This is a genomic window from Streptomyces neyagawaensis (genome assembly GCF_023516595.1).
Lineage (GTDB): Bacteria > Actinomycetota > Actinomycetes > Streptomycetales > Streptomycetaceae > Streptomyces > Streptomyces neyagawaensis.
In genome coordinates this window covers 57,672-170,083 of the sequence record NZ_JAMGBG010000010.1, presented here as the reverse complement: position 1 = coordinate 170,083, position 112,412 = coordinate 57,672, and the positions used below count along the sequence as shown (strand labels likewise).

The 112,412-nt window shown below is 72.3% G+C and carries 103 protein-coding genes and 3 pseudogenes (2 of these 106 cut by a window edge); 70 read left to right on the top strand and 36 right to left on the bottom strand.

Going from position 1 to position 112,412, the window contains the following annotated elements; translation table 11 throughout:
* Together M8J73_RS05785 and M8J73_RS05780 are read left to right on the top strand one after the other, a co-directional pair.
* Positions 1-953: the 3' portion of a TIGR03842 family LLM class F420-dependent oxidoreductase gene (locus M8J73_RS05785; protein WP_055537535.1), read on the top strand. The gene continues 67 nt to the left of window position 1, outside the view; only the last 953 of its 1,020 coding nucleotides appear in the window; the start codon falls outside the window, past its left edge; the stop codon is at positions 951-953.
* A 156-nt stretch (positions 954-1,109) separates the two neighbouring features.
* Positions 1,110-2,663 (top strand): NCS1 family nucleobase:cation symporter-1, encoded by a 1,554-nt coding sequence (locus tag M8J73_RS05780; protein ID WP_055537534.1) that lies wholly within the window; start codon positions 1,110-1,112, stop codon positions 2,661-2,663.
* A 54-nt stretch (positions 2,664-2,717) separates the two neighbouring features.
* On the opposite strand, the gene M8J73_RS05775 is transcribed toward M8J73_RS05780, so the two are convergent.
* Positions 2,718-3,389, bottom strand: coding sequence for a hypothetical protein (locus M8J73_RS05775; protein ID WP_055537544.1), 672 nt, complete (start codon positions 3,387-3,389; stop codon positions 2,718-2,720).
* A 189-nt stretch (positions 3,390-3,578) separates the two neighbouring features.
* Here M8J73_RS05775 and M8J73_RS05770 point away from each other — a divergent pair, with 189 nt between their 5' ends.
* From M8J73_RS05770 to M8J73_RS05755, 4 genes are all read left to right on the top strand, one after another.
* Complete coding sequence (locus tag M8J73_RS05770; RefSeq protein WP_055537533.1) at positions 3,579-4,295, top strand: DUF4232 domain-containing protein; 717 nt, start codon at positions 3,579-3,581, stop codon at positions 4,293-4,295.
* 240 nt (positions 4,296-4,535) lie between these two features.
* Positions 4,536-5,363 carry a class I SAM-dependent methyltransferase gene (locus M8J73_RS05765; RefSeq protein WP_055537532.1) on the top strand — a complete coding sequence of 276 codons (828 nt, stop codon included), beginning with the start codon at positions 4,536-4,538 and terminating at the stop codon, positions 5,361-5,363.
* A gap of 98 nt (positions 5,364-5,461) precedes the next feature.
* Complete coding sequence (locus M8J73_RS05760) at positions 5,462-7,324, top strand: gamma-glutamyltransferase family protein (protein WP_249828315.1); 1,863 nt, start codon at positions 5,462-5,464, stop codon at positions 7,322-7,324.
* A gap of 104 nt (positions 7,325-7,428) precedes the next feature.
* Entirely contained in the window at positions 7,429-8,274 is an 846-nt protein-coding gene (locus M8J73_RS05755; protein ID WP_249828314.1) for an inositol monophosphatase family protein, read from the top strand.
* On the opposite strand, the gene M8J73_RS05750 is transcribed toward M8J73_RS05755, so the two are convergent.
* Complete coding sequence (locus M8J73_RS05750; RefSeq protein ID WP_157873383.1) at positions 8,210-8,812, bottom strand: hypothetical protein; 603 nt, start codon at positions 8,810-8,812, stop codon at positions 8,210-8,212. The genes M8J73_RS05755 and M8J73_RS05750 overlap by 65 nt on opposite strands.
* 131 nt (positions 8,813-8,943) lie before the next feature.
* Between M8J73_RS05750 and M8J73_RS05745 the strand changes: the two genes are divergently transcribed.
* The 11 genes from M8J73_RS05745 to M8J73_RS44700 all read left to right on the top strand — a co-directional run bounded on the left by M8J73_RS05745 (position 8,944) and on the right by M8J73_RS44700 (position 21,413).
* Positions 8,944-10,356, top strand: a complete 1,413-nt coding sequence (locus tag M8J73_RS05745; RefSeq protein WP_055542884.1) for a phytoene desaturase family protein — start codon at positions 8,944-8,946, stop codon at positions 10,354-10,356.
* A 114-nt stretch (positions 10,357-10,470) separates the two neighbouring features.
* Positions 10,471-11,520, top strand: a complete 1,050-nt coding sequence (locus M8J73_RS05740; protein ID WP_283946323.1) for an SCO3242 family prenyltransferase — start codon at positions 10,471-10,473, stop codon at positions 11,518-11,520.
* Between the two features lie 45 nt (positions 11,521-11,565).
* Positions 11,566-12,414 (top strand): sugar phosphate isomerase/epimerase family protein, encoded by an 849-nt coding sequence (locus M8J73_RS05735; RefSeq protein WP_249828313.1) that lies wholly within the window; start codon positions 11,566-11,568, stop codon positions 12,412-12,414.
* A 174-nt stretch (positions 12,415-12,588) separates the two neighbouring features.
* Positions 12,589-13,326 (top strand): EboA domain-containing protein, encoded by a 738-nt coding sequence (locus tag M8J73_RS05730; protein WP_249828312.1) that lies wholly within the window; start codon positions 12,589-12,591, stop codon positions 13,324-13,326.
* Between the two features lie 59 nt (positions 13,327-13,385).
* Positions 13,386-14,240 (top strand): TatD family hydrolase, encoded by an 855-nt coding sequence (locus tag M8J73_RS05725; protein ID WP_055542324.1) that lies wholly within the window; start codon positions 13,386-13,388, stop codon positions 14,238-14,240.
* A 10-nt stretch (positions 14,241-14,250) separates the two neighbouring features.
* A complete protein-coding gene (gene eboE, locus M8J73_RS05720) occupies positions 14,251-15,414 on the top strand; it encodes a metabolite traffic protein EboE (RefSeq protein WP_055542325.1) in 1,164 nt (387 codons plus the stop codon).
* A 188-nt stretch (positions 15,415-15,602) separates the two neighbouring features.
* The gene (locus M8J73_RS05715; protein ID WP_249828336.1) at positions 15,603-16,994 is read left to right on the top strand and encodes an alkaline phosphatase family protein; all 1,392 of its coding nucleotides are present in this window, start codon (positions 15,603-15,605) and stop codon (positions 16,992-16,994) included.
* A 15-nt stretch (positions 16,995-17,009) separates the two neighbouring features.
* Positions 17,010-18,194 (top strand): cytochrome P450, encoded by a 1,185-nt coding sequence (locus M8J73_RS05710; protein ID WP_249828311.1) that lies wholly within the window; start codon positions 17,010-17,012, stop codon positions 18,192-18,194.
* Positions 18,195-18,421: 227 nt separating this feature from the next.
* Positions 18,422-19,672 carry an RNA-guided endonuclease InsQ/TnpB family protein gene (locus M8J73_RS05705; protein WP_249828310.1) on the top strand — a complete coding sequence of 417 codons (1,251 nt, stop codon included), beginning with the start codon at positions 18,422-18,424 and terminating at the stop codon, positions 19,670-19,672.
* Positions 19,673-19,753: 81 nt separating this feature from the next.
* Entirely contained in the window at positions 19,754-20,263 is a 510-nt protein-coding gene (locus M8J73_RS05700) for an O-acetyl-ADP-ribose deacetylase (protein WP_055542394.1), read from the top strand.
* 217 nt (positions 20,264-20,480) lie between these two features.
* Positions 20,481-21,413: a hypothetical protein gene (locus M8J73_RS44700; protein WP_274757585.1), complete on the top strand. Its 933-nt coding sequence runs from the start codon at positions 20,481-20,483 to the stop codon at positions 21,411-21,413.
* 31 nt (positions 21,414-21,444) lie between these two features.
* Here M8J73_RS44700 and M8J73_RS05690 read toward each other — a convergent pair whose 3' ends face one another.
* Positions 21,445-22,284, bottom strand: coding sequence for a LysR family transcriptional regulator (locus M8J73_RS05690; protein ID WP_055542392.1), 840 nt, complete (start codon positions 22,282-22,284; stop codon positions 21,445-21,447).
* A gap of 92 nt (positions 22,285-22,376) precedes the next feature.
* Here M8J73_RS05690 and M8J73_RS05685 point away from each other — a divergent pair, with 92 nt between their 5' ends.
* Positions 22,377-23,114 carry an SDR family oxidoreductase gene (locus tag M8J73_RS05685; RefSeq protein ID WP_055542391.1) on the top strand — a complete coding sequence of 246 codons (738 nt, stop codon included), beginning with the start codon at positions 22,377-22,379 and terminating at the stop codon, positions 23,112-23,114.
* A gap of 55 nt (positions 23,115-23,169) precedes the next feature.
* Here M8J73_RS05685 and M8J73_RS05680 read toward each other — a convergent pair whose 3' ends face one another.
* Positions 23,170-23,541 carry an ArsR/SmtB family transcription factor gene (locus M8J73_RS05680; RefSeq protein WP_249828309.1) on the bottom strand — a complete coding sequence of 124 codons (372 nt, stop codon included), beginning with the start codon at positions 23,539-23,541 and terminating at the stop codon, positions 23,170-23,172.
* 57 nt (positions 23,542-23,598) lie between these two features.
* Between M8J73_RS05680 and M8J73_RS05675 the strand changes: the two genes are divergently transcribed.
* The 3 genes from M8J73_RS05675 to M8J73_RS05665 all read left to right on the top strand — a co-directional run bounded on the left by M8J73_RS05675 (position 23,599) and on the right by M8J73_RS05665 (position 27,722).
* Positions 23,599-25,587, top strand: a complete 1,989-nt coding sequence (locus tag M8J73_RS05675) for a heavy metal translocating P-type ATPase (protein ID WP_249828335.1) — start codon at positions 23,599-23,601, stop codon at positions 25,585-25,587.
* A 124-nt stretch (positions 25,588-25,711) separates the two neighbouring features.
* Positions 25,712-27,220, top strand: a complete 1,509-nt coding sequence (locus M8J73_RS05670) for an AlkA N-terminal domain-containing protein (RefSeq protein WP_055538460.1) — start codon at positions 25,712-25,714, stop codon at positions 27,218-27,220.
* 19 nt (positions 27,221-27,239) lie between these two features.
* Positions 27,240-27,722: a methylated-DNA--[protein]-cysteine S-methyltransferase gene (locus M8J73_RS05665; RefSeq protein WP_055538459.1), complete on the top strand. Its 483-nt coding sequence runs from the start codon at positions 27,240-27,242 to the stop codon at positions 27,720-27,722.
* A gap of 26 nt (positions 27,723-27,748) precedes the next feature.
* Here the strand turns inward: M8J73_RS05665 and M8J73_RS05660 are convergent, their stop codons facing one another.
* From M8J73_RS05660 to M8J73_RS05645, 4 genes are all read right to left on the bottom strand, one after another.
* Complete coding sequence (locus tag M8J73_RS05660; protein ID WP_055538458.1) at positions 27,749-28,483, bottom strand: SIR2 family NAD-dependent protein deacylase; 735 nt, start codon at positions 28,481-28,483, stop codon at positions 27,749-27,751.
* A gap of 87 nt (positions 28,484-28,570) precedes the next feature.
* Entirely contained in the window at positions 28,571-31,009 is a 2,439-nt protein-coding gene (locus M8J73_RS05655) for a protein kinase domain-containing protein (protein ID WP_055538457.1), read from the bottom strand.
* A gap of 400 nt (positions 31,010-31,409) precedes the next feature.
* A complete protein-coding gene (locus tag M8J73_RS05650; protein WP_055537702.1) occupies positions 31,410-31,901 on the bottom strand; it encodes an NUDIX domain-containing protein in 492 nt (163 codons plus the stop codon).
* Between the two features lie 26 nt (positions 31,902-31,927).
* Positions 31,928-32,995, bottom strand: coding sequence for an ADP-ribosylglycohydrolase family protein (locus tag M8J73_RS05645; protein ID WP_055537690.1), 1,068 nt, complete (start codon positions 32,993-32,995; stop codon positions 31,928-31,930).
* Positions 32,996-33,168: 173 nt separating this feature from the next.
* On the opposite strand from M8J73_RS05645, the gene M8J73_RS05640 reads away from it, so the two are divergent.
* Positions 33,169-34,338 carry a glycerate kinase gene (locus M8J73_RS05640; RefSeq protein WP_055537691.1) on the top strand — a complete coding sequence of 390 codons (1,170 nt, stop codon included), beginning with the start codon at positions 33,169-33,171 and terminating at the stop codon, positions 34,336-34,338.
* Positions 34,339-34,482: 144 nt separating this feature from the next.
* On the opposite strand, the gene pssA is transcribed toward M8J73_RS05640, so the two are convergent.
* The 9 genes from pssA to M8J73_RS05595 form a co-directional block, all read right to left on the bottom strand.
* On the bottom strand, positions 34,483-35,304 hold the full coding sequence (gene pssA, locus M8J73_RS05635; protein WP_055537692.1) for a CDP-diacylglycerol--serine O-phosphatidyltransferase: 822 nt from the start codon (positions 35,302-35,304) through the stop codon (positions 34,483-34,485).
* Positions 35,305-35,347: 43 nt separating this feature from the next.
* Positions 35,348-36,004 (bottom strand): phosphatidylserine decarboxylase, encoded by a 657-nt coding sequence (locus tag M8J73_RS05630; protein WP_079054715.1) that lies wholly within the window; start codon positions 36,002-36,004, stop codon positions 35,348-35,350.
* A 180-nt stretch (positions 36,005-36,184) separates the two neighbouring features.
* A complete protein-coding gene (locus M8J73_RS05625; RefSeq protein WP_055537693.1) occupies positions 36,185-37,390 on the bottom strand; it encodes an acyl-CoA dehydrogenase family protein in 1,206 nt (401 codons plus the stop codon).
* 2 nt (positions 37,391-37,392) lie between these two features.
* A complete protein-coding gene (locus tag M8J73_RS05620) occupies positions 37,393-37,905 on the bottom strand; it encodes a MaoC family dehydratase (RefSeq protein ID WP_009191447.1) in 513 nt (170 codons plus the stop codon).
* A 5-nt stretch (positions 37,906-37,910) separates the two neighbouring features.
* Positions 37,911-38,876 (bottom strand): HpcH/HpaI aldolase/citrate lyase family protein, encoded by a 966-nt coding sequence (locus tag M8J73_RS05615; protein WP_055537694.1) that lies wholly within the window; start codon positions 38,874-38,876, stop codon positions 37,911-37,913.
* On the bottom strand, positions 38,873-41,023 hold the full coding sequence (locus M8J73_RS05610) for an ethylmalonyl-CoA mutase (protein ID WP_372503896.1): 2,151 nt from the start codon (positions 41,021-41,023) through the stop codon (positions 38,873-38,875). Before M8J73_RS05610 ends, M8J73_RS05615 begins: the two co-directional genes overlap by 4 nt.
* A 17-nt stretch (positions 41,024-41,040) precedes the next feature.
* A complete protein-coding gene (gene ccrA, locus M8J73_RS05605; protein WP_055537696.1) occupies positions 41,041-42,378 on the bottom strand; it encodes a crotonyl-CoA carboxylase/reductase in 1,338 nt (445 codons plus the stop codon).
* A 438-nt stretch (positions 42,379-42,816) separates the two neighbouring features.
* Positions 42,817-43,626, bottom strand: coding sequence for a TetR family transcriptional regulator (locus tag M8J73_RS05600; protein WP_240501097.1), 810 nt, complete (start codon positions 43,624-43,626; stop codon positions 42,817-42,819).
* Positions 43,627-43,786: 160 nt separating this feature from the next.
* Positions 43,787-45,601 carry a 3-hydroxyacyl-CoA dehydrogenase family protein gene (locus tag M8J73_RS05595; RefSeq protein WP_055537698.1) on the bottom strand — a complete coding sequence of 605 codons (1,815 nt, stop codon included), beginning with the start codon at positions 45,599-45,601 and terminating at the stop codon, positions 43,787-43,789.
* A 367-nt stretch (positions 45,602-45,968) separates the two neighbouring features.
* On the opposite strand from M8J73_RS05595, the gene M8J73_RS05590 reads away from it, so the two are divergent.
* Entirely contained in the window at positions 45,969-46,544 is a 576-nt protein-coding gene (locus tag M8J73_RS05590; RefSeq protein ID WP_055537699.1) for an adenylosuccinate lyase, read from the top strand.
* A 102-nt stretch (positions 46,545-46,646) separates the two neighbouring features.
* Here the strand turns inward: M8J73_RS05590 and M8J73_RS05585 are convergent, their stop codons facing one another.
* From M8J73_RS05585 to M8J73_RS05570, 4 genes are all read right to left on the bottom strand, one after another.
* Positions 46,647-47,195, bottom strand: a complete 549-nt coding sequence (locus tag M8J73_RS05585; RefSeq protein ID WP_055537700.1) for a GNAT family N-acetyltransferase — start codon at positions 47,193-47,195, stop codon at positions 46,647-46,649.
* A 40-nt stretch (positions 47,196-47,235) separates the two neighbouring features.
* Positions 47,236-47,634, bottom strand: a complete 399-nt coding sequence (locus tag M8J73_RS05580) for a RidA family protein (RefSeq protein ID WP_055537701.1) — start codon at positions 47,632-47,634, stop codon at positions 47,236-47,238.
* Between the two features lie 56 nt (positions 47,635-47,690).
* Entirely contained in the window at positions 47,691-49,262 is a 1,572-nt protein-coding gene (locus tag M8J73_RS05575; protein ID WP_249828308.1) for an alpha/beta hydrolase, read from the bottom strand.
* A 162-nt stretch (positions 49,263-49,424) separates the two neighbouring features.
* On the bottom strand, positions 49,425-50,468 hold the full coding sequence (locus tag M8J73_RS05570) for an Rv2578c family radical SAM protein (protein ID WP_055541329.1): 1,044 nt from the start codon (positions 50,466-50,468) through the stop codon (positions 49,425-49,427).
* A gap of 210 nt (positions 50,469-50,678) precedes the next feature.
* Here M8J73_RS05570 and M8J73_RS05565 point away from each other — a divergent pair, with 210 nt between their 5' ends.
* The 13 genes and pseudogenes from M8J73_RS05565 to M8J73_RS05505 form a co-directional block, all read left to right on the top strand.
* On the top strand, positions 50,679-51,122 hold the full coding sequence (locus tag M8J73_RS05565; protein ID WP_055541330.1) for an SRPBCC family protein: 444 nt from the start codon (positions 50,679-50,681) through the stop codon (positions 51,120-51,122).
* Between the two features lie 189 nt (positions 51,123-51,311).
* Positions 51,312-53,729 carry an MFS transporter gene (locus M8J73_RS05560; RefSeq protein ID WP_055541331.1) on the top strand — a complete coding sequence of 806 codons (2,418 nt, stop codon included), beginning with the start codon at positions 51,312-51,314 and terminating at the stop codon, positions 53,727-53,729.
* 498 nt (positions 53,730-54,227) lie between these two features.
* The gene (locus tag M8J73_RS05555) at positions 54,228-56,732 is read left to right on the top strand and encodes an ATP-binding SpoIIE family protein phosphatase (RefSeq protein WP_055541332.1); all 2,505 of its coding nucleotides are present in this window, start codon (positions 54,228-54,230) and stop codon (positions 56,730-56,732) included.
* 208 nt (positions 56,733-56,940) lie between these two features.
* Entirely contained in the window at positions 56,941-57,663 is a 723-nt protein-coding gene (locus tag M8J73_RS05550; RefSeq protein ID WP_055541333.1) for a class I SAM-dependent methyltransferase, read from the top strand.
* A 107-nt stretch (positions 57,664-57,770) separates the two neighbouring features.
* Entirely contained in the window at positions 57,771-58,604 is an 834-nt protein-coding gene (locus M8J73_RS05545; RefSeq protein ID WP_055541334.1) for a M55 family metallopeptidase, read from the top strand.
* Positions 58,597-59,928 (top strand): M20/M25/M40 family metallo-hydrolase, encoded by a 1,332-nt coding sequence (locus M8J73_RS05540; protein ID WP_055541335.1) that lies wholly within the window; start codon positions 58,597-58,599, stop codon positions 59,926-59,928. The genes M8J73_RS05545 and M8J73_RS05540 overlap by 8 nt, the downstream gene beginning before the upstream one ends.
* 94 nt (positions 59,929-60,022) lie before the next feature.
* On the top strand, positions 60,023-62,032 hold the full coding sequence (locus M8J73_RS05535) for a dipeptidyl-peptidase 5 (protein ID WP_249828307.1): 2,010 nt from the start codon (positions 60,023-60,025) through the stop codon (positions 62,030-62,032).
* Between the two features lie 35 nt (positions 62,033-62,067).
* Positions 62,068-62,994 carry a S66 peptidase family protein gene (locus M8J73_RS05530; protein WP_249828334.1) on the top strand — a complete coding sequence of 309 codons (927 nt, stop codon included), beginning with the start codon at positions 62,068-62,070 and terminating at the stop codon, positions 62,992-62,994.
* 95 nt (positions 62,995-63,089) lie between these two features.
* Complete coding sequence (locus M8J73_RS05525; RefSeq protein WP_249828306.1) at positions 63,090-63,356, top strand: LapA family protein; 267 nt, start codon at positions 63,090-63,092, stop codon at positions 63,354-63,356.
* Between the two features lie 73 nt (positions 63,357-63,429).
* A complete protein-coding gene (locus tag M8J73_RS05520; RefSeq protein ID WP_055542440.1) occupies positions 63,430-63,993 on the top strand; it encodes a GNAT family N-acetyltransferase in 564 nt (187 codons plus the stop codon).
* Positions 63,994-64,046: 53 nt separating this feature from the next.
* The gene (locus tag M8J73_RS05515; RefSeq protein WP_055542441.1) at positions 64,047-64,991 is read left to right on the top strand and encodes a C45 family autoproteolytic acyltransferase/hydrolase; all 945 of its coding nucleotides are present in this window, start codon (positions 64,047-64,049) and stop codon (positions 64,989-64,991) included.
* Between the two features lie 91 nt (positions 64,992-65,082).
* Positions 65,083-65,403: pseudogene (locus tag M8J73_RS05510) on the top strand (arginase family protein); the annotation flags it as partial.
* A gap of 197 nt (positions 65,404-65,600) precedes the next feature.
* Positions 65,601-66,188: pseudogene (locus M8J73_RS05505) on the top strand (arginase family protein); the annotation flags it as partial.
* Positions 66,189-66,201: 13 nt separating this feature from the next.
* On the opposite strand, the gene M8J73_RS05500 reads toward M8J73_RS05505, so the two are convergent.
* Positions 66,202-66,555, bottom strand: coding sequence for a VOC family protein (locus M8J73_RS05500; protein ID WP_055539039.1), 354 nt, complete (start codon positions 66,553-66,555; stop codon positions 66,202-66,204).
* Positions 66,556-66,698: 143 nt separating this feature from the next.
* On the opposite strand from M8J73_RS05500, the gene M8J73_RS05495 reads away from it, so the two are divergent.
* Both M8J73_RS05495 and M8J73_RS05490 read left to right on the top strand, forming a co-directional pair.
* Positions 66,699-67,220: a phage holin family protein gene (locus M8J73_RS05495; RefSeq protein WP_055539038.1), complete on the top strand. Its 522-nt coding sequence runs from the start codon at positions 66,699-66,701 to the stop codon at positions 67,218-67,220.
* Between the two features lie 6 nt (positions 67,221-67,226).
* Positions 67,227-68,270: an SDR family oxidoreductase gene (locus M8J73_RS05490; protein WP_055539037.1), complete on the top strand. Its 1,044-nt coding sequence runs from the start codon at positions 67,227-67,229 to the stop codon at positions 68,268-68,270.
* 143 nt (positions 68,271-68,413) lie between these two features.
* Here the strand turns inward: M8J73_RS05490 and M8J73_RS05485 are convergent.
* A pseudogene (locus tag M8J73_RS05485) lies at positions 68,414-69,405 on the bottom strand (LLM class F420-dependent oxidoreductase).
* 232 nt (positions 69,406-69,637) lie between these two features.
* On the opposite strand from M8J73_RS05485, the gene M8J73_RS05480 reads away from it, so the two are divergent.
* The 13 genes from M8J73_RS05480 to M8J73_RS05420 all read left to right on the top strand — a co-directional run bounded on the left by M8J73_RS05480 (position 69,638) and on the right by M8J73_RS05420 (position 79,435).
* Positions 69,638-71,005, top strand: a complete 1,368-nt coding sequence (locus tag M8J73_RS05480) for an NAD(P)/FAD-dependent oxidoreductase (RefSeq protein ID WP_107423978.1) — start codon at positions 69,638-69,640, stop codon at positions 71,003-71,005.
* Positions 71,002-72,849 (top strand): transketolase, encoded by a 1,848-nt coding sequence (locus M8J73_RS05475; protein WP_055539036.1) that lies wholly within the window; start codon positions 71,002-71,004, stop codon positions 72,847-72,849. The genes M8J73_RS05480 and M8J73_RS05475 overlap by 4 nt, the downstream gene beginning before the upstream one ends.
* Positions 72,850-72,891: 42 nt before the next feature.
* The gene (gene ligD / locus M8J73_RS05470) at positions 72,892-73,830 is read left to right on the top strand and encodes a non-homologous end-joining DNA ligase (RefSeq protein ID WP_055539035.1); all 939 of its coding nucleotides are present in this window, start codon (positions 72,892-72,894) and stop codon (positions 73,828-73,830) included.
* 62 nt (positions 73,831-73,892) lie between these two features.
* Positions 73,893-74,327: a gas vesicle protein GvpO gene (locus M8J73_RS05465; RefSeq protein WP_079054867.1), complete on the top strand. Its 435-nt coding sequence runs from the start codon at positions 73,893-73,895 to the stop codon at positions 74,325-74,327.
* Between the two features lie 99 nt (positions 74,328-74,426).
* Positions 74,427-74,852, top strand: coding sequence for a gas vesicle structural protein GvpA (locus M8J73_RS05460; protein WP_055512029.1), 426 nt, complete (start codon positions 74,427-74,429; stop codon positions 74,850-74,852).
* A complete protein-coding gene (locus M8J73_RS05455) occupies positions 74,849-75,610 on the top strand; it encodes a GvpL/GvpF family gas vesicle protein (protein ID WP_055539033.1) in 762 nt (253 codons plus the stop codon). Before M8J73_RS05460 ends, M8J73_RS05455 begins: the two co-directional genes overlap by 4 nt.
* Before the next feature lie 43 nt (positions 75,611-75,653).
* Complete coding sequence (locus M8J73_RS05450; RefSeq protein WP_055539032.1) at positions 75,654-75,914, top strand: gas vesicle protein GvpG; 261 nt, start codon at positions 75,654-75,656, stop codon at positions 75,912-75,914.
* Complete coding sequence (locus M8J73_RS05445; RefSeq protein ID WP_055539031.1) at positions 75,914-76,588, top strand: hypothetical protein; 675 nt, start codon at positions 75,914-75,916, stop codon at positions 76,586-76,588. Before M8J73_RS05450 ends, M8J73_RS05445 begins: the two co-directional genes overlap by 1 nt.
* Positions 76,581-77,801, top strand: a complete 1,221-nt coding sequence (locus M8J73_RS05440) for an SRPBCC family protein (RefSeq protein ID WP_055539040.1) — start codon at positions 76,581-76,583, stop codon at positions 77,799-77,801. The genes M8J73_RS05445 and M8J73_RS05440 overlap by 8 nt, the downstream gene beginning before the upstream one ends.
* Positions 77,798-78,163, top strand: a complete 366-nt coding sequence (locus M8J73_RS05435; protein WP_055539030.1) for a gas vesicle protein — start codon at positions 77,798-77,800, stop codon at positions 78,161-78,163. The genes M8J73_RS05440 and M8J73_RS05435 overlap by 4 nt, the downstream gene beginning before the upstream one ends.
* The gene (locus tag M8J73_RS05430) at positions 78,160-78,972 is read left to right on the top strand and encodes a GvpL/GvpF family gas vesicle protein (RefSeq protein WP_055539029.1); all 813 of its coding nucleotides are present in this window, start codon (positions 78,160-78,162) and stop codon (positions 78,970-78,972) included. The genes M8J73_RS05435 and M8J73_RS05430 overlap by 4 nt, the downstream gene beginning before the upstream one ends.
* Positions 78,969-79,157: a gas vesicle protein gene (locus M8J73_RS05425; RefSeq protein WP_055539028.1), complete on the top strand. Its 189-nt coding sequence runs from the start codon at positions 78,969-78,971 to the stop codon at positions 79,155-79,157. Before M8J73_RS05430 ends, M8J73_RS05425 begins: the two co-directional genes overlap by 4 nt.
* Positions 79,154-79,435, top strand: a complete 282-nt coding sequence (locus M8J73_RS05420; RefSeq protein WP_055539027.1) for a gas vesicle protein K — start codon at positions 79,154-79,156, stop codon at positions 79,433-79,435. Before M8J73_RS05425 ends, M8J73_RS05420 begins: the two co-directional genes overlap by 4 nt.
* A 55-nt stretch (positions 79,436-79,490) precedes the next feature.
* Here the strand turns inward: M8J73_RS05420 and M8J73_RS05415 are convergent, their stop codons facing one another.
* From M8J73_RS05415 to M8J73_RS05405, 3 genes are all read right to left on the bottom strand, one after another.
* On the bottom strand, positions 79,491-79,661 hold the full coding sequence (locus M8J73_RS05415) for a hypothetical protein (RefSeq protein WP_055539026.1): 171 nt from the start codon (positions 79,659-79,661) through the stop codon (positions 79,491-79,493).
* Positions 79,662-79,704: 43 nt separating this feature from the next.
* Positions 79,705-80,526, bottom strand: coding sequence for a class I SAM-dependent methyltransferase (locus M8J73_RS05410; protein ID WP_055539025.1), 822 nt, complete (start codon positions 80,524-80,526; stop codon positions 79,705-79,707).
* 99 nt (positions 80,527-80,625) lie between these two features.
* Positions 80,626-82,113, bottom strand: a complete 1,488-nt coding sequence (locus M8J73_RS05405; protein ID WP_249828305.1) for a bifunctional phosphatase PAP2/diacylglycerol kinase family protein — start codon at positions 82,111-82,113, stop codon at positions 80,626-80,628.
* A gap of 1,006 nt (positions 82,114-83,119) precedes the next feature.
* Between M8J73_RS05405 and M8J73_RS05400 the strand changes: the two genes are divergently transcribed.
* Positions 83,120-84,739 carry an ABC-F family ATP-binding cassette domain-containing protein gene (locus M8J73_RS05400; RefSeq protein WP_055538366.1) on the top strand — a complete coding sequence of 540 codons (1,620 nt, stop codon included), beginning with the start codon at positions 83,120-83,122 and terminating at the stop codon, positions 84,737-84,739.
* A 121-nt stretch (positions 84,740-84,860) separates the two neighbouring features.
* On the opposite strand, the gene M8J73_RS05395 is transcribed toward M8J73_RS05400, so the two are convergent.
* On the bottom strand, positions 84,861-85,982 hold the full coding sequence (locus M8J73_RS05395) for a baeRF2 domain-containing protein (RefSeq protein WP_055538367.1): 1,122 nt from the start codon (positions 85,980-85,982) through the stop codon (positions 84,861-84,863).
* 86 nt (positions 85,983-86,068) lie between these two features.
* Between M8J73_RS05395 and M8J73_RS05390 the strand changes: the two genes are divergently transcribed.
* Positions 86,069-86,302: a DUF6158 family protein gene (locus M8J73_RS05390; RefSeq protein WP_079054787.1), complete on the top strand. Its 234-nt coding sequence runs from the start codon at positions 86,069-86,071 to the stop codon at positions 86,300-86,302.
* Entirely contained in the window at positions 86,299-86,919 is a 621-nt protein-coding gene (locus M8J73_RS05385) for a TIGR03086 family metal-binding protein (RefSeq protein ID WP_055538369.1), read from the top strand. The genes M8J73_RS05390 and M8J73_RS05385 overlap by 4 nt, the downstream gene beginning before the upstream one ends.
* 76 nt (positions 86,920-86,995) lie before the next feature.
* Here the strand turns inward: M8J73_RS05385 and M8J73_RS05380 are convergent, their stop codons facing one another.
* The 3 genes from M8J73_RS05380 to M8J73_RS05370 form a co-directional block, all read right to left on the bottom strand.
* Complete coding sequence (locus M8J73_RS05380) at positions 86,996-87,538, bottom strand: type 1 glutamine amidotransferase domain-containing protein (RefSeq protein ID WP_055538370.1); 543 nt, start codon at positions 87,536-87,538, stop codon at positions 86,996-86,998.
* A gap of 36 nt (positions 87,539-87,574) precedes the next feature.
* A complete protein-coding gene (locus tag M8J73_RS05375; RefSeq protein ID WP_249828304.1) occupies positions 87,575-88,015 on the bottom strand; it encodes a CBS domain-containing protein in 441 nt (146 codons plus the stop codon).
* A 126-nt stretch (positions 88,016-88,141) separates the two neighbouring features.
* The gene (locus M8J73_RS05370; protein WP_249828303.1) at positions 88,142-88,537 is read right to left on the bottom strand and encodes a DUF2795 domain-containing protein; all 396 of its coding nucleotides are present in this window, start codon (positions 88,535-88,537) and stop codon (positions 88,142-88,144) included.
* Between the two features lie 186 nt (positions 88,538-88,723).
* Here M8J73_RS05370 and M8J73_RS44695 point away from each other — a divergent pair, with 186 nt between their 5' ends.
* The 5 genes from M8J73_RS44695 to M8J73_RS05345 all read left to right on the top strand — a co-directional run bounded on the left by M8J73_RS44695 (position 88,724) and on the right by M8J73_RS05345 (position 93,157).
* On the top strand, positions 88,724-88,852 hold the full coding sequence (locus M8J73_RS44695) for a hypothetical protein (RefSeq protein WP_274757586.1): 129 nt from the start codon (positions 88,724-88,726) through the stop codon (positions 88,850-88,852).
* A 471-nt stretch (positions 88,853-89,323) separates the two neighbouring features.
* Positions 89,324-89,932: a hypothetical protein gene (locus M8J73_RS05360; protein ID WP_055539588.1), complete on the top strand. Its 609-nt coding sequence runs from the start codon at positions 89,324-89,326 to the stop codon at positions 89,930-89,932.
* Between the two features lie 13 nt (positions 89,933-89,945).
* On the top strand, positions 89,946-91,286 hold the full coding sequence (locus M8J73_RS05355) for a Dyp-type peroxidase (RefSeq protein WP_055539587.1): 1,341 nt from the start codon (positions 89,946-89,948) through the stop codon (positions 91,284-91,286).
* Between the two features lie 28 nt (positions 91,287-91,314).
* Positions 91,315-92,403 (top strand): catalase family protein, encoded by a 1,089-nt coding sequence (locus M8J73_RS05350; protein WP_055539586.1) that lies wholly within the window; start codon positions 91,315-91,317, stop codon positions 92,401-92,403.
* Positions 92,404-92,506: 103 nt separating this feature from the next.
* Positions 92,507-93,157 (top strand): TetR family transcriptional regulator, encoded by a 651-nt coding sequence (locus M8J73_RS05345; protein ID WP_055539585.1) that lies wholly within the window; start codon positions 92,507-92,509, stop codon positions 93,155-93,157.
* Positions 93,158-93,658: 501 nt separating this feature from the next.
* Here the strand turns inward: M8J73_RS05345 and M8J73_RS05340 are convergent.
* A complete protein-coding gene (locus M8J73_RS05340) occupies positions 93,659-95,272 on the bottom strand; it encodes an MFS transporter (protein ID WP_055539584.1) in 1,614 nt (537 codons plus the stop codon).
* A 185-nt stretch (positions 95,273-95,457) separates the two neighbouring features.
* Between M8J73_RS05340 and M8J73_RS05335 the strand changes: the two genes are divergently transcribed.
* On the top strand, positions 95,458-96,096 hold the full coding sequence (locus M8J73_RS05335; protein WP_055539583.1) for a TetR/AcrR family transcriptional regulator: 639 nt from the start codon (positions 95,458-95,460) through the stop codon (positions 96,094-96,096).
* A 16-nt stretch (positions 96,097-96,112) separates the two neighbouring features.
* Here the strand turns inward: M8J73_RS05335 and M8J73_RS44690 are convergent, their stop codons facing one another.
* Positions 96,113-96,238 (bottom strand): hypothetical protein, encoded by a 126-nt coding sequence (locus tag M8J73_RS44690; RefSeq protein ID WP_274757587.1) that lies wholly within the window; start codon positions 96,236-96,238, stop codon positions 96,113-96,115.
* Positions 96,239-96,356: 118 nt separating this feature from the next.
* Positions 96,357-96,992: a TetR/AcrR family transcriptional regulator gene (locus tag M8J73_RS05330; protein ID WP_206187874.1), complete on the bottom strand. Its 636-nt coding sequence runs from the start codon at positions 96,990-96,992 to the stop codon at positions 96,357-96,359.
* A 135-nt stretch (positions 96,993-97,127) separates the two neighbouring features.
* On the opposite strand from M8J73_RS05330, the gene M8J73_RS05325 reads away from it, so the two are divergent.
* The 5 genes from M8J73_RS05325 to M8J73_RS05305 are packed head-to-tail and all read left to right on the top strand — an operon-like array spanning position 97,128 to position 103,195.
* Complete coding sequence (locus M8J73_RS05325; protein WP_055539580.1) at positions 97,128-98,273, top strand: VOC family protein; 1,146 nt, start codon at positions 97,128-97,130, stop codon at positions 98,271-98,273.
* Between the two features lie 36 nt (positions 98,274-98,309).
* Positions 98,310-99,287: a fumarylacetoacetate hydrolase family protein gene (locus M8J73_RS05320; protein ID WP_055539579.1), complete on the top strand. Its 978-nt coding sequence runs from the start codon at positions 98,310-98,312 to the stop codon at positions 99,285-99,287.
* Positions 99,288-99,306: 19 nt separating this feature from the next.
* Positions 99,307-100,890: a bifunctional 3-(3-hydroxy-phenyl)propionate/3-hydroxycinnamic acid hydroxylase MhpA gene (gene mhpA, locus M8J73_RS05315; RefSeq protein WP_055539578.1), complete on the top strand. Its 1,584-nt coding sequence runs from the start codon at positions 99,307-99,309 to the stop codon at positions 100,888-100,890.
* Positions 100,887-102,854, top strand: a complete 1,968-nt coding sequence (locus M8J73_RS05310; RefSeq protein ID WP_055539577.1) for an acetoacetate--CoA ligase — start codon at positions 100,887-100,889, stop codon at positions 102,852-102,854. Before mhpA ends, M8J73_RS05310 begins: the two co-directional genes overlap by 4 nt.
* Positions 102,851-103,195: a DoxX family protein gene (locus M8J73_RS05305; protein ID WP_055539576.1), complete on the top strand. Its 345-nt coding sequence runs from the start codon at positions 102,851-102,853 to the stop codon at positions 103,193-103,195. The genes M8J73_RS05310 and M8J73_RS05305 overlap by 4 nt, the downstream gene beginning before the upstream one ends.
* A gap of 188 nt (positions 103,196-103,383) precedes the next feature.
* Here the strand turns inward: M8J73_RS05305 and M8J73_RS05300 are convergent, their stop codons facing one another.
* Positions 103,384-105,186 carry a thiamine pyrophosphate-requiring protein gene (locus tag M8J73_RS05300; protein WP_055539575.1) on the bottom strand — a complete coding sequence of 601 codons (1,803 nt, stop codon included), beginning with the start codon at positions 105,184-105,186 and terminating at the stop codon, positions 103,384-103,386.
* 231 nt (positions 105,187-105,417) lie between these two features.
* Here M8J73_RS05300 and M8J73_RS05295 point away from each other — a divergent pair, with 231 nt between their 5' ends.
* Positions 105,418-106,224 carry an RNA polymerase sigma factor SigF gene (locus tag M8J73_RS05295; protein ID WP_055539574.1) on the top strand — a complete coding sequence of 269 codons (807 nt, stop codon included), beginning with the start codon at positions 105,418-105,420 and terminating at the stop codon, positions 106,222-106,224.
* 118 nt (positions 106,225-106,342) lie between these two features.
* On the opposite strand, the gene M8J73_RS05290 is transcribed toward M8J73_RS05295, so the two are convergent.
* A complete protein-coding gene (locus M8J73_RS05290) occupies positions 106,343-107,455 on the bottom strand; it encodes a GAF domain-containing protein (RefSeq protein WP_055539573.1) in 1,113 nt (370 codons plus the stop codon).
* Between the two features lie 150 nt (positions 107,456-107,605).
* Between M8J73_RS05290 and M8J73_RS05285 the strand changes: the two genes are divergently transcribed.
* The 4 genes from M8J73_RS05285 to M8J73_RS05270 all read left to right on the top strand — a co-directional run bounded on the left by M8J73_RS05285 (position 107,606) and on the right by M8J73_RS05270 (position 111,999).
* Complete coding sequence (locus M8J73_RS05285) at positions 107,606-108,322, top strand: ANTAR domain-containing response regulator (RefSeq protein WP_249828302.1); 717 nt, start codon at positions 107,606-107,608, stop codon at positions 108,320-108,322.
* A gap of 329 nt (positions 108,323-108,651) precedes the next feature.
* Positions 108,652-109,344, top strand: a complete 693-nt coding sequence (locus M8J73_RS05280) for a PT domain-containing protein (protein ID WP_249828301.1) — start codon at positions 108,652-108,654, stop codon at positions 109,342-109,344.
* 191 nt (positions 109,345-109,535) lie between these two features.
* Positions 109,536-110,765 carry an aminotransferase class I/II-fold pyridoxal phosphate-dependent enzyme gene (locus tag M8J73_RS05275; RefSeq protein WP_249828300.1) on the top strand — a complete coding sequence of 410 codons (1,230 nt, stop codon included), beginning with the start codon at positions 109,536-109,538 and terminating at the stop codon, positions 110,763-110,765.
* A gap of 109 nt (positions 110,766-110,874) precedes the next feature.
* Positions 110,875-111,999 (top strand): MBL fold metallo-hydrolase, encoded by a 1,125-nt coding sequence (locus tag M8J73_RS05270; RefSeq protein ID WP_249828299.1) that lies wholly within the window; start codon positions 110,875-110,877, stop codon positions 111,997-111,999.
* A 106-nt stretch (positions 112,000-112,105) separates the two neighbouring features.
* On the opposite strand, the gene M8J73_RS05265 is transcribed toward M8J73_RS05270, so the two are convergent.
* On the bottom strand, positions 112,106-112,412 hold the 3' portion of the coding sequence (locus tag M8J73_RS05265; protein ID WP_206188005.1) for a DedA family protein. The gene runs 305 nt beyond the window's last position; 307 of the gene's 612 nt are visible here — the last part of the coding sequence; the start codon falls outside the window, past its right edge — the gene reads right to left on this strand; the stop codon is at positions 112,106-112,108.

The window sequence follows — 112,412 nt, the reverse complement described above, 5'->3', positions numbered from 1 at the left end:
CCGAGGACAACGGCTTCACCTACGGCTGGACCTTCGACTCCGCCGTGCTGTGGCAGGAGCCGTTCGTCATCTACAGCCAGATCCTGTCGAACACCACGAGCCTGAAGGTCGGCCCGATGGTCACCAACCCGGGCACCCGCACCTGGGAGGTGACCGCCTCGACCTTCGCCACGCTGAACGACATGTTCGGCAACCGCACCGTCTGCGGCATCGGCCGCGGCGACTCCGCGATGCGCGTCGCGGGCCGCACCCCGAACACCCTGGCCCGCATCAGCGCCGCCATGAAGGTCATCCGCGCCCTCGGCTCGGGCCAGGAGGCCGACCTCGGCGGCACCGTGATCCGCTTCCCCTGGATCAAGGAGGACGCCGAACTCCCGGTCTGGATGGCCGCGTACGGGCCCAAGGCCCTGAAGATGACAGGGGAGGAGGCCGACGGCTTCATCCTCCAGCTCTCCGACCTGTACCTCACCGAGTACATGGTCAAGGCGGTCAAGGACGCGGCCGTCGCCGTCGGGCGCGACCCGTCCGAGGTGAAGATCTGCGTGGCCGCCCCCGCGTACATCACCGAGGACGACTCGCCGGAGGCGCTCGCCCACGCCCGTGAGCAGTGCCGCTGGTTCGGCGGCATGGTCGGCAACCACGTCGCCGACCTGGTCTCCAAGTACGGCGAGCACTCCGCGGCCGTACCGGAGGAGCTCACGGACTACATCAAGGCCCGCGAGGGGTACGACTACTCCCACCACGGACGGGCCGACAACCCCGACACGGCGTTCGTCCCCGACGAGATCGTCGACCGGTTCTGCGTCATCGGCACCCCCGACATGCACATCGCGAAGCTGAACGGGCTGCGGGACCTGGGCGTCGACCAGTTCGCCGTGTACGACATGCACGACGCGCAGGAACGGGTGATCGACGTGTATGGCTCCACGGTCATCCCCGCGATCACCGGCTGACCAGGGATTCCTTCCCGGGCCGGCTCCTGCCACAATCCGGAACGCTCCACTCCATCACGACCCCCCACACCTTGACTCCCTCCCCGCTCCCCCGGGGAGGGGCCCAAGGCCCGCACGGCCTTTCTCTCCCGTCCCGCCTCCTTGATTGGCCTGCCCATGACCGAAACAGTCCCCTCGGGGTCGCCGATGGCCCAGTCCGTCGACTCGTCCGGCCGGATCGAACTGGCCCCCGGGGCCTTCCCCGCCGACAGTCCCTTCGCCAACGAGGACCTGCGCCCCGTACCCGTCTCCGAACGCAAGTGGACGACGTACAACTTCGCGGCGCTGTGGATCTCCATGGCCCACTGCATCCCCAGCTGGACCCTGGCCTCCGGCCTGGTCGCCCTCGGCATGGACTGGAAGCAGGCCGTCTTCACCATCGCCCTGGCCAACGTCATCGTGCTGCTGCCGATGCTGGCCACCGGGCACGCCGGACCCAAGTACGGCATCCCGTTCCCGGTGCTCGCCCGCGCCTCGTTCGGTCTGCGCGGGGCGAACATACCGGCCATGATCCGGGCGGCCGTGGCCTGCGGCTGGTTCGGCATCCAGACCTGGATCGGCGGCAGCGGCATCTTCGCCCTCGGCTCCAAGCTCACCGGCGGTCAGTGGGAGACCGCGGGGAAGATCGCCGGCAACCCCTGGCCGCTGTGGCTCTGCTTCATCCTCTTCTGGGCGCTGCAGATCGCGATCATCTACCGGGGCATGGACTTCCTGCGGCACTTCGAGAACTGGGCCGCGCCCTTCGTGATCGTCGGCGCCTTCGTGCTGCTGATCTGGATCGCGGTCAAGGCGGACGGGTTCGGCGCACTGCTGGACCAGCCGTCCAAGCTGGGCTGGGGCGCCGACTTCTGGCCGGTCTTCTTCCCCTCCCTCATGGGCATGATCGGCTTCTGGGCCACCCTCTCGCTGAACATCCCCGACTTCACCCGCTTCGGCGCCAGCCAGAAGGCGCAGACCTGGGGCCAGTCCCTCGGGCTGCCGACGACGATGACGCTCTTCGCGATCCTCGCCGTCCTCGTCACCTCCGGCTCCGAGGCCGTCTACGGCGAGGCCATCTGGGACCCGGTCACCCTCGCCGCCAAGGCCGACAACACCTTCGGTCTGCTCTTCGCCCTGATCACCGTGCTGATCGCGACAATCTCCGTGAACATCGCGGCGAACGTGGTGTCACCGGCGTACGACCTCGCGAACCTCGCGCCGAAGCTCATCAATTTCCGCACGGGCGCCCTGATCACCGGCGTCCTCGGCATCCTGATCTTCCCGTGGAAGCTCATCTCCACGCCCGAGTTCTACATCTTCACGTGGCTCGGCGTGGTCGGCGGACTGCTCGGCACGGTCGCGGGCATCCTCATCGCCGACTACTGGATCATCCGCCGTACGGTCCTGCACCTCGCGGACCTGTACACGGCGGGCGGTCGCTACTGGTACTCGGCCGGCTGGAACTGGCGGGCCATCGCCGCGTTCCTGGTGGGCGGCGTCCTCGCGGTCGGCGGCTCCTACTCGAGCGTGAACGCGGAGGGGGTCTCCTCCGGGCCGTTCCCGCAGGACGGCCTCATCCCGTTCCTCAAGCCGCTCGCCGACTACGGCTGGGCGGTGGGCCTCGCCGCCTCGATGCTGGTGTACGTGGCGCTGATGGCGGGGGAGCGGGAGAAGGCGAGAGCGACCGTCTGAGCCTGAGCCGACGGCCCTGACCGCAGTGGCGGTGGTCGTGCCGGAGACGTGCCCCTACCGGGCGCCCTCCAGCGCGGCCACCGCCTCCTTCGCCGCCTTGATGGCACCCTTGTTGATCTCGTCGGTGCCGGGGGCCTTCTGCGACTCGAAGTCGCTGCCGTTGTAGGTGACGACCACCAGGGCGTTGGCCACGCGCGCGTACACCACACCCTCGCGGGTCTGCTGCTTGTCCTCGGTGGTGAGGTTCACGACGGAGTAGGCCGCGTCACCGAGACCGGGCACCGCGCCGCCGCCGCTCTTCTGCGACATCCGCTCCTTGTAGGTGGTTTCGGCCTTCGCGTCCGTTTGGTGAATCTCGTACGAGATGTCCAACCAGCGGTAGTCGTAGCCCTTGAGGGCGTTCCAGGAGCAGGTGCGGCGCACGGAGTCGTCGGTCGACGCTATTTCCTTGCCGGCCGTCTTGGCGCCCGGAACAAGGGATTTGACCGATTTCGCCGCGATGGCGCCGCAGGGCGAGGGTGCCTTCGCATACGTCTTGGTCGCGGCGGACGTGGCCGGCGCGGACTCGGAGGTGGAGATGGGCCCGGACGCGGTCTCCTGCGCGGACTCCTTCCCCGCCGGGCTCGTGTCCGACGAACCGGACGACAACGCCCAGCCTGCCGTGGCGAGTACGGCGACCGGAAGCAGACGCACGGTGAGGGCGAGCGGCAGAGGGAGATCACGCACAGCGCACTTCTCGGGGTCGTGGCGGCGGTGCCGCCGGTCGGTGGGGTACGTCAGTGTCACACGACTGCCTGTGGGGCGAAAGTGCGACCTCGCTCTGTGTATACGTGGTGACCGGCCCTCACCGTTCAGTCGCACGGCGACTTTCCGGACTCCCGGCTTCCGCCGGACGCGCGTGTCAGGATCGGGCCCATGATCCCGACACCCCGCCGCACCACCTCCCGCGCCTCCCTGGCCGCCGCGCTGATCCTGACCGTCGGCGGCTGCGGACTCGGGGCGGAGATCGACCGCGAGGTGAACCCCGACCGCGACCTCCCCTCGACGTCGGCCGCGTCCGCGGGAACCGAACGCCCGGCGGGCGTGCACGCCGACGAGCTGCCCGGTGGCGTGCATGCCGACGAGCTGCCCGAGGGAGTGCCCTCGAGCGTGGACGTGCGGCCCACGGAGGCACCGTCGGCCGACCCCAAGGACGCCTGCCCGTCCTCCGGGGTGCGGATGCTGCCGGGTCTCGTGGAGGCCGCGATGGGACTGCGCGCGATGACGGTGACGCTGACCAACTGCGGCACGAAGCCGTACACCGTGAACGGCTACCCCTCGGTCCAGGTGCTCGACGAGGACCGCGAAACCGTCGACGTGCGCGTGCTGCGCGGCCCGCAGGAGATCACCACGGGTGTGCCCGACCCGGGCCCGCACGAGGTGACGCTGAAACCGGGTGAGTCCGCGACCACCTCGCTGGTCTGGCGCAACACCGTCACCGAGGCGGACGTCCCCGCCGTCAACGCCCCCTACCTGCGCGTCGCCACCGCGAAGGGCCGCCCCGCCCAGGTACTCGCCCCCGACGGCGGCATCGACCTCGGCACCACCGGCCGCCTCGGCACCGGCGCCTGGACGAAGGCGCAGGACTCTTAGAGTTCCGAACAAAAGGGGAGCCCGGCTCGCGGCGTCTGGCACGCACGCTCGCCGCGTTGCCGAAAGCCCCTGGTAGCTCCTCCCCCACTCTCGGCTCCGCTCGAGCGGGGGACCCCCATCGAGGAGCTTCCGGCGCCTTGCGATCGCACGCACCAGACGCCGCGAGCTGATCGGACTCCCCTTTTGTTCGGAGCTCTTAACCGGTTGCACCGCGTTCACGGCGATCAGCACCCTTGAGGCATGACCCGGTTACCTTCCCCAGCATCCGGATCCCCTTCCCTGCGCGAGGAGATCCTCGCCTACTACGAGCGGGGCGGCGAGGACACGCGCCTCACCGAAGGCGCCGGACGACTGGAGTTCTGGCGCACCCAGGAGCTCCTGCGACGGTTCCTGCCCGACACCCCCGCGCGCGTGCTCGACGTCGGGGGCGGCACGGGCGTCCACGCGGCCTGGCTCGCGGGGGACGGCCACGAGGTCGAGGTCGTCGACCCCGTACCGATGCACGTCGAACGGGCGGGCCTGCTGCCCGGTGTCACCGCCCGGCTCGGGGACGCCCGCGCGCTGCCCGCCGAGGCCGCCGCGTACGACGTCGTCCTCCTCCTCGGGCCGCTCTACCACCTGCCCGAACGCCCGGAGCGGGTACGGGCGCTGGTGGAGGCCCGTCGTGTCGTCCGGCCCGGCGGTGTGGTGGTCGCGGCCACGATCAACCGGTACGCGGGCCTCAACGACACGCTTCGGCAGGGGAATTACTTCCTCCCGGAGCGTCGTGCGCGCACCGACGCGGTCTCGGCGGACGGGCGTCACCTGCCCTCGGCGGACGACCCCGTCTTCACCACCGCCTACTTCGCCGACCCCGCCGAGGTGCCGGGCGAGTTCGACGCGGCGGGGCTCGCGTGCGAGGGCCAGTACGGCGTGGAGGGCGTCGCCTGGCTGATGGGCGACGTGGACGAGTGGCTCGACGACCCCGAGCGGAGGGAGGCCGTTCTGGCGGCGACCCGGCGTATCGAGTCGGAGCCGTCGCTGCTGGGCACGAGCGGGCATGTGCTGACCGTGGGGCGGCGCGCGTGAGGTGGGCTGTCGGCGGCCCGTGTCACCGCGCGTCCGAGGGTGACTGAGGGCGCTGCGTACGATCGGCGGACGATCGGCGCGCTGTGAGGAGTCCTCCCGTGTTCACCACCCGACCGACGCTCCAGGGGACCTTCGGCATGGTGTCCTCCACGCACTGGCTCGCGTCGCAGTCCGCGATGGCCGTCCTGGAGGACGGCGGCAACGCCTACGACGCGGCCGTCGCCGCCGGTTTCGTCCTGCACGTCGTCGAACCGCACCTCAACGGGCCCGCGGGGGAGGTCCCCCTCGTCCTGGCGACGGCGGACGGCGAGGTCCGGGTCCTGTGCGGACAGGGCGTGGCGCCCGCCGGGGCGACGGTCGAGCACTACCGGGGACTCGGACTGGACCTCGTCCCCGGCACGGGCCCCCTGGCGGCCGCCGTCCCCGGCGCCTTCGACGCGTGGATGCTCCTGCTGCGCGACTACGGCACCATGGACCTCGCCGACGTCCTGAAGTACGCCATCGGGTACGCGGAGAACGGGCACGCGCCCGTGGAGAACGTCGGCGCGACCGTCGAGACGGTGCGCGACCTCTTCGAGAAGGAGTGGGTGTCGTCGGCGGAGGTCTACCTGCCCGGCGGCCGGGCGCCCCGCCCCGGCGAACTGTTCCGCAACCCCGCCCTGGCCGCGACCTGGCGGCGGCTGCTCGCCGAGGTCGAGGGAGCGGGCGACCGCGAGGCCCGCATCGAGGCGGCACGCGAGGTGTGGCGCGCCGGCTTCATCGCCGAGGCCCTGGTACGGCAGGCGGGGCGGCCCACCCTGGACACCAGCGGCGAACGGCACACCGGCACCCTCACCGCGGCCGACCTGGCCGCCTGGTCCGCGTCCTACGAGGCCCCGGCGACCTACGACTGGAACGGCTGGACCCTGTGCAAGGCCCGCCCCTGGAGCCAGGGCCCGGTGCTCCTCCAGCAACTCGCCCTGCTCCCGGACGAGCTGCCCGCGTACGGGTCGGCCGACTACGTACACCTGCTGATCGAGGGCTGCAAGCTCGCCATGGCGGACCGCGAGGCCTGGTACGGGGACGCCGCGCCGGTGCCGCTGACCGAGCTGCTGTCCGACACGTACAACGCCGAGCGGCGGGCCCTCATCGGCGACACGGCCTCGTACGACCTGCGGCCCGGCAGCCTCGGCGGGCGCACCCCCCGACTGAGCGCCCACGCGCGCGTGGTGGCCACCGACCAGCCCGGCTTCAACCCCATGGGGGCCGGGGAGCCCACGGTCGGCGGCGCCCGCGCCGGCATCGGGGAACCCACGGTCGCCAAGAGCCCCCTTTCCCCGGTACCGGGGGAGCCCGAGGTCGGGGCGGACGGGGGCACGCGGGGCGACACCTGCCATCTGGACGTCGTCGACCGCTGGGGCAACATGGTCGCGGCCACGCCCAGCGGCGGCTGGCTCCAGTCCAACCCCGTCGTGCCCGAGCTGGGTTTCCCGCTCGGCACCCGGCTGCAGATGACCTGGCTCGACGAGGGACTGCCGAACTCCCTCACCCCCGGCCGCCGGCCCCGCACCACGCTCACCCCCTCGCTGGCGCTGCGCGACGGGGTGCCCGTGATGGCGTTCGGCACACCCGGCGGAGACCAGCAGGACCAGTGGCAGCTCCACTTCTTCCTCGGCGTCGCCCTGCGCCCACCGGTCCGGGGCGGCCTCGACCTCCAGGGCGCCATCGACGCCCCGAACTGGCACAACGACGGCTTCCCCGGATCCTTCTACCCGCGCGGCATGCGCCCCGGCAGCGTCACCGTCGAGTCCCGCATGCCCGCGGAGGTCGTCGCGGAACTCCGTCGGCGCGGCCATGACGTCACCGTCGGCGAACCCTGGTCCGAGGGCCGCCTCTGCGTGGTCGCGCGCGACCCCGCGACCGGCGTGCTCTCGGCGGCGGCCAACCCGCGGGGCATGCAGGGGTACGCCGTCGGACGCTGAGCGGGGCCGCCGCCCGGCCGCGGCGGACCCGCTGTTCATGGTGATTCCATGCGGAGTGCACCCTCCCGGTGGGGATTGTCAGTGGTGCGTGCTGTGATGGAGGCATGATCGAAGACAGCGAAACCATCGACGAGTTTCTCGCCCGGCACGCCTCCGACGTCGAGGAAGCGATCCGCAAGGCGGCGGCCGCCGAGATCATGCCGCGCTGGCGGCAGCTCGCCGCGCACGAGATCGACCAGAAGAACGGCCCCCACGACCTCGTCACCGACGCCGACCGCAAGGCCGAGCTGTATCTGACCGAGGCGCTGCCCGCGCTGCTGCCCGGCTCCGTCGTCGTCGGCGAGGAGGCGGTCCACGCCAACCCCGCGTCCTACGAGGCGATCCGCGGCGACGCACCGGTCTGGATCGTCGACCCGGTCGACGGCACCCGGCAGTTCGTGCACGGCGAGCCCGGCTTCTGCACGCTCGTCGCCCTCGCCCTGGACGGCGTGGTGCGCGCCTCCTGGACGTACGCGCCCGCGCTCGACCGGCTCGCCGTGGCGATACGGGGCCGAGGGGCCACGCTGGACGGCGAGCCGCTGCACGCCGGTCCGCCCGAGGCCGGCCGCGACCTCGACGTGGCGACCTCCCACCCGGACTACACCACGGAGGAGCAGAAGGCGGCGCTGCTCGGCCTGTGGACGGAGGGCGTCGCCCCACGCCCGTGCGGGTCGGCGGGGCTGGAGTATCTCGCCGTCGCACGGGGGCGGTTGGACGCGGTCGCGTTCTCCTGGGAGGCGGCCTGGGACCACGCGGCGGGCCTGCTCCTCGTCGAGGAGTCGGGCGGAGCCCATCTGACCCTCGCGGACGAGCCCTTCCGCATCACCGGCGGCAACACCCTGCCGTTCACCGCGGCCCGGGACGCGGCCACGGCTCGCCGGGTGCGGGGGTTGCTGTCGGGCGGAGCCTGAGCTGGCAGCTGCCGCTGCCCATGCGGATGTCGATCACCTCGAACACGGCGGGCGTGCCGTCCGGTGGCCACTGGCACTCGGCCCGCAGGAGGATCAGAGCGTCCACGAAGCCGGGCACGGACAGACCGAGGTCCACGAACACCCCGGTCACCCCGGGGCCCCACGGGGAGACAGTGAACGTGCCGGGCAGACGCCCGCCGACGGGGACGGGGCCACTGTCGTGCCGGACATCGCACTGGCGGTGGCTGCGGGCCCGCCCCCACGCCAGGTCGAACTCCCGCTCGGTGACCGGCACCGCCTCCGCCGGTTCCGCTACTGGCCCCGGCCAGGCCGTGCCGTACACGACCTCGTACAGCTGGACGGCGAGCCCACCGCCGACCTGCCGGACCTCCTCCCGTTCGGCCGGGTCGGCGGCGATCAGGGCCACCGGCGCCCCGCCCCGGAAGGAGATCTGTCGCAGGACCCGCCCGTCGTCCCCCAGCTCGAACCAGTGCCGGAGATCCCGCTCGTGGTCGGTGAAACGGAACCGGCGCGTCATGCGGCGCAGCCTACCCATGCTGTGGCTGTCGGTGGTCGGGCATATCCTGAGCGCAGGTTCGCCGCCGGGCGGAAACCCGTTCGCGGCGCTCGATGACCATCGGCTGACGAAGGGGTCCGAACGTGCCGGCGATGCTCGACGCGGTGGTGGTGGGGGCGGGGCCGAACGGCCTGACGGCTGCCGTGGAGCTGGCCCGCCGCGGCTTCTCCGTGGCGGTGTTCGAAGCCAAGGACACGGTCGGCGGCGGTGCCCGCACCGCCGAGCTGACCCTGCCCGGCTTCCGGCACGACCCCTGCGCGGCGGCCCACCCCCTGGGCGTCAACTCGCCCGCGTTCAACGGGATGCCGCTGGCCCGCTACGGCCTGGAGTGGCTGCACGCCGAGCTGCCCATGGCGCACCCGTTCCTGGACGGCTCGGCGGCCGTGCTGTCGCGTTCGGTGGGGGAGACGGCCGCCTCGTTCGGGCCGAGGGACGCGGGGGCGTACCGCAGACTGATCGAGCCGTTCCTGCCCAAGTGGGACACCCTGGTGCGGGACTTCATGTCGCTGCCGCTGTCGGCGCTGCCGCGCGACCCGGTCACCCTGGCCCGCTTCGGCCTCGTCGGACTGCCCCCCTCCACCTGGCTGATGCGCCGCTTCAAGGACGAGAAGGCCAAGGCGCTGTTCTCCGGGCTGGTCGCCCATGTCATCGCCCCGCTCGGCGGGCTCGCCACCGGCGCCGTGGGCCTGGTCTTCGCGCTGGCCGCGCACGCCGCCGGCTGGCCGGTCGCCCGCGGCGGCTCCCAGGCCATCTCCGACGCGCTCACCGCCTATCTCAAGGACCTCGGCGGCACCGTCCACACCGACTACGAGGTCAAGCGGCTCGACGATCTGCCGCCCGCGCGCGCCTACGTCTTCGACACCTCGCCCACCGCCCTGGCCCGGATCGCCGGCTTCGGAAGCTTCTACGAGTCGTACCGGTACGGCGCGAGCGTCTTCAAGCTCGACTACGCGCTGGACGGCCCCGTGCCCTGGACCGCCGAGGAGGCGCGCGCCGCGGGCACGGTCCAGGTCGGGGCGAGCAAGGCGGAGATCAGCACCGCCCTGGACGCCGCCGCCCGGCACGGCCACGCCCCCGACCGGCCGTTCCTGATCACCGTGCAGCCCAGCCTCGTCGACCCCACCCGCGCCCCCGAGGGCAAGCACGTCTTCTGGGCGTACGGCCATGTGCCGAACGGCTGGACCGGAGACTTGACGGACGCCGTGGAGCGCCAACTGGAGCGTTTCGCACCAGGTTTCCGCGACCTCGTCCTCGCCCGCGCCACCGCCGGACCGCCCGAACTCGCCGCGCACAACGCCAACTACGTCGGCGGTGACATCGCCTGCGGCGCCGCCTCCGGTCTCCAGCTGCTGCTCCGTCCCAAGCTCACGCTCCAGCCGTACCGCACCCCGCATCCGGCCGTGTTCATCTGCTCGTCGGCCACCCCGCCGGGCCCCGGAGTGCACGGAATGTCGGGGCACAACGCGGCCAAGGCGGTGTGGCGGAGACTGCGTCAGGAACGCTGACGGGCCAGTAGCACGCATATGCGTGCATCAGTAGGCAATATCAAGTCACAAAACGAAAAAGGTCTTCACGCTTTCTTCGCATGAATGTCCAAGTGGCAGGGGTAAGTTGCCGCCATGAAAGCTCGGAGATGGGATGTCCGCTCCGGCTCGCGGCAAGCCGTGCGCCTCGCGGATCTCGCTCAACTCGTACGTGCGCCAGCCGCGTTAAGCGTGCCGGGTGACATCCTCGCGGGGGCCGCGGCAGCAGGACGTCCGCTCAGCGGTCCGACGCTGGGAGTCATGGGGTCATCCGTCTGCCTCTACTGGGCCGGCATGGCCCTCAACGACTACGCCGACGCCACGATCGACGCCGTCGAACGCCCCGAGCGGCCCGTCCCGTCGGGCCGCGTCCCCCGCGGTACCGCCCTCGCCGTCGCCGGTGCGCTCACCGCGGCGGGCCTCGGGCTCGCCGCCGCCTCGGGCGGCCGCCGCAGCCTTCTGGCGGCGCTGCCGCTGACCGGCGTGATCTGGGCCTACGACCTGAAGCTCAAGTCGACCCCCGCGGGAGCGGCCGCCATGGCCTCGGCCCGGACCCTGGACGTCCTCTCCGGCGCGCTGGCCGCCGCCCGCCCGGGCGGAACCGGCAGGGCACTGCTGCGCGGCGCCGTCCCGGCCGCGCTCGTCGGCGCCCACACGTACACGCTGTCCGCCCTCAGCCGCCACGAGATCTCCGGCGCTCCCGCCCGCGTGCCCGCCTCGACCCTCGCCGCCGCCACGACCACCGCCCTCGCGACGGCGCTGCCCGCCGTCCGCACGGCGATCGTCTCCGCTCGGGCCGGGACGGCGGAGCCGTCCCGGGGGCGCACAGCCGCGACCGCCACCCAGCGGTACCTCGGCAGCCATCCCACCACTCGGTCGGCCACCACTCGGTCGGCGGCCACCCGGGCCGTCGTCGTCGGCGCCGGAGCCCTCGCCTACCTCGGCACCTACGGCACGGCACAAATCCGCGCCCTGCGGGAGCCGTCGGGCGAGAACGTACGGCGGGCCGTCGGGGCCGGCATCCTCGGGTTCCTGCCACTCCAGACGGCGCTGACCGCGCGCAGCGGCGCCACGGTCGCTGCGGCCGCCCTCGGCGTCGCCCACCCCCTGGCCCGGCGGCTCGCCCGGCGTGTCTCCCCCACCTGAACCACCCCCTCGACCAGCACAGACCTCCGCAGGAGGAACGCCGGCATGACCGCGCCCCCCACCCCCCTCCGATTCGGTTACGGCACCAACGGCTTCACCAACCACCGCTTGGGCGATGTCCTCACCGTCCTCGCCGACCTCGGCTACGACGGCGTCGCCCTCACCCTCGACCACGGGCACCTCGACCCGTACGCCCCCGACCTGCCCCGACGTGTCGCCGAGATCGCCCGGGACCTCGACCGGCACGACCTCGACGTGACCCTGGAAACCGGGGCGCCCTACCTCCTCGACCCCTGGGGCAAGCACCAGCCGACCCTGATGTCCGACGCGGCCGAACACCGGATCGACCTGCTGCGGCGCGCCGTACGCATGGCCGCCGACCTGGGCTCGCCCACCGTCCACCTGTGCAGCGGACCCGCACCACATGACGGACTCCCGGCGGGGGACGCCTGGAAGCGGCTCGCGGCGGGAGTGGAGACCGTCCTGGAGACCGCCGAGGAGTACGGCGTCTCCCTGGCGTTCGAGCCGGAGCCGTACATGTTCGTCGACACCGTCGAGCGATGCCTCGAACTGGCCGAACTCGTCGGCGGGCATGAGCTGTTCGGGATCACCCTCGATGTGGGGCACGCCCACTGCGTGGAGGAGCGGACCGTCCTGGAGTGCGTGCGGCTCGCAGCGCCGCGTCTGCTCAACGTGCAGATCGAGGACATGCGGCGCGGAGTCCACCAGCACCTCGAATTCGGCGCGGGCGAGATCGACTTCCCGCCCGTGCTCGCCGCCCTGCGGGAGCTCGGCCATCGCGGACTGGTCTCCGTGGAGATCCAGGGCGGCTCCCTCGACGCCCCCGACGTGGCCCGCCGCTCCATCGAGTTCCTGCGCGCGGCAGCGGCCTGACCCCCCGCGACACCTCCTTCCGCTCCCTCCGCTTCCCCTCCCTCCGCTTCTCTTCCCTCCCCGCCTCCTTTCGCTTCCCTCCTCTTCCTCCCTCTCCCTCCCTCTTCTCTTCCTCTCGGGTTTCGCTCCCTCCACCCCCCCACCGGAGGCTGTTCCGCCATGGCGTCCCTCGGCATGCCCGCAACTCCGCCCCCCGATCCCCGGACCGTCCTCTCCCGCCATCCGCTCGAACCAGCCGCCCGCTCATGGCTCGCCGACGCGGAGGCGCGGATCGCCGCGCGGCCCGCCGCCGTGCGGGCCCTGTTCCCCGCCGCCCGCAGACACTGCGGACGCGCCCGGCTGGACGCCCACTGGACCGCCGACGAGGCCGCCCGTGCCGTCCTGCTCACCGCCCTGCCCCTCACCGGCGCACCCCTCGCCACCGAACTGGCGGGCCTCTTCCGCCACGGCGACCCGGCCGAGCAACGGGCCGTCCTACGGGCCCTTCCCCTCCTCGACGCCTCCACCGAGGGCGGCGGCGAACCCCTCGCCGACCTCGCCCTCCCTCTCGTCCGTGAGGCGCTGCGCGGCAACGACAGCCATGTCATCGAGGCCGCCCTCGGGCCGTACGGCGCGGCCCGGCTCCCCGACGCCGAGTACCGCCAGGCCGTGCTCAAGTGCGTCTTCCAGGAGATCCCGCTCGACCGGATCGCCGGGCTCGACATCCGCACCGACGCCGAACTCGCCCGTATGCTCGCCGACTTCGCCCACGAGCGGGTCGCCGCAGGCCGGGACGTCCCGCACGACATCTGGCCCGTCGTCCGGGCCCATCCCGCCCGCGCCGCCCTCGTCGAGCGGCTCACCGCCGAGACGCGGGCCGCCGTGCCCGAACGCCGCGAGGCCGCCGTCCGCGCACTGAAGGAGCTTTCTTAGTCCCGCGGGACCCCACCGAACTCGCCCCGCTCCCCGAAGAACACGAGGAAGAGCAGAACGTGCGCATCTTCGACCCCCACATCCACATGACCTCCCGGACCACCGACGACTACGAGGCGATGCACGCGGCCGGGGTCCGCGCGGTCGTCGAGCCGGCCTTCTGGCTCGGCCAGCCCCGCACATCCCCCGAGAGCTTCTACGACTACTTCGACGCGCTGCTGGGCTGGGAGCCGTACCGGGCCGCCCAGTTCGGCATCCAGCACTTCTGCACCATCGCGCTCAACCCGAAGGAGGCCAACGACCCGCGCTGCCGGCCCGTCCTGGACGAACTGCCCCGCTACCTCGCCAAGGACCGGGTGGTCGCGGTCGGCGAGATCGGATACGACTCCATGACACCGGAGGAGGACGAGGCGCTCGCCCTCCAGCTGCGACTCGCCGTGGAACACGGCCTGCCCGCGCTCGTGCACACCCCGCACCGCGACAAGGCCACCGGCACCCGCCGCACCCTGGACGTCGTACGGGAGTCGGGCATCGCCCCCGAACTCGTCGTCCTCGACCACCTCAACGAGCTGACCGTCGGCATGGTGCTCGACAGCGGCTGCTGGGCCGGGTTCTCGATCTACCCGCGGACCAAGATGAGCGAGGACCGCATGGTCGCCATCCTCCGGGAACACGGCACCGACCGCGTCCTCGTCAACTCGGCCGCCGACTGGGGGCGTTCGGACCCGCTCAAGACCCGCAGGACCGCAGACGCGATGCTCGCCGTCGGCTTCGACGACGACACCGTGGACAAGGTCCTCTGGCGCAACCCCGTCGGCTTCTACGGACAGAGCGGCCGACTCGACCTCGACGAGCCCAAGCCCGACGAGGAGTCGAGCTTCCAGGGCAACTCCATCCGCCGCGGCGGAGAGTGAGCGCCCGGCCATGCGATTCCGGCACCCCGACGGCAGCCCCGTCCACCTCGGCTACTGCAGCAACGTCCACCAGGCGGAGGACCTCGACGGAGTCATCGGCCAGCTCGCCGCGTACGCCGAACCCGTGCGCGAACGCCTCGGCGTCGACCGACTGGGCATCGGCCTCTGGCTCGCGCGTGACACGGTGACCCGGCTCGTCGACGACGAGGACCAGGTGCGACGCCTCCAGGGCGAACTCGCCGCCCGCGGCCTGGAGACCGTCACCCTCAACGCCTTCCCCTACGCCGGGTTCCACCGCGAGGTGGTCAAGAAGGACGTCTACCTGCCCGACTGGGCCGACGAGGCCCGGCTGCGCCACACCCTCGACTGCGCCCGCGTGCTCGCCGCCCTCCTCCCCGACGACGTCGCCCGGGGGAGCGTCTCCACCCTGCCGCTGGCCTGGCGCACCCCCTGGCCCCCGGACCGCGCCGAGACCGCCCGCCGCGCCCTCGACCGGCTCGCCGCCGGACTCGCCGCGATCGAGTCCGACACCGGCCGCCGCGTCCGCGTCGGCTTCGAACCGGAGCCCGGCTGCGTCGTGGAGACCACCGCCCAGGCCGTACGGGAGCTGCGTGGACTCGACCCCGACCGGCTCGGCGTCTGCCTCGACGCCTGCCATCTCGCCGTGCAGTTCGAGGACCCCGGGGCCGCCCTCGCCCGCCTCGCGGACGCCGGGCTCGCGGTCGTCAAGCTCCAGGCGTCCTGTGCCGTCGAGGCCACCGACCCCGCCGATCCCGCCGCCCGCGCGGCCCTGCGGCGCCTCGCGGAGCCACGGTTCCTGCACCAGACCCGTACGGCGTCCGCGCCCGAGGCCCCCGTCCACGCCGTCGACGACCTGCCGGACGCCCTCGACGGCGGCCTGCCCACCGGCACCGGGCCCTGGCGTGTCCACTTCCACGCCCCGCTGCACGCCGACCCCGAGCCACCGCTGCGCACCACCGCCGACCAACTGACCGCCGTCCTCGGGGGACTACTCGGCGGCACCTCCGTCCACTGCGACCACATCGAGGTCGAGACCTACACCTGGTCCGTCCTCCCCGAGCCGCCCGCCGGCCTGGCCGGGGGCATCGCCGCCGAACTCGCCTGGGCCCGCGACCGGATGACCGGCCTCGGCCTCAAGGAGGACCACCAGTGAGCACCCCACCGTCGAGCACGCCACCCTCAAGCACACCGTCCGCCCGTACACCGTCCGTGAGTTCTGCGTCAGCGGGCACACCGTCCGTGAGTACCGCGTCAGCGAGCACGCGGTCGGCCGGTGACCCGCCCGCGCGCCGGCTCGTCGTCCTCGACATCGTCGGCCTCACCCCGAAGCTGCTGCGGCACATGCCCGCCGTCGCCGCCCTCGGCGAGCACGGCTTCCGGGCCCGTCTCGACCCCGTCCTGCCCGCCGTGACCTGCACGGTCCAGTCCACCTTCCTCACCGGCGAACCCCCCGCCGGGCACGGCGCCGTGGGCAACGGCTGGTACTTCCGCGACCTCGGCGAGGTCCTGCTGTGGCGGCAGCACAACGCGCTCGTCGGCGGCGAGAAGATCTGGGACACGGCCCGCAGGACCGCCCCCGACTACAAGGTCGCCAACATCTGCTGGTGGTACGCGATGGGCGCCGACGTCGACCTCACCGTCACCCCCCGCCCCGTCTACTACTCCGACGGCCGCAAGGAACCCGACTGCTACACCTGGCCGCCGTCCCTGCATGACGAACTCACCGACCGGCTCGGCCCGTTCCCGCTGTTCACCTACTGGGGCCCCAACGCCGGAATGCCCTCCACCCAGTGGATCCTCGGCGCCGCCCGCCAGGTCTTCGACGAACACCGGCCCGATCTCACCCTCGTCTACGTCCCCCAACTCGACTACGAGCCCCAGCGGTCCGGCCCCGACTCGCCCGAGACCGCCGAGAGCGCCCGTCGGCTCGACGAGGCGCTGCGCCCGCTGATCGACCACTTCCTGCGCGAGGGCGCCACGGTCGTCGCGCTCAGCGAGTACGGCATCACCCCCGCCTCCCGCCCCGTCGACATCAACCGCGCGCTGCGCCGCGCCGGACTCCTCGACGTGTACACCCAGGACGGCATGGAGTACCTCGACCCGTGGACCTCACGGGCCTTCGCCGTCGCCGACCACCAGATCGCCCACGTCTACGTCCGTGACCCCGCCGACACGGCCCAGGTCGCCAAGCTCCTCGCCGAACTCGACGGCGTGGACGAGGTGCTGGACGCCGAGGGCAAGCAGACCCACGGCCTGGACCACGAGCGTTCCGGCGAACTGGTCGCGGTCGCCGACCCCGACGCCTGGTTCACGTACTACTACTGGCTCGACGACGCGCACGCCCCCGACTTCGCCCGCCAGGTCGAGATCCACCGCAAGCCCGGCTACGACCCCGCCGAGCTGCTGTACGACGACACCGTCCCGGCGGTGAAGCTCCGCGCGATCGGCCAGGTGGCCCGCAAGAAGCTCGGGCTCCGCTACCGCATCAGCACCGTCCCGCTGCGCCCCTCCGGTGTCAGCGGCAGCCACGGCCGGCTGCCCGCCGACCCGGACGACGGCCCCGTCCTGCTGTGCTCCGCACCGGACGAGGCACGCGAGGCATACGCCGCGACCGAGGTCAAGCAACTGCTGCTGACCCTCGCGGGCCTCTCCACGACCGACGCCCCCCACACAGACACCGACACCCCCCACTCAGTCACCGACACCCCCCACTCAGTCACCGACGCGAACTAGGAACGGCACACCGCGATGACGACGCACCCCCCGCTCCCCACCGCCCGCCCCCTGCTCGACCCCGCCCCCGAGTACGCCAAGTGGCAGGCCGAGGAGCCGATCCGCCGTGTGGCGCTGTGGGGCGACAGCAGCCCTTGGGTGATCACCCGGCACGAGCATGCCCGCACGGTGCTCTCCGACGCCCGCTTCAGCTCCGACGGCACCCGCGACGGCTACCCGACCATGCGTCCCCAGCCCACCCCGCGCACCCCCGGCCAGATCTTCATGATGGACGGCCACGACCACAACAGGCTGCGGCGCATGCTCATCAGCGACTTCACCCACCGCCGGGTCGAGGCGCTGCACCCCTCCGTCACCCGGCACGTCGGGAACCTGATCGACGCCATGACGGCCGACGGGGCCGGCGAGGCGGACCTCGTCGAGGCGTACGCGTTGCCGCTGCCGTCGCTGGTGATCTGTGAACTGCTCGGCGTGCCCTACGAGGACCACGCGTTCTTCCAGCACCAGGCCCGAACCTTCCTCACCATCGGCACCAGCCCCCAGGAGGCGATGGCCGCCCGCGCCAAGCTGTACGACTACCTCGGTGCACTGCTCGCCCGACGGACCGAGGAACCCGCCGACGACCTGCTCTCCCGGCTCGCGACGGAACGGGTGGCCACCGGCCAGGCCACGGTCGAGGAGGCCGTCGGCGTCTCGTTCGTGCTGCTCCTCGGCGGCCACGAGACCACCGCGAACATGATCGCCCTGTCGACCGTGGCGCTGCTTCGCGACCCGACGCAGCTCGCCGCGCTGCGCGCCGAACCCGCGCTGTGGCCGGGCGCGGTGGACGAACTGCTGCGGTACCTGACGGTGGTGCACTCGGGCATGCGCAGGGTCGCCACCGAGGACGTCGAGGTGGGCGGCGTGCTCATCCGCGCCGGCGAGGGCGTCATCGTGCCCCTCCAGGCGGCCAACCGCGACCCCGACGTCTACCCCGACCCGGACCGGCTGGACGTCACCCGGGACGCGTCCCGGCACCTCGCGTTCGGGCACGGGGCCCACCACTGCGTCGGCGAGTCCCTCGCCCGCGCCGAACTGGGCATCGCCCTGCCCGCCCTCTTCGACCGGCTGCCGGGCCTGCGCCTGACCGCCGACCCCGAGGACTTCGCGCAGCCGCTGAGCCCGGTGCACGGGGTGCGGTCCCTGCCGGTCGCCTGGTGACGTGACCGACGGGGCGTTCGGCGCCCGTGTGGAGGACTGACACATGCTGCTATCGGAAATCATTCGCTGTGCTCCGGCCTTCAGGCCGGGGGGAAGCGAATCCTGTGGCCGCGACGCGGAGCGTCGCGGTGGCGTTCCGGCGGAGCCGGACCCTGCTTCGTGACGGTGACGGGTCGTTCACCTGTTCCCGGTGACGACGTGGGTTCGACGTGCCTAGTGTGATCGTCATGCAGCTCCGGTACGCCTTCAGGCTGCACCCGAACGCCGCTCAGCAGGCCTCGCTGGCCAGGGCGTTCGGGTGCGCACGCGTCGTGTTCAACGACGCCGTGCGTGCCCGCGAGGACGCCCGCCGGGCTGGGCAGCCGTTCCCGACAGCCGGTCAGCTGTCCACACGCCTGATCACGGAGGCGAAACGGACGCCGGAGCGCGCCTGGCTGGGCGAGGTTTCGGCCGTCGTCCTTCAGCAGTCCCTGCGGGATGCGGAGGTCGCCTACAAGAACTTCTTCGCCTCCCTCAAGGGCACCCGGAAGGGGCCGAAACTGGGCGCGCCCCGGCTCAAGTCCCGCAAGGACGCCCGGCAGTCGATCCGGTTCACCGCCAACGCCCGCTGGAGCATCACCGACCGGGGGCGGCTGAACCTGCCGAAGATCGGCGCGGTCAAGGTCAAGTGGTCCCGCACCCTGCCAGCCACCCCCACTTCCGTCACCGTCGTCAAGGACGCGGCAGGCAGATTCTTCGCCTCCTTCGTCATCGACACCGACCCCGCAGTCGACCAGGCGCGCATGCCCGCAACCGACCGCACCATCGGCATCGATCTCGGCCTGACGCACTTCGCGGTCCTGTCCGACGGTACGAAGATCGACTCCCCGCGGTTCCTGCGGCGCGCGGAGAAGAAGCTGAAGAAGACCCAGCGGGAGCTGTCCCGCAAACAGAAGGGATCCAAGAACCGGGCGAAGGCCCGTCTGAAGGTCGCCCGCGCCCACGCGGCAGTCGCCGACGCGCGCCGTGAGTTCCACCACCAGCTCTCCACGAAGCTGATCTCCGAGAACCAAGGGATCGCCGTGGAGGACCTGTCGGTGGCGGGGCCGGCGCGGACGAAGCCGGCCAAGTCCGTGCACGACGCCGGGTGGGCACAGTTCGTCAGGATGCTGGCGTACAAGGCGGAACGGTACGGGCGGACCCTGGTCACGATCGGCCGGTTCGAGCCGACTTCCCAGACCTGTTCCACCTGCGGCGTAAAAGACGGCCCCAAACCCCTGAACGTGCGGGAATGGACCTGTAGCGCCTGCGGTACAGTCCACGACCGGGACACCAATGCCGCGATCAACGTGAAGACGGCCGCCGGACTGGCGGTATCGGCCTGCGGAGCGCCGGTAAGACCGGGAGTGATCCCGGCACAGCGCGAAGAAACAGGAAGCCACGGATTCCCGACCGGAAACCGTGCCGCCATAGGGGCACCCCTGCTCGAACGTAGTTGAGAGCTTGGGGGAGGCACAGTCTCCGGTGGGGAAGGCCGGAATCCTCGCCTTCAGGGCGAGGAGCATGTCAAAGAGGTGGTCATGACCAACATCACCCTCGTCCAGGGGGACATCACCCAGCAGTCCGTCGACGCCATCGTGAACGCCGCGAACTCCTCCCTCCTCGGTGGGGGAGGAGTGGACGGCGCGATCCACCGGCGCGGCGGCCCCGCCATCCTGGAGGACTGCCGCAGACTCCGTGCCTCGCACTACGGCAAGGGCCTGCCGACGGGGCAGGCGGTGGCCACCACGGCCGGAGCGCTGGACGCCCGATGGGTCATCCACACGGTGGGCCCCGTCCACAGCCAGAGCCTGGACCGGTCCGCCCTCCTCGCCTCCTGCTACCGCGAATCCCTCCGGGTGGCCGACGAATTGGGCGCCCGCACGGTCGCCTTCCCCGCCGTCTCCGCCGGCATCTACGGCTGGCCCATGGACGACGCCGCCCGCATCGCCGTCGAGACGGTCCGCTCCACCGAGACAGCGGTGGAGGAGGTCAGGTTCGTCCTGTTCGACGAGCGGGCGTACGAGGCGTTCGCGTCCCAGGTCGGCTGACGGGACCCGCCTCCAGGGAGTTCTGCCGGGGGACCCGGACGGTGGAACGGGCGACGGGCCCCCGGAAGCCGTCGCGGGGCGGCGGAAGCGGCTGGTCAGGGGTGCCGGACGCGGCGGTGAGGGGGCGGCCGTCGGCCCGGGAACCGGTTGCGGGGCGCTTCGGCGGCTCCCACGGTGAGCCCAAGGACAGCCCGACCCGCCCCCGAAAGGAACGTCCATGCGTGCCCTCGTCACCCGCGGCCTCCTGCTGCCGCCCCTGATGTGCGCCACCCTGGTCGGCACGCCGGCCGGCACCGCCGCCGCGCTCGTGGACGCGGGCCGCGAGGCGAGGGGACCCCACGCAACGGGAACCGCCAAGGCTCCCGGACCCGATGTGGACGCCCTCCTGGCCCGGTTCGACGCGCTGGAGGCGGAATTCGACGCGCTCGCCGACCAGGCGGAGGCGGAGGCGGAGGCGCTCGCGGCACAGAAGGAGGCGGAGGCCGAAGCGCTCGCGGCGCAGCGGGAGTCGGTCGCCGAGGCGCTCGCGGCGCAGAAGGAAGCCGAGGCGGACGCCCTCGTCGCCCGGAAGGAGGCGGAGGTCGACGCGCTCCTCGCGCGGCTCGATGCCGCGTCGGACGTGCTGGTGACCCGGATCGGGACCCTCGACCGCATGGATCGCGGCAATGTACTCGCCCCGCTGCTGCGCGAGTTGACGACGCTCGCACAGTTGGAGGGCGACCGGCTCGAACCGGCCGCTGCCGCCCGCCACGCCGACGCCGTGAAGCGGGCCCACGCCACCGTGCAGAAGCGGCTGCGGACCCTGCACGCCACCACGCCGGTCACCCTTCAGCACGCGCCCGCGGCGGCAACCCCCCACCGCACCACCCCGGTCGCCCCCTACCGTGCGCCCGGCCTGGTCACCCCGTACCGCGCCGCCGCGGCGGCCGACCCGGTCGCCGATCTCCTCGCCGCGCTCCAGTCCGCCGTCGACGGCCTCCTCGAGACGCTGACCTCGCTCGACCTGGGCGCTGTCCTCGGCGCGGTGACCGGACTGCTCTCCCCGGTGCTCGGCGTGGTCACCGGCCTCCTGCAGCCGGTCCTCGGCGTCGTCGGCGGCCTCCTGGACGGAACACCGCCCGCACTCTCGGCCCCGCTGCCCGCGTCCTAGTCGCTCGTCTCGCAGTTCCTCGTCTCGTGGTTCACAGGAGTGTCGCAACGCGGACCAGGTCAGCGACTGCTCGGAGGCGGCTGTTCGGCGGCCAGGCGATCACCGTTGTCACAGGCGGAGCGTCCAGGACCCGCACTGCGGCGAGGTCCCGGCGCAGGTCAGCTCCGGCTGACTCGGGAATGACCACGGTGGTACGGCCGAGCGCGATCAGCTGGAAGAGCTGTGTCAGGTTTCGTATCTCCGGGCCTGATCCTTCTGGGTAGTCGCCGCCGGGACCGGGCCAGCGGGCCATCGGCAGCTCCGGCAGCGTGGTGACGTCGGCCATCCGGACCTGGGAGCGGAGGGCGAGCGGGTGTGAGGCCGGCAGGATCGCGACCTGTCCCTCGGTGTACAGGGTTTCGGTGTCGAGCCCGGCCGCCGAGTCGAAGGGCAGGTGCAGCAGAGCCACGTCGGCTTGTCCCTCCCGCAGCAGCCGCCGGTGCTGGTGCGCCTCGCAGATCAGCAGATCGACGGTGGCCGCGCCGGGTTCCGCGGCGTAGGCGTCCAGCAGTTTCGTCAGCAGCTCGCCACCGGTGCCGGATTTGACGGCGAGGACGAGGCTGGGATGTGGCTTGGCGGCCCGTCGGGTGCGCCGCTCAGCCGCGGTCACCGCGCTGAGGATCTCGCGTCCTTCGGCCAGCAGCACGGCTCCGGCCTCTGTGAGCGTGACCTTGCGGCTGGTGCGTTCCAGCAGTGCGGTTCCGAGCCGCCGCTCGAGCTGGGTGATCGTGCGGGACAGCGGCGGCTGGGCTATCCCGAGGCGCTGGGCGGCCTTGCCGAAGTGCAACTCCTCGGCGACGGCGACGAAGTACCGCAGCTCGCGTATTTCCATGGGTCCAGGCTAGGACGGCAGGTGGCTGATCGATATCGCTCGGGTATCGCTGCACTACCGAGCGGGTGTTGGTGCCCGGCCGCGGCACAGGCATGCTCGCTTTCATGAGCGAGAAGACGATCGCGTTGGTCACTGGCGCGAACAAGGGAATCGGGTACGAGATCGCGGCCGGGCTGGGTGCGCGGGGCTGGAGTGTCGGTGTCGGCGCCCGGGACGAGCAGCGCCGGAAGGACGCTGTGGCGAAGTTGCGTGCGGCTGGTGCTGACGCGTTCGGCGTGCCCTTGGACGTGACCCACGCCGGGAGCGTGGCCGCCGCGGTCCAACTGATCGAGGAGCGGGCAGGACGGCTGGACGTACTGGTCAACAACGCCGGCGTTGCCGGCGGCTGGCCGGAGGCACCGACGACCATCGACCTCGAGACCGTGCGGCGACTGCTGGAGACCAACGTCCTCGGCGTCATCAGGGTCACCAACGCGATGCTGCCCCTGCTGCTCCGTTCGGCGCACCCGCGGATCGTCAACCAGTCCAGCCACGTCGGCTCCCTGACACTCCAGACCACGCCCGGCGTGGACCTAGGGGGGATCAGCGGGGCGTACGCGCCGACGAAGACCTACCTCAACGCCGTGACCATCCAGTACGCCAAGGAGCTGAGCGGCACCAACGTCCTGATCAACAACGCCTGCCCCGGTTACGTCGCCACCGACCTCAACGGATTCAGCGGGACGCAGACCCCCGAGCAGGGCGCGGCGATCGCCATCCGGCTGGCGACCTTGTCGGACGACGGCCCGACCGGCCAGCTGTTCGACGACAGCGGCGTCGTCCCCTGGTGACCTGACCTGGCCCCCGGTCCGACCCGCCCCCGGCCCGTCCTCCCGGCCCGGCGGCTCAGTCCCCCTCCGGCGTGTCGCTGATCCCCATCCGCAGGTGCTCCACGTGGTACACGGCCTGGTCCAGCAGCTCGGCGACATGGTGGTCGTGCAGCGCGTACACCACCGAACGGCCCCGGCGCTCACCCACCACGAGCCCCAGGTTCCGCAGCAGGCGCAGCTGGTGGGAGCACGCGGACTGTTCCATGCCGACCTCGGCGGCCAACTCGGTCGCCGGGAGCGGGCCTTCGCGCAGCCGGGCCAGGATCAGCAGCCGGGAGGGCGTGGACAGGGCCTGGAGGGTGGTGGCCACCTTCGCGACGTTGCCGGCGTCCAGACGCACGCGGGGGGCTGCGTCCTGCGCGGCGGCGGTTACGGCTCCATGACCCATGGCGAGTATCTTACCCATCGCATATGAAGGCATGAATGAGTCTTCATGTGTTCCTGTATGGTGTGCCGGGTGTCCGCCACTCTCGCCCCGTCACCGGTCCGCCGTACGCCCGCGCCGACGGCCCCCCGCCGCCGCACCCGCGTCCTCGCCCTCCCCGAGGCGCGCTGGGCCCTGGCATCGACCGTCGCCTTCCTGATCGCCTTCCCGCTGGACCTCGCCGGCGCCTCCGCCTGGCTGTACGGCCCGCTCTACGTCGTCGCGTACGCGGCCGGCGGCTGGGAGCCCGCCCTCGAAGGGCTGCGGGCGCTGCGCGAGAAGAGCCTCGACGTCGATCTGCTGATGATCGTCGCGGCACTCGGCGCTGCCGCGATCGGCCAGGTCCTCGACGGCGCCCTCCTGATCGTCATCTTCGCCACCTCCGGCGCCCTGGAGGCCCTCGCCACCGCCCGTACCGCCGACTCCGTACGCGGCCTGCTCGACCTCGCGCCCACCACGGCCACCCGGCTGTCCCCGGACGGCACCGAGGAGACCGTGCCGACCGACCGGCTCGCCGTCGGCGACACGGTGCTGGTCCGCCCCGGCGAACGCATCGGCGCCGACGGCCGGGTCCTGGAGGGCGAGAGCGAGGCCGACCAGGCGACCATCACCGGTGAACCCCTGCCCGTGCCCAAGGCGCCGGGCGACGAGGTCTTCGCCGGCACCCTCAACGGCAACGGCGCGCTGCGCGTCCGCGTGGAACGCGACCCCGCCGACTCGGTCATCGCCCGTATCGTCGGCCTCGTCGAGGAGGCGTCCCGCACCAAGGCGCCCACCCAGCTGTTCATCGAGAAGGTCGAACAGCGGTACGCCGTCGGAGTCGTCGTCGCCACCCTCGCCGTGTTCGGCATCCCGCCGGCCTTCGGCGAGGACCTCACCGGGGCCTTGCTCCGGGCCATGACCTTCATGATCGTCGCCTCGCCCTGCGCGGTCGTGCTGGCCACCATGCCGCCACTGCTCTCCGCCATCGCCAACGCCGGCCGGCACGGCGTCCTCGTCAAGTCGGCCGTCGCCATGGAGCGGCTGGGCGAGGTCGACATCGCCGCGCTCGACAAGACCGGCACACTCACCGAGGGCACGCCCGAGGTCACCGCCGTACGGCCGCTGCCAGGTTCCGGGCTCGACGAGGACGGGCTGCTGGCGCTGGCCGCGGCCGCCGAGCACCCGAGCGAACACCCGCTGGCCCGCGCGGTGGTCGCCGCCGCCGGTGCGCGAGGGCTGCGCCCTGCCGCCGCCGGGGAGTTCGTGGCCACACCGGGGCGGGGCGTGCGCGCCACCGTCGAGGGGTCCGTGATCACCGTGGGCCGACCGGGCGAGCACGGTACCTCCGACGACGAAGTCCCCGACGGCGACGTCCTCGACGGAGACGTCTCCGGTCGCGAGGATTCCGGAGGGACGACCGTTCTCGTCGCGCGGGACGGGGTCGCCGTCGGGCTGCTGACCCTCACGGACCGTGTGCGTCACGACGCGTCCGCCGCCGTCGCGGGGCTCACCGCGGTGACCGGCACCGCGCCCGTGCTGCTGACCGGGGACAATCCGCGGACCGCCGCCCGGGTGGCAGCCGGCACCGGGATCACCGACGTGCGGGCCGGGCTGCTGCCCCAGGACAAGGTGTCGGCCGTACGGGAGTTGCAGGGCGGCGAGGGCCGCAAGGTGCTGTTCGTCGGCGACGGGGTCAACGACGCGCCCGCGCTGGCCGCCGCGCACTCCGGGGTGGCGATGGGCCGTGCCGGGTCCGACCTGGCGCTGGAGACGGCGGACGCGGTCGTCGTGCGGGACGAGCTGGTCGCGATCCCGGCGGTGGTGCGGTTGTCACGGGCGGCCCGGCGGCTGGTGGTGCAGAACCTGGTGATCGCGGGGGTGTGCATCGCCGTGCTGGTGGTGTGGGACCTGGTGGGGCATCTGCCGTTGCCGCTGGGGGTCGCCGGGCACGAGGGATCCACCGTGATCGTGGGCCTCAACGGGCTGCGGCTGCTGCGGGAGAGCGCCTGGCGACGAGCCGTGGGATAGCGGCGCCCGAGGGGGCGTCCGCGGTGCGGCCGTCCCCTGAGGTCCACTGCCGTGCCGAGGTCGCCCCCACCTCGATGTCGGATTCTCGCCAGCCCCGCCTCCTCCCGTGCTCGATGCTTGAGCCATGCGGAACGGGATGTACAGGGACGTGGAGCGGTGTGTGCGGGCCGTGCAGTCGAAGGACGCGCGGTTCGACGGGTGGGTGTTCACCGCCGTGCGGACCACACGGATCTACTGCCGGCCGAGCTGTCCCGCGGTGCCGCCCAAGCCGCGGAACATGACGTTCTATCCGAGCGCGGCGGCCTGCCAGCAGGCCGGCTACCGGGCGTGCAAGCGGTGCCGGCCCGACACGAGCCCGGGATCACCGGAATGGGACCAGCGGGCCGACCTCGTGGCCCGGGCGATGCGGCTCGTGGCGGACGGCGTCGTCGACCGGGAGGGCGTGCCGGGGCTGGCCCGGCGGCTCGGGTACAGCACCCGGCAGGTCGAGCGGCAGCTGCTGGCGGAGCTGGGGGCGGGGCCGCTGGCCCTCGCCCGGGCGCAGCGGGCGCAGACCGCGCGGCTGCTGATCGAGACCACCGCGCTGCCCATGGCGGAGATCGCGTTCGCCGCCGGATTCGCCTCGATCCGGACGTTCAACGACACCGTGCGGGAGGTCTTCGCGCTCTCCCCGAGCGAGCTGCGGGACCGGGCCGCGAAGCGGGCCGGGATCCCGGCCGTGGCGCCCGGCGGCCCCGCCCGGACACCGGGTGTCCTGGCCCTGCGGCTCCCCTTCCGGGCCCCGCTCAACCCCGACAACCTGTTCGGACACCTCGCCGCGACCGCCGTGCCCGGCGTGGAGGAGTGGCGCGACGGCGCGTACCGGCGCACGCTCCGGCTGCCGTACGGGCACGGCATCGTCGGCCTCACCCCGCGCCCCGACCACATCGCCTGTCGGCTCACCCTCAGCGACCTGCGTGACCTGCCCGTCGCCATCAGCCGCTGCCGCCGCATGCTGGACCTGGACGCCGACCCGGTCGCGGTGGACGAGCAGTTGCGGGAGGACCCGGTGCTGGCGCCGCTGGTCGACAAGGCGCCCGGCCGCCGGGTGCCGCGCACCGTCGACGAGGCCGAGTTCGCCGTACGGGCGGTGCTCGGCCAGCAGGTCTCCACCGCCGCCGCCCGCACCCACGCGGGCCGCCTGGTCCTCGCCCACGGTGAACGCGTCGACGACCCCGAGGGCGGCCTCACCCATCTCTTCCCCTCACCCGAGGCGCTCGCCGCCGTCGACCCCGCGACCCTGGCGATGCCCCGCACCCGCCGGGCGACCCTCACCACGCTGGTCGGCCGGCTCGCCGGGGGCGAGTTGCACCTGGGGGTGGACAGCGACTGGGCGGAGACCCGCGCCCGCCTCCTCGACCTGCCCGGCTTCGGCCCCTGGACCGCCGACGTCATCGCCATGCGCGCCCTCGGCGACCCCGACGCCTTCCTCCCCACCGACCTCGGCGTCCGGCGCGCGGCCGCGGAACTGGGCCTGCCGTGCACCCCGGCCGCGCTCACCGCCCGCGCGGCGGCCTGGCGGCCCTGGCGGGCGTACGCGGTCCAGTACCTGTGGGCGACGGACAGCCACCCCATCAACTTCCTTCCCGCATGAGCCCCTTGAAGGACACGGCATGAAGCAGCACACAGTGACCGACAGCCCCTACGGCCCCCTCACCCTCGTCGCCGACGACGGCGTGCTGTGCGGCCTCTACATGACCGGGCAGCGCCACCGCCCGCCGCAGGAGAACTTCGGCCCGCGCGACGACACCCTCCTCGCCGACGTGAAGGAGCAGCTGGCCGCCTACTTCGCGGGCGAGCTGCGGCAGTTCACCCTCACGCTGCGCCTGCACGGCACCCCGTTCCAGCGCGGCGTGTGGGAGCAGCTCGCGAGGATCCCCTTCGGGGAGACCCGTTCGTACGGTGAACTCGCCGACGCCGTGGGCAGTCCCAAGGCGTCCCGCGCGGTCGGCCTCGCCAACGGCAGGAACCCCGTCGGGATCATCGTGCCCTGCCATCGCGTGGTCGGCTCCGACGGCAGCCTCACCGGGTACGGCGGCGGCCTGGACCGTAAGCGGCGCCTGCTCGACTTCGAACAGGGCACGGCGCTGTTCTGACCCTCCGCCGCCCGGCTCCCGGCCGCTCAGCCGCTCACGGCACCGACCCTGCGCAGCAGTTCCGGCAGCGCGGTGCCGATCGGCTCCCGGACGACCTCGTCGGCGAGTTCGTCGTACGGGGTGGGCTCGGCGTTCACGATGATCAGCCGGGCGCCGTGGTCGGCGGCGACCCCGGCGAGCCCGGCGGCGGGCTGCACCTGGAGGCTGGTGCCGACGGCGATGAACACCTCGCACGCCTTCGCGATGGAGACGGCCTCGCCGAGCACCACCGGGTCGAGGCGCTCACCGAACATCACCGTCGCCGACTTCAGCACGCCCCCGCACTCCAGGCACGGCGGGTCGTCCTCACCGGCGTCGAGACGGGCGAGCGCGTCCTCCATCGGCGTACGGGCATGGCACTTGGTGCACACCACGGACCGCGCCGTGCCGTGCAGTTCGAGGACCTTGCGGGCCGGCATCCCGGCCAGCTGGTGGAGCCCGTCCACGTTCTGCGTGATCACCCGTACCGGCACCCCGGACCGCTCCAGCTCGGCCACCGCCAGGTGGGCCGCGTTCGGCTCGGCGTTCAGCGTCTCGCTCTCCCGCCGCATCCGCCAGGAGCGCCGGCGGATCTCCGGATCGCCCATGTAGTACTCGTACGTCACCAGCTTCTCGGCCTCCGGGTCCGTACGCCACAGCCCGTTCGGACCGCGGTAGTCGGGGATACCGGAGTCGGTGGAGACACCGGCGCCGCTGAGCAGGGCGACGAGGGGCTTCTTCATGGGGCCGAGGGTAGGTCGCCCGGCAGCACGGGACCAACGGATTTCGGGGGCCGCCCAGGGCCCGAGGCGTCGGCGGGACCGGGGCGGTCAGGCAGCGGGGATGCCGTAGGCGCGGTCGTAGTGTTGGGCGACCAGGACGCCGGAGTGGTCGCAGGCGAGCTGCCAGTCGTTGACGCCGGTCTCCACGCCGTCGGTGAAGTGCCACAGCAGCCGGCCGCGGGCGGCGTCGATGGCGTAGAAGCCGTTCCTGTTCCTGTAGGCGGGCACATAGACCGCGCTCGGCCCGGTGGTCACCGGCAGGTCGCCGTTGAGGGGCGGGGTGGGGCAGAACCAGCGCCGGGAGCCGGTCGCGGCGTTGAAGGCGTGGACGCCGGAGGGGTTGGTGCCGGTGACGTACACCGTGTTGCCGTAGACGCCGAGGGAGGCGAACTGCCCGTCGTCGGGGCTCACCCGCCAGCGCACCTTGCCCGTGGCGAGGTTGAGGGCCTTGAGTTCCTGGCCGATGGCGAACACGGTCCGGTCGAGGACGGCGAGACCCGGCCGGAGGTCGTAGCCGACGGGGTGCCGCCACAGGACGTCGGAGGTGTCGGTGTCGCGGGCCGTCACATTGCGCAGACCGTCGGCGTAGACGAAGTAGCCGGGGAGGATCACCGGGGCGAGCCGGATGCCGACGTCCTCCGGGCTGATGGGGATGACCTCGGCGCGGCGGCTCGCGAGGTCGACGCCGAAGACGGTGTCCGTGGACGTCGCGACGCCCTGCTCCTCGGACTCCCGCTGGAGCCGGACACCGATGACGGATATGTAGCGGGCGTCGACGGCGCCGAGCAGGGTGGTGAACCGGAAGTCGGGCCCGAAGTCGATGGTGAACCGCTCCGAGCCGTCGGCCGGGTCCACTCCGATCACCGTCGAGCCCTGGCCCAGCGCGACCGCCGCGCCGAACGTCAGTACCGCCGGGGTGGGGGACTGGCTGATGCCGCTGTAGACCCACTTGGGCCGGGTGCCGTTCTTGAGGTCGAGACTGAGCAGGTCACCAGGCCGGGTCTTCACCAGGGCCGTCCCCTTGTGGAACACGGCCGGCGCCTGGAGCAGCGGGTCGCCCCGGTACACCCAGGCCGGCTCGGGGGCGGGGCCGAGCGGCGTCGCCCTCCGCCCGTCCGGCTTCTCCCGCCGGGACAGGAACACGGCACCCCCGATGGCGGCCGCGGTGGTGGAGGCGGCCGACGCGGCGAGCACCGTACGCCGGGACGGTCCCGACCGGTCGGACACCCGGCGGTGGCCGGGCGAGGCCGCGCGACTGGGCTCCGGCTGCCCGGGGGAGCCGTCGGCGTGGGCGCCGGGAGCCTCGACGGTGCCCGTCACCCCGTCCGGGTGGGCGGAGTGGTCGCAGCCCTCCGCCGTGCACGGTACCGGCGTCGCGGAGGTGTACGGGGCGCGCTCGGGAGCGTAGGGCGCCGGATCGGAGGCGTTCGCGGCCCGGCCCGAGGCGTACGGCGCCTGGTCGGGACCGTACGGTGCCCGCCCCTCCTCGTAGGGCGCCCGGTCCTGCTCCTGGACGCCGCCCGCCGCGTCCCGGCGGTAGGGGTACGGCTCGGGGGTGTCCCCGGAGGCGGGGCCGGGGTGGACGTCGTCCGGCGCGGTGGCGAACGTCGCGACGGCCGCGGCGCGCAGGGCGATGGAGGCGGTCACCGAGGGCGGCAGCCAGCCGTCGCCCGTCACCTGCTCCACACCGCCCGGCGCGCAGGCGGCGGCCAGCTTGTCCGGAGTGATCCGCAGCCGCGGGTCCTTGGTGAGGCAGAGGCCGATGATCTTGTCGAGCGGATCCGGTACGCCCGACAGGTCGGGCGGGCTGTGTACGACCTGGTAGAGGAGCGTGGCCGCCGCCGTCCCGCTGAACGGGGCGTGCCCGGACGCGGCGTACGTGAGCACGGACCCCAGGGAGAAGACGTCGCCCTCGGGGCCCAGCGGCTCGCCCGTGGCCTGCTCGGGACACATGTACTCGAAGGACCCGAACAGCGCTCCCGAGCGGGTGAGGTCGTAGCCGTCGGTGGCGCGGACGATCCCGAAGTCGATGACCCGCGGGCCGTCGGCGGCCAGCAGAACGTTGGACGGCTTCAGATCGCGGTGCACGAGCCCGGCCGCCTGCACCGAGATCAGCGCCTCGGCGATCCCGGCGCCCAGCGCCAGCACCGAATCCACCGGCAGCGGCCCGTGCTCCAGGACCGCCTCGGCCAGGGTGGGGCCGGCGATGTAGTCGGTGGCCAGCCACGGGATCGGGCCGTCCGGGTCGGCGTCCACCACGGGCGCCGTGTACCGGCCGCCCAGGGCGCCCGCCGCCTCCACCTCGCGCCGGAAACGAATCCGGAAGTTCCGGTCGCCCACCAGCTCGGGGCGGATGGCCTTGACCGCGACGAACCGTCCCTGGGGGCAGCGCGCCAGGTAGACCCGCCCCATCCCGCCCGCGCCGAGCCGGGCCGCGAGCCGGTGGGGACCCAGTACCTCGGGATCGTCAGGGCCAAGTGGTTCCATGACCTCAGCTGCCTGTTCTCGGTCAAGCCGGGCGGGAAACGGCCCGCGCGGGGTGGGGGGAGACCGGCATGTCCGGGGGATCCCGTACGACCGCTCCCCAGAGCCCCGCAATCCTGCCGAAGCCGCGGCCCGCGCCCGGGATGCCGGTCCAGGGATCCCGAGTGCCGCCCCGGTACCGGAGCGGGCCGGCACAGGGCGATCGCTCGGACGGGGTCTGCGGTCAGCCTAGAGGCTGGAGTGACCAGTGGGCAGCGTTTTCAGCCAACGCTTTAATTTTCCATCAACGGTGGCGGACACCTTTTCACAGTCCGTACAAGGGCACTTGACCGTAGGTCAGCTGACTCCTGTCAACGGCCGGCCCCCGCGCCAGCGGGTAGCCGTGGCGCATTGTCGACGGTCCTCAGCCCACCCGGATCCCGTTCTCCAACTCCACCGGACCGGTACCCTCCGCCAACGCGTCGAGCGCGGCGAGCACACGGCGACCCAGCACCTCCGGCAGGTACCCGGTCAGTTCGGCCCGCGGCACGAGCCGCCACGACAACAACTCGTCCTCCTGCAACCGGATGCGGGACAACTCGCCCTCACCGATCACCCCGCCGTCGTACAGATACGCCACCAGCGGCGGCCGCCCCACGCCCTGCACCCAGTCCACGGCGAGCAACCGCCCGGGCTCGATGTCGAGTCCGATCTCCTCGGCGGTCTCGCGCCGCGCGCCCTGCCGGGGCGTCTCCCCGTCGTCCGACTCGATCGTCCCGCCCGGCAGCGCCCACCCCTCGCGGTAGTTGGGCTCCACGAGCAGGACCCGCCCCTCGGCGTCACGGAGGATCGCGGCGGCGCCGGCGAGGACCTTCGGGAGGCTCGCGATGTACGCGGCGAAGTCTTGAGTGGTCATCCAGGAAGGGTAGACGGCGCCCACCCTCACGCCGAGGTCCGCGCCAACCGCACCGTCCGCTCGGCGAGTTCGCTGATCCGCACCCCGTCGAAGCCGAACACGGCGCTGCGCACGGTGTCCTCCAGCGGGTCCTTCCACCGGTCCGGGATCGCCGCCGCCCCGCACAGCACCCCCGCCACCGAACCGGCGGTCGCGCCGTTCGAGTCGGTGTCCAGGCCGCCGCGCACGGTCAGCGCGACGGTGCGGGTGAAGTCACCGTCGCCGTACAGGAGCCCGGCGGTGAGCACCGCCGCGTTCGGGATCGTGTGGATCCAGTGCGCCCCCGCCGTCTCCTCCGCCACCGTCGTGAGCGTGTCGTCCCACGCCATCCCCGTCTCGTGCAGCGAGGCGACCCGCCGCACGGTCCGCGCGAGCCGGCTGCTCGCCGGGATCACCGTCAGCGCCTGCTCCACGGCCTCGCGCACGGTGCCCGCCGTGAACGCCGCCGAGACCAGCGCCGCCGCCCACATCGCCCCGTACACACCGTTCCCGGTGTGCGACAGGACGGCGTCACGGCGGGCCAGCGAGGCCGCGCGCCGGGGCGCGCCCGGGCTGGTCCAGCCGTGGACGTCGGCGCGGATGAGGGCGCCGATCCACTCCTGGTACGGATTGTCGTACGTGGCCGTCAACGGAGGCTTCAGCCCATTGGCCAGATTGCGGTAGGCCGCCCGCTCCGCCGTGAACGTCTGGAGATACGGCAACCGCAGCAGCCACAGATCGCCGACCTGCTCGGTGGTGAAGTCGAAACCGTGCGTCTCCAGCAGGTGCAGCCCGAGGATCGCGTAGTCGACGTCGTCGTCGCGGCAGCTGCCGTGGACGCGGCCGCGCACGCACTCCCGCCACTCGGGACGCAGCGCGAGCCGGTCGCCCTCGTCGGCCGGCTCCGGCAGGTAGTCGGTGAGGGGCAGCGCGTCGGCGCGGCGCAGATAGCGGTCGATGCGCTCCCGCGTCCAGTGGTCGCCCCGCTCGACCGGCTTGCCGAGCATGTTGCCCGCGATCCGGCCCAGCCAGCCTCCGAGTACGCGGTCGGCGAGTTCGCTGCCCACAGGGGTCATGGTGGAAGGTCTACCCAATTCCACGGATCGGCGCTCGGTGAACGGGCGGGTACGCGGCGTGTCGCGCTCGATGGGCGGGACGGGGCATGACGGAGGGCCCGGGGTGAGGTTAGGGTCACAGCGGCGCGACTGCCTTGACATGCGCAAGGCCCGATGAGCGAGGGGAACGCAAGGTGGCGAACGCCGTAGTGGACGGGACCGACACCGGCACGGCAATCCCGCGGGTGCTGATCGCCGCGGACAAGTTCAAGGGCACGCTCACCGCCGTCCAGGTCGCCGAGCGGGTGACGGCGGGCCTGCGCCGGGTCCTGCCGGACCTGGAGGTCGAGGCGCTCCCGGTGGCCGACGGGGGAGACGGCACGGTGGCCGCCGCGGTCGCCGCCGGCTTCACCCGCCACGAGGTACGGGTGACCGGCCCGCTGGGCGAGCCCGTGACCGCCGCGTACGCGCTGCGCGGCGACACCGCCGTGGTCGAGATGGCCGAGGCGAGCGGGTTGCAGCTGCTGCCCGCGGGGGTCTTCGCGCCGCTCACCGCCTCCACGTACGGCTCCGGAGAGCTGTTGCGCGCCGCGCTCGACTCGGGCGCCCGCACGATCGTGTTCGGGGTGGGTGGCAGCGCCACGACGGACGGCGGCGCGGGCATGCTCGCCGCCCTGGGTGCGCGCTTCCTGGACGCGGCGGGCGAGCCCGTCGGGCCGGGCGGCGGCGGACTGCGCGACCTGGTGACGGCGGACCTGTCGGACCTGGACCCCCGGTTCGCCTCCCTCGACCTCGTCCTGGCGAGCGACGTCGACAACCCGCTGACGGGCCCCAAGGGGGCGCCCGCGGTGTACGGCCCGCAGAAGGGTGCGAGCCCCGCGGACGTGGCGGTCCTCGACGCGGCGCTCGCCCACTTCGCGGCCGTCCTGGAGAAGTCGCTCGGCGGCCGGGCCGCCGACCACGCGCTCGCGCCCGGCGCGGGCGCCGCGGGCGGCATCGGCTACGGCGCCCTCGTCCTCGGCGCCCGCTTCCGCCCCGGCATCGAGGTGATGCTCGACGTCCTCGGCTTCGCGCGGGCGCTGGACAAGGCCACGTTGGTGATCACCGGCGAGGGCTCCCTGGACGAGCAGACGCTGCACGGCAAGGCACCCGCGGGGGTCGCCGCGGCCGCGCGGGCCGCGGGCAAGGAGGTCGTGGCGGTCTGCGGCCGCCTGGCCCTGCCCCCGAAGGCGCTGGGCCGCGCCGGCATCCGCAGGGCGTACCCCCTGACGGAGGCCGAGCCGGACATGGCCCGCTGCCTCGCCGACCCGGGCCCGATCCTGGAGCGGGTGGCCGAGGGGATCGCCCGGGACTTCCTGACGTGACCTGATCCGTCAGGGCAGTGGGATCAGATTGCCGTCGAACTCGCGGAAGTAGCTGCCGCTGCCGAGGCCCTCCACCTTGCACGCGAAACAGGTGTGGCCCGAGCCGGGAGGGCTCGGGCCACACCTGTCGGTGCTGGAGCGGGGTCAGGGCAGCTGCGCCGCCCGCGCCTCACGCCGGTTGTCGCGGAAGGTGTTCACCCGGCGGGCCGTGGCGAACAGCGGGATGACCGCGCCCATGACGAGCTGCAGGGCGCAGCCGGCCTGGAGGAGGAACTGCCCGCCGGGGGCCGCGAAGGCCCAGGCCGCCAGCAGACCCATGGACAGGACGATCCAGGAGAGCATCGCGACCGCGAGGACACCCCGCGGCTTCGGGTACTCGACCCGGCTCACCATCAGCCACGCCGTGCCGAGGATCGCGAGCAGCGTCGCCTCGAAGGGCAGCTCCAGGAGCACGATCGACACCACGGTCAGCGCGCCGAACGGCGACGGCATGCCCTGGAAGGTGCCGTCCTTCACGGTCACGCAGGAGAATCTGGCAAGCCTCAGCACCACCGCCAGCAGCACGACGATCGCGCCCACCGCGGCCACCCGCTGGTGCGCGTCGTTCGCGACCATGCCGTAGACGAGGACGAAGTACGCCGGCGCCAGACCGAAGCTGATCAGGTCGGAGAGGTTGTCCAGCTCCGCACCCATCGGCGAGGAGCGGAGCTTGCGCGCCACCAGCCCGTCGAACAGGTCGAAGATCGCCGCGCAGAGCATCAGGATGACCGCGGTGGCCGCGCTGTGGCGGGCCATGCCCGTCTCCTGGCTGCCCGTGATGTGCGGGATCAGGATGCCCGTGGTGGTGAAGTACACCGCCATGAAGCCGCACGTGGCGTTGCCCAGGGTCAGCGTGTCCGCTATCGACAGGCGCAGCGACAGCGGCATCTCCTCCGCGTCGTCCTCCGCCTCGTCGACGTCCGGCATCCAGTCGGTCGCCGGGCCGGTCTTCCCGGCCTGTGTATCAGGATCAATCACGGTCAATGCGAGTCACCCCAGCCACGGTCTTCTGACCCACCTCGACGTCGACCTCCACGCCCTCGGGCAGGTAGATGTCGACCCGCGAACCGAAGCGGATCAGCCCGATCCGGTCACCCTGCTCGACCTTGGTGCCCTCGGGAACGTACGGAACGATGCGGCGAGCCACGGCGCCGGCGATCTGGATCATCTCGATGTCACCGAGTTCGGTGTCGAAGTGCCAGACGACGCGCTCGTTGTTCTCGCTCTCCTTGTTGAACGCCGGGACGAACCCGCCCGGGATGTGCTCGACGGACGTCACCGTGCCGGAGAGCGGCGCGCGGTTCACGTGCACGTTGAGCGGGCTCATGAAGATCGCGACGCGGGTCCGGCCGTCCTTCCACGGCATGATGCTCTGCACCACTCCGTCGGCGGGCGAGATGACCCGGCCCTGGGTGATCTCACGCTCGGGGTCGCGGAAGAACCACAGCATGCCCGCCGCCAGCGCGGTGGCGGGAACGGCCACGGCCCGCGCGACGCCGGAGCGGCGCGAGCGGGCGAGGCTGAGTGCTGCGGTGGCGACGGTCGGGAGAAGCCACGGCGATGCTCCGCGCGCGAGCCGTACGCCAGCGAGGCTGTCGCGAGGTGCAGAGGTTTGGCTGTGGGGCATGGATGACCTTCGTAGCGGATGATGCCGCGCGGTGACAGGGGACGGCGGCTTTCCGGGGATCGTACCGGTCGCGGCCCGCAACTGGGCAAGCCAGGAAGCCGAGTCGACGGCCGAACACTGCTGACGGGGTGTGATCTTCTTCTCGAAGAAAACACCCCGAACCAGACATTCGACCCTGGACTAGCCCTGGAATCGATACTCCTCGAGTAGCCGGCGACCGATGATCATTTTCTGGATTTCGGCGGTACCTTCACCGATGAGCAGCATCGGGGCCTCCCTGTAGAGGCGCTCGATCTCGTACTCCTTGGAGAAGCCGTAGCCGCCGTGGATCCGGAAAGCGTCCTCGACGACTTCTTTGCAGTATTCGGAGGCGAGGTACTTCGCCATCCCTGCTTCGAGGTCGTTTCGTTCGCCCGAGTCCTTTTTGCGTGCTGCGTTCACCATCATGGCATGAGCGGCCTCGACCTTGGTAGCCATCTCGGCCAGCTTGAACTGGATCGCCTGGTGCTGGGCGATCTGCTTGCCGAAGGTGTGGCGCTGCTGGGCGTACTGCACACCCAGCTCGAATGCACGCTGCGCGACACCGCAGCCACGCGCGGCCACATTCACGCGGCCCACCTCGACACCGTCCATCATTTGGTAAAACCCTCGGCCGGTGACGCCGCCGAGTACACGATTGGCCGGAATGCGCAGTCCGTCCATGATGAGCTCGGTCGTGTCGACGCCCTTGTAACCCATCTTGTCGATCTTCCCGGGAATGGTGAGGCCGGGCCGGACTTCTCCGAAGCCGGGCTCCTTCTCTACCAGGAAGGTCGTCATCGACTTGTGGGGCGCCGTGCCCTCGGGGTGTCCTTCATCACTTCGGACGAGAACGGCGACGAGGGTTGACGTCCCGCCGTTCGTCAGCCACATCTTCTGACCGTTCAGGACGTACTCGTCGCCATCCTTGACCGCCTTCGATGTGATCGCCGACACATCCGAGCCGAGCCCCGGCTCCGACATCGAGAAGGCGCCGCGGACCTCGCCGGCCGCCATGCGCGGCAGGAAGTACTCCTTCTGCTCCTCGGTGCCGTGCTGCTTGAGCATGTACGCCACGATGAAGTGCGTGTTGATGATCCCGGACACGGACATCCAGCCGCGGGCGATCTCCTCCACGCACAGCGCGTACGTCAGGAGGGACTCGCCCAGACCGCCGTACTCCTCGGGGATCATCAGACCGAACAGACCCAGTTCCTTGAGCCCGTCGACGATCGCTTGCGGGTACTCGTCGCGGTGCTCCAGCTCGGTCGCGACCGGGATGATCTCCTTGTCCACGAAGTCGCGGACGGTGGAGAGGATCTCCCGCTGGATGTCCGTGAGTCCGTGGGTCTGGGCGAGTCGCGCCATGGCTACTTCTCCTGTGCCTTCAGCTCCGGGCGGCCGGGCTGCTCGCCGCCGCGCTCCTTGATGTACGTCTCGGTGGGCACCATCACCTTGCGGCGGAAGACGCACACGAGGGTGCCGTCCTGCTTGTAGCCCTTGGTCTCGACATGGACGATGCCGCGGTCGTTCTTCGACTTCGACGGCCACTTGTCCAGCACGGTCGTCTCGCCGTAGATCGTGTCGCCGTGGAAGGTCGGCGCCACGTGCCGCAGCGACTCGATCTCCAGGTTCGCGATCGCCTTGCCGGAGACGTCCGGGACGGACATGCCGAGCAGCAGCGAGTAGATGTAGTTGCCGACGACGACGTTCTTGCCGAAGTCCGTCGTGCTCTCGGCGTAGTTCGCGTCCATGTGGAGCGGGTGGTGGTTCATGGTGAGGAGACAGAAGAGGTGGTCGTCGTACTCCGTGACCGTCTTCCCGGGCCAGTGCTTGTAGACGGCCCCGACCTCGAACTCCTCGTACGTGCGTCCGAACTGCATCGCGCTCAGGCCTCCGGGATCTCGAACTTGGACGTGCGCTGCATGCCCGCCGCACGGCCCTTGCCGGAGATGACCAGCGCCATCTTGCGGCTGGCCTCGTCGATCATCTCGTCGCCGAGCATCGCGGAGCCCTTCTTGCCGCCCGCCTCGGACGTGTAGTAGTCGTACGCGTCCAGGATCAGCTCGGCGTGGTCGTAGTCCTCCTGCGAGGGCGAGAAGATCTCGTTGGACGCCTCGACCTGGCCCGGGTGCAGCACCCACTTGCCGTCGAAGCCGAGGGCGGCGGCGCGCCGGGCGACCTCGCGGTAGCCGTCGATGTTGCGGATCTGGAGGTAGGGGCCGTCGATCGCCTGGAGGTTGTTGGCGCGGGCGGCCATCAGGATCTTCATCAGGATGTAGTGGTAGGCGTCCGCCGGGTAGCCGGGCGGCTGCTCGCCCACGACCAGCGACTTCATATTGATCGACGCCATGAAGTCGGCCGGGCCGAAGATGATCGTCTCCACGCGCGGGGAGGCCTGCGCGATCTCGTTGACGTTGTTGAGGCCCTGCGCGTTCTCGATCTGCGCCTCGATGCCGATCTTGCCGACCTCGAAGCCCATCGTCTTCTCGATCTGTGTCAGCAGCAGGTCCAGAGCGACGACCTGCTGGGCCGTCTGCACCTTCGGCAGCATGATGCAGTCGAGGTTCTGGCCGGCGCCCTCGACGACCGTGACGACGTCGCGGTACGTCCACTCGGTCGTCCAGTCGTTGACCCGTACGACCCTCGTCTTGCCCGTCCAGTCGCCCTCGTTGAGGAACTTGACGATCGTGTGCCGGGCCTCGGGCTTGGCGAGCGGGGCACAGGCGTCCTCCAGGTCGAGGAAGACCTGGTCCGCCGGGAGGCCCTGCGCCTTCTCCAGGAAGCGGGGGTTGCTTCCGGGGACCGCGAGGCAGGAGCGTCGCGGACGCAGACGGTTGACGGGCGTGGTCATGCGGGGACCTCCAGGGGGTCGAGCTTGTTGGCCTTGCGGATCTCGTCGACGATACGGCCGATGATCCCGGTGATGTCGAAGTCCTTCGGGGTGAACACGGCGGCCACTCCGGCGGCCCTGAGCTGCTCGGCGTCGGCGTTGGGGATGATCCCGCCGGCGATCACCGGGATGTCGGTCGCGCCGGCGTCCCGCAGCCGCTCCAGGACGTCCGGGACGAGCTGCGCGTGCGAGCCGGAGAGGATGGACAGCCCCACCGCGTGCACGTCCTCGGCGAGGGCCGCGTCCACGATCTGCTCGGGGGTGAGCCGTATGCCCTGGTAGACCACCTCGAACCCGGCGTCACGGGCCCGCACGGCGATCTGCTCCGCCCCGTTGGAGTGCCCGTCCAGGCCCGGCTTGCCGACCAGGAAGCGGAGCTTGCCGACACCGAGGTCCCGCGCGGTCAGCTCCACCTTGCGGCGCACCCCGGACAGGGCGGAGCCCTCCTCGGCCGCCACCGCCACCGGGGCGGAGGAGACACCGGTCGGCGCCCGGAACTCCCCGAACACCTCACGCAGGGCCCCGGCCCACTCGCCGGTCGTGACCCCGGCGCGGGCGCACTCCAGAGTGGCCTCCATGAGGTTGTCGGTGCCCTTCGCGGCCTCCTTCAGCCGCTCCAGCGCCTTGCACGGGCGCGGGTGGTTGAAGGGAGGCTGGTAGCGGGTGTCCCGCCAGTGCTGGAGGGAGGCGATGACACGGGCCTCGACGGCCGGGTCGACCGTCTGGATCGCGGTGTCCAGGTCGGCCGTGAGGGGATTCGGCTCGGTCGTCTCGAAGATGTTGACGCCGACGATCTTCTCCTGGCCGGACTCGATCCGCGCCCGCCGCTCGGCGTGCGAGGCGACGAGCTGCGACTTCAGATAGCCGGACTCGACGGCGGCCATTGCGCCGCCCATCTCCTGGATCCGCTCGATCTCGGTGAGCGACTCCTCCACCAGCGCGGCGACCTTCGCCTCGATGACGTGGGAGCCCTCGAAGATGTCCGCGTACTCCAGCAGGTCGCTCTCGTGCGCGAGGACCTGCTGGATGCGCAGCGACCACTGCTGGTCCCACGGCCGGGGCAGCCCCAGCGCCTCGTTCCAGGCGGGCAGCTGCACGGCACGCGCGCGTGCGTCCTTGGAGAGGGTCACGGCCAGCATCTCCAGCACGATCCGCTGGACGTTGTTCTCCGGCTGCGCCTCGGTCAGCCCGAGGGAGTTGACCTGGACGCCGTACCGGAAGCGGCGCTGCTTGGGGTTCTCGATGCCGTACCGCTCGCGCGTGATCCGGTCCCAGATCCGCCCGAACGCCCGCATCTTGCACATCTCCTCGATGAAGCGGACGCCCGCGTTCACGAAGAAGGAGATACGGGCCACGACGTCCCCGAACTTCTCCTCGGGAACCTGCCCCGAGTCGCGCACGGCGTCGAGAACCGCGATCGCGGTGGACATCGCGTACGCGATCTCCTGGACCGGCGTGGCGCCCGCCTCCTGCAGGTGGTAGCTGCAGATGTTGATCGGGTTCCACTTCGGGATGTGGGAGACCGTGTACGCGATCATGTCCGTCGTCAGCCGGAGTGAGGGCCCCGGCGGGAAGACATGGGTTCCCCGCGACAGGTATTCCTTGACGATGTCGTTCTGGGTCGTGCCCTGGAGCTGGGTGATGTCCGCACCCTGCTCCTCGGCGACGACCTGGTAGAGCGCCAGCAGCCACATGGCGGTGGCGTTGATGGTCATCGAGGTGTTCATCTGCTCCAGGGGGATGTCCTGGAACAGCCGGCGCATGTCACCGAGGTGCGCGACCGGCACGCCCACCCGGCCGACCTCGCCGCGGGCGAGGATGTGGTCGGAGTCGTACCCGGTCTGCGTCGGCAGGTCGAACGCCACCGACAGGCCGGTCTGGCCCTTGGCGAGGTTGCGCCGGTACAGCTCGTTGGACGCCTCCGCCGTGGAGTGGCCGGCGTACGTGCGCATGAGCCACGGCCGGTCCTTTTCTCTCGGCGGCTGCGCCTGAGAGCGCTCGGTGCCCGCGTCGACGTTCCTCAGTCCGCGGTCGCTGCGCTCCCTTGCCTTCGTCTCTTTCGACACGGGCGCGCCCTCAGGCGCAGCCGCGGGCTGGCGCTCAGTCATCTGTGCTCCCGGATGTCTCAGATGTTGCGGAAGCGGTTGATGGCGTCGATGTGCTGGTCGCGCTTTTCCTGGTCGCGCACGCCCAGGCCCTCCTCGGGGGCGAGGCAGAGCACGCCGACCTTGCCCTGGTGGAGGTTGCGGTGCACGTCGTAGGCGGCCTGGCCGGTGTCCTCCAGGGCGTACACCTTCGACAGGGTCGGGTGGATCTTGCCCTTCGCGATGAGCCGGTTGGCCTCCCAGGCCTCGCGGTAGTTGGCGAAGTGCGAGCCGATGATCCGCTTCAGCGACATCCACAGGTAGCGGTTGTCGTACTCGTGCATGTAGCCCGAGGTCGACGCGCAGGTGGTGATGGTGCCGCCCTTGCGGGTGACGTAGACGGAGGCGCCGAAGGTCTCGCGGCCCGGGTGCTCGAAGACGATGTCGATGTCCTCGCCGCCGGTGAGCTCACGGATGCGCTTGCCGAAGCGCTTCCACTCCTTGGGGTCCTGGGTGGACTCGTCCTTCCAGAACTTGTAGCCCTCGGCGTTGCGGTCGATGATCGCCTCGGCGCCCATGGACCGGCAGATCTCCGCCTTCTGCGGCGAGGAGACGACACAGATCGGGTTGGCGCCGCCCGCGAGCGCGAACTGCGTGGCGTAGGAGCCGAGTCCGCCGCTGGCGCCCCAGATCAGGACGTTGTCGCCCTGCTTCATGCCGGCGCCGTTGCGGGAGACGAGCTGCCGGTACGCGGTGGAGTTGACCAGACCCGGAGCGGCGGCCTCCTCCCAGCTGAGGTGGTCCGGCTTCGGCATCAGCTGGTTGGACTTGACCAGCGCGATCTCGGCGAGACCGCCGAAGTTGGTCTCGAAGCCCCAGATGCGCTGCTCGGGGTCGAGCATCGTGTCGTTGTGGCCGTCGCTGGACTCCAGCTCGACGGACAGGCAGTGCGCGACGACCTCGTCACCGGGCTTCCAGGCGTTGACGCCGGGGCCGGTGCGCAGGACGACGCCCGCGAGGTCGGAGCCGATGATGTGGTACGGCAGGTCGTGGCGCTTGGTCAGCTCGCTGAGCCGGCCGTAGCGCTCCAGGAAGCCGAACGTCGACAGCGGTTCGAAGATCGACGTCCACACCGAGTTGTAGTTGACCGACGAGGCCATGACGGCCACCAGGGCCTCGCCCGGACCGAGCTCGGGCAGCGGGACCTCGTCGAGGTGGATCGACTTGCGCGGGTCCTTGTCGCGGGTCTCGAGGCCCGCGAACATCTCCGTCTCGTCCTTGTGCACGGTGATCGCGCGGTACGACTCGGGGAGCGGCAGAGCGGCGAAGTCGGCGGACGTGGACTCCGGCGACTGGATCGCGTCCAGGATTTCCTTCACGGTGGTGCCTCCGGCGACGAGCGTCCGAGGGAAGACGCTGTTGAGGGTTACGTCGGGGTGCTGCTGATCTGTCTGGGTGATGCCGTCGGTTCGGCGGAGGGGTGGTGCTCTCGGCGGCGCTTTGTGGCGCGGAAGGGTGCCTGTGACGCAGGCGTCCGGGCGCGCAGGCACGTGGCTTGCGGGGACAGCCGGCGTACGGGAGTTCTCTGCACGCCGGCCGCCCGGACACCCTCAACGTATGGCACGCCGTGTCACCCCGCAAGGCACCGAGTGCCAGAAAGTTCGCTCAGGTGAAATCTTTACGTAACACTTGAGCGATGATCGATCAGAAGGGGTCCTAAAAGGGCCTCTGGCATGCCAAAACGGCCACCCGATGGGGTGGCCGTCATCACAGTTACCGATGAGTAAAGAGGGGTTTCGAAGCCCCCGCGGGAGGCGTCAGCGGTCGCGGAGGGCCTCCTCGATCGTGCGCATGACCTCGTCCAGGGGGGCGTCCGTGCGGGCGACGGTCACGAGGACCTCGCCGTGGGCGGAGGCCGTCGCGGCGGCCGGTTCCGGGGTCATGGAGCGGCCGGCGCCGATGCCGGTGCCGAAGGTCTTGCGGACGATGGCGAACGCGTGGTCGAGCTGGGTCTCCACGTCGCCCTGGCCGCCGGAGCGCAGCCAGCGGCGCAGGACGTGGTTGTGGGCGGTGACGACCGCCGACGCGGCCACCTCGGCGAGCAGCGGGTCGTCGTTGCCGTCGTCGACATGGGCGTGCTCGTCGAAGTGGCCCAGCAGATAACGGGTGAAGAGACGTTCGTAGCGGGCGACGGACGCGATCTCCGCCTCGCGCAGGGTGGGGACCTCACGGGTCAGCTTGTAGCGGGCGACCGAGATCTCCGGCCGCGCCGCGTACATCTTCATGACTTCCTTGATGCCCCGGCACACCGTGTCGAGCGGGTGCTCGTGCGCCGGTGCCGCGTTGAGCACCGCCTCGGCGCGGATCAGGGTGTCGTCGTGGTCCGGGAAGATCGCCTCTTCCTTGGAGCGGAAGTGGCGGAAGAAGGTGCGGCGGGCGACACCGGCCGCCGCCGCGATCTCGTCGACGGTGGTCGCCTCGTACCCCTTGGTCGAGAACAGCTCCATGGCCGCGGCCGCCAGTTCCCGGCGCATCTTGAGCCGTTGGGCGGCGGCACGACTGCCCGCGGCACTCTCCGGCGCGTCGGGCGTAGCTGGTGTACGTGAGGACTTGGCGGGCTGGGACATGCCCCGAACGTACTGCATTCGCGCAGGAGAGTGCGCAGGTCCACCGATCCCCCCGCCCCGCGCGGGCGGGGGAGTACGGGTGCCGGAGGGCACGGACCGGCCGCCCGGGGAGAGCAGTCCGCCCCAGTCCGTGCCCTCGTGGAACCAGTCGCCCGGCCGCTCAGCGCTTGGCATATTCGCGGAAGCCGCGGCCGGTCTTGCGGCCGAGGCAGCCCGCGGCCACCAGGTGCTCCAGCAGCGGCGCGGGGGCGAGCCCCGGGTCGCGGAACTCGCGGTGCAGGACCTTCTCGATGGCCAGCGAGACGTCCAGCCCCACCACGTCCAGCAGTTCGAACGGACCCATCGGGTAGCCGCCGCCCAGCTTCATCGCCGCGTCGATGTCGTCCAGCGTCGCGTAGTGCTCCTGCACCATCTTGATCGCGTTGTTCAGGTACGGGAACAGCAGCGCGTTCACGATGAACCCGGCACGGTCGCCGCAGTCCACCGGGTGCTTGCGGATGGCGCCGCACAGCTCGCGGACGGTGGCATGGACGTCCTCGGCGGTCAGGACCGTGCGGACCACCTCGACCAGCTTCATCGCCGGCGCCGGGTTGAAGAAGTGCATCCCGATCACGTCCTGCGGGCGCGAGGTCGCGCGGGCGCAGGCCACAACGGGCAGCGAGGACGTGGTGGTCGCGAGGATCGCCCCCGGCTTGCAGACCTTGTCGAAGGTCGCGAACAACTGCCGCTTGACCTCCAGGTCCTCCGCCACGGCCTCCAGCGCCAGGTCGACGTCCGCGAACGCGTCGTACGAGCCCGCCGGGGTGATCCGGTCCAGGGTCTCTGCGGCGGCCTCGACCGTCATCCGCCCCTTGTCGACCGACCGCGACAGCGACTTGCCGATACGCGCCTTGGCGGCCTGCGCCTTCTCCTCGGTGCGCGCGGCCAGGACGACCTCGAAGCCGGCCTTGGCGAACACCTCGGCGATCCCGGACGCCATGGTCCCGGAGCCCGCCACACCGACCGAGCGGACCGTGCGCCCGGCGGCCGTGGCGACCCCCTCCAGCGGCGTCAGCGCGTCCCGCACGACGGTGGCGGAGCCGGGCGCCTCGTAGGTGTAGAAGCCCCGCCCCGACTTGCGGCCCGTCAGGCCCGCCTCACTGAGCTGCTTGAGGATCGGCGCCGGTGCGTGCAGCCGGTCGTGCGAGGCCGCGTACATGGCGTCCAGGACCGTGCGGGCGGTGTCGACGCCGATCAGGTCGAGCAGTGCCAGCGGGCCCATCGGCAGACCGCAGCCGAGCCGCATCGCCGCGTCGATGTCCTCGCGGGAGGCGTACTTGGCCTCGTACATCGCGGCGGCCTGGTTGAGGTAGCCGAACAGCAGCCCGTCGGCGACGAATCCGGGCCGGTCGCCGACCGCGACGGGCTCCTTGCCCAGGTCGAGCGCGAGGTTCGTGACGGCGGTGACGGCCTGCGGCGCGGTGAGCACCGAGGAGACCACCTCGACCAGCTTCATCGCGGGCGCCGGGTTGAAGAAGTGCAGCCCCAGCACCCGCTCGGGGTGCGCGGAGTCGGCGGCCAGCCGGGTGACCGAGAGGGCGTTGGTGCCGGTGGCGAGCACCGTCTCGGGACGCACGATCGCGTCCAACTCCCGGAAGAGCTGCTGCTTGATGTCGTACGACTCCGGGACGACCTCGATCACCAGGTCGGCGTCGGCGGCGGCCCGCAGGTCGGTGAAGGTGCGGAAGCGGGCGAGGGCGTCACCGCGTTCCCGCTCGGTGATCCGCCCGCGTGCCACGGCACGCTCCGTCGAGGACTCCAGCGCCGCGACGGCACGGGCGGCGGCCGCCTCGCTGATGTCGATGCCGATGACCTCGCGGCCGGCCCGGGTCAGCACCTCGGCGATGCCGGTGCCCATGGTGCCGAGGCCGATGACGGCGATGGTGGTGAGAGGGGACTGCGGGGACAGGGGCGAGTCGGAAACGGGAGTGGCCATCGCGGGACTCCAGGGATGAGGGTGACGACTGAGGAAGCGCCCGGGTACGCCGACGAGGGCGCGACCAGCGCGTGGAGTGCGGGTGCTGCCGGGCTGCGAGCGCACACGCCCGGTGCCGCCGCCGTGGGCGTGCACACGCCCAGGGGGAACGGCTGAACCGACCGGCCCTGTCCCGAGGCCGAGTCGCACTGCGGTACTGCGCGTACCGAACCGACTGCGCTCACGACGGCCGCGTCACCAGACCGTCGAAGCGAATACGAGTGGGTCACTCGCTCGTCTGAGCTTAACCGGTGGGTAACGAGCGCGCCAGCCCTCGTCTTTGTGATGTAGGTCCCTGAAGGGAAGCCCCGCCCGTAATCTCGACGGTATGGACGAAGCGTTGCGATCGCTCACGGAGCGTGTGCGGAACGAGTCGGGCGGATCGGCCGGCTGCGAACGGCTCCTCGCCATCGAGGACACCGACGAGCTGGCCTCCGTGCTCACCGAGCCCGGACAGCCCCTGTGGGCCCGCGAGGTGGCCGCGTTCCGGCTCGGTGTCGCGGGGGACCGGCGGGCCTTCGAGGCGCTCGTCCTGCTCCTCAACCACCGCGACCCGCCCCGCTGCGCCTCGGCCGCCCACGCCCTGGCCCGGCTCGGCGACCCCCGCACCGCCCGCGCGGCCGCCGCCCTCGCCACCAACGAGCTGCGCGTCGCCTATGCCCTGCACCCGGTCCGGCTGCTCGTCGAGCTCCGGGCGCCCGAAGCCGTGCCCGCGCTGATCACCACCCTCGAACGCCGGCTCACCCCGCACGACCCCTACCGCCGGGTGGCCCTCGCGTGCGTGGAGGGGCTCGGGGCGCTGGGCGACAGCCGGGCCAGACGGGTCCTCGGCGAGGCGCTCGCGCACCCGGCGCTGGCGGAGGCCGCGGTGCACGCCCTGGCCAGGATCCCGAGACAGCGCTGACGCCGGCGGGGTGCCGCCGCCCCCCGGCCCGTGCTGACCGGAGGGGGAGACGCCCCCGCGTGCGGATCGGCGGGTGCATGCGTCACGCGGCCACCGGACTGATCAGGGCGTGCTCTCGCCGGGCTCCAGCCAAAGGGCGTACCGCAGTTCCGGTATCTCCACCCCGTCCACCTCGAACGGTTCCTCGACGCCGTCCGGTGCGAAGCCGTGGTGCTCGTAGAAGCGCCGGGCCCGGGCGTTCTCCTTGAGCACCCACAGGAACACCCGGGGGTACCCGGCGGCCCGGCAGCGGTCGAGGGAGGTCCGCAGCAGCGCACCGCCGACGCCGCCGCCGAGATGGCCCGGCCGTACGTAGATCGCGTACAACTCGGCGTCCCCGGTGCGGATGTCGCCGTCCCGGTACGGCCCGTACGCCGCCCAGCCGAGCACCTCCCCGGCGCGCTCGGCGACCAGGTTCACCACCGGGTTGCCGGCCTTGAGGAGCATCCCGCGCCGCTTCTCGGCGTCCTCGGCCACGTCCAGTCCGTCGAGGTGCGACTGCGGGACGAGCCCCGCGTAGGCCGTGCGCCAGCCGCCGACCCGGATCTCGGAGACGGCACGGCAGTCGGCCAAGGCCATGTGCCGGACACGGAGGTCATGAAGATCATCCATGGGGGCACCCTAGGTGTGCGCCGGCTCGGGGTCCTTTCGATTACTCGCCGAGCACCGCGAACGCCTCGATCTCCAGCAGGAACTCGGGGCGGACGAGCGCGGTCACCTGCACCGCCGACGATGCGGGGAGCCTGTCGTCGGGGATGTGCTCGGCCCTGGCCGAGCGGATCGCCGGGAGGTACGCCGTGTCCGTGACGAAGTAGGTGAGCTTGACGACGTCGTCGAAGGTCGCCCCGGCGGCCGTCAGGCAGCGCCGCAGGTTCTCGAAGACCTGGCGGGCCTGCGCCGCCGGGTCGCCCTCGCCGACGAGCTCGCCGTCCTCGTCGAGCGCGACCTGACCGGACACGGCAACGAAGCGGCCCGTGCCCATCACGACATGCGCGTACTGGGCGGCGGGGGCGACACCGTCGGGGGCGGCGATCCTGGTCGGTTCACTCATGACCCCATCCTGAGGCATGGCGGTGACAGGGCCCCCGACGGGCCGTCAGGGGCGGTTCAGCTCCGGAAGCCGAGCAGGCCGTGGAGGGTCGAGCCGCGGGACGTCGCGGGCGCGGCCTTGGCCTTCCGTGGCTTGGGGTCGGGCTGCTTCTTGCACACCGCGTCCGCCTCGCCGGTGCCGCGCGGCACCGTGCCGTCGGTCAGATAGGCGGCCAGATGCCGGTCCAGGCAGGCGTTCCCGCTCAGCGAGATGCCGTGGTTCCCGCCGCCCTGCTCGACCACCAGACTGGAGCCGCGCAGCAGGTGATGGGTCATCACACCGCCCTCGTACGGGGTGGCGGCGTCGTCGGTGGCCTGGAAGATCAGGACCGGTGGCAGCGCGTCGTTGGAGACGTCCACGGGGTTGAGGGACGCCGTGGGCCAGAACGCGCACGGCGCGTTGTACCAGGCGTTGTTCCAGGTCGTGAAGGGTGCCTTCGCGTACACCCCCCAGTTGTCGTCACGCCACCGGTCCCAGTCCCTCGGCCAGGGCGCGTCACGGCACTGCACCGCGGCGTAGACGCTGTAGCCGTTGGCGCCCGCGGTGTCGACGGCGGCGAAGTTCTCGTACGCCTCGACGAGCGGGTCGTCGTCCTTCTTGTTCACGAATGCCGCGAACGCGGCGGCCAGGTCGGGCCAGTAGCCGTTGTAGTACCCGCCGGGCAAGAAGGTGTCCTCCAGTTCGGAGGCGCCCACCTTGCCGTCCGCGGGCTTCCTGGCCAGCGCCGACCGCATCGCGTACCACGTGTCCTCGACCTTCCGCGGATCGGTGCCGAGCCGGTAGGTCGCGTTGTGCTTGGCGATCCAGGCCATCAGCGCCCGGTGGCGGTCGTCGAACGCGTAGTCCTGCTGGAGATTGTTCTCGTACCAGACCCCGGTGGGATCGACGACCGAGTCCAGCACCGCCCGCCGTACCCGGTTGGGGTGGAGCTTGGCGTACACGGCGCCCAGATAGGTGCCGTACGAGTACCCGAAGTAGTTGATCTTCTTCGCGCCGAGGGCCGCGCGGATGGCGTCGATGTCCTCGGCCGCGCTCACCGTGTCGATGTACGGCAGCACGTCCCCGTACTTCGCGGCGCACGCCCGGGCGAAGTCCTCGGCGCGCTTCAGATTCGCCCTCTCCGTCTTGCCGGTGTCCGGCAAGGAGTTGGGCCGCACCGGCGCGAACTGGGCCGGCCGGCAGTTCAGGGCGGGCCTGCTGGCGCCGACGCCGCGCGGGTCGAAGCCGATGACGTCGTACTGCGCGGCCACCTTCTTCGGCAGGGAGGAGGCGAGGTAGCCGGCCAGGGTGAGTCCGCTGCCGCCGGGCCCACCGGGGTTGACCAGCAGCGGTCCCTGGTACTTCTTCGCGGTGTGCGGCACGCGCGACAGGGCGAGCGTGATCTTCCTGCCCCGCGGGTCGGCGTGGTTCAGCGGCACCTTCAGGGAGGCGCACTGGAGGGTCGGATACGCGCTGGTGGCGCACTTCTTCCAGGAGAGCTTCGCCACCGGGGCGGCCGCTGAGCCGCCGCTCGCGTCGGCGGGGACCGCCGTGACCATCCCGGCCAGCACAGCGGCGGCACCGCACAGGGCGGTCGCGCGTTTCTTCATTTATCAGGTCTCCCAGGACGGAGGATGTCGAGCCGTGCACACCACGGCCTTTGGTCGCATCGTCCCGGAATGAGGGCGCGGAAGAACCCGGTCTGTCATATGTTGACCCGATCGGCGATGAAGGAGCGCCCGGATGACCCCGAACCGGTCAGGGATGTTCTGTCAGAGAAGCGTCAGTTGGGTGGGCGCCGAGCCCGGCGCCTGCTCCGCCGGGGCCGGCTCGGGCCGCGCCGGCCTCCTCGGCAGCCCCGCGCGCCGGGGCCCCATGCCGAACTCCTCGGCCAGTTCGTGGACCTGACGGGTCACCTGCCGCTGGTACCACTTCGGGGCGTACGCCCCCTCCGCGTACAGCCGCTCGTAACGCCGTACGAGATGGGGGTGATGGCGCTCCAGCCAGGCCATGTACCACTCGCGTGCGCCCGGCCGCAGATGCAGCACCAGTGGTGTAACGGAGGTCGCCCCGGAGGCCGCGATCGCCCGGACGGTGTCGCGCAGCCGGTCCGGGTGGTCGCTGAGGAAGGGGAGCACGGGGGCCATCAGTACCCCGCAGCCGATGCCGTGGGCGGCGAAGGCCCGCACGATGTCCAGGCGGCGCTCCGGCGCCGGCGTGCCCGGCTCGACCGTGCGCCACAGCTCCTGGTCCGTGAAGCCGACGGAGACGGAGATGCCCACCTCGGTGACCTCGGCGGCCTGCCGGATCAGGTCCAGGTCGCGCAGGATCAGCGTGCCCTTGGTCAGGATCGAGAAGGGGTTCGCGTGGTCGCGCAGGGCGCCGATGATGCCCGGCATCAGCCGGTAGCGGCCCTCCGCGCGCTGGTAGCAGTCCACGTTGGTACCCATCGCGATGTGCTCACCGCGCCAGCGCGGTGAGGCGAGCTGGCGGCGCAGCAGCTCGGGCGCGTTGACCTTCACCACGATCTGGGAGTCGAAGTCGTGGCCCGTGTCCAGGTCCAGATAGCTGTGGGTCCTGCGGGCGAAGCAGTAGACGCACGCGTGTGTGCAGCCCCGATAGGGGTTCACCGTCCATTCGAACGGCATCCGGGAGGCCCCCGGGACCCGGTTCACGATCGATTTCGCCCGGATCTCGTGGAAGGTCATGCCCTGGAACTCGGGCGTGTCGAAGGTGCGCGTCGTCACCGCGTCCGCGCCGAACAGCGCGGCGTCCCGGGCCGTGGCGGGGTTCTCGGCCAGATGGTCCCAGCGCATGGACGCCTCCTCGGTTGCTCTGACCTCAGAATAGAACACACGTTCCCATGATCGTGCGAATGGGCTTTCGAACATCGTGTGAAGGTCTCGCCGGGAGGGATCTGCCGCGGGTCGCGCGCCGCCCTCGCGGCCCCCCGATTTGGGTCGTCCGGCCGGGTGGTGGTTGGCTTTCCGCACATCCCCGAGTTACCAAGTGCTGGAGGAAGTGCAATGGCGCAGGTCGAGGCCACGACGGAACGAGTCGTCGCGGCGGACGCGGAGACGGTGTTCGACACCCTGGCCGACTACAGCGGCACGCGCGGGAAGCTCCTGCCCGAGCACTTCAGCGAGTACGAGGTGCGCGAGGGCGGCGACGGCGAGGGCACCCTCGTCCACTGGCGGCTCCAGGCCACCAGCAAGCGCGTCCGCGACTGCCTCCTGGAGGTCACCGAGCCCTCCGACGGCGAGCTCGTCGAGAAGGACCGCAACTCCTCCATGGTCACCGTCTGGCGGGTCACCCCGGCCGGCGAGGGCAGCTCCCGTGTCGTCGTCACCACCACCTGGCAGGGCGCCGGCGGCATCGGCGGCTTCTTCGAGCGGACCTTCGCCCCCAAGGGCCTCGGCCGGATCTACGACGCCGTCCTCGCGAACCTCGCCGCCGAGGTCGAGAAGTAGGCGTCCCGAAGCACCCCGCCGCCCCCGCGGCCCGGCCCAACGGGCGGCACACCAACGCCCCTTGTGCTCCTCACCGGTTCGAGTGGATCTCCGTCGCGCTCCCCGGGACGCCGTAACTCGTGGCCCTTACCGGCAGTTGCCGCTTGACGCGGGAACTGTGCGGTAGGTGCCACGAGGGGAGCGGTACGGATGAGCGCGACCACACTGCTGAAGGACGAACCGGCCAGCGCCCCCGCGCCGTCGCCGCCCGCCACGCCCCCACCGCTCGGTAACGGCCGCGTCCGCTCGGTGTTCTGCGCCCTCCTGCTGGTGCTGCTCCTCGCCGCCCTGGAGCAGATGACCGTGGCCGTCGCGCTCCCGCGGCTCGCCGGCGAACTGCACGGCCGGGACCGGATGTCCTGGGTGATCACCGCGTACCTGCTCACCGCCACCGTCACGCTGCCGGTCCACGGCAGGCTCGGCGAGCTGTACGGCCGCAAGGGCGTCTTCCAGTTCGCGCTCGTCGTCTTCCTCGCCGGCTCGGCCCTCGCCGGCTGGTCCCGCACCATGGACCAGCTCATCGCGTTCCGCGCGCTCCAGGGCGTCGGCGCGGGCGGTCTGATGACCGGCGTCCAGGCGATCGTCGCCGACATCGTGCCGGAGCGGCACCGCGGCCGCTATCTCGGCGCGGTCGGCGCCGTGTTCGGCCTCGCCTCCGTCACCGGCCCGCTCATCGGCGGCTACCTCACCGACCAGCTCTCCTGGCGGTGGTGCTTCTACGCCAATGTGCCCGTCGGCCTGCTCGCCCTCGCCGTCGTCACCTTCGCGCTGAAGTCGCCGCGGCGGGAGCCCCGCAGGCCCCGGCGGCGGCTCGACGTGGTGGGCGCGCTGCTGCTCGCCGTCGCCTCGACCTGCCTGGTACTGGCCGCCGGCCGGGCCGGCACGGCCCACGCGTGGGACTCCCGGGTCGTGCTCGGGCTCGGCGCCGGCGCGGTCGCGGCGACCGTCCTCCTCCTCGTCGTCGAACGGTTCGCGACCCATCCCCTCATCCCCCTGCGGCTGTTCCGTGACCCGGTCTTCGTCGTCACCGGGCTCGTCGGGCCGGTCATCGGCGCGGCGCTCTTCGGGGCGGCCAGTTATCTCCCCGCCTGGCTCCAGCTGGCCGACGGCGCCTCCGCGACCGAGGCGGGCGTCCTCATGCTGCCGATGACGGCCGGCATCGTCGCCGCGTCGGTCGTCTCCGGCCGACTCATCAGCCTCACCGGGCACTACCGGACCTACCCGGTCCTCGGCAGTGCCCTGGCCGCCGCCGGGGTGTGGCTGCTCTCCCGCCTGGAGCCCGACACGCCCCGGCTGCACTTCGGCCTCTGGACGGTCCTGCTGGGCACGGGCATCGGCATGGTCATGCCGGTCCTGGTCCTGGCCGTGCAGCACTCCGCACGGCCCGAGGACATCGGCACCGCCACCCACGCGAGCAACTACCTCCGGCAACTCGGCGGAAGCGTGGCAGTCGCCCTCCTCGGCGCGCTGCTGACGGCCCGGCTCACCGAGCGCCTGCCCGCCCGCGCGGACGGCGGACCCGAGCCCCGGTTCCTCACCGCCGGCCCCGTCCACGAACTGCCCGCCCCGCTGCGCGCCGCGTACGCCGAGGGCTGGGCCGACGTCCTGCCGCGCCTTTTCCTGTATCTCGCGCCGGTGCTCGTCCTCGGGCTCCTCATCGCCCTCTTCCTCAAGGGCGACCCGCTGGTCCCGCAGGACGAGGCCCCCGAGGGGGCGGTCCCCGCCGCGCCGGTCCCCGACGTGCCCACGCCTCCCGTCCCCGGCCCGCAGGACCGCTCGGCCCACGACCCCGGTGGGGCCCCGGCCGCCCCCGCCGTCGCGCTGTGCGGCACGGTGCGGCACCAGGACGGCACCGTCGTGCCGCGGGCCGCGCTCACCCTCATCGACGCCGTCGGCCGGCCGACGGGGCGCGGCGGCAGCGGCGAGGACGGGACGTACGCGCTGTCCACGCCCGGACCGGGGCCGTACCTGCTCATCGCGGCGGCCGGCGGCCACCAGCCGCAGGCGGTGAGCGTGACCGTCGGGGAACGCCCCGTCGAGGTCGACATCGTGCTCGGCGGCGTCGGGCGGCTCACCGGGACCGTGCGCACCGCGGCCGGCCGGCCGGTGGGCGACGCGACCGTCACCCTCACCAATGTGCACGGAGAGGTCGTGGTGACCACCCGCAGCGGCGCACTGGGCGAGTACGCCGTCAGCGATCTGCCGGCCGGCGAGTACACCCTCGCCGCCGGCGCCCACTCCCACCGTCCCGCCGCGCTGCCCGTCACCGTGCGGGCCGCCGGCGAGACCCGGCAGGACATCGAACTCGCCGGGGGCGCCGTCCTGAAGGGCACGGTCCGCGCCGGCGGCGGCCGCCCCGTCGAGGACGCGCGGGTCACCCTCCTCGACGGGGCGGGCAACGTTGTCGACACCCTCACCACCGGCGCCGACGGCACGTTCCGGTTCGAGGACCTGTCCGTCGGCGAGTACACGGTGATCGCGACCGGATACCCGCCGGTCGCGACGGTCCTCCGGGTCGTGGGCGGCGACCGGACGGTACGGGACCTGCACCTCGGACACGCGGACTGAGGCACGCGGGCAGAGGCGTGGGAGGTGAGACGGGGGGCGACGGTGGGGTCTGTGACGCGGGACCGACGCCGACCGGCGCGTCCGGGCCGGCCGCCCGGACCTGACGGGTGCGGCGCGCGGGCGGGACGGCGGTCGGCGACTCCGGGCCGGACCCAGGCCGCGGGCAGGGCGGGCGCCTGGGCCGTCCCGGCCCTGACCGGGACCAGCGCGCCGCCGAACAGGGGCCACGTCGGGGCGTCCGGGCCGGCCGCCGGCTTCGGTGGCGCCTCCGGTGCCGGCCCCCGTGCCGCAGGGCACGTGAGGCGAGGGGCACGTGTGGCGAACGGGCGTACGCGTCGAGGGGCGTACGCGTCGAAGGGGCGCCGAACGCGTGCCCGGTTGTGCGCCGGAGGCTCCGGGTGGTCAATTCCCGTATTGCCACACCTCGCGACGCTACGCCGCCGTACGGTAGTGAGGGCGCCGCAGATCTTGCGAGCCATGGAAGAAAGGGCCTTGGTCATGGACCGTGGCACCGGCACGGGCGCGAACACCGGCCACGGAGCGGGGGACGACGCGGTGGGGCGGACCGCGGCCGGCCGGGTTCCCCTGGCCGTGGTCGTCGTCGACCGCGGCGGAGTCGTGTCGCACTGGAGCACCGGAGCCCGGCGGTTGTTCGGCACCGCCAAGGAGGACGCGGTGGGCCGCCCCGCCCTGGACCTGCTCCCGGTGTCCGGCGCGCTCCCCGAGGAGGACGACACCTCGTCGCACGCCGCGTACGGCCCGTACGACGGACTCGGCCCCGGCCTGGAGTCCTCCCTCGACGGGCAGCTCTGCTACCCGTCGGCCGGACGGGCCCGGCTCACCGTGCCCGAGGGCGACAGCGGCGGGACCAGCGCCGCCGAGGCACCCGGGCAGGGGCACGGCACCCGGATCGACGTCCTGTGGTGGGCCTACCCGCTTGTCGGGCCCGGCCCGGGACGCCTGCTGGTACTGGCCGCCGACGCCGATGCGCTGCGGGGACACCACGGCGGCGTGGCCGTCGAGCGCATCGCGCCGGGTTTCGCCCTCCACACCGACTTCCCCGGCGCCGAGGAACTCGCCCGCCGCCTCCCCGAGATCCTGCCGAGCATGAGCGTCGACGACAGCGCCCGCATCGTCGCGCAGGTCCTCGAACTGGGCTACCCCGTCCTGGAGTTCAGCCAGAACGACCGGGTGCCCGTGACCCCCGACTGGGGTGTGCCCCGGCGCGCGGAACGGCGCAGGCGCCGCGAACGCGCCGCGCGCGCCGTCGCCGAGGGGCTGCCGGTGCCGGAGGAGCTGAAGGACGAGGGCGAGGACCTCGAGTACGCCGCCGTGCGGGAGCGTCTGGAGTTCCTGAACGAGGTGAGCGGACGCATCGGCACCTCCCTCGATCTGTCCCGCACGATCATCGAGGTCAGCAAGGCCGTCGTCCCCCGCTTCACCGATGTCGCCGGCACCTATCTGCGTGAGCAGGTCGTCGCCGGTGAGGGCTTCCCCGAAGGCGTCCCCGACACGACCACCATGTGGCACCGGGTGGCCCTCGAGCACACGGACGAACCCGGTCGCTGGGACGACGTCGTCCCCGTCGGCGAGGCCATGCCGTTCCCCGCGCACACCCCGTTCTTCCAGTGCATGACCACCGGCGAACCCGTCCTCGTCCCCCGGATCAGCGAGGAGATGGGGCACGCGATCGCCGCGCAGTTCGAGAAGCGCGACATCCGGCCGCTGATCACGGGCCGCTCCATGCTGATCGTGCCGCTGAAGGCCCGCAACGTGGTGCTCGGCTTCATGATCCTGCTGCGCCACCCGGAGCGCGAGGTCTTCGACGACATGGACCGTGTCACCGGCGCCGAACTCGCCGCCCGCGCCGGGCTCGTCCTCGACAACGCCCGCATGTACACGTACCAGGAGAACGTCGCCGAGACGCTCCAGGACAGCATGCTGCCCACCATCGAGGCCCACCGGACCGGCTGCGACATCGCCACCCGCTATCTGCCCGGCACCCTGCTCGGCCGGGTCGGCGGCGACTGGTTCGACTCGGTGAAACTCCCCGGCGCCCGCACCGCGCTCGTCGTCGGCGACGTCATGGGGCACGGGCTCAACTCGGCGGCGATGATGGGCCAGTTGCGCACCGCCGTCCAGACCATGGCGGCCCTCGACCTGCCGCCCGCGCAGCTCCTGCGCAACCTCGACGACCTCGCCCAGCGTCTCGGCGACACCTACCTCGCGACCTGCCTGTACGCCGTCTACGACCCGATCGCGGGCGAGCTGCACCTCGCCAACGCCGGCCACATCCCGCCGGTGCTGGTCCGCGCGGTGGACGGCCGCAGCGAACTGCTCGACCTGCCCACCGGCGCACCCATAGGCGTCGGCGGGGTGCCCTTCGAGGCGGTGCGCGTCCGCGTGGAACCCGGCGACCGGCTGGTGATGTGCACCGACGGTCTGGTGGAGGTGCGCGGCGAGGACATCGGCGTCGGCCTGGCGACGCTCTGCGAGTCCGCCGCCCACCCGGCCGCCTCCATGGACGCGGCCTGCGACACCATCATCCGCGCCCTCAACACCCGGGGCGGCCGCAAGGACGACGTGGCCCTGCTGATGGCCCGTCTCAACGGCGTCGAACCGGAGGACGTCGCCGAGTGGCGCCTCGCCCCCGAGCCCGTCGAGGTGGGCCGTGCCCGCGCCGCCGTCCGTGAACAGCTGTACGTCTGGGGGCTGGAGCCGCTCACGGACACCGCCGAGCTGCTGGCCGGCGAGCTGGTGACCAACGCCGTACGCCATGCGAGGGGCCGCAGCGTCGAACTGCGGCTCGTCCGGGGCGACACCCTGCTGTGCGAGGTCTACGACGAGGACCACACCCTGCCGACGCTCCTCAGCACCGGCCCCGCCGACGAGTACGGCCGGGGACTGCGCGTCCTCAGCACCCTCGCCCGCGAATGGGGCACGAGCCGGACCGGCGGCGGCAAGACGGTCTGGTTCGAGCTGACCCTCCCGCGCCGCCGCTGACGGACGGAGAGCCACACACGACCGTGGCGGCGGTGTTCTCCGTGGGGCGCGGGGAACGCGGGTAGGCGCGCGGGGCCCGGCGCGGTGTGGGCGATCCGGATGCGGGGTGAAGGTGCGGCCCCGGGTGCTTGTCCCCGCGTGACGGGCGCGGTAGACCGTTCTGGGCCACCCGTCCGGTGGGCCCGCGGCCACATCCAGGGGGTTGGGCATGAGCGTGACGAGTCGGTACCGGGACGCCTGGGACGGGTTCTGGCGTGAGGCCCCGGACGAGGCGGGAGCCGTGTTCTGGGACGCCGAGCCCGCGCGGACCTCCGCCGTTCACCTGGCCCTCTTCGAGCCGCACCTCACCGCCCTGGACCTGCCCATGGTGGACCTCGGCTGCGGCAACGGCACCCAGACCCGCTACCTCGCCGACCGCTTCGCCCGCGTCGTCGGAACGGACCTCTCGGCCGCCGCCCTCGACCACGCCCGCCGCGCCGACCCCGACGGCCGGGCCGACTACCGGCTCCTCGACGCGGCCGACAAGGCGGACGCCGACGCGCTGCGCGCGGACCTCGGCGACGCCAACGTCTATGTGCGCGGCGTCCTCCACCAGTGCGAGCCCGAGGACCGACAGCGCCTCGTCGAGACCGTCGCCACGCTGGTGGGGGAGCGCGGCCGGGCCTTCCTCGTCGAACTCTCCGAGGCCGCCAAGCCCGTGCTCATGGGCCTGGCCGGCGGTCCCGCGGGCCCGCCCGCGAAGCTCGCCCCCGTCTTCCGCCACGGCATCGCCCCCGCCGAGGTCAGCGACGCCGCCGTCCCCGAGTACCTGCGCACGGCCGGGCTCACGGTCCTCGCCGACGGCGGGCTGCCCCTCGTCACCACCGAGCACACCCCCGACGGCACCCGGATCGAGCTGCCGTCGAGGTGGTACGTGGCCGGCCGGGGCTGAGCACGGGAGCGACACCGGGCGGAGCCGCCCCCGGGCAGAAGGGAACCGCGACGTCCGACGGGGCTCGTCGCCGCGCCCGTCCGGGGCGGCGCGTAACGTGAGGCGTCATGAAGATCCTCATCAGTGCGGACATGGAGGGCGCCACCGGTGTCACCTGGCCCGCCGACGTGCTGCCGGGTACCCCGCAGTGGGAGCGGTGCCGGGCGATGTTCACCTCCGACGTGAACGCCGCCGTGCTCGGCTTCCTCGACGGCGGCGCCGACGAGGTGCTGATCAACGAGGCGCACTGGACGATGCGCAACCTGCTCCTGGAGCAGCTGGACGAGCGGGCGCAGATGCTCACCGGCCGGCACAAGGCGCTGTCCATGGTCGAGGGCGTGCAGCACGGCGACGTCGACGGCATCGCCTTCGTCGGCTACCACGCGGGCGCCGGCATGGAGGGCGTCCTCGCCCACACCTACCTCGCGAACTCCATCACCGGCGTGTGGGTCGACGGCGTACGGGCCAGCGAGGGGCTGCTGAACGCCCGTGTGGTCGCCGAGTTCGGGGTGCCCGTGGTGCTGGTGACCGGTGACGACGTGGCGTGCGAGGACGCCCTCGGATACGCGCCCGGCGCGCTCAAGGTCGCGGTCAAGGACCACGTGTCCCGGTACGCGGCGGTGTGCCGCACCCCCGCGCGGACCGCCGCCGACATCCGCGCGGCGGCGAAGGAGGCCGCGTCGCTCGCGGTCCGGCACGAACCGGTGCAGGGCGGGCCCTTCACCGTGGCGCTGGAGTTCGACGCCGAGCACCTCGCGATGGCCGCGACCGTCGTACCGGGCGTGACCCGTACCGGCGAACGCAAGATCGCGTACACCAGCCCGACCATGTACGAGGGCATCCGTACCTTCAAGGCGGTCACGACGATCGTCTCGGCCGCGATGGAGGAGACCTATGGCTGAGCAGACGGCACCCGTGGACGAACAGGCGCTCGACGAGGTCGTCCGGTTCACCTCCGACCTCATCCGCATCGACACCACCAACCGCGGCGGCGGCGACTGCCGCGAGCGGCCCGCCGCCGAGTACGCCGCCGCGCGGCTCGCCGAGGCCGGACTGGAACCCACCCTGCTGGAGCGCACCGAGGGCCGTACGAACGTCGTCGCCCGGATCGAGGGCACCGACCCCTCGGCGGACGCGCTGCTCGTCCACGGTCACCTCGACGTGGTGCCCGCGCGGGCGGAGGACTGGAGCGTGCACCCGTTCTCCGGGGAGATCCGCGACGGCGTGGTCTGGGGCCGGGGCGCCGTCGACATGAAGAACATGGACGCGATGATCCTCGCCGCCGTACGGCAGTGGGCCCGCCACGGTGTACGGCCCCGCCGCGACATCGTGATCGCGTTCACCGCCGACGAGGAGGCCAGCGCCGAGGACGGCTCCGGGTTCCTCGCCGACCGGCACCCGGGCCTGTTCGAGGGCTGCACCGAGGGCATCAGCGAGTCCGGGGCGTTCACCTTCCACGACGGAGCCGGCCGACAGCTCTACCCGATCGCCGCCGGGGAACGCGGCACCGGCTGGCTGAAGCTCACCGCGCGCGGCCGTGCCGGTCACGGCTCCAAGGTGAACCGGGACAACGCGGTGACCCGGCTGGCGGCGGCGATCGCCCGGATCGGCGCCCACGAGTGGCCCCTGCGGCTCACCCCGACCGTGCGTGCCGCCCTCACCGAGCTCGCCGCGCTGTACGGCATCGACGCCGCGCTCGACGACCCCGAGGGCGTCGACCGGCTGCTGGAGAAGCTCGGCCCGGCCGCCGCCCTGGTCGAACCGACCGTGCGCAACAGCGCCAACCCGACCATGCTCGACGCCGGCTACAAGATCAATGTGATCCCGGGGGAAGCCGTCGGCCATGTGGACGGGCGGTACGTCCCCGGCGGCGAGGACGAGTTCCGCGAGACCCTGGACCTGCTCACCGGGCCCCATGTCGACTGGGAGTTCGAGCACCGCGAGGTGGCCCTCCAGGCGCCGGTCGACTCCGTGACGTACGCGCGGATGCGGGCCGCCGTCGAGGAGTTCGCGCCCGAGGGCCACGTGGTGCCGTACTGCATGCCGGGCGGCACGGACGCCAAGCAGTTCTCGCGCCTCGGGATCACCGGCTACGGCTTCGCGCCGCTGAAGCTCCCCGAGGGCTTCGACTACGCGGCCCTCTTCCACGGCGTCGACGAACGCGTCCCGGTGGAGGCGCTCCACTTCGGTGTCCGGGTACTCGACCGCTTCCTCAGGACGGCGTAGCGACACCGGGTCCGCCTTCGGGCGACGGCGGAATGTGACGACAGGGCCTAGGAAGCGGCGGCTCGGGGAAGGCACAGACGGGGGACGAAAGGAGATGGGGGACAAGGTGCAGACCCTGGCGTACGGTTCATGGCCCTCTCCGATCGACGCGGAGCTCGCGGCCGCCCACGACGGGCACCCCGAGTTCGCGGGGTTCGTCGGCGACGAGGCGTGGTGGACCGAACCACGGCCCACCGAGGGCGGCAGACGCACCCTCGTACGACGGACCTCCGACGGCACGGAGGAGTCGGTGCTGCCCGCGCCGTGGAACGTGCGCAGCCGCGTCATGGAGTACGGCGGGCACCCGTGGGCCGGACTCCCGCGGGACTCCGGGCCCCTCGTGGTGTTCGTGAACTTCGCCGACCAGCGCCTCTACCGCTACGAGCCCGGCGGGGAGCCCGTGGCCCTCACGCCCGAGTCCCCGGTGGGCGGCGGGCTGCGCTGGGCGGATCCGCAGCTCCACCCCGAGCGGGACGAGGTGTGGTGCGTCCTGGAGGAGTTCACCGGGAAGGGACCCGCCGACGTACGGCGGGTCGTCGCCGCGGTGCCGCTGGACGGTTCGGCGGCCGAGGACCGCGGCGCCGTCCGCGAGCTCTCCGACGGGGCCCACCGGTTCGTCACCGGGCCCCGGATCTCACCCGACGGCCGACGCGCCGCATGGCTCGCCTGGGACCATCCGCGCATGCCCTGGGACGGCACCGAACTGATCGTCGCCGACGTCGCCGACGACGGCACGCTGCGCGGCGCGCGGACCGTCGAGGGCGGCCCCGATGAGTCGATCGCCCAGGTCGAGTGGGCCGCCGACGGCACCCTCGTGCACTCCAGCGACCGCACCGGCTACTGGAACCTGTACCGGCGCGAGCACGACGGCCGCAACACACCGCTGTGCGCTCGCGAGGAGGAGTTCGGCGGGCCGCTGTGGAGGATCGGCCTGCGCTGGTTCGCCCTGCTGGAGAGCGGGCTCATCGCCGTCGTGCACGGCCGGGGCGCCACCGCGCTCGGCATCCTCGACCCCGAGACCGGCCAGATCACGGACGCGGCCGGCCCCTGGACCGAGTTCGCCCCGTCGCTCGCCACCCACGGCGGCCGGGTGATCGGCATCGGCGCCAGCCCGCGCAGCGCCTACGAGGTCGTCGAACTCGACACCGGTCCCGCCGACCCCGGCTCCGCCGGCACCCTCGCCGGCCGCGCCCGGGTCGTCGGGGCCGCGCACGACGACCCGGTCGACCCCTCCCACTACCCCGAACCCCAGATCCGCACCTTCCTCGGCCCCGCCGGACGCGAGATCCACGCGCACGTCTACCCGCCCCACAACCCCGGCTGCCTCGCCCCCGGCACCGAACTGCCGCCGTACGTCGTCTGGGCGCACGGGGGACCCACCAGCCGCGCGCCCCTGGTCCTCGATCTGGCCATCGCGTACTTCACCTCGCGCGGCATCGGCGTCGCCGAGGTCAACTACGGGGGGTCCACCGGCTACGGGCGGGAGTACCGCAACCGGCTGCGCGAGCAGTGGGGCGTCGTCGACGTCGAGGACTGCGCGGCCGTCGCCCTCGCCCTCGCCGACGAGGGCACCGCCGACCGCTCCCGGCTCGCCATCCGGGGCGGCAGCGCGGGCGGCTGGACCACGGCCGTCTCCCTCACCACGACCGACGTGTACGCCTGCGGAACCATCCTGTACCCGGTGCTGGACCTCACCCAGTGGGCGTCGGGGGAGACCCACGACTTCGAGTCGCGGTATCTGGAGAGCCTCGTCGGGCCGCTCGCCGAGGAGCCGATGCGGTACGCGGAGCGGTCGCCGGCCGAGCACGCCGACCGGATCACCGCGCCCTTCCTGCTGCTCCAGGGCCTCGACGACGTGATCTGCCCGCCCACGCAGTGCGAGCGGTTCCTGGCCAGGATCGAGGGACGGCCGGTGCCGCACGCGTACATCGCCTTCGAAGGCGAGGGGCACGGCTTCCGGCGGGCGGAGACGATGGTGCGGGTGCTGGAGGCGGAGCTTTCGCTGTATGCGCAGGTCTTCGGGTTGAATCCTCCTGGAATCCCTACCCTGGAGCTCGCCAAGTGACCACACCCCCGCCGACCCGCCCCCCGGCGCCCGCCGTGACCCCGCTGACCCGGCCCGCCCGCCTCGTGCCCGGCGCCCGGGTGGCCGTCGTCGCCCCCAGCGGGCCGGTGCCCGAGGAGCGGCTCAGCGCGGGGCTGGACCTCCTGCGCGGCTGGGACCTCGACCCCGTCGTCGCACCGCACACGCTCGACCGGCACCCCGACTTCGACTACCTCGCCGGCACCGACGCCGACCGGGCCGCCGACTTCCAGGCCGCCTGGTGCGACCCGTCCGTGGCCGCCGTCGTGTGCGCCCGCGGCGGCTACGGCGTACAGCGGATGGCCGACCTGCTGGACTGGGACGCCGTCCGCGCGGCCGGGCCGAAGACCCTCGTCGGGTTCAGCGACATCACCGCCCTCCACGAGGCCTTCGCCACCCGCGCCGGTCTTGTCACCCTGCACGGTCCGATGGCCGCCGGCCTCGACTTCCTCAAGAACACCCGCGCGCAGGACCATCTGCGGGCCACCCTCTTCGCTCCCGAGTCGGTGCGCACGATCACCGCCGAGGCCAGCACCGCCCTCGTCCCCGGCCGGGCGCGGGGCGTCCTGCTCGGCGGCTGCCTCTGCCTGCTCGCCGCGGAACTCGGCAACCCGTACGCCCGGCCGGGCGCGCGGGGCGCCCTGGTCTGCCTGGAGGACGTCGGGGAGGAGACCTACCGCCTCGACCGCTATCTGACCCAGCTGCTGCGGGCCGGCTGGTTCGACGGCGTCGCCGGGGTCCTCCTCGGCTCCTGGGCCCAGTGCGAGCCGTACGAGGGGGTCCGGGCCCTGCTCGTGGACCGCCTCGGCGGACTCGGCGTGCCGACGGTGGAGGAGTTCGGTTTCGGCCACTGCGACGGCGCGCTGACCGTCCCGTTCGGTGTGACGGCCGAACTGGACGCGGACGCGGGCACGCTGACGCTGGACGAGCCGGCGCTGGTCTGAGCCGGCGCTGGTCTGAGTCGGCGCTGGTCCGAGCCGGCGCCGCTGCGAGGCGCTCCCGCCGGGCGGGGAGCGCCGCCGCGTCGCATCCTGGTCGTATGAGCCCGAAGACCACCGCGTCCGACCGAGGCAGGGGCACGGCACGCGGGCACCGGCAGTGGGGTGACATGCTGACGCCCGGCAGGGTCACCGTCGGCGTGCTCGCCCTGCTCGCCCTCGTCTTCATCTTCGAGAACACCCGGACCACCAAGATCCGGCTGCTGGTCCCCGAGGTCACGATGCCGCTGTGGCTGGCGCTGCTCGGGACGGCGCTGATCGGAGCGGTGTGCGGGGCGTACTGGGCGTACTACATGAAACGCCGCTGAGACGACCGACGGCCCCGGGGCCGGGGCCGGGGCCGGGCGGCGGGCGCGGGACGGCCCGGCGTACCGTGGCGGGGTGTCCGAGAACGTCCGCCACCTCGCCGAGGGCCCCCGTGTGGGGATACGGCACTTCACCCTGGACGACGGCCCCGAGTTCATCGCGCGGGCGCGGGAGAGCCGGGACCTGCATCGCCCGTGGCTGTTTCCGCCCACCACGCCCGTCGCGTACGCCACCTACGCGGGGCGGCTCATTGAGGACCCCACGAAGGCCGGGTTCCTGGTGTGCGAGCGGGACGGCGGGGCCATCGCCGGGTTCATCAACATCAACAACATCGTGGAGGGCGCCTTCCAGTGCGGCGCCCTCGGCTACGGGGCCTTCGCCCACGCCGCCGGACGGGGGCTGATGGGGGAGGGGCTCGATCTGGTCGTCGAGCACGCGTTCACCGCCCTGGGGCTGCACCGGCTGGAGATCAACGTGCAGCCCGGCAACACCGCCTCCATCGCCCTGGCCCGCCACTGCGGGTTCCGGCTGGAGGGCTTCTCACCCGACTTCCTGTTCATCGACGGGGCCTGGCGGGACCACGAGCGGTGGGCGCTCACGACGCGGATGCGGTCCGACGATCTGGCCAACCGCCCCTGAAATTAACTACGTTGCCGTCGACCCACTGTGTGCACGAGGGAGCGGCAGCCGTCATGGGGGACCTGGAGAAGACCTTTCGCGCGATCGACGTCGGCGACGGCGGGGACGGACGGTGGGCCGCTCACACACGCCCGCTGTGGTCGCTCGCAGAGAGGTGGATGACCGAGGAGGGCCGCACCCCCGAGGGCGCCGAGCGGGCCCGGAAGCTGTTCGAGACGCACATGCCGGAGCTGGTCCCGGTACTGGACCGGCTCGTCCGGCAGCTCGACCGGCCCGACGCGGAGGCCTTCCTCACCCTCGCGACCCTGCGCCCCTTCTTCTCGGGCTGCACCCAGATCGGCGGCGCCGGAACCCTGCTGCGCACCTACGACTTCGACCCCGACGAGTGCGAGGGCGTGATCGTCCGGTCCGACTTCCTGCGCCCGGTGATCGGTATGCAGGACGCGGCCTGGGGGCTGCTGGACGGGATGAACGACGCCGGGCTGGCGGTGTCGCTCACCTTCGGAGGGCGGTTCGTCCACGGCCCCGGCTTCGCCGTGCTCATCGTGCTGCGCTATCTGCTGGAGACCTGCGACACCGTCGACGAGGCCGTGCGCAGGCTGCGATCCATCCCGATCTCCCTCCCGCAGAACATCACCCTCGTCGACCACGAGCGGGCGGTCACCGTGTACGTGGGGCCGGACATCGAGCTCACCGAGGCCCCGGACGCCTGCGCCGCCAACCACCAGCATCTGCCGGTGCCCGACGAGCAGGAGCGGTTCTCCCGGACCGGGCGGCGGCTGGCGGCGGTCCGCGCGGCGGGCGTGGACGTCGCGGCGATGCTTCAGCCGCCGCTCCACCAGACCGCGTACGACGAGGGGCTCGGCACGGTCTACACCGCCCACTACCGGCCCGGCGAGGGACGCGTCACCTACCACTGGCCCGGTGAGTCCTGGGAGCAGTCCTTCGACGCGTTCGTGCCGGGGGAGCGCACGATCCGCCTCGGGCGGCGCGGCTGAACCACGCCCGTCGGGGGCCCCGATGTGGCCCGGCCCGGTCCGTCGACGCGTTCCGGCCCCGCGGGTCCGCTCGACGGCGCCGGATGGGGCCATGCGGAACCTCGTCGTCGTGGACGCCCCCTCGAACCTCGGCCTGCGGCCGCCCGCCCCCGGCACCGTGCCCGGCTGCTACAAGCTCGCGGGGGCGCTCAGGGAGCAGGGGATCGTACGGAGGCTGGGCGCCCTGGAGGGCGGTGTGGTGGTGCCGCCGCGGTACGACCGCGGGGACTGGCAGGAGGGGGACGGGGTGTTCAACGCGGCCGCGCTCGCCTCGTACACCCGTCGGCTCGCCGACCGGGTCGAGCGGCACCTGCGCGCCGGGGAGCTGCCCGTCGTCCTCGGCGGCGACTGCTCGATCCAGCTCGGTGCCTCCCTAGTGCCGTGACCGGAAAGGTTCACCGGCTCGCGACGCCCGGCACGGCACCTCGCCGCGTTGTCGCATCACCCGCGTACATCCAGTACGCGGGCGATGCTCCGCCTTGCGATGCTCCCCCACTGCCTGAATGGCGTGGGAGGTGCCCCCAGCACCGGACGCCGCGAGCCTCCCGGCAAACCTTTCCGGTCACGGCACTAGCGATGCGACGGATCGGGCGGTACAGGCTCGTCGCGATCGACGCGTCCGCCGACTTCCGGCACCCCGGCAACTCGGACCGGATCGGCGCTGCCGGTGGCGAGGAACTCGCCCTCGCCACCGGCCGCGGACAGGACGACCTCACCGACCTGGAGGGCCTGAAGCCGTATCCGCGCGACGAGGACGTGCGCCTCTTCGGCATCCGGGACGCCTTCGAGGACGACCGGACCGAGCCGGCCGACCTGAAGATCCCCGTGGTGACCGTCGGCGACCTGCGCACCTGGGGCCCGGACGACCTCGCCCGGGTCACCGCGCAGAGCTACGAGACGCCCGAACTCGGCGGCTTCTGGGTGCACCTCGACGCCGACGTCCTCGACCCGTCCGTCATGCCCGCCGTCGACAGCCCCGACCCCGACGGACTGCTCCCCGACGAACTGACCGCGCTGCTCGGCCCGTTGGTGAGGTCACCGCACTGCGTCGGCCTCAACGTCACCATCTACGACCCCGATCTCGACCCGGACGGCACGGCGGGCGCGCTGCTCACGGACATCGTGGTCGCCGCGTTCGCCGGCCGGTCCGGGAGCTGAGGCACCGCCGGGGCTATCCCGGTGCGCGACGGTCGGCGTACTCGTACACCGAGCCGTCCGGGTGCACGGCGATCAGATTGCGGCCGACGGGCGTCGGCACCGGGCCCGCCAGGACCCGGGCGCCGGAGGCGGTGAGCACCCGGTTCGCCTCGTCGACGTCCTCGACCGCGATGGTCGCGGCCACCTTCCGCAGCACCTCCAGCTCGGACTCCGGGCCGCTCATCAGCAGGAAGCACCCGATGGCGGCGACCTGGACGCCACCGCGCTCGAAGCGCATCGCCGGTCCGCCCGAGAGTCTCTCGTAGAACGGCACCGCGGCCTCAAGGTCGTCGACGCAGATACGGAGCGTGGTTCCGAGAATCTCCATACGGAAAAGCCTAGTTGGAAAACCGCCGGGACCGGCCACGCGGGAGATCTCCGGACGGCCGGAGCCGGCGGGGTACGGGTGCGGGCCGCCCGCGGGGCCCGCGCGCCGCGTTACCCGGGGAGGGCATCGGGTACTCGGGCGGCATGGACCGCTTGGATCATCTGGAACATCTGGACAAGCACCTGGTCGACGAGCTGGCGCTGGTGGCCCGCGAGACGGTGCGGGACGAACTGCGGCAGCAGACCCGCAAACAGCGTCGCCGGGCCGCGCTCTACGCCGCGTCCGGTGCCCTCGCCCTGTACGCGGGTGCCGCGCTCGCGCTCGCCCTCGGTCTGGCGCTCTCGCTGGTCCTGCCCGACTGGGCCGCCGCGCTGATCACGGCCGTCGTGCTCGGCGCCGTGGCGTACGTACTGAGGGGCGCGGCCCGTCCCTCCGCGTCCCGGCCCGGCGCCGGGCACGCAGCCGGGCACGGAGCCGAGCGCGCAGCCGACCATGGCCATGGCGCCGGCGACATCGCGCCGGGCATGCCGCCGGGTGGTGTGGCGCCGGCCGGTTACCCGCCGGTCCCGCCCGTCGCCCCGGCCGCCGGGCCGGTGCCGGGTACGCCGACCGGGTCACCGCCCGCGCCGGGCGGTGACCCGGAGACACCGCACCACAGGGCGTGACGCGCCATGGGCGCCGCGCCGTCGGGACGCCGTCGCAGGGCCGTGGTGGTCACCGGGGCCAGCGCCGGCGTCGGCCGTGCCACCGCCGTGGCGTTCGCCGCCCGGGGCGACCGGGTGGCGTTGCTCGCACGCGGACGTGAGGGCCTCGCCGCGGCCGCCGACGACGTCGAGCGGGCCGGGGGCGAGGCCCTCGTCGTGCCCGTCGACATGGCCGACGCCAAGGCGGTCGAGGACGCCGCCCAGCAGGTCGTCGACGCCTTCGGGCACATCGACGTCTGGGTCAACAACGCCTTCGCCGGGATCTTCGCGCCCTTCCAGGACATCACCCCCGACGAGTTCCGGAGGGTCACCGAAGTGACCTACCTGGGCCATGTGTTCGGGACCCGGGCCGCGCTGCGGCACATGCTGCCCCGCGACCACGGCACCATCGTCCAGGTCGGCTCGGCGCTCGCCTACCGGGGGATCCCGCTCCAGTCCGCGTACTGCGGCGCCAAGCACGCGATCCAGGGCTTCAACGAGTCGCTGCGGTGCGAGCTGCTGCACGACGGCTCGCGGGTGCGGACCACCATGGTCCAGCTGCCGGCCGTGAACACACCCCAGTTCGAGTGGGTGCTGAGCCGGCTGCCGGGACGGGCGCGGCCCGTCGCCCCGATCTTCCAGCCGGAGGTCGCCGCGCGGGCGGTCGTGCACGCGGCCGGGCACGGGCGGCGACGCGAGTACTGGGTGGGCGGCTCGACCGCGGCGACCCTGATCGCCAACGCCGTCGCGCCGGGGCTCCTCGACCGGTACCTCGGCCGCACCGGGTTCGCCTCCCAGCAGGACCCGGGCGAGCACCGCGGGAACGGCAACCTGTGGGTGCCCGCGGACGGCCCCCACGGGCGGGACCACGGGGCGCACGGGCGCTTCGACGCCGAGGCCCGGACCAGGAGCGCGCAGGACTGGGCGTCACGCAACCGCGACCGGGTGGGCGCGGTGGTCGCGATCGGCGGGCTGGGGGCCGCGCTGACGGCCGGTCTGCGTCGCCTGGGCCGGACGCCGTCGCGCCGGTAGGAACAGCCGGTACGAACAGCCGGTGGGAGCCGGTACGAACAGCCGGTCGGAACAGCGGGGAGAGCGCGTCCGTACGTGCGCTCGGCCCGGACGACGGGGAGAGAAGGCACCGTCCGGGCCGAGAAACCGGGGGTCTTCCGGGGTCAGCCCTGGCGGAGCTGCGGCAGCACCTTCGTGCGGTAGAAGTCGAAGAAGCCGCGCTGGTCGGGGCCGATCTGACCGACGTACACGCGGTCGAAGCCCGCCTCGACGAAGGTCCGAAGCTCACGGACGTGCTCGTCGACATCGTCGCCGCACACCGTGTTCTCGCCGACCGTCTCCTCGGTCACCAGCGGTCCCAGCTGCTCGAAATGGCGGGGCGTCGGCAGGATCTGGCCCATCTCGCCGGGCAGGTACTGGTTCGGCCAGAGGCGGTGGGCCGTACGGACGGCCTCCTCGCGGTCCTGGCCCCAACACACCTTCGTACCGCCGCTGACGAGCTTGCCGCCCCCACCGCCCTTGCGGTACTGCGTCACCATCTCCTCGTCCGGGCCCATCGTGATGAAGCCGTCGCCGACGCGGGCGGCCAGCCCGGCGGCCTTGGGTCCGAATCCGGAGATGTCGATCGGGACGGGCTCGTCGGGGACCGTGTAGAGGCGGGCGTTCTCCACGGTGTAGTGGGGCCCGTGGTGGGTGACCTCCTCGCCGGTGAACAGGCGCCGCATGATCTGGATCGACTCCTCCAGCATCTCCAGGCGCACGTTCGCCGGCGGCCTGGGGGTCCCCCCACGCCCTTGAGGCAGTGGGGGAGTGTGCCGAGGATGTGCTCGTTGAGGGCCTCGCCCGAGCCGAGGCCGAGCCGGAACCGGCCCCCGGTCATCACCGCGCTGGTCGCCGCGGCCTGCGCCACCACCGCCGGGTGGATCCGGACGGTCGGGCAGGTCACCGCCGTCTCCACCGGCAGCGACACGGCCTCGGAGAGAGCGCCGATCACCGACCACACGAAGGGGCTCTGGCCCTGTTCGTCGTTCCAGGGATGGTAGTGGTCCGAGATCCACAGGCAGTCGAATCCGGCCTGCTCGGCCATCCTCGCCTGCTCGATGAGGTCAGCGGGACCGAATTCCTCGGTCGCCAGGAAGTAGCCGAACTCGGGCATGGGGGGTGTCCTTGGCTGGTGCGGGTCAGGTCGCGGTCCGGGTACCCGGAGGTCACGGTGGAAACCCGCGGCCTCGCCGCCCCCGCCGGTTTGGGCGACCCCACCAGGGGGACGCGGTAAGCCCGTACGGCGTGGGCCGGAAGCCCCGAGAGCGAGGCCGTACGCCCAGACCGGACCATCGAGGACTCCACGACCGAGGACTCCGTACGCGCGACCCCGCCGGAGGCGAACCGTGAGTCGACCCCGCATCGTGATCGTCGGTGCCGGCTTCGCCGGCTACCGGACGGCCCGCACCCTGGAGCGGCTGACCCGGAACAAGGCCGACATCACCCTGCTGAACCCGACCGACTACTTCCTGTATCTGCCCCTGCTGCCCCAGGTCGCCGCCGGCATCCTGGAACCGCGCCGGGTCACCGTCTCCCTCACCGGCACCCTGCGCCACACGCGCCTGGTGCTCGGCGAGGCCGACGAGATCGACCTGGACGCGCGCACCGTGCGCTACGCCGACCCCGAGGGCGGTGTCGGCACCCTGACCTACGACCGGCTGGTGCTCGCCGCCGGCAGCGTCAACAAGCTGCTGCCCATTCCCGGCGTCGCCGAGCACGCCCACGGCTTCCGCGGTCTGCCGGAGGCCCTGTACCTGCGCGACCACGTGACCCGGCAGATCGAGCTGGCCGCCGGCTCCGAGGACCCCAAGGCCTGCCGCTCGCGCTGCACCTTCGTGGTGGTCGGCGCCGGGTACACCGGCACCGAAGTGGCCGCCCAGGGGCAGCTGTTCACCGACGAGCTGGTGCGCAAGCAGCCACGCTGGGACGGTGTGCGGCCCCGGTGGATGCTGCTCGACATCGCCGAGCGGGTGATGCCGGAGATGGACGAGAGGCTGTCCGCGACCGCCGACCGGGTGCTGCGGCAGCGGGGCGTCGACGTGCGGATGGGGACCTCCGTGAAGGAGGCGACCTCCACCGGAGTGCTGCTGAGCGACGGGGAGTTCGTCGACACCCGCACCGTGGTGTGGTGCGTGGGCGTACGGCCCGATCCGCTCGCCGAGTCGCTCGGGCTGCCCATGGAACGCGGCCGGCTGCTCGTCGAGCCCACGCTCCAGGTGCCCGGCCGCCCCGAGGTGTTCGCCTGCGGGGACGCGGCCGCCGTGCCCGATCTGACCAAGCCCGGCTCGTACACGCCGATGACCGCCCAGCACGCCTGGCGGCAGGGCAAGGTCGCGGCCCTCAATGTGGCCGCCTCCCTCGGCCGGGGCGAGCCGAAGCCGTACCGCCACAGCGACCTGGGCTTCGTCGTGGACCTCGGCGGGGTCAAGGCCGCCGCCAACCCCCTCGGCATCCCCCTGTCCGGGCCGATCGCCGGAGCCGTCACCCGCGGCTACCACCTGGCCGCGATGCCCGGCAACCGCGTCCGGGTCGCCGCCGACTGGCTCCTCGACGCGGTCCTGCCCCGCCAGGGCGTCCAACTCGGCCTCGTCCGCTCCTGGTCGGTCCCCCTGGACACGGCCTCCCCGGAACTGGCGAAGGTACCCGCCCCCGCGTCGCCGAAGCGGACCGACCCCTCGCACAAGCCCGCACCGGGTGCGGAAGGAGACTCATGAACAGCCGTCAACTGAACGAACTGGCACAGCAGTTGCGCGTCGACAGCATTCGCTCCTCGGCGGCGGCCGGGTCCGGGCATCCCACGTCGTCGATGTCGGCGGCGGAACTGATGGCGGTGCTGATGGCACGGCACTTCCGCTACGACTTCGAGCGGCCCGAGCACCCCGGCAACGACCGCTTCGTGCTCTCGAAGGGCCACGCCTCGCCCCTGCTGTACGCGGCGTACAAGGCGGCCGGGGCGATCAACGACACGGAGCTGATGACCTACCGCAAGCTGGGCAGCCGCCTCGAAGGGCACCCCACGCCGCGCCGTCTGCCCTGGGTGGAGACGGCCACCGGGTCCCTCGGCCAGGGCCTGCCCGTGGCCGTCGGCATCGCGCTCGCCGGGAAGCGGCTGGACCGCACCGGCTACCGGGTCTGGGTGATGTGCGGGGACAGCGAGCTCGCCGAGGGCTCCGTCTGGGAGGCCGCCGAGCACGCCGCGTACGAGCACCTCGACAACCTGACCGCGATCGTCGACGTCAACCGGCTCGGCCAGCGCGGCCCCACCCGGCACGGCCATGACCTGGACGCCTACGCCCGCCGCTTCGCCGCCTTCGGCTGGCACACGATCGAGATCGACGGCCACGACGTGGACGCCGTCGACCGCGCCTACGGCGAGGCCGAGTCCACCAAGGGCCAGCCCACCGTGATCCTCGCCAGCACCCTCAAGGGCAAGGGCGTCGAGGCCGTCCAGGACCGCGAAGGGCTGCACGGCAAGCCCCTCAAGGACGCCGACGAGGCGATCGCCGAGCTCGGCGGCCCGCGCGACCTCCGCGTCGAGGCGCCCGAGCCGCCCGCCGCGCGAATGCTGCACGCCGTACGGACCGGGCACCTGGAGCTGCCCCGCTACGACATCGGCGACGAGGTGGCCACCCGCGACGCCTTCGGGCAGGCGCTCGCCGCGCTGGGCAGTGCCCGCGGTGATGTCGTCGCCCTGGACGGTGAGGTCGGTGACTCCACCCGTACCGAGTTCTTCGCCAAGGAACACCCCGACCGGTTCTTCGAGTGCTACATCGCCGAACAGCAACTCGTGGCCGCGTCGGTGGGACTCGCGTCGCGCGGCTGGGTGCCGTTCGCCTCGACGTTCGCCGCGTTCTTCACCCGCGCCCATGACTTCGTCCGCATGGCCTCGATCAGCGGGGCCGGCATCAATCTCGCCGGCTCGCACGCCGGGGTCGCGATCGGCCGCGACGGGCCCTCGCAGATGGGCCTGGAGGATCTGGCGATGATGCGCGCCGTGTACGGCTCGACCGTGCTGTACCCGTGCGACGCCAACCAGACCGCCAAGCTCGTCGGCACCATGGCCGACCTCGAAGGCGTCCGCTATCTGCGCACGTCCAGGGGCGAGACCCCCGTCGTCTACAGCCCGACCGAGGACTTCCCCGTCGGCGGCAGCAAGGTGCTGCGCGCCTCGGACGACGACCGGCTGACCGTCGTCGCCGCCGGGATCACCGTCCACGAGGCGCTGAAGGCCGCCGACGCGCTGGGCCGCGAGGGCATCCCGATCCGGGTGATCGACCTCTACTCGGTCAAGCCCGTCGACCGCCGCACCCTGCGGGAGGCCGCCGAGCGCACCGGCTGCCTCCTCACCGTCGAGGACCACCACGCGGAGGGCGGCCTCGGCGACGCGGTCCTGGACGCTTTCGCCGACGGGCGGCCGGTGCCCCGCCTGGTGCGCCTCGCGGTGCGGAACATGCCGGGCTCCGCCTCCCCCGAGGAGCAGCTGCACGAGGCGGGCATCGACGCGGAGGCGATCGCAGCGGCCGGCCGCCTCCTGGTGGAGCACGCGATCGCGCCCTGACCGGCACGGCGGGAACGGTCCGTACGGAGTGAGGAGTTGACCATGGGGGCGGCACGCACCCTGCGGGTCGGTCGGCGGGGCGTGGAGATCCACCGCCCCGAGAAGGTGCTCTTCCCCGCGGACGGTGGTGGGCAGGGGCAGGGCGGCGGCAAGGAGTACACCAAGGGCGACCTCGTGGCGTACTACCGGGCCGTCGCCCCGTTCATGCTGCCGCATCTGCGCGGGCGTCCGCTGATGCTGGAACGGCACCCGGACGGTCTCGGCGGCCCCACCTTCATGCAGAAGAACACCCCCGACCACTATCCCGACTGGATCGAGCGGGTGGAGGTGGCCAAGGAGGGCGGCACGGTCGTCCACACGGTCTGCGACGACACCGCCACCCTCGTCCACCTCGCCGACCAGGCCTGTGTCACCCTGCACCGCTGGCTCTCCCGGACCGGCCGGATCGACCGGCCCGACCGGATGGTCCTCGACCTCGACCCGGCCGAGGACGACTTCGACCAGGTCCGCCGAGCGGCCCACGATGTCAAGGACCTGCTCGACGAGCTGGGGCTGCCGTCGGCGCCGATGACCACCGGCTCCAAGGGTCTGCACGTCGTCGTGCCGGTGAACGGGCACGACGACTTCGACGCGGTGCGCGACGTCGCCCGGGAGATCGCCGAGGAACTGGTCCGCGCCCATCCCGAGCGGCTCACCACCGCCGTCCGCAAGAAGGACCGGGGAGGGCGCCTCTACCTCGACATCCAGCGCAACGCCTACGCCCAGACCGCGGTCGCCCCCTTCACCGTACGGGCCCGCCCCGGCGCCCCCGTCGCCACACCGATCACCTGGGAGCAGCTCGACGACCCCGCCGTCGACGCGCGCCGCTGGACGATCGAGGACGCCGTCGACCAGGCCCGCACCGACCCCTGGGCCGGGGTGATGCGCAGGGCCCGCGCCCTCGGCCCGGCCCGACGGCGGCTCGGCACGCTGCGCGGTTGAGACCGTACGCACCCGGAAGGTTTGGCCAACGGCCGGAGGGCCACTCGGTGTTCGAGGTGGCCATGTCGAACACATCCAACACGTCCAAGACGCAACGTTCACAGAAAAGTCAGACATCGCAGAAGAGCCAGACATCGCAGAAGGATCAGACAGCACAGGATGCGGACGAACCGGAGGAGGGGCGGGAGTCGTCCGGGTCTTCCCGGCACGAGGAGGTCGAGAGCCGTCCCACCCCCATGCAGGTACTGCGCCACGCGCGGACCCAGCTCGCGGAGCTGACCGGTATGGCGCCCGAGTCCGTGTCGTCCTTCGAACAGACCGAGGACGGCTGGACGTTGGAGGTCGAGGTCCTGGAGGTGGCCAGGGTCCCCGACACCATGAGCCTGCTCGCGAGCTATCAGGTGGAGCTCGACCCGGACGGTGAGCTCACCGGTTACCGGCGCGTCCGCCGCTACGAGCGCGGGAGGGCCGACCCACGCCGTTCCGGCGGCCGCTAGGCCGCCGTCCGGCACCGGCATCACCGGACACCGGCATCACCAGAACACCGGCGTCCCCAGACATCAGCATCCGCAGACAAGCAAGGAGGAACGGCCGGCATGACCGTAGTCCCGGCACAGCAGTCCGGCGGTGGAGGCGGCAGCAGCGGTCTCTACGACGTCCTGGAACTGGTCCTCGACCGAGGACTGGTCATCGACGCCTTCGTACGGGTCTCCCTCGTGGGCATCGAGATTCTGAAGATCGACGTGCGGGTCGTCGTCGCGAGCGTCGACACCTATCTGCGCTTCGCCGAGGCGTGCAACCGGCTCGACCTGGAGGCCGGGCCGCGCAAGGACCCCGGCCTGCCGGACCTCGTCGGTGAGATCACCGAGTCCGGCGCGCGCGGCAAGTCGAAGGGGGCGCTGTCCGGCGCCGCCGAGACGATCTCCGATGCCTTCAAGCAGGCCCGCGACGACGGCCAGACCGAATCGCGGCCCCGGGCCCGCAAGACCACCAGCTCGCGCAAGAGGGAGGAACAGGAGTGAGCACGTACGTCTACGGCATCACGGCCGGCTCGCACACCGCGCTTCCCGAGGGCATGGGCGGGGTCGGTGACCCGCCGCGCCCCGTGCGGATCCTGCGGGAGGGCGAGCTGGCGGCGATCGTCAGCGACGCCCCCGAGGGGCTGCGCCCCAAGCGCAAGGACCTGCTCGCCCACCAGAACGTGCTGAGCGAGGCGGGCGGGGGCGGCTCCGTGCTGCCCATGCGGTTCGGCAGCGTCGCCCAGGACGACGCGGCCGTCACCGGGGTGCTCGCCGAGCGTGCCGAGCACTACCGGGAGCGGCTGGGCGCCCTCGACGGCAAGGTCGAGTACAACGTCAAGGCCAGCCATGACGAGCAGGGCGTGCTGCACCGCGTGATGAGTGAGAACGCCGAGCTGCGTTCGCTGGCGGAGGCCAATCGCAAGGCCGACGGCGGCACCTACGAGGACCGGCTGCGGCTCGGTGAGATGGTCGCCGGCGCGGTGCAGCAGCGGGAGGCCGAGGACGCGGCGGAGCTCCAGCGGGCGCTGGAGGCGGCCGCGACCGCCGTGAGCGTGGGCCCCGAGTCCAGCGGTTGGCTGGCCAACGTCTCGTACCTGGTCGACCGGCAGTCGGCCGAGGTGTTCCTCGCCGCCGTGGAGCAGTTCCGCAAGAGCCATCCGCACATCGAACTGCGGGTCAACGGTCCGCTGCCGCCGTACAGCTTCGTCGAGCCGGGCCCCGTCCGGCACGCGGAGGCGGAGGCGGAGGCGGCGCACTGATCGCGCCACGCGCACGGCGCGGAAGGTCGAAGGAGGCGAGTGCATGGGTCTGATCTCCGAGGTGCTGCTGCTGCCGTTCGCACCGGTGCGCGGCAGCCTCTGGGCGGTGGGACAGGTGCTGGCCGAGGCCGAGCGCCAGTACTACGACCCGGCGGCCGTCCGCGCCGAACTCGCCCGCCTCGAGCAGCGGCTCGACGCGGGCGAGATCGATGAGGAGGAGTTCGACCGCTTGGAGGACGAGCTTCTGGAGCGGCTGGAGATCAGCGCGCGCAGGAGTACGGGAAATGGCGATGGGACGACATGATGAACCGAGTGGGACTGGGCCTCGCTGTCGGGGCCGGATACGTCCTCGGACGTACGAAGAAACTGAAGTTCGCCGTCGCGGTCGGCACCATGGTGGCGGGCAAGCGGCTGAATCTGACGCCGCGGGGCATCGCTGACCTGGTGTCCCAGCAACTGAAGGACAATCCGCAGTTCAAGGAGCTCGGCGACCAGCTGCGCGGTGATCTGCGCGGAGTCGGCAAGGCGGCCACCGGAGCCCTCGTCGAACGCCAGATCGAAGGTCTGGCGGACCGGCTGCACGGGCGCACCTCCCAGGTGCGCGACCAGCTCTCCGGAGCCGCCCCCGAGCGGTCGGACCGCGACGAGGACGACGACGCGTACGAGGACGAGGACGAGCGAGCCGAAGCGTCCTCGGAGGACGACGAGGAGGGCGCCGACGCCCGCTCCGACGCGGACGAGTCCGAGGCCGGCGACGAGGGCGAGGAGCCGGAGCGCGAGCGTCCGGCGAGGAAGACCGCCGCGCGCGCCACCAAGAAGGCCCCCGCGAAGAAGACCGCCGCCCCGGCCGCGCGCAAGGGCACGGCGAAGAAGGCCGCCGCCAAGAAGACGGCCGCCAGGAAGACCACCCCGGCCAAGAAGACCGCCCGCAAGGCCACCAGGTCGCGGGCCACGAGGGGAGGCGGTGGCGATGACTGAGACCCTGGGCGCGGCGACCGGCCGCGCGACGAAAACGGCGAAGGGCACGACCGACACGGCGAAGGGCGCGGCGAACGGCACGCCGCTCTCCGACCTCGCCCACAGCCCCGCCGTCGACCACCTGAAGGAGGAGGCGCGGGAGTTCCTGGCCGCGCAGGCCCAGCGGATGCTGGTCGGCCTCGGCCGCAAGCTCGGCGAGACCACCGGCAAGCTGAACGACATCGCCGACGGCAACAGCCCCGGCTTCGCCAAGCTCGCCCTGGAGGGCGGCCGCAAGATCGCCGAGGGCAAGGGGCCGCTGCGCACCGCCCTGGAGGTGGGCGCGGGCCGGGCCAAGGACAATGTGCTGGGCGCCCTGAAGAACCTCGGCGGCGGCAAGGGCGGCCGCGGGGGCGGGGCGGGCAACAAGCCCACCGTGATCCTGGAGTCCATCGACGTGGGTGTGCCCGTGCGCACCGCGTACGACCGGTGGACCCGCTACCAGGACTTCAGCACCTTCGCCAAGGGCGTCAAGAGCGCCGGCCGGGCCGACGACACCCACTCCGACTGGCAGCTGAAGGTCTTCTGGTCCAACCGCAGCTGGAAGGCCCACACAACCGAACAAGTGCCCGATGATCGGATCACCTGGACGTCGGAGGGCGCCAAGGGCACGACGAAGGGCACGGTCTCCTTCCACGCGCTCGCGGACAACCTCACACGCGTACTCCTGGTGATCGAGTACTACCCGAAGGGGCTGTTCGAGAAGACCGGCAACCTCTGGCGCGCCCAGGGCCGCCGCGCTCGGCTCGACCTCAAACATTTCGCCCGCTTTGTCACTCTTAAGGGTGAAGCGGAGGAAGGCTGGCGCGGGGAGATCCGTGACGGCGAGGTCGTGCGTTCCCACGAGGACGTGGTGGCGGACGAGGAGCGTGAGGAGTCCCGCGACGACGACGAGGCCCGTGACGAGCACGAGGACGCCGAGGACGCCTACGAGGACGACGAGGGCGCCTACGACGACGAGGAGCCCGACGACGAGCCCCGGGACGCCGACGAGGAGACCGACGAGGGCGAGTACGCGGACGACGAGGACGCCGAGGACGCGTACGAGGAGGACCCCGAGGCCCCCGACGAGGCGGAGGACGCGTACGAGGACGACGCCGAGGAGGACAGCGACGAGGAACCGTACGACTATGAGGACGAGGAACAGGGCGCCGTGGGCGGGAGCCGCCGGTGACCTTCCCCAGCCGAGCCCCCGAGCCGTACGGCCAGAGCGGCAGCGCCAACCTCGCCGACATCCTGGAGCGTGTACTGGACAAAGGTCTGGTGATCGCGGGCGACATCCGGATCAACCTGCTCGACATCGAACTGCTCACCATCAAGCTGCGCCTCATCGTCGCCTCCGTCGACAAGGCCAAGGAGATGGGTATCGACTGGTGGGAGACCGACCCGGCCCTGTCGTCGCACGCCCGCCGCGACGAACTCTCCCGAGAGAACGCCGAGTTGCGCGCCCGGCTCGCCGAGCTGGACGACGGCCGTCCCCGGCGTGAGCCGGAGCCGGCCGTCGAGCGCGGCCGTGCCAGAGAGGAGCCCTCATGACCGGACTGCGCTACGTGTACGCCGTGTGCCGGCCCTTCGGCGCGCCGCTCCAGTCCCAGATCACGGGGGTCGGGGGCGCCCCTCCCCGGCTGCTGCGCCACCACGACCTGATCGCCGTCGTCAGCGAGGTGCCCGAGCGGGACTTCGCGGAGCAGCCGCTCCGCGCCCACCTGGAGGACCTCGACTGGCTGACCGAGACCGCCCACGCCCACCAGAACGTGATCGACGCGCTCACCGTGGTCACCACCCCGCTCCCGCTGCGCCTCGGCACCGTCTTTCACGACGACAGCGGCGTACGGGTCATGCTGGAGGCCCGCGAGGAGGGCTTCCTGCGCACCCTGGACCGGCTGTCGGGCCGGGTGGAGTGGGGCGTCAAGGTGTACGCGGAACCGGAGGCCGAGGAGCAGCCCCGGGAGTCGGCGAAGGTCACCAGCGGGCGGGACTATCTGCGGCAGCGGCGGCGCAGCCGGCAGGCCCACGAGGAGATGTGGGAGAAGGCCGACCGGTTCGCCCGCCGACTGCACGAGACCCTCGCGGAATGCGCCGAGGACACCCGGCTGCACGCACCCCAGAATTCCGCCCTCTCCGGAGCGCCCGGCCGCAATGTGCTGAACGCGGCCTACTTGGTGCCGCGCCGGAATTCCGAGGAGTTCGTGGAAATCGTGGACCGCACGAAGAACGAGGAACCCGGATTGCGCGTGGAACTCACCGGACCCTGGGCCGCCTACTCCTTCAGCGGTGAGGAGCCCGGCGAAGGGAACTCCGGTCGTGACATGGATTCCGGTGACATGAGCGGAGAGAATTCGTGACCGTCGTAGAACGCCGGGAGGTGGCCCTCGTCGACCTGCTCGACCGGCTGCTCGCCGGCGGGGTCGTCATCACCGGTGACCTCACCCTGCGCATCGCGGACGTCGACCTCGTCCGTATCGACCTGAACGCGCTCATCAGCTCCGTGAACGCGAACGTGCCCGCACCCTGGGGAGGCAGCGAGTGACCGGCCGCAACCGTCTCGAACTGGAACCCGACACGGTGGAACGCGACCTGGTCAAGCTGGTCCTCACCGTCGTCGAACTGCTCCGTCAGCTCATGGAGCGGCAGGCGGTGCGCCGGTTCGACACGGGGGAGCTGACCGAGGAGCAGGAGGAGCGCATCGGGCTCACCCTGATGCTGCTGGACGACCGGATGACCGAGCTGCGCGAGCGCTACGGCCTGCGGCCCGAGGACCTCAATCTGGACCTCGGGCCGCTCGGACCGCTGCTCCCCAGGGACTGAGGGACTGAGCCCGCTCTTCGGCGGTTTCGTCCTGCCCGGTCCCCGGGGAGTTCCTTCACCACCTGTACCAGCGGCCCCTGCCCCCGCCGGCGGTCGTGCCGCGCAGCAGGAATCCGAGGAGCCACAGGACCAGGACGGCCAGTGCGATGTACCAGAGAACCTCAACCGCGAATCCGGCACCGAAAAGGATCAGCACCAGCAGCAGTACCAGCAGGATGGGAACCATTTCGCGAACCTCCTGAGGGCCCGGGTCTCCAGAATTCCAGGAGTCAGGCCTGCTTACGGCAGAGAATTTCGCCGTGCAGTACGGCGAACCAGCCGTCCTCCTGTCGCCCCCATTCCCGCCAGGCGGCCTCGATCGTCCGCAGCCGCTCCTCGGTGGCGTGACCGCCCTCGGTGGCCCGCTCGGCGTACGCGGAGGCGACCGTGCGGTCCGCCCACAGCCCGCTCCACCAGGCCCGCTCCTCGGCGGTGGAGTACGTCCACGTGGAGGAGGTGGCCGTGATGTCGGTGAGTCCGGCCCGCAGGGCCCAGGACTTCAGCCGGCGCCCGGCGTCCGGCTCGCCGCCGTTCGCCCGGGCCACCCTCCGGTACAGGTCCAGCCAGTCGTCCATGCCCGCCGACTCCGGGAACCAGGTCATCGCCGCGTAGTCCGAGTCGCGGACCGCGATCAGACCGCCGGGCCTCGTCACCCGCGCCATCTCGCGCAGCGCCTGCACCGGGTCGCCGACGTGCTGGAGCACCTGGTGGGCGTGGACCACGCAGAAGGTGTCGTCCGGGTGGTCCAGCGCGTGGACGTCGGCGACCGCGAAGTCCACGTTGGTCAGGCCCCGTTCGGCGGCCGTGGCCCGCGCCTGCTCCAGAATGCCGGGGGCGTGGTCGACGCCGGTGACGTGGCCGTCCGGGACCAGGGCGGCGAGGTCCGCGGTGATGGTGCCGGGGCCGCACCCGATGTCCAGGACCTTCATGTGCGGCTTCAGCGAACCGAGGAGGTACGCCGCCGAGTTGGCGGCCGTCCGCCAGGTGTGCGACCGCAGTACCGACTCATGGTGCCCGTGCGTGTAGACGGCGGTCTCCCGTGCTTTCGACATGGCCGTTCCCCTTCTCCAGGTCCTGGGGGAACCGTACGCGCCTGTGCCGAATGTTGAGACCGCCGTCTTGAATGCTGGACGTTGAGTGAACGGCCGGGGTCAGCCGAGGGGCCGGTAGACCGTGAGCGCCTCTGGGAGCTTCTGCAGCGTCAGATCGCCGTGCACCTCGGTGACCTCACCGTCGTACGCCAGCGGGGTGCCCGGTGTGACGCCCTCGATGCGGAGCCGGTTCACCCGGACCGCGGCGTGTGCGGGGGAGCGGGTCAGCGGGCCGGCGAGGGCCGCCGCCAGCAGCCGCAGCGCCGGCCGGCGCCCGCCGTGCACCACACGGACGTCGAACAGCCCGTCGGCGAGGTCGAAACGGTGACCGGGGGCCAGGCCCAGCCGGTGGTACGTGCCGTTGCCCGCGAACAGCAGCCAGATCGGGCGCGGCCGGCCCTGGAACGTGGCCTGGAGCGGGTGCCGGTCGGAGCGCAGGACACGCACCGCCGCGATCACCCCGGCCGGCCAGCCGCCGAAGATCCGCTCCCAGCGCTCGCGCTCCCGCACCAGCTCCGGGTACACGCCCACGCTGAACGTGTTGACGAAATGGCCCTCCGTCTCACCGGACCGGAAGTGGCCCACGTCCACCCGGACGGCCTCGCCCCGGCGCAGGGCGCGGCCGAGGTCGCGGACGTCCTCCACGCCGAGGTCCTGCGCGAAGTGGTTGAACGTGCCGCCGGGCAGGACGGCCAGGGGCAGGCCGTGGCGCAGGGCGACCTCGGCGGCGGCGTTCACCGTGCCGTCGCCGCCGCACACACCGAGGACCCGGGCGTGGGTGGCCGCCTTCTCCAACTCGGCGCGCAGGTCCTCCGGTTCGCACTCCACCGTCTGGGCGCCGGGGAGGGCGTCCCGCAGGGCGCGTACCCGGTCGGCGGTACCGGAGGCGGTGTTGGCGACCATGACCAGGCCCTCGCCGTCCGGCAGCGCGGGCGCGTCCGCGCGGGGGCGGCCGGGGGGCGCGAGCTGGTCGCGGGTCGGCACCATGCCCCGGACGGCGTAGGCGGCGCCCACCCCGAACGCGGCGCCGGCCAGGACGTCACTCGGGAAGTGCACGCCCGTGTACACGCGGGACAGCGCGACGGCGGTCGCGAGCGGGGCGACCACCGCGCCCCAGCCACGGGACTCCAGCGCGACGCCGGTCGCGAAGGCGGCGGCGGAGGCCGAGTGGCCCGACGGGAACGACGTCGTGATCGGTTGGCGCTTCAGTTGGCGCATGACGGGGACGTTGTCCAGGACCGGGCGGGGGCGGCGCACGGTGCGCTTGCCGAGGGTGTTGATCGTCGCCGAGGCGAGGGCGAGGGAGGCCACACCGCGGGCGGCGGCCCGGCGGGCCCTCGGGCTGCGGGTCGCGGCGATCACGGCCGCCGTGGCGAACCAGAGGACGCCGTGGTTGGCGGCGCGGCTCAGCCTCGGCAGCATGGGGTGGGCGCCCGGCCAGTCGCGGGTCGCCACCGCGTTGAAGAGGCGGCTGTCCGCGGCGAGAAAACGATCCCGGAGAATGTGGTGGCCCGGCGGGCGGACGGTGAGGTCGACGTCTGCGGTCATGAGTCCACGGGTACCCCATGGTGCGGCAACCGTGTCAGCCGGGGGTGCGGTCGGGCCATAGGCCGCCGCTGAGGCCCTGCGCGACGGCGCCCTGCCCGCCCTCCACCGGCCCGCGCCGCCCCGCCCTCCGGGCCGAGGCGGACCGAGCGGGGCGGGGACGCGGCCGTGGAGGCAGGGCAGCCCGTGGCGGGTCGGGGGAGCGCGGCCCTGTCGCGGCTGGGGGGAGCGCGCATCCGCGTCCGTGCCCGTCCACGACCGGGTGGGGAGCGCACGCCCGCCCGCGGCGCCGGGCTCAGGCGGGGGTGCCCTCGAGTCACCGGCTCCCCCCGGAGGCCGAGTCGGACCCGACCGGGGCGCGGGCGCGGCCTTCGGAGGCCCGGTCGCCGGTGGCGGGGCGGGGAGCGCGGCCCTGTAGCGGCTGGCGGAGCGCGTACGCAGGTCCCCGGCCGGGCGTGCGGGGAGCACCCGCTGGTTCGTGGTCGGGGTGCCGGGCGGTTCCGGGCTCGTGGCCAGGGCGGAGGCACCCTCGGGCCCCGGCCCGCCGGAGCCAGAGGCGGACGGACCAGGGCGCGGGCGCGGCCTTCGGAGGCCCGGTCGCCGGTGGCGGGGCGGGGGGCGCGGCCCTGTAGCGGCTGGCGGAGCGCGTACGCAGGTCCCCGGCCGGGCGTGCGGGGAGCACCCGCCGGTCCGCGGTCGGGGTGCCGGGCGGTTCCGGGCTCGTGGCCAGGGCGGAGGTACCCTCGGGTCGCGGCCCGCCGGAGCCAGAGGCGGACGGACCGGGGCGCGGGCGCGGCCTTCGGAGGCCCGGTCGCCGGTGGCGGGTCGGGGGGCGCGGCCCTGTTGGGGCCGGGGGAGCGCGTACGCAGGTCCCCGGCCGGGCGTGAGCGGAGCACCCGCCGGTCCGCGGCCGGGGCGCCGGGCGGTCCCCCGCCGGGGCGCGGGGCGTCGGTGGCGGTGTGGCTTATCGGTTTGCTTCCGGGTTCGCGGGGCTCGGAGAATGCGCCCCATGGGATATCTCGAAGCGGCGCATCTGGAGTACTACCTTCCTGACGGGAGGGCCTTGCTCGGCGATGTGTCGTTCCGGGTGGGGGAGGGGGCCGTGGTCGCCCTCGTGGGTCCCAACGGCGCCGGGAAGACCACGCTGCTGCGGTTGGTCTCCGGGGAGCTGAAGCCACACGGGGGATCGGTCACCGTGACCGGCGGGCTCGGCGTGATGCGCCAGTTCGTGGGCTCCGTGCGCGACGAGACGACCGTCCGGGACCTGCTCGTGTCCGTGGCGCAGCCCGGCATCAGGGAGGCCGCCCGCGCCGTCGACGCGGCCGAGCACGGGATCATGACCGTCGACGACGAGGCGGCCCAGCTCGCCTATGCCCAGGCCCTCTCCGACTGGGCCGAGGTCCGCGGCTACGAGGCCGAGACCCTCTGGGACATCTGCACCACCGCCGCGCTCGGCATGCCGTACGAGAAGGCGCAGTGGCGGCAGGTGCGGACCCTGTCCGGCGGCGAGCAGAAGCGGCTCGTGCTGGAGGCGCTGCTGCGCGGCACCGACGAGGTACTCCTTCTCGACGAGCCCGACAACTACCTCGACGTCCCCGGCAAGCGCTGGCTGGAGGAGCGGCTCGCGGAGACCCGCAAGACCGTCCTGTTCGTCTCCCACGACCGGGAGCTGCTCGCCCGCGCCGCCCAGAAGATCGTGAGCGTGGAACCGGGCCCCGCGGGCGCCGACGCCTGGGTACACGGCGGCGGGTTCGACACGTACCACGAGGCCCGTCGGCAGCGGTTCGAGCGGTTCGAGGAACTGCGCCGCCGCTGGGACGAGAAGCACGCCCAGCTGAAGAAGCTCGTGCTGACACTCCGACAGGCCGCCGCGGTCAGCCATGAGATGGCCTCGCGGTACGCCGCCGCCCAGACCCGGCTGCGCAAGTTCGAGGAGGCCGGGCCGCCGCCCGAGCCGCCGCGCGAGCAGGACATCACCATGCGCCTCAAGGGCGGCCGCACCGGCGTACGGGCCGTGACCTGCGCCGGGCTCGAACTGACGGGGCTGATGAAACCCTTCGACCTGGAGGTCTTCTACGGCGAGCGGGTCGCCGTCCTCGGCTCCAACGGCTCCGGCAAGTCGCACTTCCTGCGGCTGCTCGCCGGTGAGGACGTGGCCCACTCGGGCCAGTGGAAGCTCGGCGCCAGGGTCGTCCCCGGGCACTTCGCGCAGACACACGCCCATCCGGAGCTGGAGGGGCGGACCCTGCTCGACATCCTGTGGAAGGAGCACGCGCAGGACCGGGGCGCCGCCATGTCACGGCTGCGCCGCTACGAGCTGACCAGACAGGCCGAGCAGCCCTTCGACCGGCTCTCCGGCGGCCAGCAGGCCCGCTTCCAGATCCTCCTCCTGGAACTCCAGGGAGTCACCGCCCTGCTCCTCGACGAGCCGACCGACAACCTCGACCTGGAGTCGGCGGAGGCCCTCCAGGAGGGCCTGGAGGCCTTCGAGGGCACGGTGCTCGCGGTCACCCACGACCGTTGGTTCGCCCGTTCGTTCGACCGCTATCTCGTCTTCGGCTCCGACGGCCGGGTACGGGAGACCCCGGAGCCGGTCTGGGACGAGCGCCGGGTGGAACGCGCCCGCTAGGACGCGCCCACTGTGGTCCGTCGCCCGTGCCACCGTCGTCCGCGCGTGGCGTCGTCCGTGCGTGGCGGGTCGCCCGGTCAACGGTGCGTGGTGACCGCCGCGCACCGCTGACCGGCCGGGGTCACGTCCAGCGCAGCAGCGCGCCCAGGCCGCCGACCGGGATCCCGGCGTCCGCGGCCTCGGGCGCCGGTGTCACGGACATCGCCGGGGCGCCGGTGGCCACCGCGGACCGCAGCAGGGCGTCGTCGGCCCTCGCCGACCGGGCGCGGTCCTCGGCAAGCCCCAGCGTCCGCAGCTCCGTACGGCGTACGGCCAGCTGGTCGGGATCCTCGCCGACCCACACCGCGCGATGCGTGTCGGGCCCCTCGGCGCGGACGAGCAGCTCGTCGATCCGGTGCTCCCGCGCCGCCTCCACCAGGTCGGCCACATCCTCCACGGCCCCCCGGCGCCCCTCGGCGTCCGGGCCGCGCGCCGCGAGGAACCGTTCGACCTCGTCGGCGGCCAGCCGGCGGACGTGCTCGGCGCGGATCCGCGCCACGTCCTCGTCCAGCAGCCTGCTGCCCGCCCCGTGCGGGGCCTCGACCACCCGGTCCAGCAGCCGCTGCGGCAGCCGGTCCCGCACGGCGTGCCGCTCGCGGTCCTCACCCACGAGGATCAGCAGATCTGCGCGGGCGTCCTCCTGGCACACGGCGAGCGCGTCGGCGACCTCCGCCGCGTTGTGCTCCCAGGTGTTCTCCACCCGCAGCTGGAAGTGCCGCTCCGACCAGTCGACCGTGCTCGTCCGGTGCACCGGCCACTGCCGCCCGACCACCGCCCCGGCGTCCTCCCCGCCGAGGGCGTCGCGCAGCTCGAAGCGGGCGCCCCGCCGGTCCACGTACGCCACCACGCACACCGGGTCCTCCCCGGCCAGGTCCAGCAGCGGCGCCGCACGCGGCAGCGGAGCCCAGAAGGCCTGATTGGCCGGTGGCGGCGCGGCCAGCGGCGGGTCCAGGACCACCCGGCCGTCACGGGCGAACAGCGCCCGGCCGTGCGGCTCGGCGTCGTGCCGCAGCTCCTCCACCGCCTGGTGCACGGCCCGGCAGGTCGCCTCGTCCGCCCCCTGCTCGGCGAGCTCGTGGGAGACGGCGGCCGCCGTCAGGGACCGCTCGTGGGCCATGGACTCCGTGGGCGCGGACGTACCGACGTACACGGAGGCCCAGGGACCGGGATGTTCGTACAGTGGATGGAGAAACGCGAGATCCATGGCTCCCTCCCGGATGCCGCTCGGGGTAACGCTTGCCGGGCGGGTACCCGGACCTCATGGAGGAACACGAAGATCGGGGTACCACCATGACCGGAGTGCACCCGGACCAGCTGGACGACCAGCAGTTGATGAAGGAGCTGGAGTCGATCCACCGGACGCGGCACGACACGCTGCTGCACGGATCGTCCGAAGCGCTGCGCACCCACAACGAGCGGATGGCGCAACTGGAGGGCGAGTACCTGCGCCGCCACCCGCGCCGCCCGGTGGTCTCCGGGCGCACACGTGAGGGCGCGCGGGACCGAGGACCGGGGCCGTCATGACACGTACGACGTCCGACCCGGCCGGCGACGCGTCCGGCTCGGCGGAGCCCCCTCCGCTGCTCGCCCTGCACGCCGAGGCCCAGGACCTCTTCGGTGACCGGGTGCACGCCGTCCGCGACGACCAGTGGGGCGCGGGAACCCCGTGCGCCGAGTGGACGGTCCGCGACCTCGTCAACCACCTCGTCTCCGAACAGCTGTGGGTGCCGCCGCTGGTCCGGGACAGCTGCATGATCGAGGAGGTCGGCGACACGTTCGACGGGGATCTGCTGGGGCCCGACCCGGCCACGTCCTGGGACACGGCGGCCCGCTCCGCGCGGGAGGCGTTCACCGCGCCGGGAGCGCTCGAACGCACCGTCCACCTGTCGTACGGCGACACCCCGGCCACCGCGTACTGCGCGCAGATGATCGCGGACCTCGTCGTCCACACCTGGGACCTGTCCCGCGCGATCGGCGCGGACGAGCGGCTCCCCGAGAAACTCGTGACGTTCACGACGCAGGAGATCGCCCCCTACGCGGGGGACCTGGAGAAGAGCGGGCTGTTCGCGGCCCCCGTGGAGCCGCCGGCGGACGCCGACGCCCAGACCGCGCTGCTGTGCCTGCTCGGCCGCCGACCGTAGGGCGACGAGGGCGACGAGGGCGACGAGCAGGGGGCGCCCGCACAGCTGTGCGGGCGCCCCCTGTGTGGTGCCGGACTCAGACACCGGCCGTCTGGAAGACGTCGAGGAAGGCCTCGCAGAACGCCTTCAGGTCGTCGGGCTTGCGGCTGGTGATCAGCTTGTTGGGCCCGTGGTCGCAGACCCGCACCTGTTCGTCGACCCATTCGCCGCCCGCGTTGCGGATGTCCGTGCGCAGGCTGGGCCACGAGGTGAGGACCCGGCCTTGGACCACGCCCGCCTCGACCAGCGTCCACGGCGCGTGACAGATCGCGGCGACCGGCCGGCCCCGCTCGAAGAACTCCCGCACGAAAGAGACGGCCTTCTCGTCCATCCGCAGGAAGTCCGGATTGGCCACCCCGCCGGGCAGCACCAGCGCGTCGAACGACTCGGCGGGCACCTCGCCCACCACCTCGTCCACGGCGAACGTGTCCGCCTTGTCCAGGTGGTTGAACGCCTGGACGCGGCCCGGCCGCGTCGACACCAGCACCGGCTCGTGACCGGCGTCCTTCGCCGCCTTCCAGGGCTCGGTCAGTTCGATCTGCTCCACACCCTCCGGTGCGGTCAGGAATGCGATACGCATATGCGTTCGGTCTCCTTTCTCCTCGGACGTCGCGGGTCAGACGGGGTTCCCGCCCGGCCAGCCGTCCGGTTCGGCGCGGCTGATGTCGGCGAGCGCCGAGTCAGGGTCCTGGGCCACGGCCAGATCGCCGAGGCTCACCATGCCCACCGGGTGCCCGTCCGCCAGGACCGGAAGCCGCCGTATCGCGTGGTCGCGCATGAGCGCGACGGCCGTGGACAGCGCGTCGTCCGGCCCGATCACCACGGGGTTCGGGGTGCACACGGCCTGGGCGCTCACCGTCAGCGGGTCCACGCCGTCGGCGACGGCCCGCAGGGTGATGTCACGATCGGTCAGCACCCCGACGAGCTGCTCGTCCACGGTGACCAGGACGTCCCCGACGTCCTGCGCGCGCATCAGCTGCGCCGCTTCCACGAGTGAGGCGTCCGGGCGGACCGTCACGACGCCCGGCGTCATGACGTCCCTGACGAAATCAGCCATGCTGGTCTGCCTCTCCTAGCTGCTCCCGGGGTGCGGGGCACGCCCGCGTGGGTGGGACGAGGCCCGCAGTACCCGTGAGCGGGGCGGCCATGCACCCCGTCGTGTGTCCATTCCGTGCCCGTCCGGTCACCTCTTCCCGTCGCTGTCCCGGGTGCCGACCACGGCCTCCGCGAGCTGGTGCACGGAGTCGTAGCGGGCCTTCCTCGGCAGCCGCTCCACGGGCTCGACGAGGCTGTCCGGGGCGTGCTTGTCGCGCAGGACGCGGATCAGCTCGCCGGGCCCCGCCGGGAACGAGGTGCGGCCCAGAACACGGGCCAGCTCCAGGCGCAGTGTCTCCACCCGGGCGGGTGCGCGGCTCGGTGTCACCGGTCCGTGGGCGACCTCCGGGTCGTCCTCGGCGTACGGCTCCGGGTCGTGCCACTCCTCCGTCCGCGTGGGGTGCCCGGATCGGAGCAGCCCCTGAAGTTCGTGCTTCATCTCGTCGTCGCGGTGGACGTTCAGGCGGTCGCTGCCTCGCTGCATAAGCCCCTCCATGGTGGGTGTGGCCCACGCGTACCCGAGGGCCCGGCGTCGACACGGGCGTTCCGGGGGCGGCCGGTTCCGTTCCTCGTGCCGGGGTTCCGCTTGCCGCCCGGGTTTGGCCGTCCATGCAGGGGAGACCCGCCCTGACACCCCCCACCGCACATTCCCTGGGGAAGGACCGGGCCCATGGCGGTGATCGCTGTGATCATTCCGATGCTGATGCTCTGCGCCGTTCTGGCGCTGGGCCGCTACGAGGAGGTGCTGCTACCACCCGTCGAGGACCCCGAGCCCGACCCGGTGGTACCCGCCCCCTGACGGCCCCCCCCCGACGGCCGCCGGGCTGGGCGAAAGCGGCCTAGCCCGGCTTCTTGATGCAGGTCGGCGCCTCCCGTGCTCCCTGATCCGGCGGCGGGGCGCGAGCGAGGAAACCCGGCGGCGGGGCGCGAGCGAGGAAACCCGGCGGCGGGGCGCGAGCGAGGAAACCCGGCGGCGGGGGTCCTGCGGGTCACCGACGAGCTCGGTTACCGCCCCGACGGCCCCGCCCGCCTGCCCGCGCCCGACCGCGGCCGCCCGCTCGGCGTGCGTGACGGCCTGGTCGGCGCTCGCGACCGGCCGTCCCCGGATGTCGACCTGTCTCATCGTGGCGTGGGTCATGTGCCTGCTCGCGGCTGGTGCGTTGACTAGCAGGGATCAGTAGACTGATGATGTAATCAGTTATGCGGGGATGGTCAGAGAATGGGTCTCGTTCCGCTTGCCTGCCATCCGCCCCACCCTGAGGAAGGCGCCATGAGCCAGAAAGACCTGCACGCGAAGTTCCAGGAGTTCCCCGCCGCCGTCCGCGAGAAGGTGGACGCCGCGCTGTCGGACGCGAAGATCGCTCTCAAGCTCAAGGCCGCCGAGGTGCTGGCCGACAAGGCGGAGATGGCCGAACACGCGGTCACCACCGCCGGCCGGATCGGCGCCAAGAGCGGCGAGGTGTCCGAGCTGACGACGATCCTGCCGCTGAAGCCGAACGGCGCCGAGCGGCTGCGGAAGTTCTTCCACCTGGTCGGCGGGAACCTGGCGGGCGCAGGCCAGGTCGGCACGCTGCACAACATGCGCTTCGTGTTCCTCGACAACGACACCAAGCTGCTTTTCGCGACCGCCTTCGACGGCGAGTGGGACCCCTACATCGACGACTTCGCGACCAAGATCCCCGAGTTCATGGACTACCTGTTCAGCAACGTCGAGGGCTGGCCCGGCATCACCTCGCCGGACGTGAAGGACTTCATCGTCAAGCACCAGCTCCCGGCGGAGGCGTGGTTCGTCGCCCACCCGGGCCTCACCGTCGCGGAAGGCCACCGGCTCAAGCGGCAGGAGGCCGCCGTGCAGCGGTTCCTCGCCGACCTCAACTGAAGGCGGGCGCACCATGCCTTCCCCGCTGTTCCGGCGGTTGCGCCGCCCGCCCACCCTGGATCTCGACGACATCCAGGCGACGCTGCTGCGGGCCCGGCCCGAGCCCTACTTCGGCACCCACGCGATCCTGGAGATCACCGAACCGGCCGCGGGCAGGGAACTGCTGCGCCGGCTGGCCCCGCGGGTGACATCGGCGGCCCGCTGGGACGAGCCGCAGCCGTCCTGGCTGGCTGTCGCGATCAGCTACCAAGGACTGGTCGCGCTGGGCCTGCCGGAGACGTCACTGGCCTCCTTCCCCGCCAACTTCCGTGCCGGGATGGCCGCCCGCGCCGAACGGCTGCGCGACACCGGCCTGAACGCGCCGGAGCGCTGGGAGTTCCCGTTCGGCACGCCGCGCGTGCATGTCGCCGTCACGGTCTACGCCGCGAGCGAGGACGACTGGCGGGCGGAAGTCGCCGCCTACGAGAAGGAGTTGGGCGAGGTCCCGGGTGTGCGGCTGCTGTCGCACCAGGACTTCGCGGCCGACGGGTTCAACGTCTTCGGCTACCGGGACGGCTTCAGCCAGCCGGTGGTCGAGGGCAGCGGTGCCGAACCGCTGCCCGGCGACGGACGGCCCATCAAGGCCGGTGAGTTCGTCCTCGGCTACCCGAGCGAGACCGGTGTGCCGCTGCCCGTACCGGCTCCGGATGTCCTGGGCCGCAACGGCACGTACGTCGTCTTCCGCAAGTACCACTCCCACGTCGCGGTCTTCAACAAGTGGCTGCACGACAACGCCTCCACCGAGGCCGAGCGCGAGCTGCTGGCCGCCAAGCTGGTCGGCCGCTGGCGCAGCGGCGCACCCCTGGCCCTGGCCCCGGAGCGCGACAACGCCGCGATCGGCGAGGACCCGAACCGGATCAACGACTTCGACTACTCCGCCGACCCGCGCGGACTGCGCACCCCGCTCGGCTCCCACATCCGCCGGATGAACCCGCGCGACACCAAGCTGACGGTCCTCACCGACGTCAACATCCGCCGGATCATCCGACGCGGCACCTCCTACGGCACCCCTCTGCCCCCGGACCGGCTCAAGGACGACGGCACACCGCGCGGCCTGGACTTCATCGCCCTCGGCGCCCGCGCGATCGACAACGTGGAGTTCCTGCAGAGCGAGTGGATCGGCTCCGGCAACTTCATGGGCCTGGGCAAGGAGAAGGACCCGCTGATCTCGCTCCAGGACAAGGGCGCCTACTTCACCGTGCCGGGGACTCCGCCCCGCCGGGTGCAGAACATCCAGTCCTTCAACACCCTCCTCGGCGGCGAGTACTTCTTCATGCCGAGCCTGTCCGCCATCCGCTGGCTCGGCAGCAACTGACCCCCCACCCCGTGCGGAGACACTCCCCATGACCTCGTACGTCCGCTACAGCCCCGACCTCGAACAGCCCTTTCCGGACGAGGACGAACTCGTCCGCCAGGTCGTCGCGGCCATGGGCAAGGCCAATCAGCAGGTCGCCGACAAACACCGCCACGGCCTGCGCGACGCCCACGCCAAGAGCCACGGGGTTCTCGCCGGCGAGCTGCGCATCCAGTCCGGCCTCCCGGCGCCCCTCGCCCAGGGCCTCTTCGCCGAACCGGTCACCTACCCGGTCATCGTCCGCTTCTCCTCCGCCCCCGGCGACCTGCGCTCCGACCAGGTGCCCGTCCAGCGCGGCCTCGCGATGAAGGTGATCGGTGCCCCCGGGCCCCGTGCCCTCGACGACGGCTTCACCACCCAGGACTTCCTCCTCGTCAACCACCCCACCCTGCCCTTCGGCAACATCGCCGAATACGCCAAACTCCAGGGCATCCTGGAGAAACAGCCCGGCCAGAGCGACCAGCAACTCCAGCTCACCGGCGCGGCCGCCCGCGTGGCCGCCAAGGCCCTCACCCGCGTCGGACGTCCGCTTCCGCCCGCCGTCGAGACCCTGGCCGCCGCCAACGACCACATCCTCGGCGAGACCTTCCACTCCATGGCCGCCCTGCGCTACGGCGACCACGTCGCCAAGATCTCGGCCTCGCCGCGCTCGGCGAACGTCAAGGCCCTCACCGGCAGCCAGGTCGACAAGAAGGCCGGCGAGTCGGCGCTGAGGGACCTCGTCGTCGACTTCTTCGCGGACAACAGCGCCGAGTACGACATCCGGGCCCAGCTGTGCACGGACATCGACCGGATGCCGGTGGAGGACGCCTCGGTCCTGTGGCCCGAGGAACTGTCACCGCACCAGACCGTGGCCGTGCTGCATCTCCGGGCCCAGGACGCCTACAGCGACGCCCGCCGCCGCTACGCCGACGACGTCCTCTCCTTCAGCCCCTGGCACGCCCTGGAGGCACACCGCCCGCTCGGCTCGATCATGCGCTCGCGCCGCGCCGCCTACCCCGCCTCCAGCGACTTCCGCCACCACTACAACGGCATCCAGCCGCAGGAGCCGTCCGACATCAAGGAGCTTCCCGCCTGATCACGGTGTGCCGATCCGCGGCTGCGGCCGGGGGTCGGCACGGGGGCCGCGTGTCAGAATGAGGGCACCCCCCTGTTCGTCCTTCCTTCATCGAGGTCCTTCCGTGTCCCAGCCCGTCGGCCGCGTCCCGCAGCGACGCAACGCACGGTCCAACCGGGCGCGCATCCTGGCCACCGCACGCCAGGAACTCGGACGGAACCCGGACATCACCCTGGAAGAGCTGGCCCGCGCCTCCGGTGTCGTACGGCGCACGCTGTTCGGGCATTTCCCCGGGCGGGCCGCGCTGTTGGAGGCACTGGCCGAGGAGGCCGCCGAGGCGATCGAGTCCGCCGTGGCGGTCGGAGCGACGGCGACCGAGCCGGCGGAGCGGGCGCTCGCGCGCTTCTCGTTGTCGATGTGGCCCGTCGGCGACCGCTACCGCATGCTTCTGGCACTCGCCCAGCGGGACCTGGGTATGGAACGTGTCGCCGAGATCCTCAAGCCCGCCCGCGTCAATGTCACGGCCATCCTGGAGCGCGGGCAGCGAGACGGTGTCTTCCACTCCCATCTGCCGCCCGCGGTGCTGAGCGCCGGTCTGGAGGCCATGACGGTCGCCCTGCTGGAGCAGGTCAACATCGGGGCGCTGGAGGACGACGGCACCCGGGTCGCCGTCACCACACTCATCGCTGTCGGCGTGCCGGAGAAGCAGGCACGCGTCGTGGTCGAAGAGGTGGCCGCCACGGCGGCCACCGCGGAGGCCGGCGCCGAGGGGTGAGCCCGCGGCACGGCTGCGCACGCAGAGGTACGAACAGACCCCGGTCGAAGGCACCGGGGTCTTGTCATGTGTCTCCCGTGCACGGTTGCCGGTCGGCGGGCCTTGTGGCTCCGCTTTCGCCGGGTTGCGCCGGGCCCTCAGGGGCGGACATGACAGCAGAAAGGGACGGTGCCGGGCGTCCCCTCCCGGCACCGTCCGGGGCCGTGCGCCGCTCAGAGCTCCGAACAAAAGGGGAGCCCGGCTCGCGACGCCTGGCACGCACGCTCGCCGCGTTGCCGAAAGCCCCTGGTAGCTCCTCCCCCACTCTCGACTCCGCTCGAGCGGGGGGACCCCCATCGAGGAGCTTCCGGCGCCTTGCGATCGCACGCACCAGACGCCGCGGGCTGATCGGACTCCCCTCTTGTTCGGAGCTCTCAGGCACAGCCCGTCCTGGGTGGAGGGGGCCGGAAACGAGTTCCCGGCCCCCGGCCTGCGGCCATGGGCCGCGCAGACCTCGTGGACTCAGACGCCCACGGTCTCGGTCTGCTCCTGGGTGGTCTCGGCCGCTTCTTCCTCGCGGTGCTTGGCGGCGTCCTTGCGGCCGGGCAGGACGGCGATGACGATCAGGGTCCCGGCGGCCATGATGATGCCGCCGACGAGGCTGGTGTGCGCGATGGCGTGGGCGAAGGACTCGTGCACCGCCCCCAGCAGGGTCTGGGCCTGCTCGGCGCCGCCCTGGGGGTTCTTGGCGACCTGCTCGGCGACCGCGATGCCGCCGCCGACGGAGTCCTTGGCGACGTCCATGGCCTCGGCCGGGAGGTGGCCGCCGACCAGGTCGGTCAGCTTGTCCTTGTAGGAGGTGGCCAGCAGCGAGCCGAGGACGGCGATGCCCAGGGCGCCGCCGAGTTCCAGGGCGGTGTCGTTGGCGCCGCCGCCGACCCCCAGCTCGTCCTCCGGGAAGGAACCCATGATGGTGTCGGTGGCCGGCGACAGGCTCAGGCCGATCGCGAAGCCGAGCAGCAGCAGGGGCGACAGGAAGTCGGTGTACGTCGAGCCCGACTCGATCCGTGTGAGCAGGAAGACGCCCACCGTGCCGATCACCATGCCGGTGCCCACGACCAGCTTCACGCCCAGCTTCGGGGCCAGCTTGCCGGTGACCGCGGCGCCGACGAACACCGCACCGGCCAACGGCAGCAGGCGGATGCCGGTCTCCAGGGCGTTGTAGCCGAGGACGAACTGCAGGAACTGGGTGGAGTAGTAGATCGAGCCGAAGGTTCCGAAGAAGAAGAACAGCACCGCGAGCATCGAGCCGCTGAAGGGACGCTCGGCGAACTTGCGCACGTCCAGCATCGGGTTCGGGTGCTTCAACTCCCAGGCCACGAAGGCCAGCAGACCCACACCGGCGATCACGGCAGCGGTGATCGGGCCGGCGCCCCAGCCGAAGTGCGGGCCCTCGATGGTCGCGTAGACCAACGAGCCGACGGAGACGATCGACAGCAGACCGCCGACGTAGTCGATCCGGCCCATGCCTTCCGCCTTCGACGGCGGGACCAGGAGCAGTGCGCCGACGACGCCGAGGACGGCGACGGGGACGTTCATCAGGAAGGTGGAGCCCCAGGCGTGGTCCTCCAGCAGCCACCCGGCGGCCAGCGGGCCCGCGGCGATGGCGAGCCCTGAGGTGGCGGACCATGCCGTGATCGCCTTGGCGCGCTCACCGCGAGGGAACATCGCGACCAGCAAGGAGAGTGTGGCCGGCATGACGACGGCGGCACCCACGCCCATGATCGCGCGGGCGACGATGACCAGGTTGGTCTCGTCGACCAGGCCGCCCATCAACGAACCGCCGATGAAGATCAGCAGGCCCAGCACCAGGGCACCGCGGCGGCTGTACTTGTCGCCTATCGCGCCCAGCACGAGCATCAGCGCGGCGTAGGGGACGGTGTAGCCGTCGATGACCCACTGCAGGTCACTGCTGGACAGGCCCAGGTCCTTGGTCATGTCGGGGGCGGCCACGATCAGCGACGTGTTCGCCATGACGACGATCAGCAGGCTCAGGCACAGGACCAGCAGGGCCCACCAGCGGCGTGGATAGGGCGCGGTCATCTTCTCGACGGGTGTGTTCGCAAAGAGCGGCATCGGGGGCTCCTCGGCAGGAGGTGAAGCGGAGGCTTCGGGGTGCGGATCGATGGGGAGCGGTGCGTGCGCGGACAGGGCTGAGCACAGCACCGAGTGCAGTTAATTGCCCGTTGATGTGCAGACTAGTTTGTTGCCCGTCCATGTGCAACTATCGAGTCGCCCTCCCCGTCGAACGGAGGTCCGACATGACCCGCTCACCCGTCACGGCAGCTCCTGAACGCAGCCGAACCCTGCTCACACGGGCCCGCATCCTCGAAGCGGCCAGGCGGGAACTCGGTCGTGACCCCGACGCGAGCCTCGGTGGCATCGCCGAGGCGGCAGGTGTGGTGCGCCGTACCGTGTACGGCCACTTCAACGGCCGGGCCGCACTGGTGGAGGGGCTGGTGGAGGACGCCGCGCAGGCGCTGCGACAGGCACTCGCGGCCCCGCGGGTTCCGGCGGCGGACGCCGTCACGGAGTTGGCGCGCTTCGTCCTCGCCGTATGGCCCGTCGGTGACCGCTACCGCATCCTGCTCCGTCTCGCCCCCCAGGACCTCGGGGCCGAACGAGTCGCAGAAGTTCTCGCCCCGGCGCGCGACCTGGCGGAGGCGATCATCGGTCGGGGGCAGCGGCAGGAGGCCTTCCAGGTCAGTGTTCCGCCGGCCGTGCTGGCCCGGGTGCTGGAGGGGTACCTGTTGGGCCTTCTGGACTGTGTGAACGGCGGGGCCTGGAGCGACGACGGCACGGGCACCGCGATCGCCGCCCTGATCGCGATGGGCGTGGACGCCGGCCATGCCGCCACCTGTGTCCGGGGGCTCGTACGGCCCGAGGGTGACGGTGCGTAGGCGCCTTCCCGAAGCATCACCCGAAGACGGAGGTGTCGCGGGCCGACCAGTCGGGCCGGATCAGCGTGACGGCCAGTCTCCCGCTCGTCGGCGACGTGACCGTGAGCGCCGCCCACTCGGCGGCCTCCGGCAACCGCTGCAAGAACGTTCCCGAGGGGCTCCGCCTGTGGTCGGGCATCACCACGGTGGGCGGGATCGATGCCCGCTTCACCGGCCGCGCGGTCGCCTTCCGCCCGGACTCGTCGTCCGCCCGGGTGGCGTCAGCCGAGGTCGGGGAGGGGGCGCCGGGCGACCTCGTGGGCGTCGTCCGCCGGCAGGCCCAGCATGCGCAGGACCATCTCGGCGAGGTTCATCGCGGCCTCGTCGCCGTCCACCTCGGGGCGGGCGAAGCGCAGCTCCACCAGGGCCAGCAGGGTTCCGGCCAGCGCGGACAGGGCGACCGTCGGGTCGAGGGTGGTGAAACGGCCGGAGGCGATGCCGACCTGGAGATCGCGCAGCGCCCGGCGGGCCAGTCCGTTGTCCGAGTGGATGTGGCCGAGGCCGCGGCGGCGCAGGACCTGCATCAGCTCCGGGTGGGAGTCGGCCATGCGGGCGCTCAGCCGGAAGCCGGCAGCGAGAAGTTCCGCCGGGTCGTCGATCCCGGCCAGGCGCTCATCGAAGCTCTGGCCGAACTCCTCCAGGGCGTCCACCACGGCCGCCTCGAACAGCTCCGTCTTGGAGTCGAAGTGGTTGTAGAAGGAGCCGAAACCCACATCCGCGCGCTCGGCGATCGCCTGGATGCTGACGCTGGTGTCCCCGGTCTCGGCGAGTATCTGCCGGGCCGCTCGCACGAGAGCCCTGCGGGTCTCCGCACGGCGCCGCTCGAACCGGTTGCTGGGCGGGGCTGACGTAGACATGCGAAGAGTCTAACCGCCGGGACGATGGCGATCGCAGTCCTGATGACTTCATCATTTCTCGCCGCGAACACCTTGACGATAGAACTGTCACAGTTGATGATTTCCTCATTACGGCGATGTTGCTCGGAGGGCACCATGTCTGAAACCCGCGTCAACGGGACCGATGTCATCACGGCCCACCAGGACCTCCACAGCGAGCAGGGCGCCCTGCGCGGCGAACACCCCGGCCGCTCCCGGAACCCGGTGATCAAGGTGGCGGACCTGGCCTGGCTGGAGTTCGAGAAGCCCGACCTGGACCGCGCCGAGGTCTTCGCCCGGGACTTCGGGTTCGGCGTCGCCGCCCGCACCGAGCGGGAGCTGTGGCTGCGCGGCACCTTCGCCGGCTCACCCTGCATGGTGATCCGCAAGGGGCGCACGTCCCGCTTCATCGGCCCGGCGTTCCGGGCTGCCGAGCGCGCCGACCTGGACCGGCTGGCCCGTGCGACGGGCAGGGACGTGCGGGACGGGGACGTGCCGGGCGGTGGCAAGGTGGTCGACCTGTTCGACCCCTCGGGCTTCCCGGTGCGGGTCGTGCACTGCGCCGCGCCCCTTCCCGCGCTGCCGGAACAGCAGCCGCTGCTGCTCAATTTCGGCACGGATCACCGCCGTACGAACGCCACCCAGCGTCCGCCGCGCGAGCCGTCCCGCATCCAGCGTCTCGGTCATGTGGTCCTGGAGACCCGTGTGTTCGGCCGGGCCCTGGACTGGTACCTGGACACCCTCGGCATGATCGTGTCCGACTTCCTGTTCCTGGACGGCCGGCGCGACCGCGGCCCGACGATGGCGTTCATCCGCTGCGACCTGGGCGGTGTGCCCGCCGACCACCACACGCTGGCCATGCACCTGGGCCCGGGCACGGGCTATGTCCACTCCGCCTACCAGGTCACCGACCTCGACTCGATCGCCACCGGTGGCGAATACCTCAAGGAGCGCGGATACAAGCGCAGTTGGGGCATCGGTCGGCACATCCAGGGCAGCCAGCTGTTCGACTACTGGCGCGACCCGGACCGCTTCATGCTGGAACACTTCGCCGACGGCGACCTGTTCACCTGCGACGTCGAACCCGGCTGGGCCCCGATGTCCACCAGCGGCCTCGCCCAGTGGGGGCCGCCGGCCACCCGTGACTTCCTCGGCGCGAGCCCCTCCCCGCAGCGGGTCCGCGACGTCATCCAGGCGCTGCGCGGCGACAACGAGATGGACCCGGCGCGCCTGTTCGGCCTGCTCAAGGCCGCCAACTCCTGAACCTCCACACCCCAATCCCCTCACGAAGGCACTGACATGAGCACCAAAGTCCTGCGTACCACCGACGGCTGGTGGGTCGTCCTCCCCCAAGCTCTCGACTCCGCTCGAGCAGGGGGTACCCCCATCGACCGGGCCGTCCCCGTCGAGACCAAGGCCGTGACCACCGCGGAGCTGGTGGCCGACCGCGCCGCCGTCCGCGAGGCCGCCGCCTCCGGCGAGCCCGGCACGCCCGTGGCCGACCTGGTCGCACTCTCGCCGGTCACCACGCCCTGCCGGGTGGTCGCCCAGATGGTCAACTACCGCAGCCACGCCCGCGATTCGGGCTTCACCGGCGACATCCCGCCCGCCTTCTTCCGTAAGGCGTCCGGCTCGGTCAGCGGCCCCGGCGACGCCGTCGTCCGCCCCGCGCACGTGAAGTTCCTCGACTACGAGATCGAACTCGGCCTGGTCATGGGGGCGCCGCTGCCCGTCGGCACCGTGGTCGAGGAGCGGGACCTGCCCTCGTACGTTGCCGGGCTCGTGATCACCAACGACGTCAGCGCCCGGGAGGTGCAGCTGACCAAGACGCAGTTCTACGAGAGCAAGTCGTACCCCACCTTCACTCCGACCGGGCCGTACCTGGCCCTGCTGGAGCCGGAGGACTTCTCCCGTCTCCTCGATCTGCGGCTGAAGCTGAGCGTCAACGCCGAGTTGCGCCAGGACCGCACTCTCGCCGACATGATCGTCCGCCCGGCGCAGGCGTTGACCCTGCTGGCCCGCTTCCAGACCCTCGACCCCGGCGACCTGCTGCTCACCGGAACCCCCGGCGGCACGGCGCTGAAGGCCCCGCCCAAGGCGGTGGAGAAGATCGGCGCGCTGCTGCCGCCCGCCGTGAAGTGGAAGGCGTTCTTCAAGAGTCAGGCGAAGAACCCGCACTACCTGCACGCGGGTGATGTCATCACGGCGACGATCGCGACCCCGGACGGCCGGATCGACCTCGGCGAGCAGCGCACGCCCGTCACGGACGCGAAATAACACCCGAGGTGAGCCGCACATGACCATCGATGAAGCCGCACGTGTGCCCGTCGTGATCGTCGGCGCCGGACCGGTGGGCGTGACCGCCGCCCTCCTCCTGGCTCGGCACGGAATCCGTAGTCTCGTCCTCGAACGCCACCAGGACGTCTACCCGCTCCCACGCGCCGTCGCCACCGACGACGAGGTGCGCAGGATCCTCCAGGCCGCAGGCGTAGGCGAGGAGTTCACCGCGATCGCCCGCCCGGCGAAGGGGCTGCGGCTGTTGGACGCCCGGCACCGGGTGATGGCCGAGTTCCGCCGCTCCGAGCACGGCCTGCACGGCTATCCGCAGACCAGCATGTTCGATCAGCCCGAGCTGGAACGCGTGCTGCGTGATGCCCTGGTCCGGCGCCCCGAGTGCGAGCTCCGGGGCGGAGTGGAGGTCACGGGCATCGGCCCCGACACCACCGGCCCCGTGCGGGTCGCCTACCGCGACGACGCCGGCGAGCACGAGGTGTGGGCCGACGCGGTGCTCGGCTGCGACGGCGCCAACAGCCTCACCCGCGAGGCCATCGGAGCCGTATGGGAGGATCTGCGCTTCGAGGAACACTGGACCGTCATCGACGTCCGCACGACGGCCGACGTCCGCTGCTGGGAGGGCGTCGACCAGGTCTGCGACCCGGACCGGCCGGCCACCTTCATGCGGGTGGGTGAGGACCGCTACCGCTGGGAGTTCCGGCTGCGCGAGGGGGCGGAGCAGCCGGTCCGCGAGTTGGTCGCCCCGTGGCTGCCGCCGTCGTACGACGGGGACTTCGAGGTCGTCCGCGAGACGCAGTACACCTTCCGGGCGCGGGTCGCCGACCGCTGGCGCAGCGGACGGGTCTTCCTGCTCGGCGACGCCGCCCACCTCACCCCGCCGTTCGTCGGGCAGGGGCTGTGCTCGGGGCTGCGGGACGCCTACAACCTCACCTGGAAACTCGCCCGCGTCCTCCGACACGGCGCTCAGGCAAAGCTGTTGGACACCTACGAGAGTGAACGCAAGCCGCACGCACGGCATGTGATCCGCCTCGCGGTCGCCATGGGCTGGGCCATGACCGGCGGCCAGGACGGCGCCGCCGCGATGCGCCGCAGGCTTCTGGCCGCGGCCTGCCGCATACCCGGCCTGACCGAGCTGGCCGGCCGCGATCTCAGCCCGCCCCTGACCGCCGGCCCCCTCGTGCGGCGCAAAGTCCGCCGTGGCCTGGCGGGCACGCACTGCCCGCAGCCGTGGATGAGCGTCGACGGACGGCGTACCCGTCTCGACGAGTTGCTCGGCGACTCCTTCACCGTCCTGACGACCACCGACCCCGGCCCCTCACTGACCGCGCTCGCCCACAGCCTCGGCATACCCGCGCTCTCCGTGACCGACCTCGGCGACGACGGCACCCTCGCCGCCTGGCTGCGCGCCGGACGCGTGGACGCCGTACTGCTCCGCCCCGACCGCGTCGTCATGGACGTCGTCCCGGCCGGTGGACGCGACTTCACCTCGACCGCCGACTGGGCGGCCCTGCTGCACACCACACGAAACCCTGTTCCTGCCGAACGGACGCCCCTGAAAAGCCCGTTGAGGAGTACGACGCGATGAGCACGCCCTTCTTCACGCCCGATCCGCGGACGGCGGCCGCCAGTCGCATCGCGGACTTCGCCCGGCGCCAGGGCATCGACCCGGACGACTACGCCGCCCTGCACCAGTGGTCGGTCACCGACCTGGAGGGCTTCTGGGGCGCGGTGTGGGAGTACTTCGACATCGACGCCGACACCCCCTACGAGCAGGTGCTGGCCGAGGAGAGGATGCCGGGCGCCCGCTGGTTCCCCGGCGCCACCCTCAATTACGCCCACCACGCTCTGCGTAACCTGGCCGACGAGGACGTGGCGATCGTCGCGCTCGACGAGACCGGCGCCGGGTACGAGGTGACGGGGGAGCGGCTGCGCGCGCTGGTCGCTTCCGTCGCCGCCACCCTGCGCGACCTGGGCGTCGGTACGGGCGACCGGGTCGTGGGCTACCTGCCCAACACCCCGCACGCGATCGTCGCGTTCCTCGCCGCCGCGAGCCTGGGCGCCGTCTGGTCGGTGTGCGGACAGGACTACGCCCCGCAAGCCGCCGCCGACCGCTTCGCCCAGCTCGAACCCACCGTCCTGATCGCCGCCGACGGCTACCTCTTCAACGGCACCACCCACGACCGCCGTGACGCCACCCTCGACCTCGCCCACGCGTTGCCGACGCTGAAGGCCACCCTGCTGGTGGACCACGTGGGCCTGCCCTGGCCGTCGCGGACGTCCCCGTCGCCGGTCATCCCATGGGAGGACGCGGCCACCCGCCGCGAGGATGTCATCTGCACGCCGGTGCCGTTCGACCACCCCCTGTGGGTGGTGTTCTCCTCCGGCACCACCGGCCTGCCCAAGGGCATCGTCCACGGCCACGGTGGCGTCCTGCTGGAGCACCTGAAAACCCTCGGCCTGCACTCCGACCTAGGCCCCGGCGACCGCCTGCTGTGGTACACCACCACCCACTGGATGATGTGGAACCTGGTCGCCTCCACCCTCCTGACCGGCGCCACCACCTGCACCTACGACGGCAGCCCGGCCCCCTTCGCCAAGCTCGACGTCCTGTGGGAACTGGCCGCCCGACACCGGGTCACCGTCTTCGGTACCAGCCCCCAATACCTGCTGGGCATGGCCAAGTTCGGCATCGACCCGGCCGGCCATGACCTGTCGTCGGTCCGCGTGGTCGGCTGCACGGGGTCCGCCCTGCCGGCGTCCGCCTACCCGTGGGTCCGCGACCATGTGGGGGAGCGGGTGCTGCTGGCCTCCATCAGCGGCGGCACGGACGTGGTGTCGGGCTTCGCGGGCAGTGCGCCCAACACCCCGGTCTGGCCCGGGGAGTTGTCGGCACCGCACCTGGGTGTGGCGCTGGCCGCGTACGACGCGGCGGCCTCGCCGGTGGTGGACCAGGTCGGCGAGCTGGTCGTCACCCGCCCCATGCCCTCGATGCCGCTGTACTTCTGGAACGACCCCGACGGCACCCGTTACCGCGACGCCTACTTCTCCTCCTATCCGGGCGTCTGGCGGCACGGTGACTGGATCACCGTCACGGGCCATGGCTCGGTGATCGTCCACGGCCGTTCCGACAGCACTCTCAACCGCAACGGCGTCCGGCTCGGCAGCGCCGACATCCACCATGTCGTCGAACGCCTCCCCGAGATCACCGAGGCCCTGATCATCGGCGCGGAGGAGCCGGACGGCGGCTACTGGATGCCGCTGTTCGTGGTCCCCGCGGCAGGGGTGACGCTCGACGACGCCCTGCGCGAGAGGATCAAGGAGGCCATCCGCACCGGGGCCTCCCCCCGCCACGTCCCGGACGAGATCCTCGAAGTGCCGGGCATCCCGCACACCCGCACCGGCAAGAAACTGGAGGTCCCGGTCAAGCGCCTCCTCCAGGGCGCCCGTGTCGAGCAGGTCGTGAATCCGGCCGCGCTGGACGCCCCCGACCTCATCGCCTACTACGCCGGCTTGGGCGAGGAGCGCCGCAAGGGCAGGACCACCGCATGAGAACAGTGCTCGCCGTCGCCCTGTCCCTGGTCTTCCTCCCCCTGGGCCTGGCGAAGATCGCAGCCGTGCCGTTCATGCGTCGGGCGGCGGCCCACCTCGGCATGACACCGGGCCACTACCGCGTCGTCGGCGCACTGGAGGTGGCCGGGGCCGCCGGGCTGCTACTGGGACTGGTGTCGCTCCCGCTCGGCGTGGCCGCCGCGACGGGACTGGCGTTGCTGATGGCCGCGGCGGCGGCGGTCCACCTGCGCCGCGGCGACCCGCCGCCCCGGGCGCTCCCGGCCATTGCACTGGCCCTGATCGCCGTGACGTACGCGGCAACGGCGGTCGCCGCCGGCTGACGTACGTCCTGTACGGGCCGGGCATGGGCAGCTCCTTGTGAGGGTGGCGGCTGCCTTTCCCCCGGCTCCCCGCGGGCCGCCATCGCACACCGGCCTCCCCCTCCCCCCGGGCCGGGGCGGCCCGCGCCGACGTCCGGGGCCTGCGAGCCGACTGGCTCGACAGGCCCCGGACGAGGTGCCCACCAGCGTTACTTCTTGCTCTTCGGCTTCGTGCTCGGCAGGAACTCCTGCATCTTCGCCTTGAAGCCCTGCTTGATCATGGACCCCCGGTCGGCGTCGCCCTTGAGGATCGAGGCGGCCGTGGCCTCCATCTGCTCCCAGGTGGCGTGCGGCGGGATCGGCGGGACCGCCGGGTCCGTGAGGAACTCGACGACGGCGGGGCCGTCCGCCTCCAGGGCCGCACGCCAGCCCGCCTCGACGTCCTCCGGCTTCTCGACCCGGATGCCGGTCAGCCCCAGGGAGCGGGCGAACGCGGCGTACTGGACGTCCGGCAGCTCCTGCGACGGCAGGAAGGACGGCTCGCCGCCCATCGCCCGCAGTTCCCACGTCACCTGGTTCAGATCCCGGTTGTTCCAGACGCCCACCACCAGCCGGGGATCCTCCCAGCCGTCCTTGTACTTGGCCGCCGTGATCAGCTCCGCCAGACCGTTCATCTGCATCGCGCCGTCCCCGACCAGCGCGATCGCCGGACGGTCCGGATGGGCGAACTTCGCGCCGATCGCGTACGGCACCCCGCAGCCCATCGTCGCCAGCGTGCCCGACAGCGACCCCCGCATGCCGTCCCGCAGGGTCAGATGGCGGGCGTACCAGTTCGCCACCGAACCGGAGTCCGAGGAGATGATCGCGTTGTCCGGCAGCAGCGGATCGAGGGCGTGGGCCACGTACTCCGGGTTGATCGGATCGGCCGACAGTTCCGCGCGCCGCGTCATCACCTCGCGCCAGCGGGCCACACTCGCGCACACCTCGTCGAACCATTCCCGTCCCCGCGCCGGGTCGATCATCGGGATCAGCCGCTCCAGCGTCGCCTTCGCGTCGCCGACCAGGTTCACCTCGTACGGGTAGCGCATCCCGACCATGTGCGGGTCGATGTCGATCTGGACCGCCCGCGCCTTTCCGTACTCGGGCAGATACTGCGAGTACGGGAACGACGAGCCGATGGTCAGCAGCGTGTCGCAGTCGCGCATCAGCTCGTACGAGGGGCGCGTGCCCAGCAGTCCGATCGAGCCCGTGACGTACGGCAGCTCGTCACTCAGCGCGTCCTTGCCGAGCAGGGCCTTCGCGACCCCCGCGCCCAACAGCTCGGCCATCCGCTGGACCTCGGCGCGGGCCCCGGCGGCGCCCTGACCGACCAGGACGGCGACCTTGTCCCCGGCGTTCAGGATCTCCGCCGCCCGCTCCAGCGACTCCTGCGAGGGGATCGTCGTCCAGGAGCTGCCGCCCAGGCTGGAGGGGACCATCTTGAAGTCGTGGGTGGGCGGCGAGTAGTCCAGTTCCTGCACATCGCCGGGGACGATGATCGCCGTGGGCGCCCGGCGGGCGTAGGCGGTGCGGATCGCCCGGTCCAGGACGTTCGGCAGCTGCTCGGGCACGGTCACCGTCTCGACGAAGTCCGAGGCCACGTCCTTGAACAGGGTGTGCAGGTCCACCTCCTGCTGATAGGAGCCGCCCATCGCGCTGCGATGCGTCTGGCCGACGATCGCGAGCACCGGCACATGGTCCAGCTTGGCGTCGTACAGACCGTTCAGGAGATGGATCGCGCCGGGCCCCGAGGTCGCCGCGCACACCCCGATCCGGCCCGAGAACTTGGCGTAGCCGACCGCCTGGAACGCCGACATCTCCTCGTGCCGTGACTGGATGAACCGAGGTCGGTCCTCCGCCCGGCCCCAGGCGGCGAGCAGCCCGTTGATGCCGTCACCCGGATAGCCGAAGACATGTTCGACTCCCCATGCGCGCAGCCTGCGCAGGATGTGATCGGCGACATACGTGCCCATACTGGACCTCCCAGGGTGTTTTTCCTCAGGCCCGAGTCACCCGGTGGGGAGGAGAAAAACCTGCGTGTGTTTGCCGCGCATGAAGCGGGGCAGGCGCACCCCAGTGCTTCGGACAGGAGGCACGTCCGTGGGATCGGCGATCCATCCACCACGGGTGTGCCCTCCATGTGCATGTCCGCGCTCCCCACGGTGACCGTCCCCCAGAGCACATCTAGGGAGTTGCGACGCACCATGCGTACTCAGGCAACCACGAAGCACCACCCGCACGACGACGCCCCCGACACCGCGGAGGCGTTCCGAAAGCTGGCGACACTGGCCCCCGGCCCGGAGCGGGACGCTCTGCGGGCACAGATCGTCGAGGCATGGCTGCCCATGGCCGAACGGCTCGCCGGGCGGTTCCGCAGCCGCGGCGAGAGCTACGAGGACCTGCGCCAGGTCGCGTCGCTCGGCCTGGTCAAGGCCGTCGACCGCTACGACCCGGAGCGCGGCAACGCCTTCGAGAGCTATGCGGTACCCACCGTCACCGGTGAGATCAAGCGGCACTTCCGGGACCACATGTGGACCCTGCACGTGCCGCGCCGGGTCCAGGACCTGCGCAACCGGGTTCGGTTCGCCACCCAGGACCTGTCGCAGACGATCTCGGGCCGTCGGCCCACCGTGGCCGAGATCGCCGCACACGCCAACATGAGCGAGGAAGACGTCCAGGTCGGGCTGGAGGCGCTGGAGAGCTTCACGGCGCTGTCCCTGGACGCCGAACTGCCGGGGAGCGAGGACGGGTACTCGCTCAGCGACGCGCTGGGTGCGCCGGACCCCGCGCTCGACACCGTCGTCGACCGCGAGGCGGTCAAGCCGCGGCTCGCGGCGCTGCCGGAGCGGGAGCGGGCGATTCTCTACATGCGGTTCTTCGGGGACATGACCCAGAGCCGGATCGCGGAGCAGTTGGGCATCTCGCAGATGCATGTCTCCCGGCTGATCAGCCGGTGCTGTGACCGACTGCGCGACCAGGTGATGCAGGACGTCGGTGGCCCCACCGACTGAACCCCGCTGTCCACGCAACCCACCGACGCGACCGGTCGGCCGACCCCTTCGGGGGCTCGGCCGGCCGGTCGTTCCTGTCTCCCTGAGGGGTGACGCTGTCCGCGGGGATTCCCGTCGGTCACCCGCGGGGGTCCATCGCGAGGGCGATGTGGCGGGACATCGTGTCCATCGCCCGGGCCTCCGCCATCGAGAAGGCCAGCCGGGCGCCCGAACGGAAGAGGGTGAGCACGCCCCTGACCGTGCCGTCGGGGGCGGTCAGGGGGACCGACAGGAGTGAGGTGACGTCGGCCCGTACGAGGACGGGGGCGCCCGTGGTGTCGTGGCCGAAGGCGTCGGGGTCCGGCGGGCGGACCTGGAGGGCGGTGGAGCCGCCCCGGGCGGCGGACACGACCAAGGGGCAGGTGGCCGGATCCTGGTCCGCGACGAGACCCGCCTCCTTGCCGGAGGGGGCCAGCGCGGTCGTACGGGTCAGCCCGGGGGACGCCGTGTCGGCCACGACCCAGTCGGCGAAGCGGCCGTGCAGTACCCGGGCCGCGCGGTCGAGGGCCTCGGCGGCGGGCACGGTGAGCAGGGCCGTCGTCATGGTGTCCAGCAGATCCATGAGCGCCGCGTGGCGGGTCGTCTCCGCGAGGTCGGGCAAGGGGCGGGCCGTGCCCTCCACGACCGGCATCCGGTCCCAGTGCCCTGCCGGCTGCAGCACGACCAGCACGGTGGTGCGGGGCTCACCACTGGGGCGCAGCGCCGTCAACGTCGCCCGGACCGGCACGGAGGGGCGCTGCTGGAGGTGCACGGTGAGACTGCGGTCGCCCTCGCCGCGCGCCACGGCCGCCACCTGACCCCGGAACGCGCTCCGGTCGGCGTGCGCCAGGAACCCGGTGAGCGGACGGCCGGTAGCGTAACCCGCCCGCACGCCGGTGAACGTGCTCGCCGCCTGGTTGAGGCGGCGCACCACCGTCTCCCGGTCCAGCAGGGCCAGGGGCAGCGGCAGCAGTTGGAAGACGGCCTTCAGCAACTGGTGCTCCTGCGCGGCCGACGCGGTCCCACCGGGCGGTCGGGCCGTCAGCCGCTCGTACCGCGGCCACAACTGATCCGCCACATGGTCGAGTTCGAAGATCGCCGCGTCCAGCACCGTCGGCAGGTCGTCGGCCGGTACCGACCTGGCCGTCTTGAGCTCCGCGACGCGGCGTACGAAATCCGCCAGCTCCTCGCCGAATTCGTCCGTCTGAGCCATGCGACGAACGTAACGCGTGAGAGGCGTTCACGGGGATGGCGTGGCACAGCGCACGATGTCGGTTGTCCGACTCCTTCGCGCGCAGGGCCCGCCGTGTCCGTTTTCCGCGTGGGTGAACGGGAACGCCATCCACGAGAGGAGGCGCGCAGCATGCCGGAATCCGAACATGTCGGCCTTCCGCGCGGGGAATCGCCCGAGTCGGCCCTTCCGGCGAGGAGGCTCTCACAGCTCGTCGAACACGCCGCCCGCTGCACCAGCGACTGCTGCGGGGCGAGCAGCATGGTCTGCGACGACGGCGCGGAGCGGCCCGCCGCCGTCACCCACCCCGACCTCGCCGGACTGGTCGCGGTCCAACTCCGGTCGGGCGAGGGGCCGATCCCGACGGCGTTGGAGCGCGGGGAACCGGTCGACGCGGCGGATCTCCTGAACGACGAACGGTGGCCGGACTATCGGGCCGTGGCCCTCGACGCGGGCGTCCGGTCCAGTGTCACCCTGCCGTTCCGGCGGTCGGGGCTGACCGTCACGCTCAGTCTCTACAGCTTCCGCGCCGGGGCGTTGGGGGACGTGCCGCACGGGCCCGCCCACGCGCTCGGGGATCTCGCGGCGACGTGCATCGTCCGGGACCGGTCCTACCGGGCGGCGCTCACGGAGCTCGACCAGCTCGGGGCGGCGCTGCGGACGCGGCCGGTCGTCGATCAGGCGTGCGGGATCGTGATGCATGTCCTTGGCTGCGACGCGGATGCGGCGTTCGCTGTGCTGCGGCGTATTTCGCAGGCCACGAATCGTAAGTTGGCGGAGGTGGCTTCGGCCGTGGTGGAGAAGCGGGGGCGGGGGCTGGAGCGGGAGTTGGTGTCCCTTTCCGGCTGAGGGGGAGGGGGAGGGCGCCTTGGAGCTCGGGGGGTGCGGGCTCGGCGGGTGCGGGTGCGTTGTGGCTTGTCGCGCAGTTCCCCGCGCCCCTGAAGGAGCGGGCCTGCGGCCCGCCCTTCGACCCCCGCGTGCCCCACCCCGCGTGTCCTCCGGTCCACACCCCTGCCCCTTACGCACCCCCCTCGCCTCAAACGTGCTGTCACCCGGTCGGCGGGGGCGGTCCCGCTAATGGGGCTCGGTGGCGGGCGGGGGGTCGGGGTGGGGGGTCTGATGGGGAGGGCGGGGCGCGGTGGGCGTGTCCCGAGTCGGAGTCCTAAGGAGTCCCGCCCATGCGCCGCAGAGCCCGTGTCCTGTCCGCCGCCGCCCTGGCCGGTGCCGTGCTCGGCGTCGCGGCCCCGGTCGCGTACGCGGATCCGGCGGCCGAGGTCGCCCCGCACGAGGCCGCGCCGGGCGAGACCGTCACGGTCTCCGTCTCCTGCGACCCCACCGGCGGTCAGGCCCCCGAGAGCATCGACGCCAGCTCACAGGCGTTCGAGCAGGGCACCGTCACACTGCAACGGATCCCCGGCAACGACGATCCCGCGGGCGGGCCCTCCTACCAGGGAACCGCCCGTATCGCCCCGGCCGCCGACTTCGGGACCGGCCCGGACGCGGCGGGCGGCTCCACCGAGTGGGGCGTCGACGGCGTCTGCCCCGCCCCGCCCGGCGCCGAGCAGAAACAGTGGAGCGCCACCTTCACCGACAACCCCGGCGGCCACCAGCCCACGCATCACCCCACCGACCAGCCCACGCATCACCCGACCGACCAGCCGACGCATCACCCCACCGACCAGCCGACGCACCAGCCCACCCACCATGACACCCACCGTCCCGCGCCGGTCCAGCGCGGCGTGCACGCGGGCAGCGGCGGTGCCTTCACCGACTCCGTCCCGGCCATGATCGCCGGCGGCCTCCTCATCGCCGGCGCGCTCGGCGCGGCCGTCCACCGGCTGCTGCACCGCCGAGGACGATGGACCCCGTGACCGCGCGCCGCCGTGACCGGCGCGACCCGACGCGGTGCCCATGAGGCGCGTGAGCCGGGGTACTGGCAGGCCGAGGGCGTGGAACACGCGTCACGGGGTACGACGGAGCACGCGCGGGAACGACGGAGCACCATGGACAGCGCGGGAGCGCTGAGCACCGGACAACGCGACGACACGGCGCGGAGGCACAGATGCGGCGGACGGAACCGGGAAGAGGTCCGGTGGGGCACGGCCCCGTCCGCTACGGTCCGCCCCTTCCCGACCAGGGACTGCCGCTGCTGCCCGAGCTGACCGCCGTGCTCTCGGCCGCCGCCGGCCGCCCCGACGCCGTACCCCTCGGCGGTTCCCCCGCGCTCCTGGACGCCGCCTGCGGTTACTGGGACCGACGCGGGCTGCCCACCACCCCCGACCGGGTCGCGGCAGCCCCCGGCGCCCCCGCCCTGCTGCTGGCGCTGACCGCCGCGATCGGCGGCGACGTCCTGCTCCCGCGGCCGTGCGCCGCCTGGTGGGAGCCCGAGGCACGGGCGCTCGGCAGATCCGTCTTCCACGTCCCGACACCCGCCGAGTGCGGCGGCGTACCGGACTCGTACGCGCTGCTGGAGACCGTGCGCAGGATCCGGGACGAGGGCGGTGACCCCCGGCTGCTCGTGCTGTGCGTCGCCGACGATCCGACCGCCACCGTGGCCCCGCCCGAACTGGTCCACGAGACCGTGGAGGCCGCCGCCGGGGAGGGCCTGCACCTGGTCAGCGACGAGACCTGGCGCGACACCCTGCACGACCCGCACGACCCCGTGCTGCTCAGCCCGGCCGAGATGCTGCCGGACCGGGTCACCGTCGTCACCGACCTCGCGGGCCCCTTCCTGCCCCCGGGCTGGCCCGCCGCCGTCGCCCGCTTCCCGGCCGACGGCATCGGCGGCGGACTGCGCGACCGGGTCCTCGACGTGCTCACCGCCCTCGGCGCCCGTGTCGCCACGCCGGTCGCCGCGGCCGCCGCGTACGCGCTCGACGAACCCGGCCCGGTCAGCGAGCGCCTCGCCGGTGCGGTCCGGCTGCACGCGAGGCTGGCCGCCGCCGCGCACCGGGCCGTGATCGCCGCCGGGGCGCTCGCCCTGCCCCCGCGCGCGGGCCGGCACCTCTACGTCGACCTCGCCCCGCTGCGCCCGGCGCTCACCGCGCACGGCGTCGGCGACGCCCAGGAACTGGAGGACTTCCTCACCGCCCGGCTCGGCCTGCCCGCGCCCGGCGGGCACCGCTTCGGCGACGACCTCGGGGCGCTGCGGTTCCGTCTGTCGACGGGGCTGTTCCTCGGCACCGCCGACGAGGAACGGGAGCAGGCCCTGACCGCCCCCGATCCCCTCGAACTACCCCATGTGAACAGCGCGTTGACCCTGTTCGGATCGGCCCTGGAGGATCTCCGATGACGAGGGCGCCCGGGGCCACCGGACCGTGTCCGCGCCGATTCGCCGACCGCCCGCGGTCCGGTCCGCGACGACGATCCTTCGACGACGCCCAGCGATGGGAGCCTCCTCGATGACGCAGCAGTCCGAGTCGACCCCCACCTCCTCCGCGGCCTCCTCGTCGCCCGTCTCCGCGCCCCCCGAGGACACCGACGATCCAGCCTCCTCAGCCGGCCCCGGTGCCCTGGATCCGAGGCCCGCGCCGCCCTTCGCCGTCCCCCTGCCGCCCCCGGAGCCCGCCGAGCCCCGCCCCCTCGGCGAGCGGCGCCGCTGGCCCGCGTCCTTCGCCGGCCGGCTGACGACCCCCCTGCCCGGCCTGCGGGCGTTCGCGCGCTTCGCCCGCGAGGGCTCGGTACGGCCGGGCCCCGAGGGTCTCGTCGACATTCCCCGGCTGCCGTACGAGCCCGGCCCGTTGCCTCGCGTCGACGCGCGTACCGTCGCCGTCACCTGGGTGGGGCACGCGAGTTGGGTGGTGCGGATCGGTGGGCTCACCGTCCTCACCGATCCGGTCTGGTCCCGCCGCATCCTCGGCACGCCCGCCCGGATCACCCCGGTCGGCGTGGCCTGGGACGCGCTGCCGCGCGTGGACGCGGTCGTCATCAGCCACAACCACTACGACCACCTGGACGGGCCCACGCTGCGGCGACTCCCGTGCAACACACCGGTGTTCGTGCCCGCCGGTCTCGGCGGCTGGTTCCGCCGCCGCCGCTTCACCCGCGTCACCGAGCTGGACTGGTGGGAGGCGGCCGAACTCGACGGCGTCCGCTTCGACTTCGTACCGGCCCATCACTGGTCGAAGCGCACCCTCACCGACACCTGCCGCTCCCTGTGGGGCGGTTGGGTCCTCACGGCGCCCGACGGGAAACGGGTGTACTTCGCCGGCGACACGGGCTACGGCCACTGGTTCTCCCTCATCGGCCGCCGCCACCCCGGTATCGACCTCGCGCTCCTGCCGATCGGCGCGTACGACCCCCGCTGGTGGCTCAGCGACGTCCACTGCGACCCCGAGGAGGCCGTCCGCGCCTTCCAGGACCTCGGGGCCCGCCGTATGGCCCCCATGCACTGGGCCACGTTCGTCCTGTCCGCCGAACCGGTCCTGGAACCCCTCACCCGCGTACGGACGGCCTGGGAGGCGGCAGGCCTCCCGCGCGAGAACCTGTGGGACCTGCCGATCGGAGCGTCCCGGCTCCTCGGGTGAGGGCGGTGCGGGGGTGCCCTCAGCCGTCCTGTGAGGGCGGCGCGGGGATGCCCTCAACCAGCCGAGGGCGCACACCCCCGGCCGTCGGAGGCGCGCGGCCGGGATCTCAGCGGACGAACCGTCGCCACACGCTCGGCACCACGCTGATCAGCAGCGTCAGCAGGACCGCCGCGAGCACCCCTTGCCAGGGCTCCGCGAACAGTGACCCCCCGAGGATCCCGATCAACTGGTACGTGACCGCCCACGCGAGGCACGCCGGCAGGTTCCCCCGCGCGAACCGCCGCAACGGCATCTCCGCCAGCAGGCACGCCAGCATCACCGGGAGCCGGCCGGCCGGCACCAGCCGGGACAGCACCAGCACCGCCACCCCGTGCCCGTCGAGCTTCCGCTGGGCCTGGGCCAGCCGGTCCTCC

Coding starts and splice junctions, on each gene's coding strand:
- M8J73_RS05780 (WP_055537534.1), top strand. CDS start 1,110: ATGACCGAAACAGTCCCCTCGGGGTCGCCGATGGCCCAGTCCGTCGAC.
- M8J73_RS05770 (WP_055537533.1), top strand. CDS start 3,579: ATGATCCCGACACCCCGCCGCACCACCTCCCGCGCCTCCCTGGCCGCC.
- M8J73_RS05765 (WP_055537532.1), top strand. CDS start 4,536: ATGACCCGGTTACCTTCCCCAGCATCCGGATCCCCTTCCCTGCGCGAG.
- M8J73_RS05755 (WP_249828314.1), top strand. CDS start 7,429: ATGATCGAAGACAGCGAAACCATCGACGAGTTTCTCGCCCGGCACGCC.
- M8J73_RS05750 (WP_157873383.1), bottom strand. CDS start 8,812: ATGACGCGCCGGTTCCGTTTCACCGACCACGAGCGGGATCTCCGGCAC.
- M8J73_RS05745 (WP_055542884.1), top strand. CDS start 8,944: ATGCTCGACGCGGTGGTGGTGGGGGCGGGGCCGAACGGCCTGACGGCT.
- M8J73_RS05740 (WP_283946323.1), top strand. CDS start 10,471: ATGAAAGCTCGGAGATGGGATGTCCGCTCCGGCTCGCGGCAAGCCGTG.
- M8J73_RS05735 (WP_249828313.1), top strand. CDS start 11,566: ATGACCGCGCCCCCCACCCCCCTCCGATTCGGTTACGGCACCAACGGC.
- M8J73_RS05730 (WP_249828312.1), top strand. CDS start 12,589: ATGCCCGCAACTCCGCCCCCCGATCCCCGGACCGTCCTCTCCCGCCAT.
- eboE (WP_055542325.1), top strand. CDS start 14,251: ATGCGATTCCGGCACCCCGACGGCAGCCCCGTCCACCTCGGCTACTGC.
- M8J73_RS05715 (WP_249828336.1), top strand. CDS start 15,603: ATGCCCGCCGTCGCCGCCCTCGGCGAGCACGGCTTCCGGGCCCGTCTC.
- M8J73_RS05710 (WP_249828311.1), top strand. CDS start 17,010: ATGACGACGCACCCCCCGCTCCCCACCGCCCGCCCCCTGCTCGACCCC.
- M8J73_RS05705 (WP_249828310.1), top strand. CDS start 18,422: ATGCAGCTCCGGTACGCCTTCAGGCTGCACCCGAACGCCGCTCAGCAG.
- M8J73_RS05700 (WP_055542394.1), top strand. CDS start 19,754: ATGACCAACATCACCCTCGTCCAGGGGGACATCACCCAGCAGTCCGTC.
- M8J73_RS44700 (WP_274757585.1), top strand. CDS start 20,481: ATGCGTGCCCTCGTCACCCGCGGCCTCCTGCTGCCGCCCCTGATGTGC.
- M8J73_RS05690 (WP_055542392.1), bottom strand. CDS start 22,284: ATGGAAATACGCGAGCTGCGGTACTTCGTCGCCGTCGCCGAGGAGTTG.
- M8J73_RS05685 (WP_055542391.1), top strand. CDS start 22,377: ATGCTCGCTTTCATGAGCGAGAAGACGATCGCGTTGGTCACTGGCGCG.
- M8J73_RS05680 (WP_249828309.1), bottom strand. CDS start 23,541: ATGGGTCATGGAGCCGTAACCGCCGCCGCGCAGGACGCAGCCCCCCGC.
- M8J73_RS05675 (WP_249828335.1), top strand. CDS start 23,599: ATGGTGTGCCGGGTGTCCGCCACTCTCGCCCCGTCACCGGTCCGCCGT.
- M8J73_RS05670 (WP_055538460.1), top strand. CDS start 25,712: ATGCGGAACGGGATGTACAGGGACGTGGAGCGGTGTGTGCGGGCCGTG.
- M8J73_RS05665 (WP_055538459.1), top strand. CDS start 27,240: ATGAAGCAGCACACAGTGACCGACAGCCCCTACGGCCCCCTCACCCTC.
- M8J73_RS05660 (WP_055538458.1), bottom strand. CDS start 28,483: ATGAAGAAGCCCCTCGTCGCCCTGCTCAGCGGCGCCGGTGTCTCCACC.
- M8J73_RS05655 (WP_055538457.1), bottom strand. CDS start 31,009: ATGGAACCACTTGGCCCTGACGATCCCGAGGTACTGGGTCCCCACCGG.
- M8J73_RS05650 (WP_055537702.1), bottom strand. CDS start 31,901: ATGACCACTCAAGACTTCGCCGCGTACATCGCGAGCCTCCCGAAGGTC.
- M8J73_RS05645 (WP_055537690.1), bottom strand. CDS start 32,995: ATGACCCCTGTGGGCAGCGAACTCGCCGACCGCGTACTCGGAGGCTGG.
- pssA (WP_055537692.1), bottom strand. CDS start 35,304: ATGCCGGACGTCGACGAGGCGGAGGACGACGCGGAGGAGATGCCGCTG.
- M8J73_RS05630 (WP_079054715.1), bottom strand. CDS start 36,004: ATGCCCCACAGCCAAACCTCTGCACCTCGCGACAGCCTCGCTGGCGTA.
- M8J73_RS05625 (WP_055537693.1), bottom strand. CDS start 37,390: ATGGCGCGACTCGCCCAGACCCACGGACTCACGGACATCCAGCGGGAG.
- M8J73_RS05620 (WP_009191447.1), bottom strand. CDS start 37,905: ATGCAGTTCGGACGCACGTACGAGGAGTTCGAGGTCGGGGCCGTCTAC.
- M8J73_RS05615 (WP_055537694.1), bottom strand. CDS start 38,876: ATGACCACGCCCGTCAACCGTCTGCGTCCGCGACGCTCCTGCCTCGCG.
- M8J73_RS05610 (WP_372503896.1), bottom strand. CDS start 41,023: ATGACTGAGCGCCAGCCCGCGGCTGCGCCTGAGGGCGCGCCCGTGTCG.
- M8J73_RS05600 (WP_240501097.1), bottom strand. CDS start 43,626: ATGTCCCAGCCCGCCAAGTCCTCACGTACACCAGCTACGCCCGACGCG.
- M8J73_RS05595 (WP_055537698.1), bottom strand. CDS start 45,601: ATGGCCACTCCCGTTTCCGACTCGCCCCTGTCCCCGCAGTCCCCTCTC.
- M8J73_RS05590 (WP_055537699.1), top strand. CDS start 45,969: ATGGACGAAGCGTTGCGATCGCTCACGGAGCGTGTGCGGAACGAGTCG.
- M8J73_RS05585 (WP_055537700.1), bottom strand. CDS start 47,195: ATGGATGATCTTCATGACCTCCGTGTCCGGCACATGGCCTTGGCCGAC.
- M8J73_RS05580 (WP_055537701.1), bottom strand. CDS start 47,634: ATGAGTGAACCGACCAGGATCGCCGCCCCCGACGGTGTCGCCCCCGCC.
- M8J73_RS05575 (WP_249828308.1), bottom strand. CDS start 49,262: ATGAAGAAACGCGCGACCGCCCTGTGCGGTGCCGCCGCTGTGCTGGCC.
- M8J73_RS05570 (WP_055541329.1), bottom strand. CDS start 50,468: ATGCGCTGGGACCATCTGGCCGAGAACCCCGCCACGGCCCGGGACGCC.
- M8J73_RS05565 (WP_055541330.1), top strand. CDS start 50,679: ATGGCGCAGGTCGAGGCCACGACGGAACGAGTCGTCGCGGCGGACGCG.
- M8J73_RS05560 (WP_055541331.1), top strand. CDS start 51,312: ATGAGCGCGACCACACTGCTGAAGGACGAACCGGCCAGCGCCCCCGCG.
- M8J73_RS05555 (WP_055541332.1), top strand. CDS start 54,228: ATGGACCGTGGCACCGGCACGGGCGCGAACACCGGCCACGGAGCGGGG.
- M8J73_RS05550 (WP_055541333.1), top strand. CDS start 56,941: ATGAGCGTGACGAGTCGGTACCGGGACGCCTGGGACGGGTTCTGGCGT.
- M8J73_RS05545 (WP_055541334.1), top strand. CDS start 57,771: ATGAAGATCCTCATCAGTGCGGACATGGAGGGCGCCACCGGTGTCACC.
- M8J73_RS05540 (WP_055541335.1), top strand. CDS start 58,597: ATGGCTGAGCAGACGGCACCCGTGGACGAACAGGCGCTCGACGAGGTC.
- M8J73_RS05535 (WP_249828307.1), top strand. CDS start 60,023: ATGGGGGACAAGGTGCAGACCCTGGCGTACGGTTCATGGCCCTCTCCG.
- M8J73_RS05525 (WP_249828306.1), top strand. CDS start 63,090: ATGAGCCCGAAGACCACCGCGTCCGACCGAGGCAGGGGCACGGCACGC.
- M8J73_RS05515 (WP_055542441.1), top strand. CDS start 64,047: ATGGGGGACCTGGAGAAGACCTTTCGCGCGATCGACGTCGGCGACGGC.
- M8J73_RS05500 (WP_055539039.1), bottom strand. CDS start 66,555: ATGGAGATTCTCGGAACCACGCTCCGTATCTGCGTCGACGACCTTGAG.
- M8J73_RS05495 (WP_055539038.1), top strand. CDS start 66,699: ATGGACCGCTTGGATCATCTGGAACATCTGGACAAGCACCTGGTCGAC.
- M8J73_RS05490 (WP_055539037.1), top strand. CDS start 67,227: ATGGGCGCCGCGCCGTCGGGACGCCGTCGCAGGGCCGTGGTGGTCACC.
- M8J73_RS05475 (WP_055539036.1), top strand. CDS start 71,002: ATGAACAGCCGTCAACTGAACGAACTGGCACAGCAGTTGCGCGTCGAC.
- ligD (WP_055539035.1), top strand. CDS start 72,892: ATGGGGGCGGCACGCACCCTGCGGGTCGGTCGGCGGGGCGTGGAGATC.
- M8J73_RS05465 (WP_079054867.1), top strand. CDS start 73,893: ATGTCGAACACATCCAACACGTCCAAGACGCAACGTTCACAGAAAAGT.
- M8J73_RS05460 (WP_055512029.1), top strand. CDS start 74,427: ATGACCGTAGTCCCGGCACAGCAGTCCGGCGGTGGAGGCGGCAGCAGC.
- M8J73_RS05450 (WP_055539032.1), top strand. CDS start 75,654: ATGGGTCTGATCTCCGAGGTGCTGCTGCTGCCGTTCGCACCGGTGCGC.
- M8J73_RS05445 (WP_055539031.1), top strand. CDS start 75,914: ATGAACCGAGTGGGACTGGGCCTCGCTGTCGGGGCCGGATACGTCCTC.
- M8J73_RS05440 (WP_055539040.1), top strand. CDS start 76,581: ATGACTGAGACCCTGGGCGCGGCGACCGGCCGCGCGACGAAAACGGCG.
- M8J73_RS05430 (WP_055539029.1), top strand. CDS start 78,160: ATGACCGGACTGCGCTACGTGTACGCCGTGTGCCGGCCCTTCGGCGCG.
- M8J73_RS05415 (WP_055539026.1), bottom strand. CDS start 79,661: ATGGTTCCCATCCTGCTGGTACTGCTGCTGGTGCTGATCCTTTTCGGT.
- M8J73_RS05410 (WP_055539025.1), bottom strand. CDS start 80,526: ATGTCGAAAGCACGGGAGACCGCCGTCTACACGCACGGGCACCATGAG.
- M8J73_RS05405 (WP_249828305.1), bottom strand. CDS start 82,113: ATGACCGCAGACGTCGACCTCACCGTCCGCCCGCCGGGCCACCACATT.
- M8J73_RS05400 (WP_055538366.1), top strand. CDS start 83,120: ATGGGATATCTCGAAGCGGCGCATCTGGAGTACTACCTTCCTGACGGG.
- M8J73_RS05395 (WP_055538367.1), bottom strand. CDS start 85,982: ATGGATCTCGCGTTTCTCCATCCACTGTACGAACATCCCGGTCCCTGG.
- M8J73_RS05390 (WP_079054787.1), top strand. CDS start 86,069: ATGACCGGAGTGCACCCGGACCAGCTGGACGACCAGCAGTTGATGAAG.
- M8J73_RS05385 (WP_055538369.1), top strand. CDS start 86,299: ATGACACGTACGACGTCCGACCCGGCCGGCGACGCGTCCGGCTCGGCG.
- M8J73_RS05380 (WP_055538370.1), bottom strand. CDS start 87,538: ATGCGTATCGCATTCCTGACCGCACCGGAGGGTGTGGAGCAGATCGAA.
- M8J73_RS05375 (WP_249828304.1), bottom strand. CDS start 88,015: ATGGCTGATTTCGTCAGGGACGTCATGACGCCGGGCGTCGTGACGGTC.
- M8J73_RS05370 (WP_249828303.1), bottom strand. CDS start 88,537: ATGCAGCGAGGCAGCGACCGCCTGAACGTCCACCGCGACGACGAGATG.
- M8J73_RS44695 (WP_274757586.1), top strand. CDS start 88,724: ATGGCGGTGATCGCTGTGATCATTCCGATGCTGATGCTCTGCGCCGTT.
- M8J73_RS05360 (WP_055539588.1), top strand. CDS start 89,324: ATGAGCCAGAAAGACCTGCACGCGAAGTTCCAGGAGTTCCCCGCCGCC.
- M8J73_RS05355 (WP_055539587.1), top strand. CDS start 89,946: ATGCCTTCCCCGCTGTTCCGGCGGTTGCGCCGCCCGCCCACCCTGGAT.
- M8J73_RS05350 (WP_055539586.1), top strand. CDS start 91,315: ATGACCTCGTACGTCCGCTACAGCCCCGACCTCGAACAGCCCTTTCCG.
- M8J73_RS05340 (WP_055539584.1), bottom strand. CDS start 95,272: ATGCCGCTCTTTGCGAACACACCCGTCGAGAAGATGACCGCGCCCTAT.
- M8J73_RS05335 (WP_055539583.1), top strand. CDS start 95,458: ATGACCCGCTCACCCGTCACGGCAGCTCCTGAACGCAGCCGAACCCTG.
- M8J73_RS05330 (WP_206187874.1), bottom strand. CDS start 96,992: ATGTCTACGTCAGCCCCGCCCAGCAACCGGTTCGAGCGGCGCCGTGCG.
- M8J73_RS05325 (WP_055539580.1), top strand. CDS start 97,128: ATGTCTGAAACCCGCGTCAACGGGACCGATGTCATCACGGCCCACCAG.
- M8J73_RS05320 (WP_055539579.1), top strand. CDS start 98,310: ATGAGCACCAAAGTCCTGCGTACCACCGACGGCTGGTGGGTCGTCCTC.
- mhpA (WP_055539578.1), top strand. CDS start 99,307: ATGACCATCGATGAAGCCGCACGTGTGCCCGTCGTGATCGTCGGCGCC.
- M8J73_RS05310 (WP_055539577.1), top strand. CDS start 100,887: ATGAGCACGCCCTTCTTCACGCCCGATCCGCGGACGGCGGCCGCCAGT.
- M8J73_RS05305 (WP_055539576.1), top strand. CDS start 102,851: ATGAGAACAGTGCTCGCCGTCGCCCTGTCCCTGGTCTTCCTCCCCCTG.
- M8J73_RS05300 (WP_055539575.1), bottom strand. CDS start 105,186: ATGGGCACGTATGTCGCCGATCACATCCTGCGCAGGCTGCGCGCATGG.
- M8J73_RS05295 (WP_055539574.1), top strand. CDS start 105,418: ATGCGTACTCAGGCAACCACGAAGCACCACCCGCACGACGACGCCCCC.
- M8J73_RS05290 (WP_055539573.1), bottom strand. CDS start 107,455: ATGGCTCAGACGGACGAATTCGGCGAGGAGCTGGCGGATTTCGTACGC.
- M8J73_RS05285 (WP_249828302.1), top strand. CDS start 107,606: ATGCCGGAATCCGAACATGTCGGCCTTCCGCGCGGGGAATCGCCCGAG.
- M8J73_RS05280 (WP_249828301.1), top strand. CDS start 108,652: ATGCGCCGCAGAGCCCGTGTCCTGTCCGCCGCCGCCCTGGCCGGTGCC.
- M8J73_RS05275 (WP_249828300.1), top strand. CDS start 109,536: ATGCGGCGGACGGAACCGGGAAGAGGTCCGGTGGGGCACGGCCCCGTC.
- M8J73_RS05270 (WP_249828299.1), top strand. CDS start 110,875: ATGACGCAGCAGTCCGAGTCGACCCCCACCTCCTCCGCGGCCTCCTCG.